102 protein-coding genes and 3 tRNA genes (2 of these 105 running past the window's edge) are annotated in these 115343 nt (G+C 32.7%); 53 read left to right on the forward strand and 52 right to left on the reverse strand.

Translation table 11 applies throughout. The features are described from left to right. From ettA to ACYX4H_RS14225, 5 genes are all read right to left on the reverse strand, one after another. Positions 1-210: the start of an energy-dependent translational throttle protein EttA gene (ettA, locus tag ACYX4H_RS14205; protein ID WP_476236933.1), read on the reverse strand. Its footprint begins 1482 nt before the window's first position; only the first 210 of its 1692 coding nucleotides appear in the window; it begins with the start codon at positions 208-210; its stop codon lies off the left edge, out of view. A 41-nt stretch (positions 211-251) separates the two neighbouring features. Next, on the reverse strand, positions 252-428 hold the full coding sequence (locus ACYX4H_RS14210) for a CAL67264 family membrane protein (RefSeq protein WP_186826874.1): 177 nt from the start codon (positions 426-428) through the stop codon (positions 252-254). Between the two features lie 107 nt (positions 429-535). Further along, the gene (locus ACYX4H_RS14215; RefSeq protein WP_476236934.1) at positions 536-1261 is read right to left on the reverse strand and encodes a pirin family protein; all 726 of its coding nucleotides are present in this window, start codon (positions 1259-1261) and stop codon (positions 536-538) included. A gap of 10 nt (positions 1262-1271) precedes the next feature. Further along, positions 1272-1709 carry a MarR family winged helix-turn-helix transcriptional regulator gene (locus ACYX4H_RS14220; RefSeq protein WP_475296500.1) on the reverse strand — a complete coding sequence of 146 codons (438 nt, stop codon included), beginning with the start codon at positions 1707-1709 and terminating at the stop codon, positions 1272-1274. Between the two features lie 15 nt (positions 1710-1724). Next, complete coding sequence (locus ACYX4H_RS14225) at positions 1725-2255, reverse strand: NADPH-dependent FMN reductase (RefSeq protein WP_476236935.1); 531 nt, start codon at positions 2253-2255, stop codon at positions 1725-1727. Between the two features lie 144 nt (positions 2256-2399). On the opposite strand from ACYX4H_RS14225, the gene ACYX4H_RS14230 reads away from it, so the two are divergent. Both ACYX4H_RS14230 and ACYX4H_RS14235 read left to right on the forward strand, forming a co-directional pair. Next, complete coding sequence (locus ACYX4H_RS14230) at positions 2400-4043, forward strand: acyl-CoA carboxylase subunit beta (RefSeq protein WP_476238668.1); 1644 nt, start codon at positions 2400-2402, stop codon at positions 4041-4043. Positions 4044-4046: 3 nt separating this feature from the next. After that, positions 4047-6047 carry a toxin-antitoxin system YwqK family antitoxin gene (locus tag ACYX4H_RS14235; RefSeq protein WP_476236936.1) on the forward strand — a complete coding sequence of 667 codons (2001 nt, stop codon included), beginning with the start codon at positions 4047-4049 and terminating at the stop codon, positions 6045-6047. Between the two features lie 83 nt (positions 6048-6130). On the opposite strand, the gene dnaK is transcribed toward ACYX4H_RS14235, so the two are convergent. Then, on the reverse strand, positions 6131-8044 hold the full coding sequence (gene dnaK, locus ACYX4H_RS14240) for a molecular chaperone DnaK (RefSeq protein WP_476236937.1): 1914 nt from the start codon (positions 8042-8044) through the stop codon (positions 6131-6133). A 260-nt stretch (positions 8045-8304) separates the two neighbouring features. On the opposite strand from dnaK, the gene ACYX4H_RS14245 reads away from it, so the two are divergent. The 5 genes from ACYX4H_RS14245 to ACYX4H_RS14265 all read left to right on the forward strand — a co-directional run bounded on the left by ACYX4H_RS14245 (position 8305) and on the right by ACYX4H_RS14265 (position 13486). Then, positions 8305-8919: a dual specificity protein phosphatase family protein gene (locus ACYX4H_RS14245; RefSeq protein WP_476236938.1), complete on the forward strand. Its 615-nt coding sequence runs from the start codon at positions 8305-8307 to the stop codon at positions 8917-8919. Between the two features lie 83 nt (positions 8920-9002). Beyond that, positions 9003-10424, forward strand: a complete 1422-nt coding sequence (locus ACYX4H_RS14250) for an L-serine ammonia-lyase (RefSeq protein WP_476236939.1) — start codon at positions 9003-9005, stop codon at positions 10422-10424. 82 nt (positions 10425-10506) lie between these two features. Next, positions 10507-11325 carry a 3-methyl-2-oxobutanoate hydroxymethyltransferase gene (panB, locus tag ACYX4H_RS14255; protein ID WP_476236940.1) on the forward strand — a complete coding sequence of 273 codons (819 nt, stop codon included), beginning with the start codon at positions 10507-10509 and terminating at the stop codon, positions 11323-11325. A gap of 52 nt (positions 11326-11377) precedes the next feature. Continuing rightward, positions 11378-12079 carry an RluA family pseudouridine synthase gene (locus ACYX4H_RS14260; RefSeq protein ID WP_476236941.1) on the forward strand — a complete coding sequence of 234 codons (702 nt, stop codon included), beginning with the start codon at positions 11378-11380 and terminating at the stop codon, positions 12077-12079. Between the two features lie 27 nt (positions 12080-12106). Continuing rightward, complete coding sequence (locus ACYX4H_RS14265) at positions 12107-13486, forward strand: aldehyde dehydrogenase (RefSeq protein ID WP_476236942.1); 1380 nt, start codon at positions 12107-12109, stop codon at positions 13484-13486. 39 nt (positions 13487-13525) lie between these two features. On the opposite strand, the gene ACYX4H_RS14270 is transcribed toward ACYX4H_RS14265, so the two are convergent. The 5 genes from ACYX4H_RS14270 to ACYX4H_RS14290 form a co-directional block, all read right to left on the reverse strand. Then, entirely contained in the window at positions 13526-14323 is a 798-nt protein-coding gene (locus ACYX4H_RS14270; RefSeq protein WP_476236943.1) for a sensor histidine kinase, read from the reverse strand. A gap of 41 nt (positions 14324-14364) precedes the next feature. Beyond that, a complete protein-coding gene (locus ACYX4H_RS14275) occupies positions 14365-15096 on the reverse strand; it encodes a hypothetical protein (RefSeq protein ID WP_476236944.1) in 732 nt (243 codons plus the stop codon). 61 nt (positions 15097-15157) lie between these two features. Beyond that, the gene (locus ACYX4H_RS14280; RefSeq protein WP_476236945.1) at positions 15158-15670 is read right to left on the reverse strand and encodes a hypothetical protein; all 513 of its coding nucleotides are present in this window, start codon (positions 15668-15670) and stop codon (positions 15158-15160) included. Positions 15671-15759: 89 nt separating this feature from the next. Next, on the reverse strand, positions 15760-16386 hold the full coding sequence (locus tag ACYX4H_RS14285) for a CPBP family intramembrane glutamic endopeptidase (RefSeq protein ID WP_476236946.1): 627 nt from the start codon (positions 16384-16386) through the stop codon (positions 15760-15762). Next, on the reverse strand, positions 16376-16846 hold the full coding sequence (locus tag ACYX4H_RS14290; protein WP_476236948.1) for an Lrp/AsnC family transcriptional regulator: 471 nt from the start codon (positions 16844-16846) through the stop codon (positions 16376-16378). The genes ACYX4H_RS14285 and ACYX4H_RS14290 overlap by 11 nt, the downstream gene beginning before the upstream one ends. A gap of 157 nt (positions 16847-17003) precedes the next feature. Between ACYX4H_RS14290 and ACYX4H_RS14295 the strand changes: the two genes are divergently transcribed. Beyond that, positions 17004-18203, forward strand: coding sequence for an aminotransferase class I/II-fold pyridoxal phosphate-dependent enzyme (locus ACYX4H_RS14295; protein ID WP_476236949.1), 1200 nt, complete (start codon positions 17004-17006; stop codon positions 18201-18203). A gap of 292 nt (positions 18204-18495) precedes the next feature. On the opposite strand, the gene ACYX4H_RS14300 is transcribed toward ACYX4H_RS14295, so the two are convergent. Continuing rightward, positions 18496-18648, reverse strand: a complete 153-nt coding sequence (locus tag ACYX4H_RS14300) for a hypothetical protein (protein WP_475296515.1) — start codon at positions 18646-18648, stop codon at positions 18496-18498. A 112-nt stretch (positions 18649-18760) separates the two neighbouring features. Here ACYX4H_RS14300 and nhaC point away from each other — a divergent pair, with 112 nt between their 5' ends. The 4 genes from nhaC (at position 18761) to ACYX4H_RS14320 (ending at position 21715) form a co-directional block, all read left to right on the forward strand. Then, positions 18761-20245 carry a Na+/H+ antiporter NhaC gene (gene nhaC, locus ACYX4H_RS14305; protein ID WP_476236950.1) on the forward strand — a complete coding sequence of 495 codons (1485 nt, stop codon included), beginning with the start codon at positions 18761-18763 and terminating at the stop codon, positions 20243-20245. 140 nt (positions 20246-20385) lie between these two features. Continuing rightward, entirely contained in the window at positions 20386-21024 is a 639-nt protein-coding gene (locus ACYX4H_RS14310; protein ID WP_476236951.1) for a peroxiredoxin, read from the forward strand. A gap of 57 nt (positions 21025-21081) precedes the next feature. After that, entirely contained in the window at positions 21082-21390 is a 309-nt protein-coding gene (locus ACYX4H_RS14315) for a thioredoxin family protein (protein WP_475296519.1), read from the forward strand. A gap of 67 nt (positions 21391-21457) precedes the next feature. Further along, positions 21458-21715 (forward strand): DUF6952 family protein, encoded by a 258-nt coding sequence (locus tag ACYX4H_RS14320; RefSeq protein WP_475296520.1) that lies wholly within the window; start codon positions 21458-21460, stop codon positions 21713-21715. Positions 21716-22157: 442 nt separating this feature from the next. On the opposite strand, the gene katG is transcribed toward ACYX4H_RS14320, so the two are convergent. After that, positions 22158-24332, reverse strand: a complete 2175-nt coding sequence (gene katG, locus ACYX4H_RS14325; protein ID WP_476236952.1) for a catalase/peroxidase HPI — start codon at positions 24330-24332, stop codon at positions 22158-22160. Positions 24333-24573: 241 nt separating this feature from the next. Beyond that, entirely contained in the window at positions 24574-25119 is a 546-nt protein-coding gene (locus ACYX4H_RS14330; protein WP_476238670.1) for a fasciclin domain-containing protein, read from the reverse strand. 177 nt (positions 25120-25296) lie between these two features. Between ACYX4H_RS14330 and tpx the strand changes: the two genes are divergently transcribed. From tpx to ribB, 6 genes are all read left to right on the forward strand, one after another. Beyond that, the gene (tpx, locus tag ACYX4H_RS14335; protein WP_475296522.1) at positions 25297-25797 is read left to right on the forward strand and encodes a thiol peroxidase; all 501 of its coding nucleotides are present in this window, start codon (positions 25297-25299) and stop codon (positions 25795-25797) included. Between the two features lie 8 nt (positions 25798-25805). Beyond that, positions 25806-26174 carry a diacylglycerol kinase gene (locus ACYX4H_RS14340; protein ID WP_476236953.1) on the forward strand — a complete coding sequence of 123 codons (369 nt, stop codon included), beginning with the start codon at positions 25806-25808 and terminating at the stop codon, positions 26172-26174. A gap of 126 nt (positions 26175-26300) precedes the next feature. Further along, a complete protein-coding gene (locus ACYX4H_RS14345) occupies positions 26301-28700 on the forward strand; it encodes a DNA translocase FtsK (RefSeq protein ID WP_475296524.1) in 2400 nt (799 codons plus the stop codon). 36 nt (positions 28701-28736) lie between these two features. After that, entirely contained in the window at positions 28737-29372 is a 636-nt protein-coding gene (lolA1, locus tag ACYX4H_RS14350) for an outer membrane lipoprotein periplasmic chaperone LolA1 (protein WP_475296861.1), read from the forward strand. Between the two features lie 8 nt (positions 29373-29380). Further along, entirely contained in the window at positions 29381-31369 is a 1989-nt protein-coding gene (locus tag ACYX4H_RS14355) for an LptF/LptG family permease (protein ID WP_476236954.1), read from the forward strand. Between the two features lie 16 nt (positions 31370-31385). Further along, positions 31386-32543, forward strand: coding sequence for a 3,4-dihydroxy-2-butanone-4-phosphate synthase (gene ribB, locus ACYX4H_RS14360; protein WP_476236955.1), 1158 nt, complete (start codon positions 31386-31388; stop codon positions 32541-32543). A 50-nt stretch (positions 32544-32593) separates the two neighbouring features. Here the strand turns inward: ribB and ACYX4H_RS14365 are convergent, their stop codons facing one another. Next, complete coding sequence (locus ACYX4H_RS14365) at positions 32594-33787, reverse strand: DegT/DnrJ/EryC1/StrS family aminotransferase (RefSeq protein WP_476236956.1); 1194 nt, start codon at positions 33785-33787, stop codon at positions 32594-32596. A 113-nt stretch (positions 33788-33900) separates the two neighbouring features. Beyond that, positions 33901-34530: an NAD(P)H-dependent oxidoreductase gene (locus tag ACYX4H_RS14370; RefSeq protein ID WP_476236957.1), complete on the reverse strand. Its 630-nt coding sequence runs from the start codon at positions 34528-34530 to the stop codon at positions 33901-33903. Between the two features lie 185 nt (positions 34531-34715). On the opposite strand from ACYX4H_RS14370, the gene ACYX4H_RS14375 reads away from it, so the two are divergent. The 25 genes from ACYX4H_RS14375 to ACYX4H_RS14495 all read left to right on the forward strand — a co-directional run bounded on the left by ACYX4H_RS14375 (position 34716) and on the right by ACYX4H_RS14495 (position 64380). Continuing rightward, positions 34716-34800, forward strand: a tRNA-Ser gene (locus ACYX4H_RS14375). 263 nt (positions 34801-35063) lie between these two features. After that, complete coding sequence (locus tag ACYX4H_RS14380; protein WP_476236958.1) at positions 35064-36311, forward strand: site-specific integrase; 1248 nt, start codon at positions 35064-35066, stop codon at positions 36309-36311. A 98-nt stretch (positions 36312-36409) separates the two neighbouring features. Continuing rightward, complete coding sequence (locus ACYX4H_RS14385) at positions 36410-37246, forward strand: RteC domain-containing protein (protein WP_476236959.1); 837 nt, start codon at positions 36410-36412, stop codon at positions 37244-37246. Between the two features lie 389 nt (positions 37247-37635). Further along, complete coding sequence (locus ACYX4H_RS14390) at positions 37636-37935, forward strand: helix-turn-helix domain-containing protein (RefSeq protein WP_417237425.1); 300 nt, start codon at positions 37636-37638, stop codon at positions 37933-37935. Between the two features lie 26 nt (positions 37936-37961). Beyond that, a complete protein-coding gene (locus ACYX4H_RS14395) occupies positions 37962-38768 on the forward strand; it encodes a transcriptional regulator (protein ID WP_476236960.1) in 807 nt (268 codons plus the stop codon). 127 nt (positions 38769-38895) lie between these two features. Beyond that, entirely contained in the window at positions 38896-39501 is a 606-nt protein-coding gene (locus tag ACYX4H_RS14400) for an AAA family ATPase (RefSeq protein WP_476236961.1), read from the forward strand. Positions 39502-39925: 424 nt separating this feature from the next. Next, positions 39926-40159, forward strand: coding sequence for a helix-turn-helix transcriptional regulator (locus ACYX4H_RS14405; protein WP_476236962.1), 234 nt, complete (start codon positions 39926-39928; stop codon positions 40157-40159). Between the two features lies 1 nt (position 40160). Continuing rightward, entirely contained in the window at positions 40161-41414 is a 1254-nt protein-coding gene (locus ACYX4H_RS14410) for a type II toxin-antitoxin system HipA family toxin (protein WP_476236963.1), read from the forward strand. 59 nt (positions 41415-41473) lie between these two features. Continuing rightward, a complete protein-coding gene (locus tag ACYX4H_RS14415; RefSeq protein ID WP_476236964.1) occupies positions 41474-41713 on the forward strand; it encodes a helix-turn-helix domain-containing protein in 240 nt (79 codons plus the stop codon). Between the two features lie 128 nt (positions 41714-41841). Then, positions 41842-42234: a hypothetical protein gene (locus ACYX4H_RS14420; RefSeq protein WP_476236965.1), complete on the forward strand. Its 393-nt coding sequence runs from the start codon at positions 41842-41844 to the stop codon at positions 42232-42234. 135 nt (positions 42235-42369) lie between these two features. Beyond that, the gene (locus ACYX4H_RS14425; RefSeq protein ID WP_476236966.1) at positions 42370-42546 is read left to right on the forward strand and encodes a helix-turn-helix transcriptional regulator; all 177 of its coding nucleotides are present in this window, start codon (positions 42370-42372) and stop codon (positions 42544-42546) included. Beyond that, a complete protein-coding gene (locus ACYX4H_RS14430) occupies positions 42546-43157 on the forward strand; it encodes a BrxA family protein (protein ID WP_476236967.1) in 612 nt (203 codons plus the stop codon). Before ACYX4H_RS14425 ends, ACYX4H_RS14430 begins: the two co-directional genes overlap by 1 nt. Then, a complete protein-coding gene (locus tag ACYX4H_RS14435; protein ID WP_476236968.1) occupies positions 43150-43734 on the forward strand; it encodes a DUF1788 domain-containing protein in 585 nt (194 codons plus the stop codon). The genes ACYX4H_RS14430 and ACYX4H_RS14435 overlap by 8 nt, the downstream gene beginning before the upstream one ends. Continuing rightward, positions 43731-47204, forward strand: a complete 3474-nt coding sequence (gene brxC / locus ACYX4H_RS14440; RefSeq protein WP_476236969.1) for a BREX system P-loop protein BrxC — start codon at positions 43731-43733, stop codon at positions 47202-47204. Before ACYX4H_RS14435 ends, brxC begins: the two co-directional genes overlap by 4 nt. Before the next feature lie 21 nt (positions 47205-47225). Then, complete coding sequence (locus tag ACYX4H_RS14445) at positions 47226-49073, forward strand: DUF262 domain-containing protein (protein WP_476236970.1); 1848 nt, start codon at positions 47226-47228, stop codon at positions 49071-49073. A gap of 29 nt (positions 49074-49102) precedes the next feature. After that, the gene (gene pglX, locus ACYX4H_RS14450; RefSeq protein WP_476236971.1) at positions 49103-52492 is read left to right on the forward strand and encodes a BREX-1 system adenine-specific DNA-methyltransferase PglX; all 3390 of its coding nucleotides are present in this window, start codon (positions 49103-49105) and stop codon (positions 52490-52492) included. An 11-nt stretch (positions 52493-52503) separates the two neighbouring features. Beyond that, positions 52504-52998, forward strand: coding sequence for a hypothetical protein (locus ACYX4H_RS14455; protein WP_476236972.1), 495 nt, complete (start codon positions 52504-52506; stop codon positions 52996-52998). A 36-nt stretch (positions 52999-53034) separates the two neighbouring features. Beyond that, positions 53035-55383 (forward strand): Hsp70 family protein, encoded by a 2349-nt coding sequence (locus tag ACYX4H_RS14460; RefSeq protein ID WP_476236973.1) that lies wholly within the window; start codon positions 53035-53037, stop codon positions 55381-55383. A gap of 11 nt (positions 55384-55394) precedes the next feature. Continuing rightward, the gene (locus ACYX4H_RS14465) at positions 55395-56513 is read left to right on the forward strand and encodes a UvrD-helicase domain-containing protein (RefSeq protein ID WP_476236974.1); all 1119 of its coding nucleotides are present in this window, start codon (positions 55395-55397) and stop codon (positions 56511-56513) included. A gap of 11 nt (positions 56514-56524) precedes the next feature. Beyond that, a complete protein-coding gene (locus ACYX4H_RS14470) occupies positions 56525-58312 on the forward strand; it encodes a hypothetical protein (protein ID WP_476236975.1) in 1788 nt (595 codons plus the stop codon). Further along, on the forward strand, positions 58309-60804 hold the full coding sequence (gene pglZ / locus ACYX4H_RS14475; protein WP_476236976.1) for a BREX-1 system phosphatase PglZ type A: 2496 nt from the start codon (positions 58309-58311) through the stop codon (positions 60802-60804). The genes ACYX4H_RS14470 and pglZ overlap by 4 nt, the downstream gene beginning before the upstream one ends. Positions 60805-60841: 37 nt before the next feature. Next, positions 60842-62854 carry a BREX system Lon protease-like protein BrxL gene (gene brxL, locus ACYX4H_RS14480; RefSeq protein WP_476236977.1) on the forward strand — a complete coding sequence of 671 codons (2013 nt, stop codon included), beginning with the start codon at positions 60842-60844 and terminating at the stop codon, positions 62852-62854. 165 nt (positions 62855-63019) lie between these two features. Next, positions 63020-63544: a hypothetical protein gene (locus ACYX4H_RS14485; RefSeq protein ID WP_476236978.1), complete on the forward strand. Its 525-nt coding sequence runs from the start codon at positions 63020-63022 to the stop codon at positions 63542-63544. Between the two features lie 9 nt (positions 63545-63553). After that, positions 63554-63928 (forward strand): helix-turn-helix domain-containing protein, encoded by a 375-nt coding sequence (locus tag ACYX4H_RS14490; protein WP_476236979.1) that lies wholly within the window; start codon positions 63554-63556, stop codon positions 63926-63928. After that, positions 63928-64380, forward strand: a complete 453-nt coding sequence (locus ACYX4H_RS14495; protein WP_476236980.1) for a hypothetical protein — start codon at positions 63928-63930, stop codon at positions 64378-64380. Before ACYX4H_RS14490 ends, ACYX4H_RS14495 begins: the two co-directional genes overlap by 1 nt. Before the next feature lie 835 nt (positions 64381-65215). Here ACYX4H_RS14495 and ACYX4H_RS14500 read toward each other — a convergent pair. From ACYX4H_RS14500 to ACYX4H_RS14525, 6 genes are all read right to left on the reverse strand, one after another. Then, positions 65216-65548, reverse strand: a complete 333-nt coding sequence (locus tag ACYX4H_RS14500; protein WP_476236981.1) for a helix-turn-helix domain-containing protein — start codon at positions 65546-65548, stop codon at positions 65216-65218. A gap of 324 nt (positions 65549-65872) precedes the next feature. After that, positions 65873-66046 (reverse strand): hypothetical protein, encoded by a 174-nt coding sequence (locus tag ACYX4H_RS14505; protein ID WP_476236982.1) that lies wholly within the window; start codon positions 66044-66046, stop codon positions 65873-65875. Positions 66047-66050: 4 nt separating this feature from the next. Beyond that, positions 66051-66293, reverse strand: coding sequence for a hypothetical protein (locus ACYX4H_RS14510; protein WP_311937944.1), 243 nt, complete (start codon positions 66291-66293; stop codon positions 66051-66053). Positions 66294-66318: 25 nt separating this feature from the next. Then, positions 66319-66717, reverse strand: a complete 399-nt coding sequence (locus ACYX4H_RS14515; protein WP_476236983.1) for a DUF5675 family protein — start codon at positions 66715-66717, stop codon at positions 66319-66321. Beyond that, positions 66717-67475 carry a hypothetical protein gene (locus ACYX4H_RS14520; RefSeq protein WP_476236984.1) on the reverse strand — a complete coding sequence of 253 codons (759 nt, stop codon included), beginning with the start codon at positions 67473-67475 and terminating at the stop codon, positions 66717-66719. The genes ACYX4H_RS14515 and ACYX4H_RS14520 overlap by 1 nt, the downstream gene beginning before the upstream one ends. 884 nt (positions 67476-68359) lie before the next feature. After that, positions 68360-69931, reverse strand: a complete 1572-nt coding sequence (locus ACYX4H_RS14525) for a sulfatase family protein (protein ID WP_476236985.1) — start codon at positions 69929-69931, stop codon at positions 68360-68362. 376 nt (positions 69932-70307) lie between these two features. On the opposite strand from ACYX4H_RS14525, the gene ACYX4H_RS14530 reads away from it, so the two are divergent. Continuing rightward, entirely contained in the window at positions 70308-73025 is a 2718-nt protein-coding gene (locus ACYX4H_RS14530) for a carboxypeptidase-like regulatory domain-containing protein (RefSeq protein WP_476236986.1), read from the forward strand. 93 nt (positions 73026-73118) lie between these two features. On the opposite strand, the gene ACYX4H_RS14535 is transcribed toward ACYX4H_RS14530, so the two are convergent. The 11 genes from ACYX4H_RS14535 to ACYX4H_RS14585 all read right to left on the reverse strand — a co-directional run bounded on the left by ACYX4H_RS14535 (position 73119) and on the right by ACYX4H_RS14585 (position 85987). Then, positions 73119-74762, reverse strand: coding sequence for a glycoside hydrolase family 43 protein (locus tag ACYX4H_RS14535; RefSeq protein ID WP_476236987.1), 1644 nt, complete (start codon positions 74760-74762; stop codon positions 73119-73121). After that, positions 74746-75981, reverse strand: a complete 1236-nt coding sequence (locus tag ACYX4H_RS14540; protein ID WP_476236988.1) for a glycoside hydrolase family 117 protein — start codon at positions 75979-75981, stop codon at positions 74746-74748. Before ACYX4H_RS14540 ends, ACYX4H_RS14535 begins: the two co-directional genes overlap by 17 nt. Positions 75982-76038: 57 nt before the next feature. Beyond that, positions 76039-77616, reverse strand: a complete 1578-nt coding sequence (locus tag ACYX4H_RS14545) for a sulfatase family protein (protein ID WP_476236989.1) — start codon at positions 77614-77616, stop codon at positions 76039-76041. 24 nt (positions 77617-77640) lie between these two features. Continuing rightward, positions 77641-78498, reverse strand: a complete 858-nt coding sequence (locus tag ACYX4H_RS14550) for a LamG domain-containing protein (RefSeq protein WP_476236990.1) — start codon at positions 78496-78498, stop codon at positions 77641-77643. Between the two features lie 10 nt (positions 78499-78508). Beyond that, entirely contained in the window at positions 78509-80023 is a 1515-nt protein-coding gene (locus ACYX4H_RS14555; protein ID WP_476236991.1) for an alpha-L-fucosidase, read from the reverse strand. 27 nt (positions 80024-80050) lie between these two features. Then, the gene (locus ACYX4H_RS14560; RefSeq protein ID WP_476236992.1) at positions 80051-80746 is read right to left on the reverse strand and encodes an L-rhamnose mutarotase; all 696 of its coding nucleotides are present in this window, start codon (positions 80744-80746) and stop codon (positions 80051-80053) included. 4 nt (positions 80747-80750) lie between these two features. Further along, positions 80751-82010, reverse strand: coding sequence for an L-fucose:H+ symporter permease (gene fucP / locus ACYX4H_RS14565; protein ID WP_476236993.1), 1260 nt, complete (start codon positions 82008-82010; stop codon positions 80751-80753). A gap of 124 nt (positions 82011-82134) precedes the next feature. Further along, positions 82135-83151 (reverse strand): zinc-binding alcohol dehydrogenase family protein, encoded by a 1017-nt coding sequence (locus ACYX4H_RS14570; protein WP_476236995.1) that lies wholly within the window; start codon positions 83149-83151, stop codon positions 82135-82137. Further along, the gene (locus ACYX4H_RS14575; protein ID WP_476236996.1) at positions 83152-84093 is read right to left on the reverse strand and encodes an aldo/keto reductase; all 942 of its coding nucleotides are present in this window, start codon (positions 84091-84093) and stop codon (positions 83152-83154) included. 44 nt (positions 84094-84137) lie between these two features. After that, the gene (locus tag ACYX4H_RS14580; RefSeq protein WP_476236997.1) at positions 84138-84899 is read right to left on the reverse strand and encodes an SDR family NAD(P)-dependent oxidoreductase; all 762 of its coding nucleotides are present in this window, start codon (positions 84897-84899) and stop codon (positions 84138-84140) included. Beyond that, positions 84899-85987, reverse strand: coding sequence for a mandelate racemase/muconate lactonizing enzyme family protein (locus ACYX4H_RS14585; protein ID WP_476236998.1), 1089 nt, complete (start codon positions 85985-85987; stop codon positions 84899-84901). The genes ACYX4H_RS14580 and ACYX4H_RS14585 overlap by 1 nt, the downstream gene beginning before the upstream one ends. Positions 85988-86149: 162 nt before the next feature. On the opposite strand from ACYX4H_RS14585, the gene ACYX4H_RS14590 reads away from it, so the two are divergent. After that, complete coding sequence (locus tag ACYX4H_RS14590) at positions 86150-87016, forward strand: AraC family transcriptional regulator (RefSeq protein ID WP_476236999.1); 867 nt, start codon at positions 86150-86152, stop codon at positions 87014-87016. Here ACYX4H_RS14590 and ACYX4H_RS14595 read toward each other — a convergent pair. The 5 genes from ACYX4H_RS14595 to ACYX4H_RS14615 form a co-directional block, all read right to left on the reverse strand. After that, positions 87000-87962, reverse strand: a complete 963-nt coding sequence (locus ACYX4H_RS14595) for a ThuA domain-containing protein (RefSeq protein WP_476237000.1) — start codon at positions 87960-87962, stop codon at positions 87000-87002. The genes ACYX4H_RS14590 and ACYX4H_RS14595 overlap by 17 nt on opposite strands. Before the next feature lie 140 nt (positions 87963-88102). Beyond that, positions 88103-88714 (reverse strand): MarR family winged helix-turn-helix transcriptional regulator, encoded by a 612-nt coding sequence (locus ACYX4H_RS14600; protein WP_476237001.1) that lies wholly within the window; start codon positions 88712-88714, stop codon positions 88103-88105. Between the two features lie 50 nt (positions 88715-88764). Next, positions 88765-89028 carry a DUF2024 family protein gene (locus ACYX4H_RS14605; RefSeq protein ID WP_476237002.1) on the reverse strand — a complete coding sequence of 88 codons (264 nt, stop codon included), beginning with the start codon at positions 89026-89028 and terminating at the stop codon, positions 88765-88767. Further along, a complete protein-coding gene (locus ACYX4H_RS14610) occupies positions 89029-89604 on the reverse strand; it encodes a hypothetical protein (protein ID WP_476237003.1) in 576 nt (191 codons plus the stop codon). 217 nt (positions 89605-89821) lie between these two features. Then, positions 89822-90055: a thioredoxin family protein gene (locus ACYX4H_RS14615; RefSeq protein WP_476237004.1), complete on the reverse strand. Its 234-nt coding sequence runs from the start codon at positions 90053-90055 to the stop codon at positions 89822-89824. Between the two features lie 352 nt (positions 90056-90407). On the opposite strand from ACYX4H_RS14615, the gene ACYX4H_RS14620 reads away from it, so the two are divergent. Then, positions 90408-90863: a cbb3-type cytochrome c oxidase subunit I gene (locus ACYX4H_RS14620; RefSeq protein WP_476237005.1), complete on the forward strand. Its 456-nt coding sequence runs from the start codon at positions 90408-90410 to the stop codon at positions 90861-90863. Positions 90864-90987: 124 nt separating this feature from the next. Here the strand turns inward: ACYX4H_RS14620 and ppk1 are convergent, their stop codons facing one another. The 3 genes from ppk1 to ACYX4H_RS14635 form a co-directional block, all read right to left on the reverse strand. Then, positions 90988-93000, reverse strand: coding sequence for a polyphosphate kinase 1 (gene ppk1 / locus ACYX4H_RS14625; protein ID WP_476237006.1), 2013 nt, complete (start codon positions 92998-93000; stop codon positions 90988-90990). 688 nt (positions 93001-93688) lie between these two features. After that, the gene (locus ACYX4H_RS14630) at positions 93689-94096 is read right to left on the reverse strand and encodes a YybH family protein (RefSeq protein ID WP_476237008.1); all 408 of its coding nucleotides are present in this window, start codon (positions 94094-94096) and stop codon (positions 93689-93691) included. A gap of 3 nt (positions 94097-94099) precedes the next feature. Continuing rightward, entirely contained in the window at positions 94100-94696 is a 597-nt protein-coding gene (locus tag ACYX4H_RS14635) for an NADPH-dependent F420 reductase (protein WP_476237009.1), read from the reverse strand. Positions 94697-94780: 84 nt separating this feature from the next. On the opposite strand from ACYX4H_RS14635, the gene ACYX4H_RS14640 reads away from it, so the two are divergent. Beyond that, a complete protein-coding gene (locus tag ACYX4H_RS14640; RefSeq protein ID WP_476237010.1) occupies positions 94781-95137 on the forward strand; it encodes a winged helix-turn-helix transcriptional regulator in 357 nt (118 codons plus the stop codon). A 701-nt stretch (positions 95138-95838) separates the two neighbouring features. Here the strand turns inward: ACYX4H_RS14640 and ACYX4H_RS14645 are convergent. The 3 genes from ACYX4H_RS14645 to ACYX4H_RS14655 form a co-directional block, all read right to left on the reverse strand. Continuing rightward, positions 95839-95913: transfer RNA gene (locus ACYX4H_RS14645), tRNA-Pro, on the reverse strand. A gap of 22 nt (positions 95914-95935) precedes the next feature. Continuing rightward, positions 95936-96019, reverse strand: a tRNA-Ser gene (locus ACYX4H_RS14650). Between the two features lie 101 nt (positions 96020-96120). Further along, positions 96121-98169: an HD family phosphohydrolase gene (locus ACYX4H_RS14655; RefSeq protein ID WP_476237011.1), complete on the reverse strand. Its 2049-nt coding sequence runs from the start codon at positions 98167-98169 to the stop codon at positions 96121-96123. 213 nt (positions 98170-98382) lie between these two features. Here ACYX4H_RS14655 and ACYX4H_RS14660 point away from each other — a divergent pair, with 213 nt between their 5' ends. Both ACYX4H_RS14660 and ACYX4H_RS14665 read left to right on the forward strand, forming a co-directional pair. After that, positions 98383-99561 (forward strand): acetyl-CoA C-acyltransferase, encoded by a 1179-nt coding sequence (locus ACYX4H_RS14660; protein WP_476237012.1) that lies wholly within the window; start codon positions 98383-98385, stop codon positions 99559-99561. A gap of 9 nt (positions 99562-99570) precedes the next feature. After that, the gene (locus ACYX4H_RS14665; protein ID WP_475296556.1) at positions 99571-100320 is read left to right on the forward strand and encodes a C40 family peptidase; all 750 of its coding nucleotides are present in this window, start codon (positions 99571-99573) and stop codon (positions 100318-100320) included. A 58-nt stretch (positions 100321-100378) separates the two neighbouring features. Here ACYX4H_RS14665 and ACYX4H_RS14670 read toward each other — a convergent pair whose 3' ends face one another. Together ACYX4H_RS14670 and gyrA are read right to left on the reverse strand one after the other, a co-directional pair. Beyond that, positions 100379-101635, reverse strand: a complete 1257-nt coding sequence (locus ACYX4H_RS14670; RefSeq protein WP_476237013.1) for a tetratricopeptide repeat protein — start codon at positions 101633-101635, stop codon at positions 100379-100381. Between the two features lie 18 nt (positions 101636-101653). After that, positions 101654-104212 carry a DNA gyrase subunit A gene (gene gyrA, locus ACYX4H_RS14675; RefSeq protein ID WP_476237014.1) on the reverse strand — a complete coding sequence of 853 codons (2559 nt, stop codon included), beginning with the start codon at positions 104210-104212 and terminating at the stop codon, positions 101654-101656. Positions 104213-104474: 262 nt separating this feature from the next. Here gyrA and ACYX4H_RS14680 point away from each other — a divergent pair, with 262 nt between their 5' ends. Beyond that, positions 104475-107021, forward strand: coding sequence for an ATP-dependent Clp protease ATP-binding subunit (locus ACYX4H_RS14680; protein WP_476237015.1), 2547 nt, complete (start codon positions 104475-104477; stop codon positions 107019-107021). 70 nt (positions 107022-107091) lie between these two features. Here ACYX4H_RS14680 and ACYX4H_RS14685 read toward each other — a convergent pair whose 3' ends face one another. Both ACYX4H_RS14685 and ACYX4H_RS14690 read right to left on the reverse strand, forming a co-directional pair. Continuing rightward, a complete protein-coding gene (locus ACYX4H_RS14685) occupies positions 107092-108381 on the reverse strand; it encodes an MFS transporter (protein WP_476237016.1) in 1290 nt (429 codons plus the stop codon). Positions 108382-108536: 155 nt separating this feature from the next. Beyond that, positions 108537-109355, reverse strand: coding sequence for a M48 family metallopeptidase (locus ACYX4H_RS14690; protein ID WP_476237017.1), 819 nt, complete (start codon positions 109353-109355; stop codon positions 108537-108539). 158 nt (positions 109356-109513) lie between these two features. On the opposite strand from ACYX4H_RS14690, the gene msrB reads away from it, so the two are divergent. Both msrB and ACYX4H_RS14700 read left to right on the forward strand, forming a co-directional pair. Then, entirely contained in the window at positions 109514-109993 is a 480-nt protein-coding gene (gene msrB / locus ACYX4H_RS14695) for a peptide-methionine (R)-S-oxide reductase MsrB (protein WP_476237018.1), read from the forward strand. Between the two features lie 67 nt (positions 109994-110060). Then, positions 110061-110612: a DUF1572 family protein gene (locus tag ACYX4H_RS14700; protein ID WP_476237019.1), complete on the forward strand. Its 552-nt coding sequence runs from the start codon at positions 110061-110063 to the stop codon at positions 110610-110612. Positions 110613-110730: 118 nt separating this feature from the next. Here ACYX4H_RS14700 and ACYX4H_RS14705 read toward each other — a convergent pair whose 3' ends face one another. Continuing rightward, complete coding sequence (locus ACYX4H_RS14705) at positions 110731-112023, reverse strand: NAD(P)/FAD-dependent oxidoreductase (RefSeq protein ID WP_476237021.1); 1293 nt, start codon at positions 112021-112023, stop codon at positions 110731-110733. A 105-nt stretch (positions 112024-112128) separates the two neighbouring features. On the opposite strand from ACYX4H_RS14705, the gene lpdA reads away from it, so the two are divergent. After that, on the forward strand, positions 112129-113505 hold the full coding sequence (lpdA, locus tag ACYX4H_RS14710; protein WP_476237022.1) for a dihydrolipoyl dehydrogenase: 1377 nt from the start codon (positions 112129-112131) through the stop codon (positions 113503-113505). Positions 113506-113781: 276 nt separating this feature from the next. Here lpdA and aroQ read toward each other — a convergent pair whose 3' ends face one another. From aroQ to ACYX4H_RS14725, 3 genes are all read right to left on the reverse strand, one after another. Then, positions 113782-114198, reverse strand: a complete 417-nt coding sequence (gene aroQ, locus ACYX4H_RS14715; RefSeq protein ID WP_475296566.1) for a type II 3-dehydroquinate dehydratase — start codon at positions 114196-114198, stop codon at positions 113782-113784. A 79-nt stretch (positions 114199-114277) separates the two neighbouring features. Further along, positions 114278-114802, reverse strand: coding sequence for a porin family protein (locus ACYX4H_RS14720; RefSeq protein ID WP_475296567.1), 525 nt, complete (start codon positions 114800-114802; stop codon positions 114278-114280). Between the two features lie 149 nt (positions 114803-114951). Further along, positions 114952-115343, reverse strand: the 3' portion of a protein-coding gene (locus tag ACYX4H_RS14725) for an autotransporter outer membrane beta-barrel domain-containing protein (RefSeq protein ID WP_476237023.1). 154 nt of this gene lie beyond the right edge of the window; the window shows 392 of its 546 coding nt (coding positions 155-546); the start codon falls outside the window, past its right edge — the gene reads right to left on this strand; it ends in the stop codon at positions 114952-114954.

A 115343-nucleotide genomic window follows, 5' to 3' on the forward strand; every position in this document is an offset into this window, starting at 1 on the left:
AGAAAAAACCACATCACCTTGATAATTTTTATCTACACCTGCTATTATTTTTAATAAAGTAGATTTACCTGAACCATTTAAACCTAAAATACCAATTTTAGCACCGTAGAAAAAACTTAAATATATATTTTTAAGCACTGGTGTATTAGCACTTTGAAACGTTTTTGTAACACCAGACATTGAGAAGATTACTTTCTTATCGTCACTCATTTTTTTATTATTTATTAAGAAAAATTTTTAAGGTATTTGTATTATACCCTACCTTTTAATGCATTAAATACCCATGCAATTGCAAAAAAGCCAACACCAACAGCGGCAAAACCATAGCCTGCTACCTCTTGGTATTTAAAAGCGCCTAATGCAATTAGTGCTAATCCTACAAAAATCATAATCCACGTTGCCCATGCTAACACGGTATTTTTATTCATTGCCATAATTTTTTAATCAAATTTAATTTAGAATAACAAATATCGGATTTTTAAACAAAAAAAGCATTCAAAATTTTGAATGCTTTATATATTAAATGGTTTTATTGTTATAACGAAATCATTGGTACTTCAATAAACAACACTTCAGAGCCCTGTAATGCATTGATTGTGAATTCTTTTGTTTTTGATGCACCAAAAGCATCTCTACTGCCTAATGTGGTATTATTTAATACTAATTCACCCGAAATATTCATAACATAAACACCATGCGCATCGCTTTTTAATTGATAAGTAAACGTAGTATCTTTGTCTAGATTTATACGTGACAATTTTGCATCTTGATGAATTTTTAAGCTTCCAGTATCATCATCATTAAACGATGTAACTAGTGTTTGAAGCTTGCCTTGTCTGTCTTCAGGGTTAAACGCTTTTTGATCGTAACGCGGTGTAACTCCTTGCTTTTCTGGAATTATCCATATTTGGAATAAACTCAAATATTCGTTATTCGAACCATTAATTTCAGAATGTTGCACACCTGTACCGGCACTCATAACTTGCACTTCATTTGGTACAACAGGTATCCATTCATCTCCCATATTATCTCGATGTTTTAACACACCTTTTAACGGAATGGTAATAATCTCCATATCGTTATGTGGGTGCGTACCAAAACCCATTTTTGGTGCAATAACATCATCATTTAAAACACGTAAAGCGCCAAAATTAATACGCTCTGGGTTAAACCAACCGGCAAAACTGAATGAATGATTGGCTTGTAACCATCCATGATTGGCAAATCCTCTAGTATCTGCTTTGTGTAATATAGTTTTCATAGCTTATGTATTATCTAATTTTATCTAAAAGACTACTTAATTGGTTTGCTTCTTCTGTGGTTAAATTTTCTAATAAATCTTCTTTCAAATCTTTGTCTATAGCACTTAAAAGTTTCAAACCCTTGTTTGTAATAGTTATATGCACCACACGCCTATCATTAGGGCATGGTAACCTATCAATTAAATGTTTAGCATATAATTTATCCATTAAACGTGTAGCGTTGGGTGCACGTTCAATCATACGTTCTTTAATGGTTTGTACTTTAATAGGCTTTGCTGCGCCACGTAAAATTCTTAAAATATTAAATTGCTGTGGCGAAATACCAAAGGGTTTAAAAAACTCATTTTGTTTACTATTTATCCAGTTAGCGGTATAAATAATGTTTATTAACGCCTTTACTTTGCTGCTCGTAAATTTAGAGTTGATATCTTTTGAAATATTTCCCATAATTGGCACTAATTTTTAAAGCGCGTTTTTTAAAGCAATAACTTGTGTTTTTAAATCATTATTTAAAGTTGAATTAGTTATTTGTCCGTTTGAAAAATTATCTCCAAATGAGGGTAAACTAAACTCAGCCACAATATTGCCACCCATAAACGGAAAACGCCCTTTTGCAACCTCTAAAACGGTGGCGCCACCTCTAGCTCCGGGTGATGTTGCCATTAAAAGCATGGGCTTATTGCTCCATAATTTTCCATCAATTCTAGACATCCAATCAAATAAATTTTTAAAAACCGTTGCATAGGCGCCATTGTGCTCTGCTAAAGACAAAACAATGCCGTCGGCCGATTGAATTTCACCTAAAAATAGGTGTGCGTTTTTTGGTATGCCGTGTTCTAATTCAAAATCAATACCATATAACGGCAACTCATAATTGTTTAAATCTAAAACCTTTACTTCAGCATCATCAACTAAGTTTGCTGCATATTCTGCTAATTGTTTGTTAATTGATGTTTTACTATTACTTCCTGCAAATGCTACTATTTTTTTCATATTGTGTGCTTTTTGTTATGCAAATTTATATAATTTTAATTTATATTCCAAGGAATATATTTCCTTAGAATATATTTTGTGAATTTATTAACATTGTTTTACATAAACATCTTCTTTTGTACTTTAGCGGGAAACAAAATGACTATGGACATTAACTTCAACAAAAACGAAGATCATAATAAACTTTTAGTATCAGAATTAAGAAAAAAACTTACCAAGGTAAAACTTGGTGGTGGTAAAAACCGTATTGAAAAGCTTCACGCTAAGGGAAAAATGAGTGCTAGAGAACGTATTGAGTATTTGTTAGATGACGATAGTAAAAGTATTGAAATAGCTGCTTTTGCTGGTGAAAATATGTATGCAGAACATGGTGGATGTCCGTCAGGTGGTGTAGTTGTTAAAATAGGCCACATTAAAGGTAAACAGTGTATTGTAGTAGCCAATGACGCCACAGTTAAAGCCGGTGCTTGGTTTCCTATTACAGGAAAAAAGAACTTACGAGCCCAAGAAATAGCTATTGAAAATAAATTACCTATTATTTATTTGGTAGATTCTGCCGGTGTGTATTTACCCATGCAAGATGAAATTTTTCCAGATAAAGAGCACTTTGGTCGTATTTTTAGAAACAACGCTATTATGAGTAGTATGGGTATAACACAAATTGCTGCGGTTATGGGCAGTTGTGTTGCTGGTGGCGCTTATTTACCCATTATGAGTGATGAAGCCCTAATTGTAGATAAAACAGGAAGTATTTTTTTGGCAGGAAGTTATTTGGTTAAAGCAGCTATTGGCGAAAGTATTGATAATGAAACTTTAGGCGGCGCTACAACACATTGCGAAATATCGGGTGTTACCGATTATAAAGCAAAAGATGATAAAGATGCTCTTGATAAAATTAAAAACATAGTTGATAAAATAGGTGATTTTGATAAAGCAGGTTTTAATAGAATTAAAGCTAGTAAACCCATAGAAAAACAAGAAGATATTTATGGAATTTTACCCAAAAGTCGCGCCGATCAATATAACATGTATGAAATTATAAAACGTTTGGTTGATAATTCTGAATTTGAAGAATATAAAGCCGGTTACGGGCAAACCATAATTACTTGTTATGCACGTATTGATGGTTGGGCAGTTGGTATAATTGCAAACCAACGCCAAATAGTAAAAACCACAGGCGCTAAAACAAAACCTGCCGAAATGCAATTTGGTGGCGTAATTTATAATGATAGTGCAGATAAAGCAACCAGGTTTATTGCCAATTGTAACCAAAAGAAAATTCCGTTGGTATTTTTACAAGATGTTACCGGTTTTATGGTTGGTAGTAAAAGCGAGCATAGTGGTATTATTAAAGATGGTGCTAAAATGGTAAATGCCGTTAGTAATTCGGTAGTGCCAAAATTCACTGTAGTTATTGGTAATAGTTATGGCGCAGGCAATTATGCCATGTGTGGTAAAGCTTATGATCCGCGCTTAATTGTTGCATGGCCTAGTGCAGAATTAGCGGTTATGAGTGGTAATAGTGCTGCAAAAGTATTGCTTCAAATTGAAAAAGCATCTTTAGAAAAACAAGGCGAAACTTTTACCAAAGAAAAAGAAGAAGCCCTATACAATAAAATAAAAGCCAGATACGATAACCAAGTATCACCATACTATGCTGCTGCTAGAATTTGGACGGACGCCATTATAGACCCCTTAGATACTAGAAAGTGGATTAGTATGGGTATAGAAGCCGCTAACCACGCTCCTATTGAAAAACCTTTTAATTTAGGCGTGTTACAAGTATAACCTATGAAAAAAAAGCCTCTACTTCTACTTCTTACAGCTCTTTTAATATTTATTTGTTATCAGGTTTATAATTTCTATTTAAACAATAATGATAATATTCAATCTATTTATTTAGTTCCTAAAGATGCTGTTTTTATTATAGAAACCCAAGAGCCTATTGATAATTGGGAAGCCATTACAAAAAGTGATACTTGGCTGCACCTTCAAAAAAACAGCTATTTTAAAAATCTAACAGAACATCTTAGTGCTGTTGATACTATTTTTAACAATCAGAAAGGGTTGTTAGAACGCATTGGAAATAGGGAACTTCTAATCTCTGCGCATGTTTTTTCGCCTAAAAAATATGATTTCTTTTATGTGGTTGACTTGCAGAAACTTTCAAAACTTAATTTAATTAAAAGTCATTTAAACACCTTTGTTAGCAGTAATTACAAAATAAACAAGCGTAAATATCATAACCATGAAATAACTGAAATTTATGATATTACAGAAAGAGAAACACTATACATAAGTTTCATAAAAAACCAATTAATAGCTTCGTACACCCACATTTTGGTTGAAGCAAGTATTGACCAATACATGGAACCTGAAATTGGTAGAAATCTAGATTATATTGAAGTTAAAAAGGAAATTGGCTATAGTGATATGTTCCGTTTGTATTTTCAGTATGAATATTTAGAAAACTACCTAAACGTATTTTCTAACAAACCAAATGATATAATATCAACTCTTGGCGCCAGTTTAAATTGGTCTGGTTTTCATTTTAATTTAAATAATAATTGCATAACAGCAAACGGCGTAACTAACACCAATGAAAACGCAACGGCATATTTAAAAGCCCTACAAAATTCTGGCAAAGGCAAGCGAAGTATTCCTGAAATTGCACCCAATGAAACGGCATTTTATTTAAGTTTTTCTTTTGATAGTTTTACTAAATTTTATGAGAATTTTGAAACCATTTTAAAAGAAGACCCTGAACAATTTAAAAGTTATTTAGATGGCACTGAAAGCGTAGAAAACCTTCTAGATATAGATTTAAAAATGGACTTTATGAGCTGGATTGATGATGAAATTGCCTTGTTACAACTTCCATCTTCGGTTTCCAATTCTAAAAAAAATATTGCATTAATTTTAAAAACTAATGATGTAGATGATGCCAAAGACCGCCTAAACTTTGTTTTAAAACAAATTAAAAAGAAAAGCCCTATAAAATTTAAAGACGTTAATTATAAAGGTTATGAAATTAACTTTATGTCTATAAAAGGGTTTTTCAAAATTTTATTAGGAAAACTGTTTAAAGATATTGAAAAGCCTTATTTCTCTATTATTGAAGATTATGTGGTATTTAGTAATGATCCCAATACCATAAAAACAATTATTGATAAATACAAAGCCAAAGAAACCTTAGAAAACTTTGAACCTTTTACTGATTTCAACTCTCAATTTGACAAAAGCTCAAGTATTTTTGCTTTTGTAAATACGCCTACACTATACAATACTATTTATGATTTTTTAGACTATAATAAAAAACAAGATTTAAAAGCCAACAAAGCGTATTTTATTTGTTTCCCGCAGATAGGTTTTCAATTTAGTCCAGATGATGAGCTATTTGATAGCAAGCTAATTATTAATTATGAAAACCCTGAAATAGTTAAAACTAAATACACTGTAAAGCAAAGTGTTAATGAAGTAATTAGCAAACCTAAAAAATCATCAATAATTATAGATGCACCAAATAAATCTACTTTAAATGAAGATACTATTTTCAACGTTCCTGAAATTTACCCCAGTGATTTAACAGCCAATGAGTATATAAAAACCTATAAAAATCGCAGCGTTAAAATAAGTGTTCAACTAAAAGATGGTGTAAAACATGGTAAGTACAAAGAATACTATGAAAATGGCGTTTTAAAAATTTCTGGTAAGTATAAAGACAATAAACAAAAAGGCACTTGGAGAGCATATGATAAAGACGAAAAACTCATTTTTAAGAAGTCTTTTTAAACTTTTATGTTAGGCAAATAAAACAAAAAAACGCAACTCATTAGAGTTGCGTTTTTTACTTATTTTATATTGAATTTTGTGAATTACTTCACTTCTTCAAAATCAACGTCTTCAACGTCACTTCCTTCATTAGCGTTTCCGCCTGCTGCACCAGCATCTGGTCCTGGTTGAGCACCACCAGCTTGTTGTGCTTCAGCTTGTGCTTTATACATTTCTTCAGAAGCCACTTTCCAAGCTTCGTTCATTTTTTCTAAAGCAGGTTCAATTGTAGCAACATCTTTAGTTTCGTAAGCTTTTTTCAACTCTTCTAAAGCTGCTTGAATTGGTTGTTTTTTATCATCAGATAATTTATCACCAAACTCTTCTAATTGTTTTTCTGTTTGGAAAATCATAGAATCTGCTTCATTTAATTTTTTAGCAGACTCTGCCGCTTTAGCATCTGCTTCAGCATTAGCTTCAGCATCTGCTTTCATTTTTTGAATTTCTTCTTCAGTTAATCCAGAAGATGCTTCAATTCTAATATCCTGTTTTTTACCTGTTGCTTTATCTTCAGCAGATACTTTTATAATACCGTTGGCATCAATATCAAATGTTACTTCAATTTGCGGTGTACCACGTCTTGCTGGTGGAATACCATCTAAGTGAAAACGCCCAATGGTTTTGTTATCTGCGGCCATTGGTCTTTCTCCTTGTAACACATGTATTTCAACAGATGGCTGATTATCGGCAGCTGTAGAGAATACTTGCGATTTTTTGGTAGGAATGGTTGTATTTGCTTCAATTAATTTTGTAAATACGTTACCCATAGTTTCAATACCTAAAGATAATGGTGTTACATCTAAAAGTAATACATCTTTAACATCGCCTGTTAAAACACCACCTTGAATACCAGCTCCTAAAGATACTACTTCATCTGGGTTTACACCTTTACTTGGCGCTTTACCAAAGAAATTTTCAACAGCTTTTTGTACTGCAGGAATACGTGTTGAACCACCTACTAAAATAATTTCATCAATATCACTTTTGCTTAAACCGGCTGCTTTTAATGCAGACTCACAAGGCTCTATTGTACGTTTTACTAAATCATCAATTAATTGCTCAAATTTGCTACGTGTTAATGTGCGTACTAAGTGTTTTGGCCCGCTTGCTGTGGCTGTAATGTATGGCAAATTAATTTCAGTTTGTTCAGAAGATGATAACTCTATCTTTGCTTTTTCAGCAGCTTCTTTTAAACGTTGAAGCGACATAGGATCTTGTCTTAAATCCATGTTTTCTTCAGCGTTAAATTCTTCAGCTAACCAATTAATAATTTTATCATCAACATCATCACCACCTAAGTGTGTATCACCATCTGTTGATAATACTTCAAAAACGCCATCGCCTAATTCTAAAATTGATACATCGTGTGTACCACCACCAAAATCAAAAACCACTATTTTTTGGTCAGATCCTTTTTTATCTAAGCCATAAGCTAATGCTGCTGCAGTAGGCTCGTTTATAATACGTTCTACTTTTAATCCAGCAATCTCACCAGCTTCTTTAGTTGCCTGACGTTGACTGTCATTAAAATAAGCTGGTACAGTAATTACTGCTCTACTTACATCTGCACCTAAATAATCTTCGGCTGTTTTCTTCATTTTTTGAAGAATCATAGCACTTAATTCTTGTGGCGTATATAATCTGCCATCAATATCAACTCTAGGAGTGTCATTATCACCTTTTACTACTTTATAAGGTACGCGTTCTGCTTCGTTTTTAGACTCAGAATATTTATTACCCATAAAACGTTTAATAGAATAAACTGTTTTTGTAGGGTTTGTTACCGCTTGTCTTTTAGCAGGATCACCAACTTTAATCTCACCGCCTTCAACAAATGCAATTACAGATGGCGTAGTACGTTTCCCTTCTGCGTTTGGGATTACTACAGGATCATTTCCTTCCATTACTGAAACGCAAGAGTTGGTTGTTCCTAAATCTATTCCAATAATTTTACTCATAATATGTTATACTTTATTGTGTTGAATGTTCTTTTTAATGTTCGGTTTAATGTAGTCAATCTTTATGCCAACAAAAAAATACTGACACAGTGTCATAATTAACAAATTGTAAACTACACTTTAGCTTAAGTTTATTGTAATGTTAACAAGCTAATTATTAATAACTTTAGCTTATTATTAACTACTTCTATTTTAATGTTTGCTTAAAAAGAAGCTTTAATTAAACTTTTAAATTGCTACTTTTAAATAGTTGTTTTATTATGAAACCTAAATATGCCACTAATTTTTTTAGTAATTTAAATGTAGTTAAGCTTTACCTTAAGTATTTTAAGTATAATTTTAGAACCGTATCTAAAGGAAAAGTATACAAAAGTGGTGTAATTAATCCCAATAAAATTGTAGATTTTTTAAACGAACACAATATTAAAAGCGTAGTAGATTTAAGGCTTCCGGGAACTACTGATTTAAAAAATAATCCTGAAATTACTACTGAAGTTAATGCCGAAAAAGCAGCCTTAGAAAAAACCGACACAATTACCTATTTTTACAATGGTACTGCACAAGTACCCAAAAAGAAACAAGTAAAATCGTTTTTAAATATAATGGATAACCCCAATAATTATCCGGTTTTAATACATTGTCACCATGGCGTAGGGCGAGCTAAATTATTTTCGGCATTATATAGAATAGAATATGAAGGCTGGAGCAATGAAAAGGCCAGAAAAAAAACAAGATTGCTAACAAAATGGAGCTCTTTTGCCATAGGAAAAGCTAAAGGTGATTTTTTAAATAATTACACAAAACGTACTGACCAACAACCTGCTGTAATTAAATTAAAAGTTAAAAAGAAAAAACCATTTAGAGTGGCAACTTAACCCTACTAAAAGTCTTCAGTAATTATAACTAAATACATAAAAAAACAATTTATATTTGCCCAAACTATAACGTTTTCGTGAATATGGAATGTATCTCTGTTTTTGATATGTTAAAAATTGGCGTTGGCCCCTCAAGCTCACATACTTTAGGGCCTTGGCGTGCTGCCGAACGCTGGATAAATAAATTAAAAGATACCAATAAGTTTCATTTAGTTGAAAAAATCACAGTTAATTTGTACGGCTCGTTATCTTTAACAGGAAAAGGGCATGCCACAGATTTTGCTGTTATGCTTGGGCTTAGTGGCGAAAACCCTGAAACCATAAACACCACAAAAATAAAAACAATTATAAATGCTATTAATACAAACAAAACAATATTGTTTGCAGCTGAAAAACCAATAGCTTTTAACCCAGAAACCGATATTATTTTTAATAAAGAATTTCTGCCTTTTCATGCAAATGGCATGAGTTTTACAGCCCTAATTAATGGAAGAAAATTCACAAAAAAATACTACTCTATTGGTGGTGGTTTTGTAGTAAAAAAGAAACGAAAAAACGCCAAAAAGAATTTTGAAATAAAATGTACATTCCCATACCCGGTTGAAAAAGGCACTGAGTTATTAGCGTTTTGCAAGGCATTAAATATGTCTGTTTCTCAAGTTGTTTTAGAAAACGAAAAATCAATTAGAACCGAAACTGAAATTAACTACAAATTAAAACGTATTTGGAATGTTATGCTAGATAGCATGTATACCGGCTGCCACACCGAAGGCATATTACCTGGAGGTTTAAACGTAAAACGAAGAGCCTATGACATGCACTGTAAATTAATAGGCAATAAACCATATGCAAATGCTACAGAATGGATTTATAGCATTAGAGATACCGAGGTTAAATTCCGCCAGATAATAAAATGGGTAAGCTGTTTTGCCTTAGCTGTTAACGAAGTTAATGCCTCACTTGGGCGTGTAGTTACTGCTCCCACAAATGGAAGTGCTGGGGTTATTCCTGCAGTTTTAATGTATTATTTAGTAATTGAAAATCACGATGGAAATTTTGAAGACATTAAAAAATTTCTACTTGTTGCTGGCGAAATTGGCAGTATTTTTAAAAAAGGTGCTACTATTAGTGCCGCAATGGGTGGCTGTCAAGCAGAAATTGGTGTATCATCTGCCATGGCCGCAGGTGCGCTTTGCGAACTTTTAGGCGGTACACCAGAACAAGTTTTAATTGCTGCCGAAATTGCTATGGAACACCATTTAGGCTTAACCTGCGACCCTATTGGAGGCCTCGTACAAATACCTTGTATTGAACGCAATGCCATGGGTGCCATTAAAGCTATAAATGCGGCAGAATTAGCGCTTGACACCAACCCAGAAAATGCCAAAGTACCTTTAGATAAAGTGGTTTCTACCATGTGGGAAACTGCTAAAGATATGAATACCAAATACAAAGAAACCAGTGAAGGTGGTTTAGCTATTGGTGTTCATTTAAGCGATTGCTAAACACCTAAACATATTATAATTTAAAGGCTTTACAGTTAAATTTACTACATTTACAACCAAATTAATTACTAAACTAAAACAAATGTCTACTGCAAAAAAAGAATATAAGCGCGTTACCGTAAAATCATTGGTTGATATGAAACGAACCAACGAAAAAATATCAATGCTAACAGCTTATGATTATACAATGGCAAAAATTGTTGATGGCGCAGGGGTAGATGTTATTTTAGTTGGTGATTCTGCTAGTAATGTTATGGCAGGTCATGAAACTACACTACCAATTACTTTAGACCAAATGATTTATCATGCATCATCAGTAATTAGAGCTATTGACAGAGCTTTAGTAGTGGTAGATTTACCATTTGGAAGTTACCAAAGTGACCCCAAAGAAGCCTTGCGTTCTGCCATTAGAATTATGAAAGAAAGTGGTGCCCATTCTGTAAAACTTGAAGGCGGTAAAGAGGTTAAAGATTCTATTAAACGTATTCTGCACGCTGGTATTCCTGTTATGGGCCATCTTGGTTTAACACCACAATCTATTTATAAATTTGGCACTTATACTGTTAGAGCTAAAGAAGAAGAAGAAGCAGAAAGACTTATTGAAGACGCCAAAATGCTTGAACGTATTGGCTGTTTTGCTATTGTTTTAGAAAAAATACCTGCTTCGCTTGCTAAAAAAGTAGCCCAAAGTGTAAGCATTCCCATTATTGGTATTGGTGCTGGCCCACATGTAGATGGACAAGTACTTGTTTTACATGATATGCTTGGCATGACACACGAGTTTAATCCGCGTTTTTTACGCAGGTATTTAAACTTATATGAAGACATGACAAACGCTATGAAACAATATGTAGCTGATGTTAAAAGTGTTGATTTTCCTAATGAAGAGGAACAATACTAAAACTATTAATTGTTTGGTGCTTGTTTATAATTTATAATAATCTGTGCAATTAGTGTCTAATAAAGTTTTATCAAATAAAGGCAATCTTCAAGTTATTTATGAAGACAACCACATTATTATTGTAAATAAACGTGCCGGTGATATTGTACAAGGAGATAAAACAGGCGATACACCTTTAAGTGATGTTGTTAAAAGCTATATTAAAAATAAATACAATAAACCTGGCAATGTATTTTTAGGCACTGTACATCGTTTAGATAGGCCAACTACTGGTATTGTAATTTTTGCTAAAACAAGTAAAGCTTTAACACGGTTAAATAAATTGTTTATTTCAAAAGATATAGATAAAACGTATTGGGCTGTGGTTAATAATGAACCTTCAAAACCTAAAGGCACACTTATTAACTGGCTAAAAAAGAACCCAAAAAACAATAAATCTTACGCCCACAACAGTGAAATAAAAGATAGTAAAAAAGCCATTCTTCATTATAAATTATTAAAAAAACTAGATAATTATTGCTTACTTGAGGTTAATTTAGAAACAGGAAGGCATCATCAAATTAGATGTCAGCTTTCAAATATTGGTTGCATTATTAAAGGCGATTTAAAATACGGTGCACAACGCAGTAATAAAGATGCCAGCATACACCTACATGCCAAACAAATTCAGTTTGAACATCCTGTTTCAAAAGAAAATATAAAAGTAACAGCTCCTTTACCTAATGACGCTATTTGGGCTGCTTGTTCTAACTAATTTCTTATATTTAAAGAAAAAGTTTTAATGAACATTCCAGAAATAATCAGTGCGCAAAAAGCATTTTTCAAAACCCAAAAAACTAAAAATCTTGTTTATAGGCTACAATTATTAAAAGCTTTAAAAGCTGAAATAATTGCTAATGAGCAAAACATTTATACTGCACTGAATAACGACTTTAAAAAACCAAAATTTGAAAGCTTTTTAAGTGAGTTTGGTTTGGTAATTTCGGCACTAAACCTAAGCATAAAAAACTTAAAAAAATGGGCTAAACCACAACGGGTTAAGGCTTCAATACTTATGTTTCCTTCAAAAGATTATATTTACAATGAACCTTACGGAACTGTACTTGTAATTGGCCCCTGGAACTACCCTTTCTTACTAGCCTTAGAGCCACTAATAATGGCCATTGCTGCTGGAAATACCGTTGTTTTAAAACCCAGTGAACTTACTGAAAACACTTCAAACTTAATTGAAAAAATTATAGTAAAAGTTTTTCCTGAAACTGTAGTTAAAACGATACTAGGCGGCGTTGATACTTCTACAGAATTACTTGCCCAAAGATGGGATTATATTTTTTTTACCGGCAGCGTGCCTGTTGGCAAAATTGTAGCCAAAGCAGCGGCTAAACATTTAACGCCTGTTACTTTAGAATTGGGTGGAAAATCGCCTTGTATTGTTGATGAGACCGTTAATTTAAAATTGGCTGCTAAACGCATTGTTTGGGGTAAATTTTTAAATGGTGGGCAAACATGTGTAGCTGCAGATTATGCCATTGTACATAAAACTATTAAAAATGATTTTGTTGAAGCTATTAAAAATGAAATTAATAAAGCATATGGTGAAAATATAGAAACATCAAAAGATTACCCACTAATTATAAACGAAAAAAACACGAAAAGGTTAGCAAAAATGTTACTAGGTGCTAACATACTTTACGGAGGCAATGTTATAACTACAAAATGTTTTATATCACCTACTTTAGTAGCTGTTAATGATGTTAACTCAGCTTTAATGAAAGACGAAATTTTTGGTCCAATACTTCCTATTTTAACTTATGAAACAGAAGTTGATATTGAAAACATTATTTGGCATTATGAAAAACCACTTGCCTTTTATATTTTTTCAAACAACAAAAAATTTGTAGAAAATAGTATTAAAAAGTTTGCTTTTGGCGGTGGTGTAGTTAACGATTTACTTATTCATTTAGCCAACCATAAATTACCCTTTGGCGGTGTTGGCCATAGTGGTATTGGTGCTTATCATGGCAAGTATGGTTTTGATACGTTTACACATAAAAAAGCTATTGTAAAACGTAGTAATTGGATTGATCCGCCTGTGCGATACGCACCATATACAACTAAAAAATTTAAGCTTTTAAAAACGATGTTTAAATGGTTTGGTTAATTTTTAAATGCTCATAAAATTTCAACCTTAAAAAAACTATTAAACAAAAGGATAATTTATGCTAAGCGTAACACCATTACCAACTGCAGATTGTAAGTTTAATTGAGCGTTTACTAATTTGGCTCTGCTTTGCATATTTAATAACCCAGCGCCTTTTTGTACTGTGCTTACATTAAAACCTATACCATCATCTTTTGCAATAATAGTAAGATTTTCATTGTTGTAGTTTAATGTAACACTAAGGTTTTGTGCTTCAGAATATTTTACTGAATTTGATAAGAATTCTTGAATTATTCTGAATAAAATAATTTCATGTTGCCTGTTTTCAAAAGGCTTTTTATCTCCTAAAACAACTAATTCTGCTTTAGAAAACTTCATTTTTTTTAAACGTTTTAATTCATTTTCAATAGATTTTTCAAAACCTATATTTAAAACAACTTCGTTATTTAATGTTCGTGATAATTGCCTTACCTCTTGCAAGCTTTGACTTAAGGCATCACTGGTGTCTTTAAATTTACTTTTTAAATCTTCACTTGCTTGCATTTTTAAAATGCTTAATTGCATACTTGCAAAGGATAATAATTGCCCCACATTATCATGCAATTCCCATCCAATATTTTTAAGTGTTTGCTCTTGAGTTTCGGTTTGAGCTAAAGAAATTTCTTTTTCAAAGGCTTGCTCTTGAGCTATTTTTTCTAAAAGCATCTTGTTTTTACGTTTTAAAAACACCACAAAAAACACAATAACTAGAGCGGTTATAATTACCAAAACAGCTATCATATAAATTAATAAATACCGTTCTGAAGCTGTACTAGTTATTGGTTTTATTTGAAGCATAAAAAAGATATGTTTTATTTTGAACGGTAAAAAAGTAATAATTAAACTGGTTGCGTTTTATTTTCGGGTTTACAAAAAATTAAGGCAAAGGTGAAGGTTGAGTACATAAAGATGTTAGCAAATAAATAAATTAAATACCTTAATTTTCTATATTTTACATCGCTGAAAACATCTATTTCATACGTTGTATATATATCATAAAAAACTATGGGCGTAATAATTAGCCACCAAATAAAAATTGTAGCACTTATATAAAAATTCAAATCTTTATAAAAATGTAATATTTTATCGCTTAATAAAATTTCTAAGAAATAGAATACTGAGCACATAAAAATAATTATGGCTCCTGTAACATTAATTACGGGAAAAAATTTATTGAAAAAATCTTGAAAATTACAAGCTATATAGAATATTGAAAAGGCTAAAAAAGTAATTGAAGCTATCTTTATTATTTTTTTAAACTTTCTATTACTTAAAACTTTATGGTAATAAAACCCAAAAAACAAAATGGCTCCTACACTCCAGTATGTGGTAGTCCACCAATAGTTTTTTTCAATAATTGTTCCTTTTAAAAAGCTTAAAAATTTATTGCCTCTAATATACCATGTATAACCTCCTAAAAAATCAAACAACACCACACAAACTAAAAAATAACTAAAAAGTTTAGCCTCTGTAAATTTATATTTTTTTAAAAGTAATAAACTTACAGAAGCTGCTATTATTTCAACTGAATGGGTTAATAAAAGATAATTTTTTAAAAAAAAATCTTCCATAACAACGGTTTAGTTGAATAATTTGTGTTCTTCATTCATATAAATGGTTTTAACAATAAAATCAAGGTAAACCATCAGTTCCTCCAGTACCTGCATTTAATGGTGGCGCCGGTATTTTATTATCGTTTTGAATATTAAAATTTAATACGCCTGCTTTAGAGGTGTTTTTAAAACCTGTAGGTACTATAAAAAGTGTGTTTCGGTTTTTCTTTTTAGATTTTGAGTTATTTCCATAATTACCCATAAATACGGTAATACCCGTCATTTTATATCCTAGTGAATCAGATTTTGCTTCAGCATAAGCTAAATATTCTTTTACAACATCTAAAGACCAACCAACATTAGTTGTTATTTTTCTAGGGCCTTCAACTTCTATTAAAGAATCAATTTCTGTTGGATTATTTTTTTGCCAATTTTTAAATAGCTTAATACCTTGAGCAAAGGTTATTGTATCTTTTGGAACTTTTTTACTTACGTGCAAATTTTCCATGCTTTTTGAATGTCTTGGGCAAAAAAAGTACGTTAGCAAAGCACCTGTAACTAACCCCAAAAGGAGGACTTTAAAATTTTTCATAAATTACATTTGTTTAAGTTAATAGCGGAAATGCTAAAAGTACTAATTTTTTTAAATATTGAAATAATTAAAAATTTTAGAATAATTAATTACGTTGGAAAACCTAACATACTACCCATGCCAACTGTAAATAACCAACAACCATATAACGCATGCTCTATTGATACTAATAGTGTTGAGTTTGTTTTTTTATAGGTGTATGCAAACAATAAACCGCCCAAAAAAGTTAAAATAAGCACCAATGTATTTTTAAAAAGTAAATGCGCTAAAGCAAAAACCAAGGCATTTAATAATAAAAATAATTGAGCGTTTTTTACTAAACTTTTATAACGACTGAAAAAAAATGTACGATAAATTAACTCTTGCGGATAAACCGATAAAAATGTGTAAACAAACAAAATAAACACATATAATTGAGGTTTATTAAGTAGTACGTAAAACAACGCATTCTTATTAGTAACCCATACAAATAAAGTAGTTACTGTTGCTATAATTAAAAACTTTGTAAGCGTTTGTTTACTAAAGCGTTTCCAATTTAAATTTTGTGCTATTTTAAATTTTAATCCTTCAATTTTTATTAACACAAAAATTACATAAGCAAAGCCTAAAACACCAATAATAAGTTTAATTATTGGCAAATAATTGCATGTAAAACTTACCGGTATTACTATAAAAATTATAAAAAACTCAATATACTTATAAATGCTACTCTTCATTTTCAAAATTAATAGCTGTGGTATGTTTTACTTCATTTATTACAAACATACTACGTGTACTACCAATATGCCTAATTGTAGTTAGTTTTTTTACCATAAATTCTCTAAAAGCGGCCATATCACTTACTAAAACTTTAAGTAAATAATCATAATCGCCACTTAAATGGTAACACTCTAAAACTTCGTTTAGTTGGTTTACTTCTTTTTCAAAACTCACCACATACTCTTGTGTGTGTTGCACCAATTTTACGTGGCAATACACACTAAAATTTTTAGCAACTTTTTCTTTATTTAGTATAGCTACGTAGCTTTTTATAAATCCGCTTCTTTCCAGCTTTTTAATACGCTCATAAACTGCTGTAACAGATAAATTCAGTTTGTTAGAAAGTTCTTTATTAGTTTGCTTACTATCGGTTTGTAAAAGCTCTAAAAGTTTTTTATCAATTGAATCAAACACCATGATTGAAAATTTTTCGGATTAAAGTTACACCTCAGTATTATATAGAAAATTATTCGCAATAAAAACAAATTATAAGATTTATTTTCACCATGTAACATATACTATTGATAAAACAACTTAAAATTATGACTTTTACTAAAAATAAAACACATACAAAATGAGCTTTAAACCAGCAAACCAAATACAAGATTTACAATATTTTGGTGAGTTTGGAGGCGTTAATCCTTCAATTTCAGATTCATCAACCTATACGTTCCTTTCAGCAAAAACAATGTTTGATACTTTTGAAGGAAACGCAGACGGCTGCTACTTGTATTCCAGACATTCATCGCCTTCAAACTTATATTTAGGCGAAGCTTTAGCCGCTATGGAAAGTACTGAAACTGCCAATGTTGCAGCGTCTGGTATGGGTGCCATTACAGCAACTTTATTACAGCTTTGCAACGCTGGAGACCATATAATTTCTAGTAGAACTATTTATGGTGGCACGTATGCGTTTCTTAAAAACTTCACCCCTAAATTTAATATTTCAACAAGTTTTGTTGATATAACAAAACCTGAAACGGTTGAAGCTGCTATAACTAAAAACACTAAAGTTATTTTTTGCGAATCGGTTAGTAACCCGCTTTTAGAAATTGCCAATTTAAAAGCTTTAGCCACCATTGCTAAAAAACATAGTATAAAACTGGTAGTAGACAATACTTTTTCTCCGCTATCAATTTCGCCAATAAAACTGGGCGCTGATGTAGTTATTCATAGTTTAACAAAATTTATTAATGGCGCTAGTGATACTGTTGGCGGTGTTATTTGTGGCACTCAAGATTTTATTAATGACTTAAGAAACGTAAACAACGGCGCATCAATGCTATTGGGTAGCACTATGGATAGTTTAAGAGCCGCATCTGTACTTAAAAACCTTAGAACTTTACACATTAGAATGCAACAACACAGTAAAAATGCATTGTTTTTAGCTGAAAAGTTTGAAGCAGATGGCCTTAAAACGGTGTATCCTGGCTTAAAATCACATCCATCACACAACTTATTTAAATCTCAAATGAACGAAGAATATGGTTTTGGCGGCATGTTAACTATTGATGTTGGCTCTTTAGAAAAAGCAAATGAGCTTATGGAGATGATGCAACAAAAAAACCTTGGCTATTTAGCTGTGAGTTTAGGTTTTTATAAAACGTTGTTTAGTGCTCCTGGAACTTCAACATCATCTGAAATACCTGAAGAAGAGCAAATTAAAATGGGCTTAACAGATGGTTTAATACGTTTTTCAATTGGTTTAGATGCAGATATTGATAGAACTTATAGTATGATGAAACATTGTATGGAATCTCTAAATGTTCTATAATAAACATTTTTTATAATTGGTTGAAGCTATAAGCTACAGCCAATTATTATTAGTATAATACAATGCTAATTAATTTTCATCATTTATATCGTCAGGTATGTTATAATTGCTTTTTTTTCTTTTCTGTATCAACATAAAAGTCTTATCAAAAGAAAATAATAAACATACCAATACTATTAATACCATGGTTAAAACAAAAAAAGTCATAATACCTGAGGATTTAAGTTATACACATTAGACACGTAAACAACTAAAAGTCAAATACTTTAGTAATAAAAAAGCATATATAACTTTACCTAAAGGGTGTTCTTTTTTTATGTTCTGGTATATAATCTGGAGAAATTTCAAAATCGTTATCATCTTCAATATGTGATGTATAACTATCAATGTAAAAGAAAAAGCCTAATAAAACTAAGGCAGTAATTGAAATTATTAAAAGAACCATTTTTGAGAGTATTTGAGAGATTTCTTTTAAAAGAAATTAAATTAGCAATTATACTTCAAAAGCAACAATTAAAAAGAAATTGTTACTTTCACGCTAAATATAGAAATTATTTATGGAAAGTCAAAACATTAAACCAAGAGAACCACAAGATGAAAACATTATAACTAACAAACAATTAAGCATATGGGAAGCTTTAATTCCTGTTTTTGCTTTGGTTATTATGCTGTTTTTCAATGTTTTTTTTGTTTATGGTGATAATGCTTTAAGTGGTAGTAATCAATTTATTTTACTATTAGGGGCTGCAGTAGCTGCTATAGTTGGCTTTTTTAATAAGGTTTCATACCAACAAATGCTTGATGAAATTGCCGAAAATTTGAAATCTACATCAGGTGCTATATTAATACTTTTAATGGTTGGCTCTTTAGCCGGCACATGGCTTATTAGTGGTATTATACCTTCTATGATTTATTATGGCTTACAAATATTAAATCCAACTATATTTTTGGCTGCTTGTGTGGTTATTTGTGCCATTATATCGGTAGCAACAGGTAGTAGCTGGACAACATCGGCCACAGTTGGTATTGCTTTAATTGGTATTGGTGAAACTTTAGGCATTTCTTTAGGCATGACCGCCGGTGCTGTGCTTTCTGGTGCTTATTTTGGTGATAAAATGTCGCCATTAAGTGATACTACAAACTTAGCACCTGCTATGGCTGGAGGCGAATTATTTTCTCATATAAAATACATGGCCTTAACTACTATACCAACTATTGTTATAACCCTGGTAATATTTATTATTATTGGGTTAAGTATTGATACTACTGGCACACCAGACATTTCAGATAAATTAATAGCCATTGATAATGCTTTTAATATTTCGCCTTGGTTATTTATTGTGCCTGTTATTGTAATTGGAATGATTATAAAAAAAACACCACCCCTGGTAGCGCTTTTGGTAGGAACACTTTTGGGTGGTATTACTGCTATTATTGCTCAGCCAAACATTGTTATGGCAGTTGCACAAGCTGATAGTTTAACCTTTACATCGGCTTATAAAGGTGTAATGAACGCCATTACTGTTGATGCGGCTGTTGAAACTTCAAGTGCTGAATTGAATGATTTATTTTCATCTGGAGGCATGAACGGTATGCTTGGTACCATTTGGTTAATTATTTGTGCCATGGTTTTTGGTGGTGTTATGGATGCTATTGGTGCTTTATCTAGAATAAGCGAAGCGTTATTAAGTTTTGCTTCATCTGTTTTTGGGTTATTTGCTAGCACCGTGGCTAGTTGTTTAGCTTTAAATTTCACAGCTTCCGATCAATATTTAGCATTAGTAGTACCGGGTAAAATGTTTAAAAAAGCATATGAAGATAAAGGTTTAGCTCCAGAAAATTTAAGTAGAACATTAGAAGATTCTGGCACAGTTACATCGGTACTAATTCCTTGGAATACTTGTGGTGCTTATCATTCGGGTGTTTTAGGTGTACCAGTAGTAGATTATGTGTTTTTTGCTATTTTTAACTGGTTAAGCCCGTTTATGACTTTACTTTTTGCGGCCTTCAGAATTAAAATAAAACAACTCACTTCAAAATAAAAATAAATTATAGATAAAAAAACAAACTATAATTAATATCTATTAATAAATAAGAAATTAAAATTTTAATTTTAAATGAATTCTTAACTGTATTTTATATTTGTAGTGTAAAAATTTAATAACTATTTAAATATAAAAACATGTCATTAGTAGGTAAAAAATTCCCTGATTTAAACGTAGACGCCATGAACGAAATGGGCGATACTTTTAAACTTAACGTATTAGAAGAAGCTGTAAACAACAAAAAGAAAGTTGTGCTTTTTTGGTATCCAAAAGATTTTACTTTTGTTTGCCCTACAGAGTTACATGCTTTTCAAGCGGCATTACCAGAATTTGAAAAAAGAAACACTATTGTAATTGGTGCCTCTTGTGACACGCCAGAAGTACACTTTGCATGGTTAAACACTGCTAAAGATAACGGTGGTATTGAGGGCGTTACTTATCCAATTCTTGCAGATAGTAACAGAAACCTTTCTAGCATTTTAGGTATTTTAGATATTACTAATGAAAAATACGACGAAGAAACTGGTACTGTACAAGTTGAAGGTGATAACGTAACCTACAGAGCTACATATATTATTGATGAAGAAGGTACCGTACAACACGAAAGCATAAACAATATGCCTTTAGGTAGAAACGTTGGTGAGTACATTAGATTAGTTGATGCCTTAACACACGTACAAGAAAAAGGTGAAGTTTGTCCAGCAAACTGGGAAGAAGGTAAAGATGGCATGAATGCCAATAGAGATGGTGTTGCATCATACTTAGCTAGTCACTAAAAAATAACAACAATCAAGGTAGAAACATTTTCTGCCTTGATTTAAAAAAATATTGCTATGGTAAAAGAATTAGAACAAGATAATTTAGCAAGTATTGTTTCAGAAAACGATACTGTAATTGTGCAATACTCTGCCACTTGGTGTGGTAATTGCCGTATTATGAAGCCAAAATTTAAAAAATTAGCTTCAGAAAATGAAAACGTTTCATTTGTAATTGTTGATGCTGAAAAATTTCCAGAATCTAGAAAATTAGCAACTGTTGATAATTTACCAACCTTTGCCACTTTTAAAAACGGAAGTAAACAAAATCAAGTACAAACTAATAAGTTTGATGTTTTAAAAGAACTTGTTAACGAAGTAATTTAGTTTTTTTAACACATAAACACACAAAATAGTTTTCGCTTTCGCGGAAATGACTAATAACAATTTATTTATGAAGTTACCAGTAATTAAACATTTAACACAGTTTATTGAAGAAAACGATGAAGATTTTGTTCATGAAACAATTGAAACATTAGAAGCTTTAACCGAAGTACCATCATTAAAAGATGAAGAATTAGATGTTATAGGTGAGCTAATCTCTAACATGTACGGTGCAGTTGAAGTTAATAAAATGATTAAAGATGGTACACCTAAAAAAGAAGCACTAAATAATTTTATGCAACGTGTTTTAGGTTCTATTGACAAATAGATACTATTAGAAAAAGAAAAATTTTAAAACCACTTTGTGTATGCAAAGTGGTTTCTTATTTTTATAACCTTAGCCAACGTTTAAAATAGATTCATTAACTAAAATATGAGTATTAAAAAGCTTTTACTATTTTCACTGCTATTAACTTTTACTGGTAGTTTAATGATATATATTAAACTGAGTTATTTTTTTTGGAGTTCGAAGTTTGATTACCTATTCAACTTAGTTTTAGCTGTATTCTTAATTGCTGGCCTGCTTGCTTTAATAGCATGTACAATGTCTACAATACAACTTTACAAAACTAAAAAATTTGAATGGCTTTGGCTTTTTAGTACCATAGTAACATTCTTATTTACTGCTGTATTTATAAGCTATTTAGTTAATAATTAAAAAAGGAGTGGATTTAAAATCCACTCCTTTTTTTCACATATCTACTTTGATTTTATAAAATGTCAAATCTATCTGCATTCATAACTTTTACCCAAGCGGCCACAAAATCTTTTACAAATTTTTCTTTATTATCATCTTGTGCATATACTTCGGCATAACTACGTAAAATTGAATTAGAACCAAAAATTAAATCTACACGTGTTGCTGTAAATTTAGTGTTACCTGTGCTACGCTCAACAATATTAAATATACCGTTGGTAGCTGGTTTCCATTGGTAATTCATATCAGTTAAATGCACAAAAAAATCGTTTGTTAATGCGCCTTTATTTTCTGTAAAAACACCATGCTTTGTACCATCATAGTTAGTACCTAAAACACGCATACCTCCTAAAATAACGGTCATTTCTGCAGCTGTTAATCCCATTAATTGAGCTCTATCTAAAAGCATTTCTTCAGGAGTTACAACATACTCTTTTTTCAACCAGTTCCTAAAACCATCGGCAACCGGCTCTAAAGGTTCAAAAGATTCAGCGTCCGTCATGTCTGCAGTAGCATCACCTCTACCCTTTTCAAACGGAACATCTACCTGTAATCCGGCATTTTTTATAGCCTTTTCAATACCTACATTACCTGCTAAAACAATAGTATCGGCAACACTTATATTAAATTCTGAAGCAATAGGCTGCAAAATATGTAATACTTTTTGAAGTTTTTCGGGCTCATTACCTTGCCAATTTATTTGCGGTTCTAAACGTATACGCGCACCATTAGCGCCACCTCTAAAATCTGAACCACGAAACGTTCTAGCACTATCCCAAGCTGTAGAAACAAGTTCGCCTATAGTTAAATTAGTTGCTGCTATTTTGGTTTTTACAGCTTCAACATCATAATTAGTATTTCCTTTTGGTACTGGATCTTGCCAAATTAAATCTTCGGTAGGTACATCGGGCCCTAAATAACGTTCTTTTGGTCCCATATCTCTATGTGTTAGTTTAAACCAAGCACGTGCAAAAGTATCAGAAAAATAGTCATGATCTGCTCTAAACTTTTCCATGTACTCTCGGTAAATAGGATCTTCCTTCATTGCCATATCAGCATCGGTCATCATGGGCATGGTTAAAATAGAATCATCTTCAACATCAACAGGTTTGTGTTCGTCTTTTATATTTACAGGTTTATATTGTAAGGCGCCTGCAGGACTTTTGGTTAACTCCCAATCATAGTCTAATAACATTTCAAAATAGCCACCATCCCATTTTGTTGGGTTTGTAGTCCACGCGCCCTCGGGTCCGCCCGCTAAAACATTTCTACCAACACCTCTAGATTTTGTATTCATCCAACCTAAGCCTTGAAACTCAATATCTGCGCCTTCAGGTGCCGCTGTTAAATCATCTGGATTTCCATTACCATGGCTTTTTCCAATGGTGTGTCCACCTGCAGTTAACGCAGCGGTTTCTTCATCATCCATAGCCATTCGTTTAAAAGTTTCTCTAACCATTGCTGCAGTTTTTAAAGGATCTGGTTTACCGTTTACGCCTTCTGGGTTTACATAAATTAATCCCATTTGTACTGCTGCTAAAGGGTTTTCAAGCGTTTCAGGAGTTTCAACATCATCATATCTATTATTACTTGAGGCAAGCCACTCTTTTTCTGCGCCCCAATACACATCTTTTTCTGGGTGCCAAATATCTTCTCTACCAAAAGCAAAACCAAAGGTTTTTAAACCAGCAATTTCATACGCTAAAGTACCTGCAAGAATAATTAAATCTGCCCATGAAATTTTGTTACCATATTTCTTTTTAATAGGCCAAAGTAAGCGTCTTCCCTTATCTGTATTGGCATTATCTGGCCATGAATTTAGTGGTGCGAAACGTTGATTTCCTGTGCCGGCGCCTCCTCTACCATCGGCAAGCCTGTATGTACCTGCTGCATGCCACGCCACACGCGCCATCATACCTAAATATGATCCCCAATCTCCTGGCCACCAACTTTGGCTAGTTGTTAATAATTCACGTAAATCTGCTTTTAATGCTTCAACATCTAAAGATTTCAACTCGTCTTTATAACTAAACTTTTCACCTAACGGATTGGTTTTTGTATCATGCTGATGTAAAATATCTAAATTTAGAGATTTTGGCCACCATTCTGTAACAGACTTTTCTGCGGCAGTATTTGAACCGTGCATAAAAGGGCACTTACCTGATGATTTGTTTGTTGAGTTTTCCATATGCTTATTTATTTAATTTTGAAATGATTACTAAAAAATACTGATTTTTAATAAACCATCATGATTTATAAAAGTTAAATTTATATTATAAAAACAACTCAAACTGAAATAGCTAATTCTAAAAAATTATAATCACATAAAAATTAATTATAACTTAAACAAAATCTATAATTAAAAACTATAAAAGCGCCAAAAGGCGCTTTTATAAACTAACTCAAAAAAATGTTTTAGATAATGCTTATTAAGATTTTGGTAGTAAAACCGTATCAATTACATGAATAACGCCGTTAGATTGATTAACATCTGCAATTATTACTTTAGCTGAATTTCCGTTTTCATCATTCACATAAACACTTTTACCTTTTAACCATAAAGTAATGGTACCGCCGCTAACAGTTTTAACTTTGGCTTTTCCACTATTATCTTTAATAAGTTTCATAACATCATTGGCATTCCATTTACCAGCAACAACATGATATGTAAGTACGGTTTGAAGCATTTTTCTGTTCTCTGGTTTTAATAAATTATCTACAGTACCTGCTGGTAATTTACTAAACGCTTTGTTAGTGGGTGCAAACACCGTAAAAGGGCCATCGCCTTGTAAAACTTCAACCAATTCAGCAGCTTTTACGGCAGCTACTAAAGTTGTATGATCTTTTGAGTTTACAGCATTTTCAATAATATTTTTTGTTGGATACATGGCGGCACCTCCAACCATTTTAGTTTTTTCAGATTTCATACTAGTTTGCGCCATGGCAGTAGAAGTGATTAAAACTAAGGCTAACATTACTGTTTTGGTAATTAAATTAAATCGTTTCATGTTTTTTATTTTTTATGATTTACTCTACTAACGAAATTTTAAAACCACCGGTTTTTTAAAAATTCAATTTTAACATCCATTAACACTATTTTAGCAATGAACATATTTATAATCCTTACTTTTATAAAAAATTAAATAAACATTATGGCAACAGTAACATTAAAAGGAAACCCTATAAACACATCGGGTAGTTTACCAAAAGTTGGTGAAAAAGCACCTGATTTCACATTAACAGCAACCGATTTATCTTCAAAAAGTTTAAACGATTTTTCTGGCAGTAGAATAGTATTAAATATTTTCCCAAGTGTTGATACCGGTACATGCGCACAATCTGTTAGACAATTTAACACCGAAGCTAGTGAACTTGAAAACACTAAAGTACTTTGTATATCACGCGATTTACCTTTTGCACAAGACCGCTTTTGTGGTGCCGAAGGTTTAAAGAATGTGGTTAATTTATCAGATTTTAAAACCGGCGATTTTGGTAAAAATTATGGCGTAAATTTTGTTGATGGCCCTCTTGAAGGTTTACTATCTAGAAGCGTTGTAGTCATTAACGAAAATGGCGAAGTTTTATATACCGAACAAGTAGCCGAAACCGTTGATGAACCTAACTACAAAGCTGCTTTAGAGGTTTTATACTAAAACATAACATGCAAAAAAAAGAATCCTTCTTGGTAAATCGCTTAAAAAGTGTTGGTTATGCTTTTAAAGGTGCAATATACCTTATTAAAACCGAAGCTAGTATTAAAATACAAGTTTGCATTGCCATATTTGTTACCATAGCAGGATTCTTTTTTAATATCTCCTCAACTGAATGGGTGTTACAGTGTTTTGCCATTGCATTAGTTATGGCTATTGAAGGTATTAACACTGCCATAGAAGCTGTTGCAGATTTTATTCACCCAGAACACCACCAAAAAATTGGCATTATTAAAGATGTTGCTGCTGGTGCTGTTTTTATTGCCGCTTTTTTTGCAACCATTATAGGTGGCATTATCTATCTTCCTAAAATTTTATAGGCAAAAGGCATTGCTTTAATTGAGGTTGTGCAATTTTTCAAAATAAAGTTTCGTTAATGTTAGTAATTTGTATTTTTGTCACATCGTATTAATTTCGATGCAAACATTTTCACACGTTAACCGTTAATGGCTAAGAAAAAAACCAATACCAAAAAAACATCAACTAAAAAAAAACTTAAAGCGCCAAGTTTCAAATTATCAAACCAACAAAAACTAATATTTGGTAGTTTTTTGGTTATACTTGGTATTGTTTTATGTGTTGCTTTTGTATCATACTTTTTTACAGGTATTGAAGACCAAAGTACACTAACCAATTTTACATCTAGAGATGTAAAAGCGCAAAATTGGTTAAGCAAAACTGGTGCATGGTTAAGTCATTTTTTTATACATAACGGTTTTGGTGTTTCAGCATTTATATTTGCTGGTCTTTTCTTTTTATCTGGTGTTTATGTGTTAATGAATTTACCAAAAACACGCTTAAGAAAACATTGGTTTTGGGGTGTTTTAATAGCCATTTGGGTTGCTATATTTTTTGGTTTTTTTGCACATAAAAATGATATGCTTGGTGGCGCTATTGGTTTTGAAATTAATAGCTTTCTGCAAGACTACATTGGTAAAATAGGCACATCGCTCCTATTGCTATTTGGCTTAATTACATATTTAGCTATTAGGTTTAAGGTAACTTTTGAAAGTATAGTTAGCGCCTTCAAATTGGCTAAAAAAGAAGTAACCGATGAATTATCAAAAACAAAAGAAGATGTTATAATTGCTGTTGACAACAATTTATCAGAAGAAGCCGAAGCTATAAAATCTGCCTTTGAAATTTCTTTAGATGATAAAAAAGAAGAAACCATTGAAACACCTGTTATTAAAGAACCAACCGTTAAAGTTGAAGTTACACCAACAGTTGCCGAAGATGTTGAAGAAGAAGCCAATAACTTAGAAATTAAAGTTGAAGACATTGCTGAAGAACAATCGGAAACTGATAATTTATCAAACAAACTGGTGGAAGATTTTGGTGAATTTGATCCTACTTTAGAGCTAAGCAAATATCAATTTCCACATTTAGATCTTCTTAAAAAATATGATACTGAAGGCATTACCATAAATCAAGAAGAATTAGAAGAAAACAAAAATAAAATTGTTGAAACCCTAAACAATTATAAAATTGGCATTGCAAGTATAAAAGCTACCATTGGGCCAACAGTTACACTATATGAAATTGTACCAGAGGCAGGTATTCGTATTTCAAAAATTAAAAATCTTGAAGACGATATTGCACTGTCATTATCTGCTTTAGGTATTCGTATTATTGCACCAATTCCTGGAAAAGGTACTATTGGTATTGAGGTGCCAAATAAAAACTCAACCATTGTTTCAATGCGCTCAGTAATTGCATCAAAAAAGTTTCAAAGTTCAGAAATGCAATTGCCTATAGCACTAGGAAAAACTATTAGTAATGAAACCTTTGTGGTAGATTTGGCTAAAATGCCACACATGCTTATGGCTGGTGCTACGGGCCAAGGTAAATCGGTTGGTTTAAATGCTGTTTTAACCTCATTACTTTACAAAAAACATCCAGCCGAAGTAAAATTTGTGTTAGTAGACCCTAAAAAAGTAGAACTAACCCTATTTAATAAAATTGAACGTCATTATTTAGCAAAATTACCCGATAGTGAAGATGCTATTATTACAGATAACACAAAGGTTATAAACACTTTAAACTCGCTTTGTATTGAAATGGACAACCGTTATGAGTTGTTAAAAAATGCCATGTGCCGTAACATTGCCGAATACAACCGTAAATTTAAAGACCGCAAACTAAACCCAAATGATGGACACCAATTTTTACCATACATTGTTTTAGTTGTTGATGAGTTTGCAGATTTAATTATGACTGCCGGAAAAGAAGTTGAAACGCCTATTGCACGTTTAGCACAATTGGCTCGTGCCATTGGTATTCATTTAATTATTGCCACGCAACGCCCATCAGTAAACGTAATTACAGGTATTATTAAAGCCAATTTCCCAGCTAGAATTGCTTTTAGGGTAACATCAAAAATAGATTCGCGTACCATTTTAGATGGCGCTGGTGCCGACCAATTAATTGGTAGAGGTGATATGCTATACACACAAGGTAATGATATGATACGCATACAATGTGCCTTTGTTGATACGCCCGAAGTTGAAAAAATAACCGATTATATTGGTGCCCAAAAAGCATATCCAGATGCTTATTTACTGCCTGAATACGTTGGAGAAGAAAGTGGCACAAGTATTGATATAGATATTGCAGACAGAGATAAATTATTTAAAGATGCCGCCATTGTTATTGTAACAGCACAACAAGGTTCTGCCTCTTTATTACAACGAAAATTAAAATTAGGATATAACAGAGCAGGTAGAATAATTGATCAACTTGAAGCTGCTGGTATTGTTGGCCCTTTTGAAGGCAGTAAAGCTAGACAAGTATTAATACCAGATTTAATAGCACTAGATCAGCATCTTGAAAACGAAATCCAGTAAAAAACATTAAAAACAATGAATTTTATACATACAAAAATGAAACTTATAGCCACTTGTTTAGTGTTACTAATATCAGTAAACGTTTTTTCTCAAAACAAAGGTAAAGCCTTGTTAGACGACGTATCAAAAAAAGTAAAAAGTTATGATAATATTTCTATTGCGTTTAAATACACGCTTGAAAATATTTCAGAAAATATTAAACAAGAAACACGCGGCGATGTAGTTTTACAAGGCGAGAAATATAAATTGAATATTCTTGGTATTACCCGTTTGTTTGATGGTTCAAAATTATACTCTATTAGTCCGGAAGATGAAGAAGTTACCATTTCAACTGGTGGCGAAGACGAGGAAGATGCCATTACACCAAGCAAAATGTTATCATTTTATGAAGATGGTTACACCTACAAATTAGATATTCAACAAAATATAAAAGGCCGAAAAATTCAGTACGTAAAACTTACTCCAATAGATTCAAATTCAGAACTTAAAAGCATATTATTAGGCGTAGATGCGCAAACAAAACACATTTACAACCTAATTCAAACAGGAAAAAATGGTGCAAAAACCACTTTAACTGTAATTTCTTTTAAAACAAATGAGCCTATATCAAAAACCTTATTTACCTTTGATGCCAATAAATATCAAGATTATTACATCAATAAACTAGATTAGGTTTTACCTTGAAAATACTAGACCGTTACATACTAACATCGTACCTTAAAACTTTTATCAGCGTGTTTTTAATACTCATGCTGATATTTATTTTACAAACTATTTGGCTATATATTAGAGAGTTATCTGGAAAAGATTTAGACCTCATTATAGTTGGCAAGTTTCTAATTTACTTCATGCCAAAACTAATACCGTTGGTATTACCGCTTACTATTTTGTTATCATCAATAATGGTATTTGGTAACTTTGCTGAAAATTATGAGTTTGCCGCAATGAAATCTACAGGCATTTCATTACAGCGTGCCATGTCTGGTTTAAGTATTTTTATTGTAATATTAGCAACCACAACATTTTTCTTTTCAAACAACGTTATTCCATGGGCAGAGTTAAAATCTTATAATTTAAGACGAAACATTGCCAAACTAAAACCAGCCATGGTAATTGCTGAAGGACAGTTTAATGAAATAATGAATTACAACATTAAAGTTGAAAATAAAAGTGGTGATAGAGGGCAATATTTAGAAGATGTTATTATTCACATAAAAGGAAACGATGGCCGAAAAAATGCCACAACAATAAAATCTGAAACTGGTGAATTAGCAAGTTCTGAAGAATCAAACGTTTTAAAACTTATACTTTATAACGGAAATTATTATACTGATATAAATCCGTCAAAACCCGAAGACCGAGCAAAAAAACCCTTCGCAAAAAGTACTTTTGAAAAGTATATTATAAATATAGATTTATCTAACTTAAATGATGTTGATTTAGACGAAGAAAGTCAAACAGATAAATATAGTATGCTAACTGTTAGAGGACTTAACAAAGCCATTGACTCTTTAGAAAAACGAAAAAATGACGATGTTTTAGCTCTATCAAAAACACTTATGCAGCGCTCATCTGTTAGCAGGCCTGTTAGAGTAAAAAAAGATAAAGAAAAAGCTGAAACCATTACAACTACTGAAAAAGATTCTGTTTTCTCTGGTGATATTTTAGAGCTTTTTAATACACGTAAAAAAATAGAACTTGTTGATGCTGCTAACAGAGCAATTGTTAGTGCTAAACAAATTTTGGCGTCTAAAAAAACAACACAAAAAAAATCTAACGAGTGGTTAAACAGGCACTATATTTCATTACACGAAAAATTTGCCCTAGGATTTGCGTGTATTATTCTATTTTTTGTGGGTGCTCCGCTAGGTGCTTTAATAAGAAAAGGCGGTATTGGTTTACCTATGGTTATTGCTATTTTATTGTTTTTAACCTATCATTTTATAGGAATTTTTGCCACAAATAGTGCTAAAAAAGGCGGTTTTAACCCTGTTTTGGCAAGTTGGTTTTCAACGCTAGTAATGCTTCCTTTAAGTGTGTTTTTAACAAGACGCGCCACTGCCGATAGAAACTTATTTGAATTTGGTAGTATTAGCGAGCCACTACGTAAAATTTTCAAAATAAAAGAAAAAGAAAGTGTTGATTATAAGTTTTTAAACCCATTAACCAATGATGAGCTCTACAACATAATAAATAATTTTGAAGCACTTGGGCATGATGAACATGTGCGTTTTGAAGCTATAAAATTATTAAAAAGTAGAGACGTTGATAACAATACACTTACTGAAAAAGTTCACTTAAACACCCAATATTCAAAAGCTGAAACTACTTCAAACAACTACAAAGTTCATGCAAAATTTGCTATATGGCTTTTTGGTATTGGCGCTGCACTTTTAATATTACACTTTGTATTTAAAAACAATAAACTACCTCATTTGGCATCGGCATCCATACAATTAAGTATTGTTTCTTTTGTATTATATGCAGTTTATTATATAAAATCACTACTAAACTTAAAACAGTTTTACAAATGTGTAAATAAGCCTAAAAAAATGCCAAATGCAATTCTTTTAATACTTGGCTTTCCTTTATACATGGTTACCTATCTTTTTTTAAATGTAAAAATTAAAGAAGACTTAAGAATTTATTGTTTAGAATCTTTAAAATAAGCAATATCTTTGCTAAATGATAGCAGATACTATGACACACAACCAAAAGCAATTTAAGCTTAACACAATACATGAAGCCATTGAAGACATTAGAAATGGTAAAGTTATTATTGTTGTTGATGATGAAAACAGAGAAAATGAAGGCGATTTTTTAGCGGCTGCCGATAAAGTTACACCACAAATGATAAACTTTATGGCAACACACGGTAGAGGTTTAATTTGTGCACCTTTAACCGAAAACCGTTGCAAAGAGCTTGAATTAAATATGATGGTTAGAAATAATACCGACCCTATGGAAACGGCCTTTACCGTATCTGTAGATTTACGTGGTGGTGGTGTAACCACGGGTATTTCGGCTAGTGACAGAGCCAAAACCATACAGGCTTTAACAGACCCAAATACAAAACCTTTTGAGTTAGCGCGCCCAGGACATATTTTTCCTTTAGTAGCTAAAGAAGGTGGCGTTTTACGAAGAACAGGACATACAGAAGCTGCCATAGATTTTGCAAGATTAGCGGGTTTAAAACCAGCAGGTGTTATTGTTGAAATTATGAATGAAGATGGCACCATGGCCCGTTTGCCACAGCTTATTGAAGTAGCTAAAAAATTCGATTTAAAAATTGTCTCTATTGAAGATTTGGTTGCTTACCGCATGCAACACGATTCTTTAATTGATAAAAAAGAAGATTTTCAAATTGAAACCCGTTTTGGTAGTTATAGAATTAGAGCTTACAAACAAACCACCAACAACCAAGTACACATTGCTTTAACCAAAGGCACTTGGAAAGCTAATGAACCTGTAGCTACTAGAATTAACTCAACGTTAATAAACAACGATATTTTGGGCACACTTACTAATAACGCAGATAAGCAATTAGATGATATGTTTAAAGCGGTTGAAAAGGAAGGCAAAGGTGCTGTTATATTTATAAACCAAGAGGCGCAATCTATGAATATTTTAAAACGTCTTGCGTTTTTAAAAGATAACCAAAGCCAACAAAATGTTACTAAAGCACCAAGAATAAATATGGATAACCGTGATTTTGGTATTGGCGCCCAAATTTTACACGATTTAAACATACATAAACTAAAATTAATATCTAATAGCCAACAAACCAAACGTGTTGGTTTAATTGGTTATGGCTTAGAAATTGTAGATTACATAAATTATTAATAAAAAAAGGAGCTTAAAAGCTCCTTTTTTTATGTGTATACATTATATTTTTACAAAACTGTTTTAATAATCTCAGCCATTTTTTGGCCTCTTGCCCTCACCTCATCTTCTGTCCAAGATAGTTTTATTAGGCACGAAATGTTTCTACCAATATAATGATCAGACATTTCAAAAGTTTTGGTTTCTAAATATTTTAAACCATCTTTTACCTCTTTTGAAATAGGATATAATGATTTTAATTGCTTTAAATGCTCCCATTTGCGTATGTAATGCCAATTATTATCGTAATAATTCCAACAGGCATCGATACCGCCATTTTTAAAGCCTTCAATTACTTTTCTGGCGGTTTCTAAATCTGGTAAAAAGAAATTGAAAAAAGCACCACTTTCTTCGCCTCCTTGTGGTACGGTTCTAAACGTTACTTCTTTAATATTGGCTAAGGCTTCTTTTAAAATATTTAGATGTCTTCTTTGAATTTGTAAAAACTCTGGTAAGCGTTGTACTTGCGCTAAACCAACGGCTGCATGTAGCTCTGAAATTCTGAAATTATATCCCAAAAATGAGTGTGTTTCTGCACCACGATCATTCCCTACGTGGTCATGTCCGTGATCACTGTAATGATCGGCGTTTAAATAGTACTGTTCATTATTGGTTATTACGGCGCCGCCTTCTCCACAGGTTATGGTTTTTACAAAATCGAATGAAAAGCAACCTAAATGCCCAATGCTACCTAAGGGTTTACCGTTATAAGTACCACCAATGGCTTGACAAGCATCTTCTACCAACAATAAATTATGCGTGTTTGCTATGTTTTGTAGCGCATCCATATTGCCCATACTGCCACACATTTGCACTACCATAATGGCTTTTGTTTTTGGTGTTATGGCGTGTTGTACTGCTTTGGGGTTTAGGCATAAAGTATCATCAACATCAACTAAAACGGGTATGGCTCCTAATGCCATAATAGCTTCAAAGCTAGCCACAAAGGTAAAGGTTGGCATTATAACCTCATCTCCTGCCCCAACACCTGCTGCTGCTAATGCTACGGTTACGGCTGCTGTACCGCTAGATACTAATTGTACGTGGTTGGTTTTAAATGTTTTGGTTAGTTTGTTTTCTAATTCTTTGGCTTTGTAATGGCCATTACGCATGGCATCAAAGCCGTAGCGCATTAATACACCGTTTTCTAAAACATCGTTTAGGTGTTGGCGTTCTAGGTCTCCAAATAATTCAAATCCTGGCATATATTGTGTGTTTTTTGTGCGTTAGGGATTGTAGTGGAAATCCTTTTTTAGCCTTAAAGCTAAAAAAGATTGCAACGTAAAGCCCGACCCCTTGTGGGTAACGCCCTAATATTTTATAGTTCTATTATTGTTTCGTTTAATGACATTCTTACTTTTTTAAAGTTGGCAAACATATCGTCATCAGCTCTGTGGCCTACGGGTAGTAGTAATACTGATTTTAGGCCCTTTTCTTTGAGGTTTAATGCTTGGTCATAGGCGGATGGGTTGAACCCTTCCATGGGGCAAGCGTCTATGCCTTCTACGGCGCAAACGGTCATTAAATTGCCAAGGGCTATGTAGGCTTGGTTTTTAGACCATTGTTGTTGTTGCTCTAAGGTCATGTTTTGCAACATGTTTGTTAGGTTTTCTTTGTAGGGTGCTAGTATTTCTTCGGGGGTGTTTCTGGTGGTTTTTATGTTGTTAAAAAAGGCGTTAACATCTGCTTTTAAAACGTGTTCTTTAATACAAATTACTAGTAAATGCGAGGCATCTTGCACTTGTGCTTGGTTAAATGTGTGTGGCACTAATGCGGTTTTTAATGCTTTATTTTTAATTACTAGTAGTTTGGTTGGTTGTAAACCGTATGAAGTGGCTGTTAAATTAAAGGCTTGTTTTAGGGTGTTTACTTGTTGGGGTGTTAGTATTTTTTCTGGGTTAAACTTTTTGGTGGCGTAGCGCCAATTGAGTTTATCTATTATGTTCATTTTACAATTTTCTTTATACAAATGTAGTATTTGCAGCGTTATTTTTTACTAATTGCTATGTAAAATGTGTTGCTGTTGTGGGTGTTAAAATTATTTTTTGAAAAAAGTAGTGTTTTATTTGATAGAAACGAAAAAGGATTTTATATTTGCACCCGCATTGAACAAATAGTTCATGAGGCACTCAAGGAGAAATGGCAGAGTGGTCGAATGCGGCAGTCTTGAAAACTGTTGAGGGTCACACCTCCGGGGGTTCGAATCCCTCTTTCTCCGCTGATTGATTTTCAAAAATCACCAAAACCCTTTAAAACGTATGTTTTAAAGGGTTTTTTCTTTTTAGCACATACCAAAATATTCATTAAATCGTGTAACAAAGGTGGTAAAATCGGTTACCTCAACTTTTTCAATTTTTAGGGTAACCGATTTTTAAGCTTTCCCCAGTATTCACAAGGGTTAAAGCTAGTTCAAATAGTAAACATCTTGTGTCGTATTGAGGTAAAAATTAAGTTTAATATTAATTAAAAAGGTTACCAAAAATGAAAACAAAAGTATCTATCCTCTTTTATGCCAAAAGAGCAAAAGTCAATGCGAATGGCTTATTCCCTATCTACACGCGCATTACAGTTAACGGAAAACGAGTTGAAATGAGTACCGGAAGATTTGTAGAACCCTCCAAATGGTCTGCATCTGCTGGCAAAATGAAAGGTCAATCAGAAGAAGCTCGTTCAGTAAATAGGCAACTTGACATGCTTAAAATCAAGATTATTGATATGCAAATGGAGTTTATTCATCAAAATATCCCAATTACAGCAAAAGCATTTAAAAGTAAACTACTCGGTCTTGATGAAAAGCAACGCATGCTCATCCCTATATTCCAAGATCATAATAAAAAAATTGAAGAACTGGTAGGTAAAGAGTATGCACCAGGAACACTCGAACGTTACAAAACATCATTAAAACATACCATCGATTTTTTAGAATGGAAATATAAAGTATCCGACATCGACATCCTTAAAATAAACCATGCATTTATTACAGAATATGAATTCTATTTAAGGAGTGTACGAAACTGCAGCAATAATACAGCAGTTAAATACATTAAGAATTTCGGCAAAATCATCAAGATTTGTTTGGCTAATAATTGGATAGATAAAAACCCATTTAGCAATTACAAAGCAAAAGTTAGAGAAGTCGAACGCGTTTACTTAACAGAAGATGAAATCCAAAAAATACTGAATAAAGAATTTGCAACAGAACGCTTATCACTAGTTAGGGACATTTTCTTATTCAGCTGTTTTACTGGTTTGGCTTATATAGATGTAAAGAACCTAACCAAATCACATATCAATTTAGGCATTGATGGTGAAAAATGGATATTTACACATCGTCAGAAAACGGAATCAGCTTCAAAAATTCCAATCCTTCCAGTAACACAATTAATCATTGATAAATATTTGGACCATCCACAGTGCTTAAATGAAGATCGTTTGCTACCCATATTAAGTAATCAAAAAATGAACGCCTACTTAAAAGAAATAGCAGGAATATGCGAAATAAATAAAGAACTCACATTCCATATTGCGCGACATACGTTTGCAACCACCGTCACATTATCAAATGGAGTACCTATAGAAAGCGTTAGTAAAATGCTTGGACATAAAAACTTAAGAACCACACAGCATTATGCAAAAGTTTTAGATAGAAAAGTAAGCGACGATATGCGACTATTAAAGGAAAAACTAGGCAATACACATACCATTACAAAAGCCAAACAAATTGGTTGATTTTGATAATGTTGAAAACTTTTTAAGTGTTCATTTCAATAATTTTAACAGAAAATGGTTTATTTTGATAGCACTCGAAATAAACCATTTTTTAATCTATGAACACCTTTTGCATACCATTCTTTCAAGAATTGGAGCGTGACTTTGAATTACTCAAAAGCACCTATAGCAATATCATAGAGCATAGTCAAAACATGATTTTCTTTCTTGAAAAAAAGCTTAAGCAAATCAACAAATGGGTAAAAACATTTTGCTTCGCAACCCCAAAAGATGAAATCTATTTCTTTAAAGAATTAAAGCCTTCTTTAGTTTCTAAAATATTATACTACAAATACATTTTAAAAATTGAATCTACCTTGCCTCCAGGCAAAAAAGGAAAACGTAAACATTACATTAAAGCGTTAAATAAAGCAACGCTATCAGGAAAGGAAAACCGTGATTTCTATGAATACTATAGATCGAGAGCCACTTATAACGATATCAATTATTTTATAAGAAGACCCTATAAGGATATCATTCGCGATCACTCCATGCTATTATTTTTTGACTCTAAAATATCAACATCACACGATTATCAAGTAGCAAACCTAATTAGTGCTGACATGTTGATTAATTACTTGGAACGCAAAATTGATGAAATCGATAATAAAAGTGGCACCAATAATTATGGTCAACCTGTAAATTATTCCTGGTCAGGTACCAAAATTGATTTAGTAGAGCTCATTTATGCATTAAAACATGCGAAACTAATTAACAATGGTAATACCGATGTTAAAGAATTGGCGACTCATATTGGCAAAATCTTTAATATGGAATTAGAAGATAGCATTTACAGAATATACCAAGATATCAAGATCAGAAAAACGGTACGAACCAAATTCTTAAATAGTTTGGCAGACAACCTCAACCAAAAACTCAAGGAAGAAGACTCTTAAAACACACCAGGTCTTCCCTACTATGGTTTTTGATCTAAAGGCGAAAAAATTAAACATTGTTTAGCTTCTCAATAAAACAAGCCTTTAAAAATTCACTTAACAAATAATTAAAAATCAACATCTTAAACGATTTTCAATTAAAATAGTACCCACCTTGGGTTTACCTTGTTAATGAAAAATTACAAAATGAAGTTGCTTTGTATTACCAGTTTGCATTCAAAATGGCCTAAAATAAATTGAATATTTTTTGTCTTTATTCAAGAAAGAAAAATCAAGTATAGCATCGCTACGGTTTATTTTTATTTTGAAGAAGAAAGGAAAAAAAGTCGATTTAGTAAGGTTATTTTGGATGTTAGCTGGTAAAATATAACAAATTAAAACACTTTATTATGAATTTACATCCAAAAACATTGTTCCCAGAAACTGAAAATTTAGAACTCTTAAATCACCAATTAGTTACTAAAAGAGATCTATTAAATGTCGTTAACGCATTACTTCAAGAATTAAAAAATGTCAAAAAAGAAGACAAACCTGCGCAATGGTTAAAATCATCAGAAGTTAGAAAACTATTACGTATTTCTCCTGGAACACTTCAAAATCTTCGCATTAACGGAACACTCAATTTCAAGCGTATTGGTGGCATTATTTACTATAAGTATGAAGACATCCAAAACATGCTAGAAAACTAATCATCAAAAAACTAAAATCTGTATTCATGAACTACATCAAACACTTAACTGGCTTTTTCGATAAAGTCATTAACGATAACACCTTAAACCCAACACACATTAGTTTATACATCGCACTGTTTCAATTCTGGAACTGCAACCGCTTCAGAAATCCCATTAGCATTTCGCGCGATGAGGTTATGAGGATTAGCAAGATAAGTTCCAAAGCGACTTATCATAAATGCTTAAAAAATTTACACGCATTAGGATATATAAAATACGAACCATCATACAATCCTTATAAAGGAAGTTTAGTACATCTCTTTAATTTTTCTGAAAACTTAAAACCAAAACCAAAAAACAGCAAGGTTAAAAAACAAGTAACAAACAAGTCTTATACTAGTACTGGTACAAGTCCTGAACAAGCAGAGGTATCTTATATAAACAGTATAAACAATACAAACAAGTTAAACAATTCAAACATGAGCAAGCAGTCTCAAAATTCTAAAAATGAAGCTTTAGATTTAAAAAAAGAAGATAATACAAAACAAAAAAAGTTGCGCCAAAAAAATAAAAGTATGTCAATGCCAACAGAACAAGAACTTTTAAAATACTTCCAGGAACAAAATTTTCCAGAATTAGAAGCCAAAAAGTTTTTTAATTACTTCTCCAGTAATGGCTGGCTAGTAGGTGGCAAAACACCTATGGCCAATTGGAAAGCTGCAGCACAAAATTGGATGATTAATAGCGCTAATTTTAATGCACAACACCAACACAACACCGACACAACACCGACAATTCGCCCAAATAACCTCAACACAGCAACCAATAAAAACTATGCAGAACCCCTTTAGCCCCCGCGCAGGCGGGGGTCTCATAATTAATAAATACCGATATTAATGAGGTGTCATTCCTGCATAAGCAGGAATCCACCTCAACCCCAAAAACCCAAAACCCAACAACTAACACCCATAAACCCAAATGTACCCATACCAAAAAGCAACCAAATGGCTAGAATCTAAAGGACAAGAACTATTTGGTAACCATTTCAAAATCTATGACGAAGACAAAACCATCATTCATAAACTCATGGCATACAGTACAAGCGATGAAAAAATAGCGCTGCAACTGGGTATCAGTTTAAAAAAAGGGATTTTACTTTCTGGACCTATTGGTTGCGGTAAAACAACTTTAATGACACTCATGAAACATTTAGCAACACCTAAAAATAAATACTATGTAAAATCCTGTAGAGAAGTCAGTTTCGAGTTCATTAAAGAGGGTTACGACGTTATAAGCAGATATAGTAAACCAAGTGCGCATCAATCCAAAGTAGGCATCATCTGCTTTGATGATCTTGGTACAGAAAACAATTTAAAATACTTCGGCAACGAATGTAATGTGATGGGCGAAATTCTTTTAAGTCGCTACGATCTATTCATTAATAAAAAAGTCAAGACACATCTCACCACCAACTTATCTGCATCAGAACTAGAACATCATTATGGCAATCGAGTTAGAAGCAGATTAAGAGAGTCATTTAATCTAATAGCCTTTAGTAATAATTCAAGAGACAAACGAAGGTAGTTTTTACCTACGTATTTTAAACGAGTGTAAAAAACCCAATAATTTACTTCTGTTTAAAAATTTAGTTCCCCATCGTCATGGAATCTGGCAGGCGAGCGTCAATAGTTTGAAGTGGTCGTTAAAAAAGAAATGCTGTTTGAGCTTTTGCAAAATCGAAGATTCGTGAGTTCCTTAAAAAACAAGAATTACACGAACAATTCATTTCTTTTAGACAACAAAAACGTAATTGACCGCCGAAGATTCAAGACTAGCGTTTTTTGTTTCTTTTTTGGGCAATGCAAAAAAGAATATATAAAATAAAATTACTGTTTTGATTGCTATTTCAATCAATTAAGCTATATTTGATTGAAATAACAATCAATTTGTTGTCATGAATAAAAAAACACAAGTACTATTCCCTAAACATAAGGACATTCTTAAGCAAATGGGAGAAAACATAAAACTAGCTAGAAAGAGACGTAAACTTACAACAACTCAAGTTTCTGAAAGAGCTGATATAGTTAGGAGTACATTATATCTAATAGAAACAGGTAGTCCTAGTGTAACATTAGGCGCCTATTTCAATGTATTAAGAGTATTAGGCTTACAAGACGATTTCCTTAAACTAGCAGCTGATGACGAGTTTGGAAGAAAATTACAAGATTTAGATTTATTATAACATGGCAACCGGTAAACTAGACATATACGTATACGCACATTGGAAACCAATGGCAGAACCAGAACTAATAGGCATACTTTCTGCACTAAATGCAAAAGGTAAAAAGGCCTTTAGCTTCGAGTATAATAAAAACTGGATCAAATCTAAAAACCAAATGTTGTTAGATCCAGACATTCAGTTTTATAGCGGCCCACAATATCCAAATAACAAAGAAAATTTCGGTGTCTTTTTAGATAGTATGCCAGATACCTGGGGACGCACATTAATGAAAAGAAGAGCGGCACAAGAAGCAGCCATCACTGGTGAAAAAGCAAAAACACTCTATGAAATTGACTATTTATTAGGCGTGTATGATGAAAGCCGCATGGGTGCATTAAGATTTAAAACAGACCTAAATGGTCCATTTTTAGATAATAACAACCAAACACCAACACCACCATGGTCCTCAATACGTGAGCTTCAAGATGCTGCTCAAAACTTTGAAAATGATACCAAAAGCGATGAAGCAAGACAATGGTTAGCCATTTTAATGGCTCCAGGATCCTCTCTAGGTGGTGCCAGACCTAAAGCCAATATTCTAGATAACGATAAAAATTTATGGATCGCTAAATTCCCTGCAAAAAATGATACCACAGACAAAGCTGCTTGGGAATTTCTAGCCTATCAATTGGCATTAAAGGCGGGTATAAACATGTCCGAATGTAAAATTCAAAAGGTAACCGGTAATTACCATACCTTTTTTACAAAACGCTTTGATAGAGAAAATGGTCAAAGAATTCATTTTGCATCGGCAATGACCATGACTGGTAATAACGAAGTCACCATAAGAGATCATCAAGCCAGTTATTTAGAGTTAGCAGAATTCATCCAAAACCATGGTAGTAATATAGAAAGTAATCTGCAACAACTGTGGCGCCGTATTGTTTTTAACATGGCCATTTCTAATACCGATGACCATTTACGTAATCACGGGTTCATCATTAAAAACGATGGCTGGGAACTCTCCCCTGCTTACGACCTCAACCCATCTATAGATAAAGATGGTCTAGCATTAAATATAGATATGGATAACAATGCGTTAGATTATGATCTCGCAAAAAGTGTGGGTATATATTTTCGTTTAAATGAAAACCAAATGAATACCATTTTAAGTGAGGTTCTAGAAGCCGTTTCACAATGGAAAGAAATAGCAACTAAAATAGGCATACCTAATAAAGAAATAGAACTCATGAAAAAGGCTTTTAATATACCCTAAAAGGTATAAAAACAACACAAATACAGAATTTACACCCTTTAAGGTATAATAATATGAACTTGGATAAAGAAAACCCCATAGCCCAATTTATGAGGGAAAGTCGCAAAAAAACAAATCCAACTCAAGTTGAGTTATCCGATATCACCGGATTAGGGCTTCGTTTTATTCGCGAACTCGAACAAGGCAAATTCAATCTTATGTTAAGTAAGGTAAATCAATTGCTCCTTTTTTTCGGACATAAATTAATTCCAACGCCATTATCTAAATCAGATAGAGAAAAGTTAGCGGGAGAATTATAGATTAAAATTATATCAGTGTTCAATATTTTTTGATGTTCATTGTCACTGAACATTAAAAACTTATGAACAAGTCAACAAATCAATTAAAATTTAATGCTAAATTGTAATGCTAATAAATTACTAATACCATGCAAGCACAAGCACTTATCCACAAAATCGCCACTACTCAAAAAATAAAATCATACCTCATACAAGTGCTTGATGCCTTCCAAAATATGGACTACAACAAACTAAACGAGTTGTTAGATGATGAAGCCTATTACGAAGACATGAAGAAAACAGCATTTATATATCAACAAATGCAAATCTTTAAAGAGCTTCGAAAAAAAGGAGATACCTATCTAAATCTTTCTACAAATATATGCACAGGCTGTCTATGTAGCGAACCTGTTTTTGTGTTAAGCGGCAATAGTTCTGGCCATAAATATGCCATCTACATCCAATTTACCCAAGGGGAAATAACAGATATCTATAGATGTTCAGAACAATCAGACTGGTTAGACGGCATGATGCCTTTTTAAACTTCAAATTACTTATTTCATCTAATCCTTCAACTCACTAATTTTTAAAAAATATGTGAGACAAATACTATTTTATATAAAACCAATTCTATAAATTTGATGTGAAGGCAAACTTTAATTTTTATTAAACTTAATATGCTCAAAGAACTTTTAAAACTAAAAGGAGTAAAACAGAAATGGCTCGCTAATAAAATTGGTGTTAGTGAAGTGACTGTAAGCAATTGGGTAAAAGAAAAGTCCATTCCAAGCGATAAAAATTATCAAAAAATCAGTGAAGCCTTAAATATTCCTTTAAAAGATTTAATGAATTAATGGTGGTGGAAAAAAAATACAAATTCTCTTTTACAGCAGCGTCTTTAAGAACTAAAGACCTTGTTATGGTCGCATTACGGGAATCCTCAAAAAACACCAACGAACTGGCGCTAACTTTAGGCAATGGGAAATCGGCAACAGGGAAACGTTTGTTATTAGAACTAAACAATTGGATAAGTACATTAACAAAGCATCAAATAGAAGTACTTCAAAATGGCAGTTTTAAATCTCAAAACGAAATAGGGTTTTTAGCAGTATGTAAGTATTTCGACTTTATACGTGATTTTGTTATTGAAGTTATTAGAGAAAAATACATAGTATTTGATTATGAGCTAACAGATGGCGACTATTTATCCTTTTTTAGACGAAAAGCAGAGTTTCATCCAGAGATGGATAAGCTAACCGAAATAACACAAAAGAAAATCAAACAAGTCACCTTTAAAATGTTGGAACAAGCAGGTATTATAAATAATGTGAAGTCTAGAATCATTCAGCCTCAATTATTAGAAACAGATACACAAAAAGTAGTAATAGACGATAATCCAGAATTATTAAAAGTATTTCTGTATTCAGATATAGACATACAAAGATTGCAAGAAGCCTATGAATAGCTTAAATAAAAAATTTGAACATTTATACAGTGTAATTTCATCCACTAATTTTCTAAATAAGGAATCATTAGGTGGTGAAATTCCTTTCTTTATTGCAGCTTATGAGGCTGAACAGGAATTAGATTGCAGAGAAGAAATAAAACTATTAAAAAGAAAACTAGAAAATTCTGGTATTGAAATATTAGAATTAAACTTATACGACCTTACCTGCGAAATCCTCGAAGCAAAAGGTGGTATGGAACGTATGTTTAAAATTGAAAAAGTAAAAAGTAAAGATAAGTTTTTAAGAGCTTTACAATCGTCTTTAAACATCCATCAAGTATTAATGCCTCTAATTAAAGAGAAAATTGACGCGAGTAACGCTAAAGTATATTTTTTAACAGGCATCGGCTTGGTGTTCCCTTTTATAAGGTCACATAACGTATTAAACAACTTACAAAACATAGCTAAAGAAGCACCTACTGTGGCTTTTTTTCCTGGAGAATATAATGGCCATTCCTTAAATCTGTTTGGCAAACTAAAGGACGACAATTACTACAGAGCATTTAATATTTTTAAAATAGAAGCAAATATATGATCAAAGATTTTTTTGAAAAGGATATAAATAGGTCTATCGAAACGGTTATCAAAGCAGATGATCGTGACCATATAGCTACAGAAGTTACCGAATACGTCATAACAGACGAAATTGCTAAAAAAATAAGAGACTTTTTTCAAGCCTATAATGATTATGCAGGAGCCAATGGGGTTTGGATTTCTGGTTTCTTCGGTAGTGGTAAATCTCATTTATTAAAAATGATTTCCTATGTACTCGAAAACAAACAGTACGACGGGTATCATTCTGGCGAATTATTTGCAGAAAAGGTAGAAGACGATGCCATGTTAAAAGCCGATATTTTAAATGCAACACGTATTCCGTCAGAGTCTGTACTGTTTAATATAGACCAGCAAGCCCAAATTACCAGTAAAGAAGATGCTAATGCCATTCTTGCTGTATTTTATAAAGTATTCTATGACCATTTAGGCTATTACGGATTTCAACCGCATGTGGCAGAGTTCGAAATGTGGTTAGATAGCAAAGGTAAATATGAAGTTTTTAAAACAGAGTATGAAAAAGTAAATGGTGTTGCTTGGGAAGTAGACAGATTAGAATATTTTGTTGTTGAGGTGAAAGATGTTTTGGCAACAATTTTTAATGAAAGTCCTGAAAAATATGAAAATATCCTTGATGAATTAGAAGATAGAAACAAACAGTCTATTGAAGATTTTTGTAATCGTGTAAAAAGTTACATTGACACTAAACCTAAAGGCTTCCGTTTAAACTTCTTTGTAGATGAGGTTGGCCAGTATATAAGCGACAACACAAAGCTCATGCTAAACCTGCAAACCATTGCAGAAACTTTAGCAACCAAAACCAAAGGAAACTCTTGGATATTAGTGACTTCTCAAGAAGACATGGAAACGGTTGTTGGTGATATGAATAAAAGTCAGCAAAACGACTTTTCGCGTATCCAGGCGCGTTTCAAGATAAAAATACCGTTAACCTCTGCCAATGTAGATGAGGTAATTGAAAAACGATTACTTCATAAAAAAGAGGAACATCAAAAGCAATTAGAAAAAGCGCATAAAACCAATGCAGCACATTTACAATCGCTGTTATCGTTTTCAGAAGCTGGTGTGCAGTTTAAAGGCTTTAAAAGTGATAAAGACTTCGCGAATAAATTTCCATTTGCGCCTTATCAGTTCGATTTGTTTCAACAATGTCGTATTGCATTATCCAACCATAATGCCTTTCAAGGAAAACATGCATCTGTAGGAGAACGCTCTATGCTTGGCGTGTTTCAACAGGTTATTCAAGCTATTGAAAAAAGAGATGAAAATGCTTTAGTAAGTTTCGATTTAATGTTCCAAGGCATTCGCAACGAATTACGCGGCGACATTCAGCAATCCTTACAATTGGGTGAGCGACAACTAAACAATCCATTTGAAATAAAAATTTTAAAAACCCTCTTTTTAGTCAAGTACTTCAATAGTTTTAAAACCACCAAGCGAAATATTTCCGTTTTATTGATAGATGATATCAATGTCGATTTAAAAGCACACGAAGAAAAAATAGAAAAGGCATTGACGGTTTTAGAAAACCAAAGTTATGTGCAACGTAATGGCGACATCTACGAGTTTTTAACCGATGATGAAAAGGATATTGAAGAAGAAATTAAAAATACAGACATTGACGACCAAGCAGTAACGACCCTATTAAAGGAAATTCTCTTTGATGAAATTATAAAAGACAACCGCATCACCTACCTAGACAACAAACAAGCCTACGATTTTACAAGTAAAATTAATGGGACAATGTTAGGGCGTGAAAAAGAACTGGAAATTGAGATTATAACCGACGATTTCGAAAACAACGAAACCTATATCCAGTCGCAAACTATGGGTAGTACTGCCATGAAGTTGTTGTTATCACCTAGCCCAACCTTTATGCGTGATATACGTATGTACATAAAAACGGCAAAGTACGAAAGGCAAAACCGTGGTAACAGTACCAGTCCGCAAGTAGCACGTATATTACAGGAAAAATCCATTCAGAACGTTACACGTAAAAAGAACTTAATCACATTGGCCAACAAGGCATTGGCAGAATCGAATGCTTTTGTAAATGGGAGTAAATTAGAATCGACTTCTACTGCCGATGGTAAAACCAAAGTGATTAACGTATTTCAAAACTTGGTAGCAGCTGTATATCCTAATTTACGGATGCTTAAAGGCGTGTCGTTTACTGAAGATACCATTAAAACAACCATACATACCAAGCAAGACGATTTGTTTTCTGGTGACGATGCTACAATGTCCGAAGCAGAAACAGAAATTTTAAGCCTCATCAACAGACGTAAAAAACAAAGTGACCGCACCTCTTTAAATGATGTTAAAAACGAGTTCATTAAAAAACCGTATGGTTGGTATCCTAATGCGGTGTGGACCACCATTGCTAAATTGTATAAACGTGGTAAAATTGAACTCACACAAAACGCCAATTTATTGGAAAATGACGATGTGTTAAACGCCTTATTAAACAGTTCTAATCATGGTAATACCCTATTAGAACCACAGGCAACCTTTGATGATGCTTCTGTAAAAAAACTAAAAGAAATTTATAAAGACGCGTTTGATGAAAGCTGTGCATTTCGCGAAGCCAAAGATGTAGCCACTGCTTTTAAGGAAAAATTAAAGGACATGTCTATACAAGTCAATCAGCTTTTAGCAAGCAAACGCGACTATCCGTTTTTAAGGAGTTTAGAAACCTTTGCAGAACAGTTGTCAAAATGGTCTAAAAAAGATTATGCCTATTTTTTAATCAACACCAACGATTTTGAGGACGCCTTGTTAGATAACAAAGAAGACCTGTTAGACCCTATCAAGCGTTTTATGAAAGGGGAACAACGAAAGATTTACGACGAGGTTAAAAAACTACTAGATGGCAACACTGCCAATTTCGATTACATACAAGGTGATGAATTAGATACGCTTAAAACATTACTTGCCAGTAACACACCTTTTAAAGGTAATGGCGTCCAATTAGCAAAAGCAGCCAAAGATCAATTAGCAGCTAAAGTATTAACGCTTATTGAAGAAGAAAAAGAAAAAGCCACTAAAAAAGCTGAAGACTTAATTGCAGACATTACCACACGTAAAGAATATAAGTCGTTAGAGGATACACAGCAACAGCAAATCATCACCGGTTTAGAGCAACGTAAAAAGGCCTTAAAAGACGAGCGCTTTATTGCCAACATTCGCCAAAGTCGCAATCAATTATCAGAGTTGCATACGGCGGCATTAAACCTTATGGCGACTTATTTAGCAAAACCACAAGAAGATGGTAAAGCAGCAGAACCTACTACAAAATACATCCGTAGATCTAATGTGCATATCGATTTTGATAAAAAAGAACTGCATACCGAAGCCGATGTCTTGGCCTATATAGAAGCGGTTAAAGAAGCCTATTTAAAAAGAATAAAAGACAATATTAGAATAACACTATAATCAATCAAGGAACCGCTTTCAATGGAAAAAAAAACACTATCAAATATTTTAGAGGGAAAAATTCTTAAAATACCAGATTATCAAAGAGGTTATGCTTGGGAAGAACAACAATGGAAAGATTTTGTGCAAGATATAGATGCATTAATTGACGATAAAATTATCAATCATTATACAGGTACCATTGTAATTTATCAATCTAAAGAAAAGCCTACAGAATATTATGGAATTGATAGGCTGGAACGAGTTGATGTTGTAGATGGTCAACAACGATTAACAACGTCAAGTCTTTATTTATCTATTATCCTAAAAGAGTTGATAAAGCAAGGAGAAAAAGATTATGGCACCAAATTGTCGCTTTTGTTTTCAGGAACTAAAAGTCGCCTTATTTTAAATAATGATACTGCAGATTTCTTTTTTGACCTCATCTCAAAAGGTACAACAAACGTTACTGCAATAACAGTCCATCAAAAAAGACTTTTAGAAGCTCATAATTACCTTAAAGGACATATTAAAAAGCAATTAGATTCAAAAGGTACTGAAGGTGTAGATTATCTAAAAGATGTATTTGATGCCATTATACGCAAACTTAATTTTTCGTTTTATCCTATTGAAGTGAAAAGTGAAATTGGGATGACTTTTGAGCTAATGAATTCCAGAGGGAAAGGACTTTCAGCATTAGAATTATTAAAAAACTACCTAATGCATTGGGTGTATAGAAATATTACACAAGAAAACGAAAAAGAGGATGTTACCAATACTATTAATAAATCTTGGAAAGAAGTATACACCAATATTGCAAAATGCAACGGTAGCGAAAATCAATGTTTAAGAATAGCCTGGACATTATACCATTCACACACACCAAAAAACTGGAAAGGATACAAAGGGTTTAAGGACAATGATGTTATTCCGTTAAGAGACTTTTCAATAAAAACTAAAGAAGATACCCAACAGTTCATAAACCAGTTTACTTCTGGTTTAGCAGAAATTTCTATGCACTATGCTGCTATTATACAGCCTTCCAAAAGTTCACCAATTGCTGATGAATTTAAGTGGTTAACTAAAATTAAAAACGCGGGTAACATAGCAAATTTTTTACCACTCATGGTGGCTACACGATTAGGTGTTGTTGCAGATGAAATTCCTCATGACAAATATATTAACTTTCTAAAAGCATTAGAACTATTTTCGTATCGCGTGTTTTTATGGCAAGGGAAACGTAGTAATGCAGGACTTTCTAAATTTTACAGATGGGCAGATGATGTGTTTTCAAAAAAACATAGTATTGAAGCAGTAACTGAATGGATTTTAGGCACTATTAATTGGTATTCTAATGAAAATAGCTTTAGAAAAGAACTCATAGAAGATTTTTACGATTGGTATCATTGGAGACGATTATTACGATATACATTGTATGAATACGAACTTGATTTGCTTATAGACGAAGGAAAAGGCGCCAAGCCTAAACTAGCTTGGGACGATGTAACCGATGCTACTTTTGAGCATATTTTACCACAAACACCTAAAGAGGAATCAATATGGAAACAACAATGGGCAGATGAAGACATTGAAACCTATCTGCACGACATCTCAAACATTGTGCTAACCAAAGACAATTCTCATTATTTAAATTTTGAGTTTTCTAGAAAAAAAGGAGAAGCTGGCAAAGGACATTGTTATGCCAATTCAGACATACGTCAGGAACGTAAAATTGCAGAGTTTGCAGAATGGACACCAGAAAGTTGTAAACAAAGAAAAGACACAATTAATAAATGGATTATAGATAGATGGGGAATAGACCAACATTATAAAGTTCCTAAAGAGATAGAAGATATTGAAGAGGAAGAAGAATCTTTAGAAACGGTTTAACCATTGCCATCAATTTAAACAACGCATTAATGAATACAAATCAACTAAAACGCTTCGCACAAGCCGCACGCTTAAAACTTCTGGACCAAATTGGCGCAAAACTCGAAAAAGTACTCACTACCGATTCTGCAGAGTTACGCGAAAAAGCCAACCAAATAAAACAATTACAAGAAGCTATTAACAAAAGCAGCAAACAAGAGGTGATTGATACGGTGGCCTATACGTGGTTCAACCGTTTGGTAGCCTTACGTTTTATGGATGTAAACGGTTACGAACCCATAGGTATAAATATAGTATCTCCTGCAGGCAATGCTACATTGCCGGAATTGTTACAAGAAGCCAAAGCAGGAAACATTCCAGAAGAGTTACCGGTAAACCACCAACGCATTTACCAAATACTAGATGGCACCATACCAAGTACCAATGCCCAAAACGAAGCCTACAGAGAGTTATTAGTTGGGGCTTGCAACCATTTGCATACCGTGTTTCCATTTTTGTTTGAACGTATCAACGATTACTCGGAGTTACTTTTACCAGACGACCTTATCTCTAGCTTTTCTATTATAGAAGACATTAAACAAGGGATGCCACCAGAAGACTGCCAAGAAGTAGAAATTTTAGGATGGTTGTACCAGTTTTATATTTCGGCATTGAATGAAAAACTCATCAGTTCTAAAAAGAAATATGCTAAAAACGAATTAGCACCTGCATCACAACTATTTACACCTAAATGGATTGTGCAGTATATGGTAGATAATACCTTGGGGCAAATTTGGTCTGAAATTCGTCCAGATTCTAAAGTGATGGACTCATTAGAGTTTTACATTAAACCAACCTATACCGATAAATTACAGAAGCGCGAAGCCAAAAGTATTGAAGACATTAAGTTTTTTGAACCTTGTGTAGGCTCTGGACATATTTTGTCCTATGCATTTGATGTATTTTACAAAATCTACGAAGAAGAAGGCTACAATCCTTCTGAAATACCAAAACTCATCATCACCAAAAACCTATATGGTGTAGATATAGACCAACGTGCAGCACAAATAGCCTCTTTCGTCTTGTTGATGAAAGGTCGCCAAAAGCATCGTCGTTTTTTACGTACTGTAGAAAAAGAGCATATAGAACCTAATATTTCTTTTTACCAAGATTTTGAGTTCGATAACAAATTTAAAAATGCCACAGCACTAGGCTCTTTAATATCGGTCGAGCCAAAAGAAGTCACCGACTTTAAAATTGAACCGAACTCATTATTTGCAGAACGTCAACAAGAAGTTTTTAAACTGTACAAATTATTAGGACAACGTTATGATTGTGTGGTAACAAATCCGCCATACATCAGTTCTTCTCGTATGGAAGGCAGTTTAAAACAGTTTGTAGAAACCAATTACCCAGAAACCAAGTCAGATTTATTTGCAACCTTTATATTACGTTGTTTGGAGTTATGCGATGGCGATGGCTTAACGGGTTATATGACCCCTTTTGTATGGATGTTTATTTCCAGCTACGAAAAATTAAGAGGTGAAATTATTGCGAAACATTTTATTAATAACCTCATACAATTAGAATACTCTGGTTTTGATGGTGCAACCGTACCTATCTGTACATTTACCTTAAGACGATTAAATATAGATAACGCAAAAGGAAGCTATATTCGTTTAAGTGATTTTAAAGGTTCACAGAACCAAGCACCTAAAACATTAGAAGCGATACAAAATAACAATTGTGGTTGGTTTTTTAGAGCGAATCAAAGAGATTTTGATAAGATTCCAAGCTTTAAATTAGGGTATTGGCTCAAACCAAATACCCTAGAAGTTTTTGAAAATAATTCCCTGTGGGAAGATAATGCAGATTTCAAATTCGGTATGTCAACTGCAAACAATGCTAAATATATTAGAACTTGGCAAGAAATAATATTAAATGATTTTAAAAAATTTAATGGAAATAAATGGTTTCCAGCAAATAATGGTGGTGAATATAGAAGATGGTATGGGAATAGAGAAGATGTTCTTTTCTGGAAAAATAACGGTAAAGAATTAATTGAAGGTAATGGGACTATAAGAAACAAGCAATTTTATTTTAAAGAAGGAATTAGTTGGACATCAATTTCATCTTCAACAATTAGTGTTAGGTACTTTGAAGAAGATTTTGTGTTTACTAGTGCAGGGTTTTGTGCATTTGCCGAAGATAAAAAAGATTTATTAAAATTAGTTGGATTCTTAAATTCAAAAGTTGCTTTAAATCTACTTGAAGTTTATTCGCCAACTTTAAATTTTAATGTAGGTGATATCCAAAAATTGCCTAATTCAAATAGAAATGTTTCTGAAAATATAATATTGGAATCCATTAATACAGCTAAAAATGATTGGAACTCAAGAGAAACCTCTTGGGACTTCTTGCAAAACGAACTCATACGCATTAAAGGACAAGACCTCGAGGAAGCCTATGATAGTTACTGCCACTACTGGCAAAATAAGTTTATGGAGTTGCACAAAAACGAAGAAGCCCTTAACAAACAGTTTATAGACATTTACGGCTTACAAGACGAGCTTACACCAGACGTTCCGCTAGAAGATATTACCATTTTAAAAGAAGAAACCAGCATTGTAAACAACCAATTGGTGTTTAATGCCAAAGAGGTATTACAACAATTTGTAAGTTATGCCGTAGGTTGTATGTTTGGGCGTTACAGTTTAGACCAACCAGGTTTAATCCTCGCTAACCAAGGTGAAACTTTAGAAGATTACCTTAACAATGTCAGGTCGAGCGCAGTCGAGACCTCGTTTATGCCCGACGACGACAACATCATCCCAATCCTAGACAACGAATGGTTTGAAGACGACATCGTAGGGCGTTTTTACGAGTTTTTAAAAGTCACCTTTGGCAAACCCAATTTTGAGAAAAACCTAGCCTTTGTAGAAGAGTGTTTGGGTAAAGACATCCGTAAATACTTTTTAAAAGATTTTTACAATGACCATTGGAAACGTTATAAAAAGCGACCTATTTATTGGTTGTTTAGCTCACCATCGGGTGCTTTTAGTGTGTTAATCTACATGCATCGCTACACACCAGACACCTTAAACCAAATTTTAAACGGGTATTTAAAAGATTACCGAGAAAAACTAGCGGCTGAGTTAGAAAGACAAGCCCATATTAAAAACGTAGGAACCGCAAGAGAGCAAACCCTAGCGCAAAAAGAAGAAGACCGCATACACAAAGTATTACTAGAATTGCAAGAATACGAACGCGAACTCTACAAACTGGCTACCGAGCGCATCAGCATCGATTTAGATGATGGCGTATTGGTAAACTATAACAAATTTGGAACAGTCATCAAACAAGTAACTGGCCTAAACGATAAAAAAGCCAAAGAAAAAGTGAGAAAGTTTGATTGGATAGATGTAACGGAGATTAGGTAATTAAATAAATTATGAAATGTAATTGTGGTTCAGACATGAGATTGGTTTTTTATATACCGAGAGAAAGCAAAAATTATCGCTTTTTTTGGGGATGTGAACAGTATCCTAATTGCAGGAATACCAAAGACTATATTTCTGGAGGGATTCAATTAAGTATAGCTGAAAGAGAAACGATGGATGCCATTCAAATAATTAAAAATGGATCAGTTGAAGAAAAGGGTTCAATGATTAATGAAGTTAGGGTTCAAATGGTGGAGATTCTCAATCATTTTATTGAATGTACTTGGGGAGCTCATTACATGACCTTATTAAATGAAATAATTATTCCCTATTTAGATAATCCGACGGTTCTTAAATATGTTTTGAAAGGTCCTGTAATTTCTGAAAACAAAGGAAATGTATTTTTTGGGGCTAGTGGTTCAAAAATGTTCAATGAATTATTGTATTGTCTAAAAAGAGTTAAGAGTCCAGAAATTCAAAAGTTTTTAAATACGGAGTTTAAGTAAGCAGAAGTATAAATCAGTAAATGCAAAATTAAAAACATGAGCAATATTATAATATATCCTTTTGCAGAACAAAAGCAAATAACTAAAAACCCAATTAACATTGGGATAGATTTGGGTACTACCTATACACTCATGGCAACCGTAGATGCTGCACATGTAGATTTTAATAAAACCAATCAAATCCCTGTTCAATTCGTGAGGTTTCCTCAATACAGTCCATTTGAATACGATCAAACTATTGAAGATGAAAAATTAGCTTCTATAGTGGCTTTTTACAATGGTAAACCTTATGTAGGTAATAATTTATACCATTTAAAGGGACATCCTGATTTTGTTTATAAGAAGAATATATTTTACCACTGGAAAGTAGAAATGGGTGTAGACCACCACCCGTTATATCCAAATGCTATAAACGAGAAATTGGATATGCCTTTTAAAATTGCAGGAGGTATTATGAATTACATGCGTAAGATGTATAATTCAGGTAGTGATTACGGTCTAGAAAACACCATTATTACAGTACCTGCTTCCTTTCAAGCCAATCAGCGAAAAGATACCTTAAAGGCAGCTGAAATGGCGAAAATCAACACCAATGAGACGATGCTTATTGATGAACCTAATGCGGCATTTCTAGGCTTTTTTAACCGTTTAATGGATACTGAAAAAGAACGTTGGGCTAAACAAGTTAAGAATAAAAATGTGTTGGTAATAGATTTTGGTGGTGGTACATTAGATTTATCATTATTAAATGTAGATTTTAGACGTGATTCTGGCATTACAATAAGTAATGTAGCCATTTCAAGATATAATGATTTAGGAGGTCAAGATGTGGATTTATTAATTGCAGAAGAATATCTTTTACCAAAAGTTATTAAAGTCATCCCTAATTTTGACAGTTTAGATATTAGTGAGGTTAGAAACACCCTTTTACCGCAACTAACCGTAATTGCTGAAGACCTAAAGATAGGCATTTGTAATGCAATGAGTCTAAAAGCTGGAAGTGGTAATGTTAACGACTTGAATCTTTCAGAGATTAAAACAACTAGAGATAATAATATAGTTACCCTTAATAATCAAGAATACAATCTTGGAGATATAAAATTAACCGCTGAAAAATTTCAAGAATTATTCGTTAAATTTTTTAGAGGTAAAAATTATACATTCAAATATTTTGATAAAACCATTACCACAATTAGCAGCTCTATTTCTGAAATTATAGAAAAAGCAGACGAAACTCTAGATGCAGTAGATTTTGCTTTGTTAGTGGGTGGTAGTTCATTCAATCCTTTACTAGGAGCATTAACACAAGAAAAATTATCCAATGCTAAATTATTGGTATCACCAGAACCAGATAAACTAGTGGCTGAAGGAGCTGCGGTTTATTCGTATTTTGTAAATCAATATGGGGTTTCATTAATTAGTCCTATTACCAGTGATAATTTAGGGGTACGATTAAAAGGAAATCGTTTTTACCCCATTATAGAACGCGGACAATCGTTGCCTCAAAAGGTAGAAATCCCAGATTTTAAATTACAATCTAATATGATTTCTGAAATTATTGTTCCGGTATGTATAAACGGAGCAGATTTTCCTATTGGAGAAATTCGCTGTGCTTTAAATAAATTCTATGATATAGACACTATAGTAAAGATAAAAGCAGAAATAACTACAGACAAAGTATTTAAGATGCAGGTACTTGTTGATAATGAAATTATTGGTAATGCAGAGTTTGATAATCCGTATGCTATTGGTAAATTAACCGAGGAACAATTAGAAGTATTCCAAGCACAGTCTAATCTTAACAAAGCCAAACAAGCAAAAAACACTTCGGAAGAAAAACGTTTATTAAAAACACTTATTGATAAACATTATAAAGCCAAAAATTATTTAGGAGCTCTAGAAAATGCTGAAGTTTATATTAAAAGGTTTGATGACCAGGACAGTTGGGTGTGGAATATGATTTACATCCTTAATTCGCGTTTGGGGCGTTTAGGTGCAGCTAAAAAAGCATTAGAACGAGCTATAGAAATAAACCCTACGGAACCAGCATGGAGACATAATTATGCGGTTTTATTGCAAAAAAGTGATACAAAAGCGTCTTTAGACTATTTAAATAATCAACCCAAGCATATTAAAGAAGACACCACTGTTAGATGCAAATTAGCACTATTGAAAAAGGAGGTCAATAATGATGATTCAGAACTGCAAAGAATAGCACAAGAATATAAAAATAATCCTGCTGGTTTTTCAGATTTTGACAAGCGCGTATTGCTTAAGGAAATTTTTAGTCAAGTTGGTGAACCTTATGCATATGTTGACCCAAAAACGAAACGAAGAAAAGAAGATGAGGGAAAATATTTAGATATGAATAACCTTCCATTTTAAAATATACCAATATGTTTTTAATACCTTATAATAGATTATCAGAAGAACAAAAAGGAATTGTTAGAAGAATTTCACGTGAACAACAAAACCTTTTCGTTGAAGGTCCCCCAGGATCAGGAAAAACCCTAATTAGTCTATATACATTACGGGATATGGTAGAAGAAGGAACCATTAGGCCGCTACTTTTAATGTATAACCACAGTTTATTTGGTTATTTAAGAACAGCAATGCAAGAATTAGAGATTTCTGATAATATTACCATTGCTACCAAAGATAAATTCTTTTGGAATTTAGCGAAAGAGAATGGTATAAAACATAATGGAGGTTCATACGAAGAAAAATACGACGCTCTTTTATCTAAACTACTGGGATGTAATTTAAGAAGAAGCTATGATGTTACAGTCGTTGACGAAGTACAAGACTTAAACCCAAAAGAATGGTTACTCGTAAAACGATTATCTAAAAGAATAACATCTCTAGGTGATTTTAATCAAGGTATTTATGAAACAAAATTGACTAAAAATGAAATTGTAGGTCAAGGTTTGATGGAACGGTTAACCAAAATATTTAGATTCCATAAAAATATTGCAAAAATAGCAGCACTATTTTCAAGGACTAATGATAATTTAGAGGCTAAAGTTACAAAGTTATCACAAACGCAACCACAAATAATTCAAGTAGATAAATCGCAAGAATACCCTAAAATTAAAGAAATTTTAAATTCTTTAAAAAACATGAGGCAACGCATTGGCGTAATTTCCCCAGATAAGGACTTACTAAAAGATTTATCTGTTTATTTATCAAGTCAATCTGTAGAGTTTAACTATTATCCAAAAAACCAAGATTTAAGAGAGCATGATTTCACATCTACAGTTCCATTATTAATTTCAAGTTATAGTGCCAAAGGTCTTGAGTTTGAGCACGTCATTTTATTTGGGTTTAATAACAGTAGCAGTATGGTATTAAAATTAAAAAATGAAAATAGATTAAAGGATGTGCTATATGTAAGTATCACTAGAACAAATGCCAATTTATACATTATTAAAACTACAGATACCATTTCAGAATTGTCCAATATTAATTTATTTAACAATACGACACCGACTAAAGTTATTGATGATTGGTTTTAAATAAGTAAGCTATGGAACAAAAAATATACATCTCGCTAAAAGAGGCTGAAAGCCTTGTTTTTAATAAAATCATTATTCTACCAGAAACACGATTAGGTATTGAACGTGCTCAAAAAGATTGGAGTATTGCTATCTATATTAAAAATAAACCCTTTACGGAATATGCTAATCAAATAGTACTAGTTGCTGGTGCTGTTTTAAAATTTGAAATACCATCAAAAGAAGAAAACCTGTTCCTTAATCACTTTAGAGTCCCGAAAGGTTTATTGGTTTTAGCAGATAGAAAATATAGGGAAAGTAAAGATGCAGATAAGGGGTTCAACTTTCCAGACGAATTAGATTATGCTAATGAAATAAAGTCTTTCAAGTTTATAAGAAGAGGTTTGATGCAATGTTTTGCTATCGCTGTAAACAATTCAATATCTAAAGAGTTTTCGAGCGAAGTCTATAAAAACATAAATAATCTTACTTTTTCAGAATTCAACTTAAATCTTATAAAAGAGATTCTTTTAAATGAATTTTATCCAATCAAAGAAAGAAATGATGGAAACTTTTATGCAGAATCTGTAAAAAGATTTAATTGGTTTGGAGCATATATTTTTAATGAATTTCCTGAAATAAAAAAGTTAAATGAGAATGATTTAAATGAAGCTAGACAATGGTTTTTAAATTTTAAAGACAAAGAAAATTCAAAGTCTATTCAAAAAGCAATTTCGAATGTTCCTGACATCTTTTTCGAAGAGTTTGAATTTATTTTAGGATATTATGTGGCTGCTTCATTTTATGAAGAGGCCAATATCGGTGACGATTTTTACAATGTCATTCTAGCAGAACTTAAAAAAATAAAGCTAGAAAAAAATAGTAAAGTTTTATATTGGTCAATCTTTTTTCAAGCGCTATTTAAAGATGATTTAGACTTCCTGTATGTAATTGCATCTTATCAAAAACAACAATTAATACTTGAAAATAAATTATTACAGCTGCTATTTTCAGAAATTGAGCCTTTTAACGCAACATTCGAAATAGTAGAGGTTCAAAAAAGACAGGCGTTAGCAGAATATCTACAACTTCAAGATGGTGGAGAATTGATAGAACCTACTTTTATAACAGAAGAAGATGAAATAGAATTATTGAAAAATAACTTTAGCAATCAAAATATATTGAACATAGGAGTAGATACAGGTGCACATTCATCTTTAAATTTCTTATTCCCTACTAAGTGTACTATAAATAGCATGGGGTTTTCATTAAATTTAAAATCAAAACCATCTAACGTGACTTTTTATATAAATGAAAATAGTGAAGTTAAAAATTGGTTAAAAGAATTAAAAATAAAAACAAAACCAATTTCAAAGCTTATTGATAATAACAAAAAAGCTTTAGTTGGTTTCTTATTACCTGAATCCTATGAAAGGAGTTTGTTAAAGGTATATGAATGGATTCTTCAGAATACAGATAAATCTACATCTATAAAAACAATTGTAATTGTATTGCTTGTAGATGAAGAGGTTGAATATATACAGTCGCCAGAATTTCAAAATAAAAAAATTGAAATGGAAAAATTTTTAAAATCTAAATTTAGTGAGAATACATCAGTATTAGTTAAAAATGAGCGGATAAAATCCGATGGTGAAATAAAAAGAAATTTAAAACATTTACTAGAACAGTTTAGTATAAAGGATATTGAATTGATAAATGAGAGCATTGATCATAAAATTCGCAATTGGATATTAAGTGTAAACAATGAATTTATAGTCGATTCTGATATAAAAAACTATTACACATTTTTAAATAAATGAGCAAAAAAATACAAGAGGCTTTAGAGCACAAATTCAAATCACACGACGTCATATTTTGGTATGACGAAAACAGTGAGTTGAAAGAAGATTTTGAAGGTTTAGCATTTAAAAACATAGAAAAAATTCATGTAAATGGTAATGAATTTGAGGTAAAACACCGTATCACTACTAAAAACAGTGAAGACAAATACCTACTCTATTTTAATACAAAAAAACCAAAAAACAACGAAAACTGGTTGTTAGATTTAGAATTGGCGTACCACCAATTCCATACAGATCAAGAAGCCATTATATTGCAAGAATTAGGATTAGACTTCCATTATAAAGCATTAGTGGCAAAACACCTATTATTCTTTAAATCAAAAGAGCGTTTAGACAATTTAAAAAGTCTATTAGGCGATGGTGATGGCCATAATGATATCCGATATAAAATGCTGGCGGTAGTATTTAATACAGAACACGTTAACCTAAACACCTTTATACATGCACATGGTACAGCGTTTGCTAATGGCAACGAAAAAATGGATCGTGATCTGGAGCGCTACAATTTAGTAGACTTCTATTGGAATGAAATTCATGACAAGTTTAAATACACAAACAAAGCACCTAAAATATATGACTTTTTAATTGAGGCATTTTCAAATAGTGTTATTACGAATGAAACATCTAAATTATCAAAAGAATCTAAATTGTTGTTATCACTTTGGAAAGATACGATCACCTATCGTACAGGGTTTAATGCAATTTCAGATAAAATTGCAGTAGACTTAAATATTGAAGACCAATTAAACAGCATAAATCTCGAAACAATTCTCGAGGAAGATCTATTTAAGTTAATTGATAAAAAAGTAATTTACGAATTGGTATATAGGTTAATTAATGAGGATGTTTCTAATGACTTTATTCAAAACAGTATCAAATCTAGAGAAAACAAATTTTGGTACACAGCGTTTGAATCCTATTACCAATGCATTGTATTTGCATCACAATTACAGCATAAAATAAAAACCTCAAAAAGCAATTTTAAATCCATTGCCAATGGCCTACAAGACTATACCAATACGCATTATGAAATAGACTATTTGTATCGAAAATTCATATTGTGGTATAGAAAATCAAACCACGATAGTATTTTAGGAGTATTGGCAAATACTATAGAAAAATTATACACCAACACCTGGTTATTAAAATTTAATAACCAATGGCAAGAGGTTATTAATAATGTAGATACTTGGCCTGTTAACGAAAGTTATGCACAACGTCAATTCTATCAACAACACGTAAAACCTTTTGTGGATAAGAACCAACGTGTTTTTGTGGTGATATCTGATGCCTTACGTTACGAATGTGGCGCGGAGTTAAATAACCTTTTAGTAAAAGAAAATCGCTATGATGCTTCAATACAAGGTATGGTAGCTTCTATACCTTCTTATACACAATTAGGTATGGCGTCATTGCTTCCTAATACAGAAATAAAAATTGATGCAGGTAGTGATGCTGTAAGTGTGGATGGTATGTCCGCTTCTGGGGTTGTTGGAAGAGCTAAAATTTTACAACAAAATTCAGAAGCAAGAGCAACTGCAATTAAGGCGGACGACTTTATGCAATTGAATGCCAATACAGATGGTAGAGAATTTGCAAAGCAATACGATGTTATTTATATCTACCATAATAGAATTGATAAAACAGGCGATGACAAAACAACGGAAGATAAGGTGTTTGATGCGGTTGAAGATGAATTGGACTTCTTTATGGAAGTGCTCAAGAAAATTGCCAATATGAATGGTAATAACATGCTTATCACTTCAGATCATGGTTTTCTATATCAATATCAAAATATTGATGAAAGTGATTTTATGAAATTAGACGTCAAAGGAGAGATTATTAAACACAATAGACGTTTTGTTTTAGGCAATAATTTAATCGCTAATGATACTCTAAAACAGTTTACACAAAAACAATTAGGACTTACAAGTTCTGGGGATGTTTTAATCCCAAAATCAGTAAACCGACTGCGTGTAAAAGGAGCAGGTTCTAAATTCGTTCATGGTGGCAGCTCATTACAAGAAATTATTATTCCGGTAATAAAGGTCAACAAAAAAAGACAGGACACCACATCATCTGTAGAAATCGATATTATTAAATCAACAGATAAGATAACAACCAATTTGTTGCCAGTATCATTTATTCAAATGAATCCAGTAACGAAAAATAGTTTAGGCAGAACTATACGTGCAGCCTTATTCGCCGAAGATAATACGCTTTTAAGCGACCATTTTAAATACGTATTTGATAGCGAAGACGAAAACCAAAGACAACGTGAGGTGAAACATAGATTTCAATTAACCGCATTGGCAAGCGGTAAATATAAAAACCAACGCGTAAAATTAGTCCTCGAAGAACCTATGGAACGTTCAAATAAATGGAAAGTATATAAAGAATATTATTACACCTTAAACATTTCGTTTACAAACGATTTTGACGGTTTTTAACTAGCAACTAGCCGCTAGTACCTAATAGCTATTGAATATGGAAAAATTAAATGAAAAAATAAACACCCACTTCGCAGGTAAAGTAGTCCGTAAAGATCTTACAAAACTGGTTAAAGGTAATGCTATTGTACCCACTTACGTTTTAGAATACCTATTAGGTCAATATTGTGCAACCGATGATGAAGAAACGATTATTCAAGGTGTTGAAACGGTCAAAACTATTATTGCAAAACATTTTGTACATCGCGAGGAATCCCAAATCATAAAATCAATTGTTCGCGAAAAGGGATCTCATAGGATTATTGATAAAGTGGCTGTACAATTAAATGATCGTCAAGACAGATATGAGGCGTCGTTCGCCAATTTAGGTCTGACTAGAATCCCAATTTCAGATAGCATCATAAAAGAACATCAAAAATTGTTATCAAGTGGTGTTTGGTGCATCCTTACTTTGGGGTACACACCTTCTGAAGAGCGAGACCAGGTGCCTTGGTTCGTTGAAAGCTTAAAACCCATTCAAGTATCCAATGTAGATATTGAAGACTATAAAAGTACACGTAAACAGTTTTCAAAAGAAGAATGGATAGACATGCTAATGCAATCCATTGGTTTAAATCCTAATGAATTTACATTTAGATCAAAATTATTGCAACTCACACGTTTGGTGCCTTTTGTGGAAAACAATTACAACTTAATTGAGTTGGGTCCAAAAGGAACAGGTAAATCTCATATCTATTCTGAAATGTCACCACACGGCATTTTGATTTCCGGAGGTGAAGTGTCCAAAGCCAAATTATTTGTAAATAATAGTACTGGGGAAATTGGTTTAGTAGGCTATTGGGATGTTGTTGCCTATGATGAATTTGCAGGTAAAACAAAACGAGTAGACCGTGGTTTAGTGGATATCATGAAAAACTATATGGCAAACAAGTCATTTTCTAGAGGAACACAAGTATATGGGGCGTCCGCATCTATGGTATTTGTAGGGAATACAGATCATTCAGTAGCCTATATGCTAAAGCATAGTGATTTATTTGATGCACTACCAAAAGACTACTACGATACCGCTTTTTTAGACCGAATGCATGCGTACTTACCGGGTTGGGAAGTTCAAAAACTACGTAACGAAATGTTTACTTCAGAATACGGTTTCATAGTAGATTATCTCGCTGAAATATTAAAAAACTTGCGTAAAGAAGACCGTACTCATGATTACACGAAGTTTTTTGAATTATCTAGTTCTATAACAACTCGAGATAAAACATCCATCGCAAAAACCTATGCAGGTTTAATTAAAGTCATTTATCCAGATGATGCGTATTCAGAAATGGAAGCGAAAGAAATATTAGATTTTTCAATCGAAAACAGGAAGCGCGTTAAAGACCAATTGCGTAAAATGGATGAAACTTTTGAAGAGGTAGATTTTAGTTATGTGAGTAAATCTACAGGAGAATCATTTGCTATTGAAACTTTAGAAGACATTCAACACAAACTAAAGCCAGTTGTTTCTGAAGGAAATGAGAACCAAAAGGTTTCAAATAAAAGTATTAATAAAACACAAGAAGGTATACAATTAAATCCTGGTCAAAAAATCATTAGAGATAACCAAACAGGAGTTTCATATGATAATTTATTTGGTGGGTATCTGTTAAATAGCTCAAATATTAAACTTGTAGATCCATACATTAGGCTACCGTATCAATTAAGGAATTTAATGGAGTTTGCTAAATTAATAGCAGAAAAGAAAGAAACAGATGCAGAAGTCAAATTACACCTAGTTACAAGCAATAATGAAGATTATATAGAAAATGTTAAAGAAGCATTTGACCAAATGACCTATTCTTTAGAAGCTTTGGGCATTATATTTTCTTATGAATTTGACGATTTCATTCATGACAGGTCAATTACATCTGATAATGGCTGGAAAATAATATTAGGTAGAGGTTTAGACATTTGGCAAAAAACAGGTGGCTGGTATGATATCAGTGAATATGTACAAGAACAACGCATTTGTAAAGCTTGTGAGATAACATTCGTGAAGGAAGCATAATTTGTTTGTATTCTACTTTAATTTGTGAATAACTATTTAGAAGAAAGTAAACAGTTTTGCATAATTTCGAAAGCACAATAAATTGAGTTAAAGGAGCTTTAAGTTAAATAGTAGAACTCATAAAATTAACTTAAAAGTGAAATAAATTTGTAAATTAACTTATAAGTGAATAACTTTGTACACATAAAACCAATAGCACAATACAAAAAAGTAAGCTACTATTCGGTATGTATTTATGATAATGAACAATCTTTATTTGAAGGTTTTATCAAAGACCATACAAAAACGAACGAAAAGAAGTTAGTTCATATACTTAATTGGCTAAAAGTTATAGGAAACAAATATGGTGCACAAACACATCACTTTAGACCAGAAGGAGAAACAGCCGATACCTCTGCACTACCACCCAAAGGAATTGACCGTAAACCTCAATATACAGAACATGGTAAAAAGAAAGCAAACAATCTGCGATTATATTGTTTAAGAGCGAATGAACACGTTGTTTTTCTTTTTAGTGGAGATATTAAAACAACTAAAAAAGCACAACACTGCCCCAATGTTAAAAGTCATTTTAAATTGGCAAACCAAATTACGAAAGCAATTGATAACGCTTTTATAGCTAAAGAGATCACTTGGAATGATGATTGCACACAAATAGAATGTAACGAAGATTTTAAAATCTATTTCTAAACACACACTATGAAATTCCCACAAAACAACATAATAGATAATTGGTTAAATGAAAATGGTAATCCTGAAATAGCAAGATTGGTAGAAAAAAACCTTGCTTTAACAGAAAAAATTAATTCCATTTTAAAAGATCGTGGTATTAAAAAAGGTGAATTTGCTGAAATGTTAGGCAAAAAACCTTCTGAAGTATCTAAATGGTTATCAGGTGCTCATAATTTAACAATGAAAAGTATTAATAAAATGGAGTTTGTTTTAGGTGTCGATTTAATCAATATCGAACCTATTACAGAGGTTAAATATGTGTATTTAGGTTCTATACAAGGTGGAGAGCTTGAAGAAGCAATAAATGATTATGAAGATTCTAATTACAATATTGCTATGTAATGTCAGAAGTTAAAATAAATCCAGAAAAATTACACCTCTTTCATATTAACATTATTGAAAGTTCAATAAAAGATTTACCAAACAAAGGTAAGGTCCCTTTTAGTATTAATGTGGCGCATAAAACAATGCACAATTTAAAAGATGAACGTATTAAAATAGGTCTGTTAATTGACCTCCAAACGAAAAGTTCTGAATCAAATAATGCAAATGCCCATTTTAATATAGATTTTCATTTTCAAATAGAAGAATTAAAAAATTATTTTGAATTAAACGAAAAGAACGAACCAATTTTTGCAGGTTTATTAATTGCAACACTATTAGGCGTTAGCTTTTCAACAGCAAGAGGCATTATTTACGAGCGATTATCAAATACAAATATGCAAGGAATTATTCTACCTGTTGTATCGCCTCAAAAAATGCTTTCGCAACAAATGAAAGAAGATCATAAGTAATTATTCCCCCGCAATCCAAAACCCGGATCGAGCATATAGAATCTATCCAGTGGATAGGTTTAACGAAGAGGCCAGCTGGCGTGGTGGGTTAAACTATTTTATTTTTTAGTCCCCACAACCCAAAACCCAGTTTTCTCGCTTGCCCTGGCTTGAGCCTGTCGAAAGCTCAAAACCCTCTGTCTTTTGTGTTGTTCCGCTTACCTTAGAAGTTTAGCGTTTTTTTAGTCGTTAAGGTAATAGCATATTGCAATTTGGTTTTTCATAAAATCAAACCAAAATACAATAAGCTATTCATCTATTATGGTATCATAAAAACCCTAAACTTCCCCAAGCTATGTTACATAATACAAGTTATAGTAGCAAACGGCACTATTCAAAGGTTTGCTATCGCAGTTTTAATGCATTTTGTAGCTATAACTGGTATTATGTAAAATATCCACTCTCCATCCGCACAAATCGGAACTAAAATTAAACAGTGGATATTCACGAGTACATTAATTTAAAATAAAAATAACACGAGCTAAATATCGGCTTGCCTACACTCAAATTTGAACTTAAACATAAACTTTTCGTTTCTTTGAAATTATAAAACCACTTTTCCCCACCACCCAAGTCAGCGGTTATAAAAAAATAGGCATATAAAATGTATTTATACGCCATAGCACATTACTTTTTTCGTTCCTTAAAAAGCAATAAGCTATTGTCTAAAAGTCCTGTATAAGTAGCTTGTTTAAATGCTGTTTTATCAAACAACTATTTAAAACGCTACACATACACACGCTTCATCCAACGCTCAAATACGAACTGAAACCTATTTTTTTAAGTGTTAATTCCCCTAAAAGTGTTTCCCTTTTTTAATTAAATAATCAGATGCTTGTTTTTCAATATCATCTTGTGTCCAAATCTTATTTTCCAACACCCAAGTATTTATAGTTTCCTTATCAAAATAAAGTCTTTTACCTCTTTTAGAATGCGGTATTGTATGGCTGCTTGTAAGTTTGTATATATGCGATTTTGATAAACCTAAATAATTTGAAAGCTGTTCTATATCCATAATTTTAGTAGTAATGAAGTTGGTTTCTTTTGCACCAATATTTGCATAAATGTTTATAAGTAAATTTTCAATGTGCTCTAATCTTTCATTAATAATGTCAAAAGGATTTTCCATAATAAGTAAGTCTATAATTAAGTAGAAAAATAAAAAAAGGAAGCAAATATAGGTAGCTACCTAAAGCCAACGCGCAATGCAATAAAGGTCAAGCCCTACGGGTTTTGAATAAAACTTTTTTTAAAGAAACTCTTTTCGCCTGTTTCAACATTTTTGCATAAAAAACTTTTATACAAAAACCTTGACAGCATCACCCACGCTACCTTAACATCCGCTTTCCTTTTTTCTTTTCTTTTTAAAAATTTATGCAAAAGAAAAAAGTCCAATCGATAAGACTGGACTTTGATGAATTCAGTAAAGGTTACCAATCAAAACTGAATAGCTTTATTTTTTAGGTTTTGTTAACCATTTTAAAAAGAGGGATACAGAAAAACTCACCGTAGCACCAACGACTGCTAAAATAACAGTTTTTAGAATATCTTCCGAAAAAATATTCGGTACGATACTCAATAAAGTACCAGACGTGGTGCCTACTTTAAGTGAAAGATCTGTTTTCATGATTCTAATTTACTTGATCATTTATTTGCGGCTGTTTTTTAGCCTGATCATCAACCGTGACTTGACTAACAGCTGATAAAACACCACCTGCAACCGCTACATAACCAGCGATGGTTACAATACTTGCAGGTAAGGCAATAGGAGCAGCAATAATACTACCGCTAACCGCTAATAATGATAATCCAATGGTTCTCAAAACTCTAAAAAATTTAGGCGTGGGAGCTTTAGCTCGTTCTGTTAAATTCATAACTTATAATTTAAGATGAAACATTTTAAGTAGAGGTAATTAACAATTGTACTTGTGTTGTCTTGTCTAACTTTGGAAAAACCAAATCAGTCAATTTTTTAAGTGCTTTTCTTGAATAATTACCCTTACCTATTCCTGTGCAATAAGATACTGGTGCAATACAACCTAAAAGTTCCTTTTTGGCATTATTTGCAGGATGAATTAATATAAAGTCTCTTCCTGGAACATCAATGAGATGAATATGCCAACCAAACTTATTGCTATATCGCTTTTTTAGAATGTACTTCCCTTCTGGAACACAAGACACCAGGCGCTTGTTATTTAACCAGGGCAATTCAATAGTGTAACAAATAGTTTCGCCATCGTTTTGCAACAAACCTAGTGTACCTTCAGGGAAATAGATTCTATGTAATACCAATAGCATTATACACCACTATCTACTTTTACAATAGATAATGGGTTGTATGCACCATTTTTAAGCGGATACATTTGGCCATTTATCTCTTGATAAAATTCAATCCCCAGTGCTAAAAACAAAGGACTAGTACTGTTAGCAGTAACAGCATTACTCAAATTGATTGCTGCAGTTGCAGTAGTATCCCATGGTAAAATGGCTGTTTCTGAAGTAGCAACAACAAAAGTTTCTGCTTCAAAATCTACTTCAGCACCACCAGAAACCATTTTAAAATGCGTAGTACCACTTGGAGCTGCAATCATATTAGATGGAATAAAAGAAGCCAAATCAGCATCCAAAGTACCAGCGACACGATCAATAGTTGCGGTAAATGGAGCAAACAAACTAGTCCCTAATTTCCCTCGAATATTAAATTCAAATCCAAATAACAATTCAGCCTCACCATCAATCACATTTCGCAATCCACGTTCACTAGTAGTGTCCGCTTGAATCACTTTAACCATAGATTGGGTTAACCTGCTTACCATTCTGCTATCTGCAGAATTTAAAAGCAATGGACGTAACGCAGTTCTTAAAATTTTACCTGCTTTCCCTGCTCTACCAAACTCGGATCCATTTTCACGCGTTCTCTGAAATGCTGGATCCGTAGCGATGCGTTGTGCATCAACACCACCCTTTTCGCGTGCTAAATGTCCGTCTTGGGTTTTATAAAAGGTAATATCTCCAATAGTACCTTTTAATTTAATTATGCCTTTTTGCCTTGCCATAATTTTAAATATTTAGTTAAACAATCCGTTTAAATCTTTAAGATGTTGCAACAAACTAGATAGATTTTAAATCAAATATCAAACGACTAAAGCAATAATAAAAGTAAGGGCTATGCCATATGTCACTATCTGATACAAATGGCAGAAAACAACATTAATAACCTCTGGTGAGGCACAAAAGTTGAGGTATCTTTCTAAAAAAGGAAATCAATTAAAAAATAGTATTTTTAATCAGGCTTATAAAGTAAAATCATTTAGTAAGTTAATGTATATCAAAGCCTAATCAAAAGTATAGATAGTATATGAAAAATGACATGCAAAGAGTATGCATCTATCCAAAAGACGTTCAGCTAATCACAGGAAAGAGTTATCGTCAAAGTGTTAGACTCGTACGGAAAATTAAAGAAGACCTCAATAAAACCTCTAATGAGTTCTTAACTATTGATGAGTTTTGTGCTTATGCTGGCATAAAATATGAACAAGTCTCCCACTTGATTTTAGGATAAAAATCAATTTAAAGTTTTGGAGAAATTTCATTTAAAAAACAATCTTTATACTTTTAATACTAGTTCAATTTTTAGTGTTCGTAATAGCAAAACCCTTGTATTTATTGACTTAATTCACTATTTTTACAATACACAATTTAGTGGTATTTAGTACGTAAAAAAAGGAGTCTAAATCGGTTACCTTAATTGATTAAAAAATCATAAGCAACTAATTTACAACAGCATATGAAGAGGATTAAAATCCCTCTTTCTCCGCAACAAAAGCTCTACTTTAATTAGTAGGGCTTTTTTTATTATAGTATATTTCATAAATAACTATAAAAAAGCCCTAAAACAATAGCTTTAGGGCTTATATTAATTTTAAAATAGTGTATGCTATTACTTCAACTCTAACTTTTGTGTTTTGCTGAAGCCTTCACCTCTAAGTTTAACAAACTTCTCATGTAGTTCCTTTAGCCTTTCTGGGTTTTCTTTAGCTATATTGTTTTGTTGTGCTAAATCGTCTTTCAAATTGTAAAGTAACGGTTCATCACTATTACCAACTTCAATATTCACTTGTGTGTTTATAGGTTTACCACCGTAGGCTGGAATATAAATATAATCTCCGCTACGTAAAGCTGTTCTTGAGGTTGCTTCAATAATTAAATTATCTCTACCTGTATTGCTTTTTCCTAAGAAAACATCTAATAATTCCTTACTATCTGTTGAAGTTTCTTCTGTTCCCACTAATTTGGCAAGAGACGCTAATAAATCCATTTGACACACTAATGCATTGGATGTTCCTGGTTTAATTTGTCCTTTCCAGTAGGTAATAAAAGGCATGCGTGTACCTGCTTCAAATAAACTGTATTTACCACCTCTTAAAACGCCTGCTGGTTTGTGGTTTCCTATTTTAGTATCGGCATCATCATAATAGCCATCGTTTAAAACGGGGCCATTATCACTTGAGAAAACTATTAACGTATTATCTAAAATACCTTCTGCTTCTAAGGTTTTAATGAATTCACCAATACACCAGTCTGCTTCTAAAATAACATCTCCTCTTGGTCCCATTCCAGACTTACCAGCAAACCTTGGGTGTGGTGTGCGCGGTACGTGTGGTTGTTGCATGGCGTAGTATAAAAAGAAAGGTTGGTTTTTATGTGTTTTTACATAGGTTTGTGCTTTTTCTAGGAAATGGTCTGCCATATCTACATCGCTCCATTTTGCAGCTTCTCCGCCTTTCATGTAGCCTATTCTTGGTATACCATTTACTATACTGTTATTATGCCCGTGGTGCCATTTCATGGTTGTTAATTCTGGGTTGTCTTTTCCTGTTGGTTGTCCTTCAAAGTTATTTTTATAATCCACTTCAATAGGGTCATTAGGGTCTAAATTAACTACATGCCCGTTTTTAATATATACTGTAGGTACGCGATCTTGGGTTGCTGCAAGAATATATGATTCATCAAAACCTACTTCATTTGGTCCTGGCGATACACGTTCATTCCAGTTAACATTACCTGAGCCTAAACCTAAATGCCACTTACCTACTATAGCTGTTTGGTAACCTTGTTTTTTAAGCATTTTTGGTAAGGTTTGTTGTTCTGTGCTAATAATTAATGGTGCTGTACCTGGTAAAATTTTAGCGTTTTTGTTTTTCCATGGGTACATACCAGTTAACAATGCGTATCTACTTGGTGTACATGTTGCCGATGATGCATAACCATTAGTAAATTTTATTCCACCGTTAGCCAAGGCGTCTATGTTTGGCGTTTGTAATTCTGTAGCGCCGTATGCGCTTAAATCTCCGTAGCCTAAATCGTCTAAATAAATTACAACTATGTTTGGTTTTTGGGCTGTTTTGGTTTTAGAAACATCAGCCGTTTCCTTTTTGTTTTTAGCACAACTAATTATTAAAAGTGTGCTTAAAAAAAATAATACAAGCTTATTCATTTTTAATGTATTCATTTTATGTTTAGTGTTTATGTAATTACAAATATTGCATTTTTTTAATTATACAAATAACCAAATACCTTTTTGTATACCATAAATGGTTAATATACCCCTAAAATTTGGTTTTTAAATTTAAATAAAACAAAAAAACTGAGCTTAATTTATTGTAGTTGTATGTTTAATACATGTAGCCACAAGTAATTTTTAAAACTAAATTTTTGTATTTATTTAAAACATTACATTATAATTTAACGTTTGATAATAAGGTAACAAATGGTTTATTCTTATTTTGCATAATAATTGCCTAGGTTTTGTATAACCTTTTTTAGCAATAAATTTTTCTTTTGTTAAAGGCTTCCTTATAATTTAGCTTCAAACTTAAAACAGGCTCATGTTTCAATACATTTATAAGATTTTTTTAATTTGTTTTATTACTAACATTGGCTATTGCCAAACTGTACCTGCTATACAAGGTAGTGTTTTTGATGAGCAAAATTTACCTCTAGAATTGGTATCTGTGGCTTTTTTAAAACAAAAAGACTCTACACTTATAAATTACACAATTACAGATAGTAAAGGTTATTTTTCAATGACCGATGTACCTAAAGGTAATATTACCGTGCAAATTTCATTTATGGGTTTTAATACTTTTAAAAAAAATATTACATATAACAACACGCCAATTGATTTAAAAACCATTGTACTTAAAGAAAGCCCTAGTGTTTTAGATGCTGTAACAATATCTGCCGTTGTGCCTGTACAAGTAAAAAAAGATACGCTGGCTTTTAATGCAAGTGCTTTTAAAGTGAATGCTGATGATAATTTAGAATCTTTACTAACAAAATTACCTGGTTTAGAAATAGAGTCTGACGGCAAAGTAGTTGCTCAAGGTAACCAAGTAACCCGAATTTTTGTTGATGGTAAAGAGTTTTTTGGCGGCGATCCTGCATTGGTTTTAAAAAATCTTTCGGCCGATGCCATTGAAAAAGTTGAAATAATTGATAAAAAAAGTGAAGATGCAGAACTTACTGGCGTTGATGATGGTAATAAAGAAATGATTATTAATTTCACCTTAAAAAAGAGCAAAAAAAATATGGGCTTTGGTAAACTTGCCGCTGGTACGGGTTTAGATAGCCGCTATTTTAGTAATTTAAATTACAATAAATTTAATGCCAAAACACAAATATCTGTAATAGGTAAGTTTAATAACATTAATATAACTGGATCTAACATTCAAGGTTTTTTAGAAAATGCCAATGGTATTGCCGATGAAGATGATGATGATACTACCAACAACCCAAAAACACGAAGCCTTAGCGGCTATTTAAAAACCGAAGTTGCTGGTGCACATTTTGGTCATGAATTTAAAGATAAAGTTGATGTTAATGCCGATTATTTTTATAACCTTTCGGAAAATAAAGGTGCTTCTTCTTCAAAAAGAGTATCATTTACAAATATGAATAATTTTGATTATGAATCTGAAGATACGTTTAACCGGTTGTCTAAAAATCATAACTTCAATTTTAATTATAAACACCGTGCAAATAAAAATAATAGGCTTATAGTTAGAGGAAAATTAAATGCCATTGAAAACATAACTAATGATACCAAAAACGGAACATTTACCAATAGCGATGGTGAATTAACCACCACAAACCAACAAAACCTACATAATAACAACACACGCAACACAGCTAATTTCAACATAGATTATTACCAAAAACTACAAAAAAACGGACGTAGTTTTAATACCGGTTTTAACACCACTTTAAATACACAAAACAGAGAAAATAACCAATACACATTTACGGTTAGAAACTTACACAAAACAACGCCTAATGAACGAGAAATTGAAACAGTTAGAGATGAAAAATTTAACAACAATAACTACAATTTCAATTTTAGGTTTACTGAACCTATTGCAGATAAACATTACTTTAAACTACAATCTTTTTTAAGGTTTAAAACCGAAAAAGAAGATATTTATCAATTAAAAAACACCATTACAGATAACAAAGAAGAGTTACTAGCCTTTAAGTACAAACACTTAGAAAACAGTTTTCAAACACGTTTTGCTCATAATTATGTATCACCAAAATTAAACATTTTCAACGCTTTAGAACTTCAAGATTTAAGCCGAAATTTTGGGATAATTACAGAGGCTTCAATTACCAAACACTTATTTTTTTTAAACCCTATTTCTAACATTCTTTATAAACCTAAAAAAGGCCATAAATACAGGTTAGCCTATAAAAAAGTAATACGAAACCCCAGGAAACAACAGAGTTCTACGGTTATTAATGATTTGAATCCGTTTTACATAAGGCAAGGAAACCCCAATTTAAAGGCTGAAAAAATGAATGAAATAGCTCTTACTGCAAATGTTTTTAATTTTAAATCTTCAACTACTTTTTATAGCCGAATTTTATACCAACATGCCACCAGTGCTATTGTACAAAGTATTGCTATTGATGATAATTTTGTTAGAACCCGTAGCTACCAAAACAGTGGCAACAGAAAAGTGTTTACAGCCAACTTTAGCCTTAGCAAAAAACTAAAAGGTCTTGGGGTTAGGTACACTTTAAAAAACAAAAATGCTTACAGAACTTCAAATTCTATTATTAATTTACAACTTAATGATGTTACATCAAAAGACTTTTTTGTTGGCTTATTACTTGAAAACTCTAACAAAAATGTTGTTGATTTAAAATTTGGAGCCGATTATAGCGTTAATAACACCGATTTTTCTTTAGAAGAAGATTTAAACAGAACTTACAGACAACAAAAATATTTTTCAATGTTTGATTATGATTTAACCAGTAAATTAAACATAAACACACAGTTTGATTATATTATTTTTTCTGATAATCAATTTTCATCAAACACTAGATTACCAATTTGGAGTGCTGCATTTTCATACAACCTATCTAAAAACAAAAAAAATATATGTAAACTCCTTTTAATAGACTTATTAAACAAAAATGTTGATGTTTACAGGCGCAGTACTACCAATTATTTTGAAGAAACTACCTCTGAAAGTTTAGGGCGTTACGTTATTTTAAGCTACACTTATAAACTTAATAGTAGGCCTAAAAACAAAAAAGCATAAATTACTAAACTACTAAACCATAAACTAACGCAATAGAATAATTTATATAGATAATAAAGTACTCTTACTAGTTATTTTAATAGAACATTTCTTTTAAAACTTATACTCAAACCAATCAAAACTTGCGGTTTTACTACTTTTATTTCCTGAAGAAGTAGCATACATGCCAACATAAACACCGTTAAAACGTTGTGCAACATCATCAGATACTATGGTGTAATCTTGTGTGTTTGCAATTGGTTTTAAGCTATGTTCATCTTCACCATAAAAAAACTGAGCTTTTATACCATTTACTTCAACTTTAAAAATGACTTCTTTTTTAGTATATGCTACTGAAGCTATTTTTTCTGATTTAAAATCACCTTTATTATCTTTTTGTAATGTTTTTAATAAAACAATTTTATTTTTAGTTTTTAATAATTGAAAATGATTACCATGTCTTCGATAAATAACTAAACCTGCGCTCTCATTCTCTTTTTTTGTTTTAAAAGCTAATTTAGTGGAGGCTGTATAATTATGATGACGAGTACGTTGCGCTATAAATGAAGGGTTTACTAATTCTGAAACTGTTTCAGGACGTAATTGCAATTCTAAAACACCATTGTTTATTTTATACCACTTAAATTTTGGCGATCTTAAAAAGTTCCATTCTAAAGCTAAAGTATTTTTATTAAAATCATCTTTTTCTGGAATTTCTGGTACGGGTGTCCATGGTAAATTTGGCCGCTCTTGTTCTGCTTGCAATAAACCTTTACCTGGGTTATAAATTGGTGTAATTCCACTTTCTTGTTGTGTCATTTCTACTTTTGCCAAAAAGGTTTCTCTGGCAAGAGTTATAAAACCATTAACGCGTCTTTTGGCTAACAAAACACTCCACCAATCGCCATTTTGTGTTTGTACCAAATCGGCATGTCCTGTTTGACCAATAAAGTGTGTTTTCCCTAAATGACGATGTGTCATAACAGGGTTTGCGTGGTTAGGTACGTATGGTCCCCATAAGTTTTTACTATTAAAAACAGTTACAGCATGGTATTCTCCAGTTCCACCTTCACCAATTAATAACAAATATTCGCCATCAATTTTATATAAATGAGGTCCTTCTGCCCATCGAGCATTAGATGCATGCCCATAAGTTAATTGTTTTTTTTCGCCTAAAAGCACTCCTTTGTCAGGGTCTATTTCTTGCATCCAAACACCGTTTTTTCCAGGCCATTCTTTTTGAGTTCCATCAACAATTCCTGCTCCTGTATAATAACATCGTCCATCATCATCCCAAAATAAAGAAGGGTCTATACCTGGTGCATTATCAATCCACATTGGATCACTCCATGGTCCTTCAGGGTTTTTAGCTGTAATTATAAAATTCCCCTTTTGCCCTACCATTGTCGTGATTATATAAAAGGTACCATTGTTATACCTAATAGATGGCGCAAAAATGCCATTTGAATTTCTAAGTCCATCTTTATAAACTATTTGATTTGGCCTGTGTAACCCGTAACCAATTTTTTCCCAATTAACCAAATCTTTACTTTTATGAATTGGTAAACCTGGATACCACTCAAATGAAGAGTTTACCATGTAATAAGTGTCATCTACTCTACATATTGAAGGGTCTGGATAGAAACCAGATAAAATAGGGTTTTTAACAGTTTTGGGAACTGCTTGAGCAGAAATGACAAAACTAAAAACCAATAACAATAAAAAGGATAAAAAACGCATACTATTCTTTGTATCCATCAGCAAATTCAGCTTTAATATTTCTATTTCTTGAGAAACTAAACCTAGATATATACTGGTCATTAGCCCACCAAGGCTTGCCTGGATAATTTTTAGACACGTGATGAAGCCCCCAACTCAAAGCCTCGGTTGGATGCTTATCATTATCTAAAGTTGTAACAAGCCCCATAGCCGAGGGCACCCAGTTTATGTAAGACATTATTTCAAAATTAATACCATCTGGCGCATATTGAATGGTTTGTCTTTCGGGTCCATCATGTGATGACACCATAGCAATACCTTCTTTATATTTCCATACACAAAGCTCATGCCCACTATGTGTAATTGGGTTGTATTCGGATTTAACATAAGGCCCCGTTATACTATCGGCAATGGCAACACCCCAACGAATTTCGCGTCCGCCAGCTGTATTTCGTTCACCCATGCGCTCTCCTTTGTAATACAAATAGAATTTATTTTTATAATACAATAATGTTGGGTCATGTACCTTCTGGCTATCAAAGCTTCCTTGAGATTTTACAGCAAACCTACTGTCTTCATCTCCTAACCATTCGCCATCTTTTGAAGCTTCTAAAATAGGTGATTCAAGTCGTTTCCACGGTCCATTAGGGCTATTAGCAATAGACATGCCCACCGTATTAAAAGTTCTGTTTAAGTATGGTGCTTTAACGCATTGATACACCAAATAATATTTGCCTTTATGTGCTAAAATTTCAGGAGTAAACACAGACCTATCGTCATAAGCGCCTTTTGGGCCATAGGTAATAGCTACACCTTGCTCTTTCCAATCCCAACCATCTTTTGATGTTGCATACCAAATTTCGGTTTTATCCCAAGGGAATACTTTTTTTTCAGGATCACCCGTGCCAAACCCATACGTTTTACCTACAGATTTTGAGTACCAAGTGTAATACAAACCATCAACCTGAATAACCATTGTAGGATCGCGGCGTATAACACCTTTTTCATAACCTATATCTCCTTTTAACTCGTGATTATTGAAAGTGCCAAACCACTGGTCATTTTTATGATAATTGTTTCTTAGTGCTCTTTTTGATGCGGCACTCATTTTATCGGGGTTTCCTATCGCAAGGAAATCATAATCTTCTTGCGTGTATTGCGGTTTAGTTTCTGTAATACTTTCAGTTTTTGATTCTTGCTTGGTATTACATGAAAAAAGTAGTGTGAAAGAACACAAAATGGTAATAAAAAACTTCATTATTTTTAGTTTAGTGTTTTATGCTTTAAAGTAATTTTATTGAGGCGTAAACCTATATTAATCATTCCAATGTTTGTTAACTATTGCTTGTATTTCAGGAAAGTCTTCATCGGTTTCATTTAAATCTATACGTTGTTGTTTTAATTGGGCTTTCATTTTAGTAATAATGCCTTGGTATTTAGGATCATTATAACGGTTATGCAATTCTTCAGGATCGTTTTTTAAATCATAAAACTCCCATGTATGAGGTGTTTCTCGTTCAATGCCATAATATTGTGTTGCCCAATAATGCTTTTTAAAATCTTCTTCAGGTAAATAATGTTTTCCGTAGTAAAACATAAGTTTATAATCTTTTGAACGCACCCCAAAATGTGCAGGCACATAATGGTGAATAATATGCATCCAATAGCGGTAATAAGTAGTTTCTCGCCAGTTATTTTCTTCTTTACCTTGTAGTGTATTTATAAAACTTTTACCTTGCATATACTCAGGTGTTTTACCACCTGCTAGCTCAATTATTGTTGGTGCATAATCGGTATTATTTACTAACAAATCTGTTACACTTTGTGGTTTTATCATTTTTGGGTAATGCATAATGTATGGCATGCGCATAGCTTCATCATACATCCAACGTTTATCTTGTAAATCGTGCTCACCAAGCATCATACCTTGATCTCCTGTATAAATTATTACAGTATTTTCCCAAAGGCCTTCGGCTTTTAAATAGGCAAATAATTTTCCTAAATTATCATCAACACCTTTTACGCAGCGTAAGTATCTTTTTAAATAATCTTGGTAAGCTACATGTGCAGAATTTGAACGCCCTTGTAAACTATCTTTATGAAAAAAGATATTATAATTTCTGTACATGTGCCTGTTAGAAACCGATGTACCAATATAATTTGTAAGCGAATCGTTTTTTCCTCTTGTACCTTCAGAACCCCAATTAGGTTGATAATATAGGCTTGATGGCTCAGGAATTTCAGTATTAGCTAAAAAATCTTCGTATCTAGGCGCATATTCAAACATATCATGCGGTGCTTTGTAATGATGCATTAAAAAGAATGGCTTGTTTTTATCTCTATTTTTTAAATAATCAATAGAGGCATCTGTAATAACATCTGTTGAATGCCCTGTAGTTTCTACTTTATTTTTTTTCCAAGCACCTTTACCTTTTTCGTAAAACGAAGGATTAAAATACTTACCTTGACCTGGCAGAACCTTATAATAATCAAAAGCCGAAGGCTCTATATGTAAATGCCATTTTCCTATTATTGCTGTTGAATATCCAAGCTTTTTTAGCTCTTTTGGCAAATATTGCTTTTCGGGATCTAAGGCGATATCTAAATCTAAAACACCATTGGTTTGCGGGTATTGCCCAGATATAATTGAAGCTCTGCTAGGTGTACAAATTGAATTGTTACAAAATGCGTTGGTAAAACGCATACCATTATTTGCTAATTTATCAAGGTTAGGCGTTAGGTTTAATTCTGATAATCTACCACCATAGGCACCAATGGCTTGTGAAGTGTGATCATCAGACATGATGAAAATTATATTAGGCTGTTTGTTTTGTGTGTAACTTATTAAGGCAAAACATGCCAATAAAACTGAAAATACTATTTTTTTTGTCATCACTAAACTCTTATAAGTAATATTTTAATTTTTTAATTTATAAACACGTATGTAATCAATTAAGGTAGTTCTATCTTCTTTACTTGCTGTTGCAACCTTACTACCAGTTTCGGGAATAGGGTTCCAATCATATGCTTCAATAGAAAACTGTAATATCAATTCTTGATTAAAAGGGACAGGAGGATTTAAAGTATATACATATTCCCCATCTAAATAAAACAATAGTTCTGTTGCGCTTTTCCAATAAAAACCATAAGTATAAAAGCGCTCATGATTTTTAGTTGGTGGTGCCATTTTTTTTTGGTCTCTAACTTGTTTTACACAAGCCGATCCTCTATGTATGGCATTAGAATGCATTATCTGATCCCAATCATAAGCCCATTTGTGCGTTTTTTCAGTTAATACCCCAACAGATTCTGTGATATCAATTTCATTTTTATTTTCACAAGTACCTCTGTGGCATAACCAAAAGCCTCCACCCATTTCGGTTTTGTTCATTTTCATTCTACATTCATAATAATGACCTACAGATGTTTTTTTATAAGAACGTAAAATACCACCGTGATATTTGTAAATTGTTTTTCCTTTTACAACAGGTTTTGGTAACTCTCCAACCTCAATACTCAAAAAGCCATTACCTATACCAAAACTTTCTTTTTGAAATAAAGCGGGCGCTCTACCAGTCCAATTTAGTTCATAATGACCTTCTGGATCTATATTCCATTTCTCTTTATCAATCTTTTTATCATTAAATTCATCACTTAATGCCTCTACCTTTTCCCAAACTTTACCCTCAATTTTAGGTGGTTGACCAAAGCTTACTATTCCTATTAAACAAATGGTTATAATAGCTAGTTTATTTTTTAAAGTTAAGTAATTCATTGATTTAATTTTAATGTTTAATTTTAAATACCCATGCGTTTTTAAGATTAGTGTTTTTTGGTAATGAAATATTTAAACCATTTTCTGTTTGTTTATATGTTATTTCACCTTCAAATCCTAAAAGCTGAACATCTTTCACTTTTAATTTTGTAGTTGAAAGGTACTTAATATTAATATCTTTTGTAGGCGGAATTAAAATAGTTGCGTAAACAAAACCATTTCTTGTAGTAAAACGAATATCCTCCTCTGTAAAGCCTTTATTTTTGCCTTCAGAAAGGTGCCCAGTTTCTGTTTTTGTTGGTCCTTCACCATAAATATCATAATATTTAGAGCCGTAAACAGCTTCTCCATTTATTTTTAACCACTCGCCTATTTCTAACAAAGTTCTCTTTTGATCATCTGGAATAATTCCATCTTTTCTTGGACCAATGTTTAATAATAAGCAACCATTTTTACTAACAATATCCATAAGATCTGCAATTAAGCTACCTGATGTTTTTGGAATCCAGTTTTTAGCGTAATACCAAGAATTTTTACCTATAGACGTATCTGTTTGCCAATAATCTTTACGTAATGAGTCCATTTTACTACGCTCTAAATCTAGCATGTGCGTACCTGGTTTAAAGGATTCATACCTTAAGTTTTTAGTTTGAAGCACTACATTTTTATTGCGCTTTAAACCTGAATTGTAATAATATGCTGCTAATTTTTTATGATATGGCGCAAACTCTGGACGGTCTAAATAAAAATCGAACCAAAGAATATCTGGTTGGTAGTTATCTATAATTTCTTTAGTTCTTGGCCACCAAGTATTAGCCAACCATTCTGCACTAGCAGGCGAATAAGGCTCATGCTGTGGTGCGTATAAAGCTGCAAACTCTGGGTTTCCAGTATCAAACCTATCACTTTGTGTGTAAAAATTCCAGTTGAATGCTAAGTGTGAACTTACACCACAAATAAGCCCTTGGTTTTTAATTTCATTGGTAAGTTCTTTTAAAACGTCTTTTTTTGGCCCCATAGCAACAGCATTGTAGGGTGTTATACTAGATTCATACAAAGCAAAACCATCATGATGTTCTGCTACTGGCACAACATATTGAGCGCCAGCCTCCTTAAATAAATCAACCCAAGCTTTTGCATCAAAGTTTTCCATGGTCCACATTGGTATTAAGTCTTTATATCCAAAAGTCTTAGGGTCTCCAAATTTTTCTTTGTGGTATACAGATGCTGGGTGCGGAATGTCATTTATTTTTTTTCCTGTGGTGTGGTCTACATGACCTTCGTCTAAATACATCCAACGTGGGTACCAATCGGTGTGTAATTCTGCCACAGAATTAGGTCCCCAGTGAATAAAAATTCCAAATTTGGCATCTTTCATCCATTGCGGGATTTCATATTGCTTTAAGCTCTCCCAGTTTTCTTCAAACTTAAAAGCCTTTTCAGCCTTTTTATTTTCTTCTTCTTTTGTTTTACAATTGAAACACATTAGTGTTATAAATAGTAATAAAAAAATGTTTTTACTCATTTTAGTTTAGTTTATCGTTTAAAAAAATTATAGTTGTCTCATATCCTGCCATTTTTCTTGAATTGAACTGTTGGGATCAGTTCTTTGAAATTTTGCTACATAGGTTTGCCATTCTTCCTCTCTTGGTAGTTTTTGCCATTTAGGACCAATTTCATCTAAATTAAAATCTGGTTTAGTATCCATTACCAAAATGGCTTGAGTTCCCGAAAGATAAATTTCCATATCTTTTACACCAACTGTTTTCATATTGTTGGTAATTTCAGGCCATGCTTTACCCATACTGTGTATTTCTTTATACTCTTCTATAAGCGCTTCATCTTCTTGCAATAACAAGGTCCAGACAAAGCGCTTTTTATCTCCAACACTTCTTTTTAATTGTCCTTCACGGGCATTAAAAATTTCTTTTTGTTCGAATTTATAAACTCTTTCCAAAGGCGCGTTTTCAAATGAAAATGATGTGTTTTCTTTCTGAAAAACGTCTTGAAAATCTATCTCTGAAATTATGCTTTTTAATGCACTATCTATACTTAAACTATGCAGTATTGGTATAGTATCTATAAGTAAAAAAAAGTCTTTTTCTTTTTGATAAATTTCAAATGAAAGTATACCAACTTCAGTTAATTTTTCTTGAATTTTTTCTGAATTCAATATATTACTGAATTGCGCCATGGTTTCTTTATCAGAAGTGATTAAATACGTAAATCTTCTGAACTGATTTTTCATTTAATTAGGCTTTTATTTTTACTTTATATCCTTTAATTCCGAAGAATAATAAATACACATAACATATTAATGGCATTATAAAGGCGTATTTAATGCCTGCTGTATCTGAAATGTAGCCCATTAAAGGCGGTACAATAGCACCTCCAACAATACCTAGCAGGAATACTGAAGAGCCCGTTTTGGTGTATTCCTTCAAATCTTTCATACTTAAACTAAAAATAATTGGGTAAATAATTGATGTGAAGAACCCAACAATTGATAAGCATGTTAATGAAAAATAGCCATTGGTAACTATAGCTAATGTTACCATTATAAACGCACTTATACTACAAAATACTAATACGTTTTGTGGCTTAAATTTCTTTAAAATATAGACTCCTAAAAGTCTTCCTAAAAGCACTAAGCCCATAAATGCTGTAATAAACTGCGCCGCTTTTTGCTCTGTTAATTCTGGTAAATTAAACCATTTGGCATATCTAATAATAAAACTAACAATACCTACCTCTGCGCCAACATAAAAAAATTCTGCACCAACACCATATAGGGTGTGCTTAAACTTCAAAATATCTTTTAATGGTTTTTTACTGCCTCCCTGTTCTTCTTTAATTACTGGTAATTTTGTAAAAACTACAATTAAAGCAATAATTACTAAAATGGCTCCTAGTACAATGTAGGGTGGTTTTACCAAATCTGCTTCGCCAGATAAAAACGTTTCTAATTGGCTTGGTGTAAAAGCATCAATTGTAGTTTGTGGTACATCTTCTTCATGTAAAAGTAACAATGCGGCCAATGATGGTGCTACAGTAGCGCCTACCGAACCTATAGCGGCTGCCATACTTAAACGGCTTGAAGCGCCTTCGGGATTTCCTAATTTAGTAATATATGGTGATGCCGTTACTTCTAAAATAGCAAAACCAGCTGCCATTACAAACAACGCTAACAGGAAAAATGAATATACGCGTGTTTCGGCTGCTGGATAAAACAAAAATGCTCCTATAGCTGCTATTAATAGCCCTACAATCATTCCCATTTTATAGCCTTTTTTCTGAATGTACCATCCTGCAGGTAACGCCATTACAAAGTAGGCACCAAAAAAGGCAGATTGTACTAATGAGGATTGAAAATCTGTAAGCTGGCAAGCTCTTTTTAAATGTGGAATTAAAACATCGTTTATATTTCTACTTAAATTCCAAAAAAACATTAATGCCATTACTATAATTAGTGGCACCAGAAATTGTGAGTAGTTGTTTTTTTTATCTTGCATTTAGTTTAAGTTTTAGTTTAGTTTAGTTTTTAGGTCTATTTGTAACAGTAACTTGTTACAGAGTCATAAATTTGTATTAATGATATGATAATGAAACGAGTTTAGCATGACAATACTTTCAATTTTATAATTCTATAATGGCTTTTATTAAATCTTTTTGTTCATAAAGTTTTTCAAATTCTGTGAGCACATCATCAAAATGTATTCTATGTGTTATAAATGACGAAGCATCTATTTTGCCAGCTTCTATTAACCTGATAATTCTACCAAAATCTTCACTCATGGCCGCTCTACTAGCTTTAAGCGTTAATTCTTTTTTATGGAACGAAGGATCGTGAAAAACAACATCTCCCATAAACAACCCTATAAAAACTATTGTTCCTCCTGCCGCTGCATATTTAAAGGTATTCATCATTGAGGTTTTATTGCCAGTAGCATCTAAAATTACGGTTGGTAAATCTCCTTTTAAAAGTGCCTCTAACTCTTCCTCTACATTTCCTAAAGCATTTATGGTATCTTTTACTTTTGTGATGTCCTTACACTTTTGTAGTTTAGCATCATCAACATCCATTGCAATCACTCGAGCACCCGTTAATTGAGCAAATTGAATGGTGCCTAAACCAATAGGCCCAACGCCAATTACCAAAACAATATCGTCTTCTTTAATATCAGCTCTATCAACGGCATGACAACCAATAGCTAGAGGTTCTATCATAGCCAATTGATCGTCTGATAGCGAATTAGTAGCATGTAAAAATTTAGCCGGATACACAAAATACTCTTGCATTCCGCCATCAACATGCACACCTAAAACTTGTAAATGTTCGCCGCAATTGGTTTTACCTCTGCGAACTGCTTGACCAATAATATCGTTGTAATAAGGCTCTACAGAGCATTTATCGCCTACAGAAACATTTGTAACATCATCTGCTACGGCAACTACTTCAACGGCTAATTCATGCCCTAAAATTCTTGGGTAGTAAAAAAACGGTTGTTGCCCTTTAAACGCGTGCAAATCTGTTCCACAAACACCAATTTTATTTACTTTAACCAAAGCGTTTCCTGATGTTAAAGTATCATTGGGTTTAGCAACATCTAGTTGCTTCCAGGTACCCGGTTCTTTTAATTGTATTGCTTTCATTTAGTTTGAGGTTTTAATACAAGCTGTTACTTCGTTGAATAATTCTTCGGAAAGTTTTCCTGCATTCCAATCATCTACTGTTGCTTTAATTTGCTCTGGTGTTCTTGCTCCCATCACTACTCTATCGGCTTCTTTTATTGAAAATAAATAGCGTTGTGCTAATGTTGCTAATGGCATATTATGTTTGTCTGCTATTGCTTTAACTCTTGTTGCATTTTCTAAATCCAATTGAGTTATCCATTCTCCATCTACACCTTCAGTTTTATATTTTTCAAAACGATTTCCTAAAAGCGAAAAGTGCAAAGCAGAAGCTGCATAATATGCTATTCCTTCGTTATGATAACTTTGAATTTCGCCATTAAAAGCTGAAAGATTACAAGCATCCATATGCAGGAAACCTGATACAACATCAAAATTTTCTTTAGTAATAAATGGTTTAAATGCTTCAGACGGATTTCCTCCTACACCTAATGAACTTACTAAACCTTGGGCTTTAAATTCTTTTAAAGTTTTCAAAACTTCGTCTATATTTTCCATTGGTACTAACTGTGGCTCATGTAAAAAAAGCAGATCAATTTTATCTAACCCTAAAGTTTTTAAACTGTTATCTAAGCTACGCTTCATGCCATCGGTACTATAATCTAGTTTCACTTCAAAAGCATCTTTACCTTTTAACCGCCCAATTTTAGTGCTTACAAAAGGTTTAGCGCCTTTCCATTCTCTTAATGCCATTCCTACATAATATTCTGCATTGGCATAAGATGGCGCAGTATCTAGAGCGGAAATTCCATTTTCAAAAGCATATAATAAAGCATCTATAGAATCACGCTGATCTACTTTTCCCCAAACGCCTCCTAAGCCTGATGTTCCGTAAACTAAACGGGTTTGATTATTAAAAGCTGGACTTATTGCGTGGTCTCCTGTTATATATGTTGGTTTCATAATTTACTTTCATTTGAGTGAGATACAAAATCCCACTTTGTGGGTTAAAAGTTTACGGTTGCACCGCCATCAACTGGTAAAATAACGCCGGTGATATATTTAGCGCCTTCTGAACTTAAAAATACTGCTGCATTACCAATATCTTCTGTAGTTCCAAAATGATCCATGGCAATTCTATTGGTTATTTGTTGTTTTCGTGCTTGATCTTTGTTAACTGCATTTAAAAACATACTAGATGTTATCCAACCTGGTGCTATAGCGTTTACACGTACATTATCTTTGGCGTATTCAGTAGTTAAGCTGTTAACAAGACCTGTTAAAGCCGTTTTAGATGCGCTGTAAGCTATAACTCTATCTATACCAAACAAACCAGCCATTGAACCTATCATAATTATAGATCCGCTTTTACGTTCTATCATATTTTTTGCGCATTCTCGGGTAAGCGCAAATACGCTTATTAAGTTGGTTTGAATGACGCGCTCAAAATCTTCATCTGTGGTGTCTTGAGCCCAAGCTTTATGGTGAATTCCAGCATTATTTACTAAAATATCAATACCACCAATATTGTTTTCAATATCTTCAACTAAGACTGGGATAGATGCTCTATCTGTAATATCATTTACTCTATAAAAAGCATTATCTCCAAGTTCTTTAATTGCCTCTTGTAGCACAGCTTCTCTTCTACCCGTTATAACCACTTTTGCCCCTGCTTGAACAAATGCCTTGGCAATACCTAAACCAATGCCTGTACCTCCACCGGTTACAAGAGCTAGTTTATTTTTTAATGAAAAAACGTTTAGACTCATTACAGCTTAATTTCGGTTAATGTATCATCAATAAAATTGAAGCCCCAACCTGGTAAATTATGAGGTTTAGCATAACCATCTTGAATTACCATAGGGTTATCAATTAATGGGTCTACCCAATCAAACGATTCTGCGCCAACACCGTTTGAAATAGTGCATAACAATGGCACATCATAATCTTTATAATAGTGTGGTAACACAGGTAAATTGAAGCTTTGTGCTAATGCGGCACTTTCACGCCATTTTTCAACACCACCAATTCTTAAAATATCTGGTTGCCAAATATCTAAAGCATTTCTACTAGCTAATTCTCTTAATGGTAAGGTATCATATTCACGTTCTCCCATAGCTAAAGAAATTCCGGCCTGATTTTTTAATATTTCAAACGCTTGAAAATTTTGATGATTAACAGGTTCTTCAAACCAATTGATATTTAATTCTTTTGCTTGACGTGATAATTTCATGGCCGATGGTAAATCCATACCCTGGTTAGCATCCATCATAATATCTACTTTATCACCTACAGCTTCACGAACTAAGCGCAAACGCTCTACATCTGTACTTACTTTTGGCGAACCTACTTTTATTTTAACGGCTTTAAAACCTCTGTTGGCGTAATTGGTTACTTCTTCAATAAGTTCATCAATGGTGTAAGAAATCCATCCGCCACTACCATAAATGGATACTTTTTCTTTACACACTCCTAATATCTCGTGCACTGGTTGCCCTAAAGTTTTTCCCCAGGCGTCCCACATAGCAATATTTACAGCGGCTTGTGCCCAACGGTTAATGCCTTGGTTTCCAAAATATTCTCCTAAATGGTCTAGTTTATCATACACCAAGCCCATTTCATTGGTTTTATGCCCAATAATATGTGGTATAGCATCTTTTAATGCGCCTACTATGGCGTTGGGAGAATATTGAAATGATAATAAATAAGATTCTCCAACAACCCCATTTTCTAACTGAATTCTTAATACTAAAAATGAAATTTCAGTTAAGGTATGTGTAGCGTCTGATATTGGTTTTTTTAAAGTTGTTGCCGCTTTGTAAATTTTGGCGTCTTTAATTTTAATGTCTTTGGACATGTTTTTTTCCTTTAAAATTTAATTGATTAGTTTTTTGGTATTCACAAATTTATAGATAATGACATTGTATATTTTACACAATAACGCTATTTTTATACACTATTTTGGTGTTTGTTATATATAACGAATTAAAACTCACCCAAAAAGATATACTTTTAAATAATGAAGGCTAAATATCATGACATACGAAATTCACCAGGAAGTTCCTTTAGAGTTACTTTATTTGAAGATAATGAGTTTCCTGCCGCATGGCATTTTCATAAAGAATATGAACTAACCTATATCATTAAAAGTACAGGCATACGTTATGTTGGCAATAGCATGGACACCTTTGAAAATGACGACTTGGTAATGGTTGGTGCCAATTTACCACATTGCTGGAAAACTATTGGAGCGCAAACTGATGCTGTAAAATGTATTATTATTCAATGGGATGAAAGTTTATTACAAAATTGGCTAGATAAAGAAGAAATTCAACATATACACAAACTGTTAAAACGCTCTCAGCGTGGTATAAAATTTAATGTTTTATTTGCTAAAGCTTTAAAAGAAGATCTTTTACAGTTAATAAACGCCCAATCATTTGACCGGTTAATTTTATTTTTACAAATTCTACAAAAGCTAGCTACTACAAATGCGTTTGAAATATTAGCAGGTTCTAGTTTTTCTGAAAGTTTATCATCTACCGAAAGTGAACGTATAAATATTATTTACACGTACTTAAAGGAACATCATTTAGACAAAATTACTTTAAATGATATTGCTAACGAAGTTGCCATGAGTAACGATACATTCTGCAGATTTTTCAAAAAAACCTTTAACACCTCATTCTTTTCATTTTTAAACGAATACAAAGTAAGTATTGCCAGTAAAATGCTTATTGATACTGATCTTTCAGTTTCTGAAATTGGTTATGAAACAGGCTATAATAACTTAACTTTTTTCCACAGACAATTTCAAAAACACATGGGTATGTCTCCTTCAAAATATAGAAAAGCTTACAGACGTATTCCTATTGCTTCAGTTTAAATACTCTAGTAGACACTTTTTCAGGTGTTGGAAAATCTTCAGGAATTGTAATGGTTACTTCTCCTGTAGCTGCCCACTCTGTTCCTCTTAACAAGGTTGTAATAAAGCCTACACATTCAAATGCTTTGGTATCATGCCCTAAAGTTGTGTGAAATACGCGCCCTTTGTGATAATCAATAGTCATAAGCATAGGTTCTGCTCTATTAGATTTTGTACTTATAGCCGTACCAAGAATGGTAACATTTTCAGCAGGCCCTCTAAGTTTAGCATAACACTCATCAAAGGCATGCATCCAAGTTTTAGGTAAACCATTGGTTATTGGGTGTTCGGTATTGTACATACTCACTAAAAATTCTTCAGCTTTACCATGCGCTCCGCCATAACCTTCAGAAATAGAATCTTTAACAACTTCACCCGCTTCATTTACATATAAATATGGGCCATGTTTTTTGTTTCTATCCCAACCACCAATACCTATGGCTTTATTGTACGCTTTCCATTCTGGAAAACAATTATCGGCGGCATGCACAGTTACAAATCCACCACCGTTTTTTAAATAAATTTCAAAAGCCTTTTTAGTTTCTTCAGGCCAAGGTGCTGTACGCCATCCAAAATTTGAAATGACCACATCATATTTTGAAAAATTTGGTTTGAAATTGGGATCTGTTTTAGCTTTTTCAGTTTCAACACCTTCACCTGCTTTTGCTAAAGGTAAGTACTTTGCCTCTCTGGTACTTTTCCATAAAAACTCAGTTCTTGCAATATCAACTTTAAACAGGTTGGTTTCTTCTAAATACTGCTTCATCATAATGGTAGATTTTGGCCATACCGCATGATTGTTTTGACCATCAATTATTAAGACTTTAATTTTTTTCTTAGGCAAAGCGTTGCAAGCTGTATTTATTGAAATTAATACAATTAGTAAAATAACGTGTTTAAGTTTCATTTGTTTAGTTTAATTTTTGTGTTGCTAATTTAGTTTAAGTTTTTGTAACCTAATATTGTTTTTTGGTTTGAAATGTGCAACAAATGATTAATACCGTAGCAGTTTTATTGATGCCCTATTGAGGATATTTTTACACAATGTTAACCACTAGCCTTCTCTTCAAATTCGGGGCAATCCAATCGTATTTCAGTGGTTTTTAATTCTTTTTGAAGTAGGTTACAGTAATCTGTTCCGTTATTTTTTTGATAAAATGTGCATCCATAACAAGTACGTTGTACGGTCAAAATACCACTTCTATTTAGTTTATAAATAAGTTGACTTATTGTACTAAACAGACTTTCCAATTCGTTTTCATTGAATTTGTCTATCTGCTTTTTGAGAGGTATAGCAAAATCATTTGTTTCTGTTACCAATTTTTTTCCCATTTCGGTCAGCTGTAGTGAGTAGCTGCGGCTATCCGAAGATGAAAAGTCTTTTGAAACCATTCCTTTTTTGTCCAAAACCCTAACCGCATCGCTAATAGTTGGCTTGGTAACATTAAACTCTTTGGCTAAATGACTTACATTACACAATTCCTGTTTGTGGAATGCTATGAAAATTAGTATTTGAATTTGAATTGGGCTTAAGCCTACCAATTTAGCTTTTTCCCACAACAACACCTTAAACACTTCTGAAATTCGTTCCAATCCTGTAACGATTTTGCTAGACGTATCTATTTCCTGTTGTTTTGGGTTAAATAAGCTATTATCCATAAAAAAAGTCCCGTTTGTTTAACGGGACAAAGTTAGTAATCCTAATTAGATTAATCGCAATTTTCCATTTCAATGATGTGAAAGCCCACATTTTCAATAGATGAAATTATCTGTTTGGTAGCTTTTTCTATATGACAAAACCTGCATTCTTTTGCTGTTAGATGCTTTGTGGTGAACGGTTTTGCTTTTAGATATTGCTTTCCGAAACCAAAAATGGTTTCTTCATCAGTAATTTCATTTGGTACGAGAATGTCAAAATGCATTACTTTGCCGTCTTCTCGCTGAACGTAAGTATCCCAAACTGAAACTTTCATTTATTGTTTTTTAACGGTGTAAGGCAACGATAAATCACCACTTGCAATACCATACACTTCGTAAACGCCCAACATTGGCATAGTCCCATTGCTCGTGTTCACTTTCATAAATGCTGTAACACCATCATAGTTAAAATTTGATTGATTATTCATTCTATAGTTTGGAACAATGACTTTTATCGTATTTTCTATTGTGGTTACAGGAAATCCTGGTGAATCCATATACATGGGCATTCCTGGGTTGGTTGGTGGCAATACTACGGTTTTGTCTGCTTTTTTAAATTGTTTTAACGAAAGTCCTCCTGTGACTCTTTCATCTTTGGTCAAGACCACCCAATGTGGATGCCAAACAAGGCCGTCATTATTAAAAATTCTGTCGTTGTTCTCATCCCAAAGTGGTGTATCGTCAAAATCGGGATGCGATGTCAGTGCAAGTGCAACAATACCATCGGTTTTACCAAACCCTACGTCTGTTGGGTTTAAACTGGTAGGGAAGACATAGCCTAAAACTGGTGCTCCATCTAATTGTCCTGCTTTTGTAGGCGTTGTTTTTCCTGCCGTTCCGTTGACGTCCATTTCCCAAACGGTTATTTCCAAGTCAGATTTGTTTGTTACACGAACTTCTTTTATGGCGAAGTCGTCATTTTTATATCTGCTTTCCTGTGCACAGGCTTTTGTAGTGCTCAAAAGTATTGTTACCGAAAATAATAATAGTATTGTTTTCATAATTTTAGATTTTTTAAGTTAGGATTCCTATATAAAATAAGGAATCCTAACTATATGGTATAAAAAATTAGCCTTTTACATCTGCCATTGATGCACCAAAGTTGATATGTAAAGTATTTCCATTTGGTGTTACCAAAGCCGGAACAGACTCCACACCTGCATTTTCAGCTTCGGAAATTCTAGACCTGTCCTCGCCAATGTTAACGACTTCCACATTGTCAGCTCCGATTAAGTTTACTATGTCCTGTTCTGCACTTACACAAACTGGACAACCTGCGTGATAAAAAATTGATTTGCTCATTTTCAGAATGAATTTAAACTGTTATTGCATTATTGCTCTACAAATATAATAAGGATTCCTAACTATTAAAATTTTATTTAAGATTTTATGTTAATCCAAACTTACTATCTGAATAAAATGTAGCTCTAAATCTTTTATAATTATTAAATTAGAAAAATATGCTTGATCCCGTACACTTTTGAAAATCCCTTCGAATTTTGTATTCGGTTTATATTTGATAACTTTATGCAGCTAAGCGTATTTAAACTCGTTAACCACAAGTAAACAAAACTTACAAAAATTAATAATAAATTCAAGTTTTTAGATTTTAAAATACACTATTCCATTCAAAATATATTGATAACGTTGAAAAATGAAATTCCTAATTAGTAAACCACATCTGATTTTTTTTCTCACAATTCCAATCCTAATTTTAATTGGATTTTTAAATGGACATAAAATGACAAAGGAAACGTTAGATTTTAATATTCACGACACATATTTCGTTATAGCACATTTTAATTTAACAGCAAGTATTTGCCTACTTTATGGAGTAATAGGGTTTGGATATTGGATTATGCAAGCAACAAATAAAAAACTATCAAAATCACTGAATTGGCTTCACATTGGATTGACTTTGGGTGGTACTTTAGTTATATGGATTTTAACTCAATTTTATAGGACAAGAGTAATAACATATGAATTCAATAATAATAATTTCAATCTTGCAATAACTCTAACTATTTCGCTTATGTTTTTAGGACAAATAATTTACCTTATTAATATAATAATGGGAATATTGAAAAGCCAAAATAAAACCAGTTGCTAACAAAAAACTGCGTTAAAAAAAAGCAATTTTAAGCTAATTTTTCATCATGAGGCAACCCGACCTTTACTCTTTAGAAACTATAATAGCCGATATTTAAATCTAACGACCTAAATAAATTAATGTATTAACCATCTAAAATATTATTATAAATCAACATCTGTGAACTATCCTGCTCCAAGTAATCAACATACTTATTTTCTTGCTTAGCATCTATTATTCTTGCCTTGACTTTATCACCTAATTGAAGTTTTATTGTATGTCTTATTTTTTGAAAAATATCATTGTCCAGTATAGGCGTGATTACTTCGATTCGATGATCCAGATTACGAGTCATCCAATCTGCTGACCCTATATACATTTTCTCTACACCTCCATTGCCAAAAATATATACTCTAGAATGTTCTAAAAATCGACCTACGATGCTCGTCACATAAATATTTTCGCTTTGATTTTCTATTCCCGCAACAAGACAACAAATTCCTCTAACTAATAACCTAATTTTCACTCCGGCATTACTAGCCTTGTACAGCATCTTAATCATCTTTTGATCTTGAAGGTTATTGAGTTTTAAAATGATGCTTGCATCTTTTCCTGCCTTTGCAAATTCAATTTCAGATTCAATTAACTCAATAAATTTACGCCTTGAAGAGAAAGGAGATATTAATACGTTTTCTGGTTTAGGAAGAATTATTTTTCGCTCCAAAACTTGAAAAACCTGTAGTATCTCTTTTGTAATTTTATCATTTGCGGTTAGCAATCCAAAGTCTGTATAAATACGAGACGTTTTCTCATTAAAATTTCCTGTACCTATATAGGCATACCCTTTATTTTTATTATTCTCAAGACGTTCGATGTGCATGACCTTAGAATGTACTTTTATTCCTGGGTAACTATAAATCACATTTGCACCATGCTCTTCAAGTTTCTTTCCCCATTTAATATTATTAGCTTCATCAAACCTAGCTTTAGTTTCAATGAAGACCACCACCTCTTTTCCATTCTTAACAGCTTTTAATAACGCTTTAGCAATAGCAGAATCTTTTGAAACCCTATACAAGGTCATTCTGATAGTAATTACATTTAAATCTTCAGCAGCTTGCTCCACAAAGCAAACTACATCATCAAAAGACTCATACGGAAAATATAGCAAACGATCTTTCGTTTTGATTAGGTCAAACAAATTATTAGCATTGGCAAGTTCTATTTGCCTTTTAGGTTGGATTGACACGTATGACAGTTGTTCATTAGTAGGATTAGGGAATTTAAAGAAGTCTTTAAAGTTATGATAAACACCACCAAATACTATATCTGTATCATTAATATCAAGTATTTTTTTTAGTTCTAAAAGCATTTCATCTGGTATTCTACTGTCAATTAATGCTCTAGTGATTTGTCCAGTGTTACGATTGGAAAGTGAATTTTCGATTTTTTGTAATAAATTCCCTGAGTATTCGTCTTCAATGTATAATTCAGCATCCCTAGATATTTTAACACTATAAAAAGTTTCCTGATACAGTTGAAAAAACTGGTATTTCAATAAGTCGTCAACAAAGCTAATATGATGTTGATTATTGGAACTAGGAAAGACTACAAAACGTGGGCTATCTTCTGGAATTTTAACCCAAACCAAATTTTTGTTATTGGTCATAGCCACTAGGTATAGCTTCTCATTTTCTAGAAAAAAACGATCTTTATTTTTATCTAAATCTAATTTTAAAGTGAGTAGTAGTGTGAGGTGCTTTTGAAAATAATCTTTTACAAAGTGCTGTTCTTCGCTATTATAATCTTCAGAAGAAATTAAGGTAATGTTTTTTTGCTTTAATTCAGGTAAAATCTGCTCTCTATATATTTTACCAAATTCTTCTTGTTGCACAAATACTTCCTTTTTAATCTCTTTTAAAAGCCTATTAGGTTTGGTAATCAATTTTTTCCTTAATGATTTATCAAGCTTTTTTATCTGCCTAATATTGGAAACCCTAACAGTAAAAAACTCATCGAGATTTGAAGAGAATATAGCCAGGAATTTGAGTCTTTCATATAATGGATTTCTCAGGTCTGCAGCTTCTTGTAAAACGCGATGGTTAAACCTTAACCACGATAGGTCTCGATTAAAAAATTTAGTACTATGAAAAGCCATACTTTTTTTAGTAAATTTACTAAAATATGTATTCAATAACCTACTAAGTTCAAATACACCAAAACTTAACATAAAATTAAAATTGCACATTTTTGCTAAAAGAATTCTCAAAATGTTCTTTACCTCTAGCATTAAACTTCTTAATGCTACTATGAATTATAAAAACTGGGTTTTAACTATATTAAAACAACATATACTGCTAAAAACCAGAATTTTATTTATTTCAAATTGATTTAATTGTATATTTAAACTCTTCCTTTTAATTAATACTGTAGCACTTTCAAACAAGACATGCAAATGTAGATGACTCCAAATTTCAATCATTTCAAGTTCATTTTGATTCAAAGGGTAATATAAAAAAGGTATATATGTTCCTTTAGATGACTCTAAATTTGAGAATTATGTATATCGAAAACCCTGAACAGTAGTTTAGGTTTGGTTATCCAACGCTATGACTGCAAGGTCATTATTTAAATAAAAAGAGAAAAAAATCAAGGCAGCACAATATATAAAAATAATAGCATGTTTATCGCTAAAAGGATGGTAGATAAATATAAAAAAGGTCTGTTTTTAACCGAAAAGTTAGTGTTATTAAATCTGCTACTATTTTTATGCAAGAGATTTCAAAGAATATCTTAAACAGAAAACCACTTGATTTATATTTCAAGTGGTTTTTTTTAAAGTTAAATTATTTTTTAATGGGTATAGACCACGAATGAGCAATTACTTTCCACATATCATTTACTAATATCCAAGTCACTGAATAACTTCCTTGACCAATTATTTTTCCATCTAATAATGCAACATCTTTAAAAAACCCATATTCAAAAGCAATTTTTTCATCAATTATCAGTTCGTCTGCCTCAAATACAACATCTACTTTGCCTAAACCGCCTTTCATAAATTCAAGAATATTAATATTTCCTTGAACTGTAGGCTTATTGGGTGGAAAAATCAACGCATTATCTGCATATACGTTTTTAAAGGTTTCTAATTTGGCATTGTGCCATGCGTCTGTCCAAACTTGCATTGTTGGTTTGCTTTGAGCCATTGTAATACTTGATTTAAATAGGGTTAAAATTAAAATATATTTCATCTGTTATCTTTGAAAATAAGCGAATCCCGCATCAGTTCCACCACCAGAAAGAGCTATACTAATATTTAAATGTGCAATCGCTTCTAAATAACGTGCGTTTTTAATGCCATTAACTACCAAACCATTAAAACCTATTTCATCTGCTAATTGCTTAATTGTAATTGCAGCTTCCTTATCATTAGAGGCAACAAAAGCCGTTTGTTTCTGACCATTAAATACTTGCTTGTCGGTTTTCATCACATCCGCAAAAATGGTATTAAATGCCTTTACAACTTTGGACTTTGGTAGTAAGCGTGCTGTCCGTTCGCCACTACTATCTTCACCCAAAAATATTGGCGACCAATCGTCAAGATTAATAGCGTTTGTAATATCAACTACAATTTTATTTTTTAAGGCTTCTTCATTAGTGGTTAAAACGCTTTCCATTGCCTGATATGGAATCGCGAAACAAACAATTTCAGCAAAAGCGCAAGCATCTGAAATTGACAATTGCGTTTGTTTAGGGTTTTGCGTACCATATTTTACCGTATGACCTGCTTTTGTTAATAAATTTCCAAGACTTGATGCCACATTTCCAGCACCTACAAAACTAATCTCCATGATATTTCTTTTTTAATTCTTGATACAAAATTGTAGGTTTGTATTAAGATAACCAAACAGAAAGCAACTAACAAAAAGGTTAGTATGAGAAAAAAATCATCCTCGAATTTTGAAAATGAAAAATTTTTGGAATACGATTGCCCATTTATGACCACTTTAAGATTTATAGGAAAAAGATGGAAACCAGCGGTGTTATGGAAAATAAACGATGGTGTTGTAAGGTATAATCGTTTAAAAGAAGCTTTACCCTATATTAGTGATAAAATGTTATCTAGCACCATTAGTGAATTGGAATCAGACGGAATAATTAAGAAAATAATTTTTGATGAGGTTCCATTGAGAATTGAATATGTACTCACAGAATTTGGACAAACACTCATTCCTGTACTTATAGAAATGGATAAATGGGGAATGAAAACGAAAATGAAAATTAAAGAATAAACTACCTTAAATAATGTATAACCGCAATTATGGCGGATTCGACTGCGTCCGAATCAACTCGGAATTGCTAGGGCTTGTGTTTAATCCGAAAATAATAGCTAATTTAACCCGTAACTGACGTTTATAAAAGACCATTGTCATTCACTTGCGGTATATAGTCTGAACCGGAAATTTAAATTTTGTAACATTTATATATAATTAACTACTAATGTGTAAAGCCTGTTAGTTTTTTTCAATTTATTACTTACAAACGTCACAAGTTATATTAACAATCAACATATAAATAACATGAATACATCTAAAAAATTACATTATTGGTATATAATTATTGGTTTTATAATGATCATGTTGGCATTAGGATATTTTTTTGAACTTGGGGAAGCATTTGGTAAAGCTCTAGCGAATTAATAATGTTCATTTTTTTGAAGTTCTGTTAGAAAAGAATAGAGAATATATTTTGTGATTTCATAGTTGACGTCTTTTAATTAAGCATTTACACAACACAAAAGTCAAATCAACTATTTCATTTACAGTACTTTAAACACTTATTCGGTTAACACTTTTTTATTTATTTACCTGTTAACCACATTGTTAACCAAATTAAATCATATTAATTCAATTTATATGAACCCCTAAAAACCAGAAAACCTTGTAAATCATATGATTTACAAGGTTTTAATTACCATTGGTATTTAATTTTGTCGGGGTGGCAGGATTCGAACCTGCGACCTCCGCGTCCCAAACGCGGCGCGATAACCGGGCTACGCTACACCCCGAAAATGGTTATCTTAAAAAAAGCGGAGAGACCGGGATTCGAACCCGGGCAACACTTACGCGTTGACAGATTAGCAATCTGCTCCATTACCACTCTGGCACCTCTCCTATTATATTCATTTATGAACGTTAGCAATTTAAAATTGCGGTTGCAAATGTAACTTTTACTTAACAAGCACGCAACTATTTTTTCATTTTTTTCAAAAAAATTATTCAGGATATTCTATTCTTAAATGGTAAATGTTTGCTAGCTTTTGTTTTAGCACTTTTTTTATAGATTGAATTTCTTTAAAAGTAATGTTTGCATTTAAAAATTGCTCTTCTTCTACCTGCTTATTTATAATATTTTCAACAAAGGCATCTATTTTTGTTGATGTAGGTTCTTTTAAGCTTTTTGAAGCCGCCTCAATACTATCACACATCATTAAAATTGCGGTTTCTTTACTAAATGGTCTTGGGCCTGGGTAACTAAAATCTTTTTTATCTACAACTTCATAATCTTCTTTTTCCTTCATATAAAAATAATATACTACACTGGTACCGTGGTGTGTACGTATAAAATCTATTACCCTATCTGGTAGCTTATATTTTCTTGCAATTTCAATACCATCAATTACGTGGTTTACAATAATTTTGGCACTTTCTTTTGCTGAAAGCTCGTCATGTGGATTAATTCCGGTAGACTGGTTTTCAGTAAAATACGTGGGGCTTTTCATTTTACCAATATCATGATACAAAGCACCTACGCGCACCAACATGGCGTTAGCTCCTATTTCATTGGCTGAAGCTTCTGCTAAATTTGCTACATTTAATGAATGATGAAATGTACCTGGTGCTTTATTTGATAATTCTTTTAATAACTTTGAATTCGTATCGGATAACTCTAACAAAGAAACATCGGACACTAAACCGAATAGTTTTTCATAAGCATAAATTAATGGTTGTACAAAAAGTGTAGCTAAACCACATAATATAAACCATATAAATGTTTCCCATTGAATAGAATCTACACTGCCTTGATGTATTACAATAAAGGCAAAATAGGCTATAATGTAAATTAGGGTTATTTGCCCTACAGATATGAATAAATTGGCACGCTTATACAGTTCAGATACTGTTAAAATGGTTACAATACCTGTTATTATTTGTAAAAACATATACTCATAACTATTAGGCACAATAAACCCTAAAAGTAAAACTGTAAGTACATGTGTAAACAAGCCCAATCTAGCATCAAAAAAAGCTTTTAATATTAGTGGTAATACACAAATAGGCACCACATAAATAAACTTGGCATTGTAATTTACTACCAAAGTGGTTATAAAAATAAGTAACGCTACGTTAAAGAAAATAAAGGTTACTTTGGTGTTATTTTCATAAACTTTATTTCGGTATTTTCTTAAAAATAATAATAACATGAGCATGACCAATGACACTAATAATGCATAGGCAAATAGTACCCAATTGTAGTTTGAATCATTCCAAACCTGTGATTCGTATTCAGATTGTAATGATTTTAATTTCTGGTATTTATCGCCTTCAACAACTTCACCTTTTGAAACAATTAAAGTACCTTTTTCTACACCACCACGGGTATAAGACATTTTACTTAAAGCCTCTTCAATAGCTTTATCGGTTAACGATTTATTATAGGTTAAATTGGGTGTAATAATATCAAAAAACAACGATGTTATTTGAGGTTTGTATTGTGTTAACGAGGCAATTTTTAAGGCATTATCTATAATGCTAGACACTTGATTTTGCTGAACCAAGTTCGAATAAAAAGCATCTTGCTTTTTTGTTCTATTATCTAAAATAACAACAGCTCTATCAGCTTTAAAATCATGATTTTCGCTTAAAATACCAAAGGCATAAAGCTTGTTTAAAACATTTGTACCAACTTTACGTAATTGCGTTAATGTACTGGGGTTTATAGTATCTTTAAACACAACTTTAAATCCATCATTAAAAGCTTTGTTTACGCGTGGTTTTACAGTGTTATCAATATTAAAATATAGAGCTACACTGCTGGTTAAAAACTGTTTTTCGGTGCTTATCTCTTCATCTGTTTTTTTAATTGCAAAATCAAAAGGTGCTAATAAATTTTCAGATTGCCATGGTTTTCCATTTTCAAAATCATACTTAAATTTTCCACTTTTTGGAAACAAGTATACTATTAAAAATGTGGTAGATACAAATAGAAGACATTTATAAATTAATGAGTGGTTTTTATATAGTTTGTTTATAAAGTCTTTCATTAAAAAGTGATATAAATTTAAATTGTGCTATTCATTAAAGTAAAAACTATAAGCAACAACCTGTTATAACCTATTAGTTTTCACTTTAAAAAATAGTATCCGTTTCAAATGTAGTAAATTATTGTGTTTTTAGTTTTTTATAATAATAGAAACGTACTTAAATCTATTAAAAATTGATTATTTTCGTTGCAATTATTTCAAATTTTCAAAAAAATGGGTAAAGAAGTCGTAATTGTTTCAGCTGCTAGAACACCAATAGGTAGTTTTTTAGGTGCACTATCTACAATTCCTGCCCCTAAATTAGGAGCTATTGCTATACAAGGCGCTTTAAATAAAATAAACTTAAAACCAGAAATGGTTGAAGAAGTTATAATGGGTAATGTTGTACAAGCTGGTACAGGGCAAGCTCCCGCAAGACAAGCCGCTATTTATGCCGGCATACCAAATACTGTACCTTGTACTACAGTAAACAAAGTTTGTGCTTCTGGCATGAAAACTGTTATGCAAGCTGCACAAGCCATTGCCCTTGGTGACGCCAATATTATTGTTGCTGGCGGTATGGAAAACATGAGCTTAATACCACACTATTTGTACGCACGTACTGGCACTAAATTTGGCACAACAGCATTAATTGATGGTATGCAAAAAGATGGTTTAGTTGATGCTTACGACCAAAATGCTATGGGTGTATGTGCCGATGCTTGCGCTACCGAATATAATTTCTCAAGAGAAGACCAAGATACATTTGCTATTCAATCATACCAAAGATCTGCAGCCGCTTGGGATGCAGGTAAATTTAACAACGAAGTAGTTCCTGTTGAAGTGCCTCAACGTCGTGGTGATGCTATAGTTGTATCTAAAGATGAAGAATACACCAATGTTAAAATTGAAAAAATACCTAATTTACGTCCTGCCTTTACAAAAGATGGCACTGTAACCGCCGCTAATGCTTCAACAATAAATGATGGTGCTGCTGCATTGGTTTTAATGAGTAAAGAAAAAGCTTTAGAGCTTGGTTTAAAACCATTAGCTACCATTAAAAGTTATGCCGATGCTGCACATGAACCTGAATGGTTTACAACGGCTCCCGCAAAAGCATTACCAAAAGCATTAGATAAAGCCAACGTTAAAATTGAAGATATTGAGTTTTTTGAGTTTAACGAAGCTTTTTCGGTTGTAGGGCTTGCCAATATGAAAATTTTAGGATTAAATGATAGCAATGTAAATGTAAATGGTGGCGCTGTTTCATTAGGGCACCCGTTAGGATGTTCTGGTGCCAGAATTATAGTTACATTATTAAACGTTTTAGAACAAAATAACTCAACATTAGGAGCTGCAGCTATTTGTAATGGTGGCGGTGGTGCTTCTGCTATTGTTTTAGAAAGAAATTAATACAATTTAATGCAGTACGGAATTTGTAGTTTAAGCGTTGTTCCTTTAAGAAATGAGCCTGCCGATACCAGTGAACTTGTTACTCAAGTACTTTATGGTGATTTTTTTAAAGTATTAGAACAACGAAAACATTGGAGTAAAATACGCTTAGATTTTGATGCTTATGAAGGTTGGATTGACAACAAGCAATACATTGAAATTTTAGAGGAAAACTACAAGCAATTACAAAGCCAAACCTTAAAACTATCATTAGATTTGGTTGAGTTTGTACAAGATACTAATAACCAACTTCATCCGGTTTTATTAGGTTCTTGCTTAAATGGTTTACAATTACTAAATCATACTTATGATGGTAATACCACAGAAGGCGAAATATCTAAAGAAAATATAATTAAAACCGCTTTTTCTTACTTAAATGCCCCGTATTTATGGGGTGGTAAAACCCCCTTTGGTATAGATTGCTCTGGGTTTACTCAAATGGTTTATAAACTAAATGGTTATAAACTATTAAGAGACGCATCGCAACAAGCCACTCAAGGTGAAGCCCTAAGTTTTATTGAAGAAAGTGAACCTGGAGATTTAGCTTTTTTTGATAATAGTGAAGGTTTAATTACCCATGTAGGTATTATTATGAAAGATAATTACATTATTCATGCGCACGGTAAAGTTAGAATAGACCGATTAGATCATTCTGGTATTTATAACGTTGATAAACGTGCACACACACACAAACTTAGAGTAATAAAAAAGATTATATAAAATAAAAAAGCCGCTTTTAAAGAAAGCGGCTTTTTTTATGTTTTAAAAGAAACTTTTATTAGTTTCCAGACTCAATAGTATCTACAATTTCTTTCATTTCTTTTTGCTTAGCGGTTTCACCTAAAATACTATAAATATTCATAAGTGTTTTTGCTGCATTAAGATTTTCAGCATCCATTTCTAACGCTTTTGTTAAATAAGGAACAGCTTCTCTGTATAAATTTTGTCTTTCTTCTCTTAATTCATCATAACGTTTATCATCGGCAGCAGAACTTCCTAAACCGTTCATTTCTTTAATAATACCTTCTTCTTTACCTAAAATTAAAGCAGATAAGTTAATGTAAGCATTACTGTAACTTGGGTCTAATTCTATAGCTTTTTCATAGTAACCTTTAGCGGCATCATTATCTCCAGATTCTGAAGCTATAACACCTAAGTTATATTGTAACTCAGCATTATCAGGGTCCATTTGAGTTGCTTTTTCTAAAAGCTTTTTAAACTCTTCAGTATTTCCCATTTTAAAATGCACGTTAGCCTCAGATAATAATAGGTTAATATCATCAGGACTTTCGGCTCTTGCATCTTTCATAGCTTGTAATGCTTTTTCATCATCACCGTTACTCACATAAATTAATGCTATGTTTTTTACAATTTCTGGTTTTTTAGACTCAGTTGTTTTTTCAAAAGGCTTAATGTGTGTTTTAGCTGATTTTACAGATAAATCACGTAATTCTTTACTTTGAAAAACTTCTTCTTCTTGAGTAGTTTTGTTTACAGCATAATATTGCGTACCAATACCTGTATACCCTAAATCTCTTAATTGCTCATATAAATTTAAAGCTCTATCATATTCTTTTACGTTAACCGCTGTAGCAGCTGCGTAATATAAATATGCTGTATCTTTTTTTGTTACATTGTAAGCTCTTTCAAAATATTTTGAGGCTGAAGAAAAATCATTCTTCTCATAAAACCCATTACCTTTTTGTAGTAAAGCGTTTGTAATGTCTTGTTTTAATTTAGCAATCTCACCTGGGTAAGCTGTTTTTACATTACTAAGGTTTTCTAGAGCCGCATCAAAATCTGCTAAACTAGCAGCGCCATTTGCATACAATGCTTGCCCTTTTAAATAGTAAAATTTGTCTTTTAACTTGTCATCCATTGCAGACATTAAAGATTCTGCTTGATTAATTGCAGTTTTAGCTTCTGCAAAATTGTTACTTTTAATAGCTTTTTCTGCTGCTTTTAATTCTTTTTTTTGAGCAAATGAAAAGCTGCAAATTGCTAAAGATAAAGCTACAAGAGTTTGTTTCTTCATTTTTAAAAATATTATTTATTAATTATCAGTGTTATCGTTATTAGTATTATCAATAGTTGTGCCATCATTGGTAACATCAGTGTTTTCAGCACCTTCAGCGTTTTCCACATCATCTTCATCATGCATTACTTTTGCTACAGCGGCAATAGAATCGTTTCCTTTTAAGTTTATTAATTTCACTCCTTGGGTAGCTCTACCCATGGTTCTTAAATTGGCTATTTCTAATCTAATGGCAATTCCAGATTTATTAATAATCATTAAATCGTCATTATCTGTAACAGTTTTAATAGCCACTAAACTTCCTGTTTTATCTGTAACAGAAATGGTTTTAACGCCCTTACCACCTCTATTGGTAATTCGGTAAACAGCTTCTCCATCTTCGGGATCATCAATAAAAGTACGTTTTCCGTATCCATTTTCAGAAACCACCAAAACAGTTTCTTCTTGCGGGTTATTTATTGTTACCATACCAATTACTTCGTCTTTATCATGCGCAAGGGTAATACCTCTTACTCCTGATGCATTACGGCCCATTGGCCTGGTTTTAGCTTCTTCAAACCTAATGGCTTTACCAGATTTTAGTGCTAACATTACCTGGCTATCTCCGGTGGTAAGCTTAGCTTCTAGAAGCTCATCTTCTTCTTTAATAGTAATTGCGTTTATTCCGTTTGTTCTTGGGCGCGAATACTGCTCTAGCGCAGTTTTTTTAACTTGCCCATTTTTGGTTGCCATTATTACAAAGTGACTGTTTATGTATTCTTCATCTTTTAAATCTTGAGTACAAATGAACGCTTTTACTTTATCATCTTGCTCAATATTTATAAGATTTTGAATTGCTCTACCTTTTGAGGTTTTGCTGCCTTCTGGAATTTCATAAACACGCATCCAGAAACATTTTCCTTTTTGAGTAAAGAATAACATGTATTGGTGGTTTGTACCAACAAATAAATGCTCTAGGAAATCTTCATTTCTGGTGGTTGACGCTTTTTGGCCAACACCACCTCTGTTTTGCGTTTTGTATTCCGTTAACGATGTGCGTTTGATATAACCAGCATGCGAAATGGTAATAACCACTTTTTCATTTGGTATCATATCTTCTATACTTAAATCGCCTCCTGCATATTCTATTGTAGATCTTCGCTCATCGCCGTATTTATCTCTTACGGTTTCAAGTTCATCTTTAATGATATCCATTCTACGTTCTTTTTTATCAAGGATATCTTTTAAATCTTCAATAGTTTTTAATAGTTCGTCATACTCTGCACGTAATTTATCTTGCTCTAAACCTGTAAGCTGTCGCAAACGCATTTCTACAATTGCTTTGGCTTGTATTTCGGTTAGTTTAAAGCGCTCCATTAACTTTTCTCTGGCTTCTTCAGCGTTTGATGATGCTCTAATTAAAGCTATAACTTCATCTATATTATCTGAAGCAATAATTAAACCTTCTAAAATATGTGCGCGTTCTTCGGCTTTTCTTAATTCATATTGTGTTCTTCTAACAACTACTTCGTGCCTGTGTTCTACAAAATAATGTATTAAGTCTTTTAAGTTTAATAATTGCGGACGCCCGTTTACAAGTGCTATATTATTTACACTAAATGATGATTGTAAGGCTGTGTACTTGTATAGTTTATTAAGTACAATGTTTGGTATGGCATCGCGCTTTAAAACGTATACAATACGCATACCTTTTCTATCAGATTCATCTCTAATAGTTGCTATACCTTCTAGCTTTTTATCATTAACAAGGTCGGCCGTTTTTTTAATCATGTCTGCCTTATTAACTTGGTAAGGTATTTCATTAACCACAATACACTCACGTCCGTTTACCTCTTCAATGTTTGCTTTACCGCGCATTACAATACGGCCTCTACCGGTGTGAAAAGCTTCTTTTACGCCATCATAACCATAAATAGTACCTCCGGTTGGAAAATCGGGGGCTTTAATGTGCTGCATGAGCTCATCAATTTCAATATTGTTATTTTCAATATAGGCTATTGTGCCGTTAACAACTTCGGTTAGGTTATGTGGTGGCATGTTTGTTGCCATACCAACGGCAATACCAGAAGCACCATTAACTAATAAGTTTGGTATTCTTGTTGGTAAAACGGTTGGTTCTTGTAAAGTATCGTCAAAATTTAATTTATGATCTACAGTTTCCTTTTCAATATCTGCCAACATGTCTTCAGATATTTTTTGCATACGCGCCTCTGTATAACGCATTGCTGCAGGACTATCGCCATCTATAGAACCAAAGTTTCCTTGGCCATCTACTAACAAATAGCGTAAGCTCCACTCTTGTGCCATACGCACCATAGTATCATACACTGATGTATCACCGTGGGGGTGATATTTACCTAAAACTTCTCCTACTATTCTTGCAGATTTTTTATGTGCACTATTGGCTCTTACACCTAATTCATGCATACCATATAGTACACGCCTGTGAACTGGCTTTAAACCATCTCTTACATCTGGTAAAGCACGTGACACAATGACTGACATTGAATAATCAATGTAAGACGATTTCATTTCATCTTCAATGTTAATAGGAATCAATTTCTCTCCTTCTGCCATAAATAATCTATTAATATTTTTATGAGTTTTTCAAAACATGCTAATATAAGTATTTCAGGAGTGCTAATTACTGATTAATGTTAGTTTTTTAACACTATTTATTAACAATTTCGCACCCTTTTTTAGTTAATAAGTTAAAGTTTGAAAATTTTGATTTTCTAAAGTTTTTTTTGTCAATTAGCATTCTACTTTATTATTTAAGGTATAGTTTTTGCCTTTAATAACTATAATTAGTATTTTTAATGCAGAAAGGAAGTTAATTATGGATGATAATTTTTCACCAAGAGTAAAAGATGTAATTGCATATAGTAAAGAAGAAGCATTGCGCTTAGGCCATGATTTTATTGGTACTGAGCATTTAATGTTAGGGCTTTTGCGCGATGGCAATGGTAAAGCTATTAGTATTTTAAACGCTTTAGATATAGACTTGAATCATTTGAGACGTAAAGTTGAAATTTTAAGTCCGGCAAACCCCAATATTAGTATTGCTACCAATCAAAAAAAGAACTTACATCTTACAAGACAGGCAGAACGCGCCTTAAAAACAACGTTTTTAGAAGCCAAATTGTTTCAAAGTACCTCTATAAATACAGCTCATTTATTACTGTGTATTTTAAGAAACGAAAATGACCCCACTACCAAGCTTTTAAATAAGCTGAAAGTTGACTATGATAATGTTAAAGAACAATTTAAATTTATGATTACAAACGATAATGATTATATAGAGCCAAAAGCTGAATCTTTTCAAGATGATAGCTCAAGCCCTGAAGAAGAATCTTCAAAAGATATTTTTAATACCCCATCTAACAAAACCAATAAAAAATCTAAAACCCCTGTTTTAGATAATTTTGGACGCGATTTAACGGCTTTAGCCGAAGAAGGTAAACTAGACCCAGTTGTGGGGCGTGAAAAAGAAATACAACGCGTATCTCAAATTTTAAGTAGAAGAAAGAAAAACAATCCGCTTTTAATTGGTGAACCTGGTGTTGGTAAAAGTGCCATTGCCGAAGGTTTAGCCTTAAGAATTGTTAAACGTAAAGTTTCTAGAATACTGTTTAACAAACGTGTTGTAACCCTAGATTTAGCAAGCTTAGTAGCTGGAACTAAATACCGCGGACAGTTTGAAGAACGTATGAAAGCCGTAATGAATGAGCTTGAAAAAAATGATGACGTTATTCTTTTTATTGATGAAATTCATACCATTGTAGGCGCTGGTGGTGCTACCGGTAGCTTAGATGCTTCAAACATGTTTAAACCCGCCTTAGCACGTGGCGAAATTCAATGCATTGGTGCTACAACTTTAGATGAGTACAGACAATACATTGAAAAAGATGGCGCTTTAGAGCGTCGTTTCCAAAAAGTAATTGTTGAACCAACAAGTGTTGAAGAAACCATAGAGATACTCAATAATATTAAGGGTAAATACGAAGAACACCACAACGTTGACTACACACCTGAAGCCATTGAAGCCTGTGTAAAATTAACCAATAGGTACATGACAGAGCGTTTTTTACCAGACAAAGCTATTGATGCTCTAGATGAAGCTGGATCTCGTGTACACATTACAAACATTGATGTGCCTAAACAAATTATAGAGCTTGAAAAACAACTAGAAGGCATTAAAGAAACTAAAAATGCCGTTGTAAGAAAGCAAAAATATGAAGAGGCTGCTAAACTTAGAGATGATGAAAAACGTATAGAAAAAGAACTTGCTATAGCCCAAGAAAAATGGGAAGAAGACACCAAACAACATAGAGAAATTGTAACTGAAGACAATGTGGCAGATGTTATTTCTATGATGACAGGTGTTCCTGTAAACCGTATTGCACAAACCGAAATTAACAAGTTAGCGGAGTTACCAAACTTAATTAAAGGTAAAGTCATTGGTCAAAATGAAGCAGTAAGTAAAGTTGTTAAAGCCATACAGCGTAACCGTGCTGGTTTAAAAGACCCTAATAAACCTATTGGTTCGTTCATTTTCTTAGGGCAAACCGGTGTTGGTAAAACACAATTAGCTAAAATACTTTCAAAAGAATTATTTGATAGTGAAGATGCCCTTGTTAGAATTGATATGAGTGAATACATGGAAAAGTTTGCCATTTCAAGATTAATTGGTGCACCTCCAGGATATGTTGGCTATGAAGAAGGCGGCCAGTTAACCGAAAAAGTACGCCGCAAACCATATGCCGTTATTCTGTTAGATGAAATTGAAAAAGCACACCCTGATGTATTTAACATGCTTTTACAAGTACTTGATGATGGCTATTTAACCGATAGTTTAGGTAGAAAAATAGACTTTAGAAATACCATTATTATCATGACATCAAACATTGGAGCCAGAAAACTTAAAGATTTTGGTACAGGTGTTGGTTTTGGTACCTCGGCACAAAAAGCACAAGAAGATGCTAATGCCCGAAGTGTTATTGAAAATGCTTTGAAAAAATCATTCGCTCCAGAGTTTTTAAATAGAATTGATGATGTTATTGTTTTCAACCCGCTTGAAAAAGAAGACATCAACAAAATTATTGATATTGAGTTAGAAAAACTTTTAGCAAGAATTAAAAATCTTGGTTACATTTTACAATTAACTAATGATGCTAAAGATTATATTGCCGATAAAGGTTTTGATAAACAATACGGTGCAAGACCTTTAAAGCGCGCTATTCAAAAATACATTGAAGATGCTTTAGCTGAAGAAATTGTATCAACCAACGTACAAGAAGGTGATAAAATAACTATTGATTTAGATAGTGATTCTAATGAATTAAAAATTTCAGTTGAAAAGGCTGAAAAATCTGCAGAGTCATAAATCTGAATAAAATAACTCTAAATAAAAAGAGCTAACTTTAACGGTTAGCTCTTTTTTTATAATATTATCATTAAGCTTTTTCGGGCACTTTAAATAACAACACAATACCCACTAAAAAAAACACGAATAGAAACAAAATAGCTGAACGCATACTTTCTATTTGATCTACAACAGCAAAAATTGTCATACCAATTACTATCCCTATTTTTTCGGCAACATCAAAAAAGCTAAAATATGATGTAGTATCATCAGTTTCTGGTAAAAACTTTGAATAGGTAGACCTTGCTAAAGACTGCACACCTCCCATTACAAAACCAACTATTACTGCAGCTATGTAAAATTGTATAGGTGTTTTCATAAAAAAGGCATAAAAACACAGTGCCATCCAAATGACATTTATTACAATAAGTGTTTTTATATTACCATATTTTTTAGACATTCTAGATGTCATTACTGCGCCACCAACAGCCACTAATTGAATAACTAAAATACTTACTATTAAACCTTGGGTTTTTTCATCGTTATTAGCCCAAGCTATTTCTTTTTCACCAAAGTAAACAGCCATTAGCATTATGGTTTGCACCGCCATACTAAACACAAAAAAAGCATTTAAATATCGTTTTAACCTTAAATTACCTTTTAGTTGTTGCCATACTAATTTTAATTCTTTAAAGCCATTAAAAACCAAATATTTAGTTACTTTATGTCCTTTTGAGCTTCCTTTAGGTAAGTAATAAAAAGTGTATTGGCTAAACAAAATCCACCAAAGACCTACAGTTACAAATGAATATTTCATCATTTGCATTTTAGCAGCCCCGTCTGTTTGACTCATAACCATGGCTAAATTCACAATAAGCAAAATTACACTACCAATATACCCCCAAGAAAAACCTTTAGCGCTTATGCTATCTTGTTGTTCTGGAAAAGCAATATCTGGTAAATACGAGTTATAAAACACCAAACTCCCCCAATAGCCCAACAGCCCCATAAAATAAAAAAGCACACTTGTGTGTATATAATTTAAGTTGAAAAAATATAAGCCTATACACCCAAAACCGCCCATATAGCAGAAAAATTTCATAAAATTCTTTTTATTACCAACATAATCTGCAATACCCGATAATACTGGAGAAAGAAATGCTACTACTAAAAATGTAAACGCTGTTACTATAGATATTAAAACAGTTTGCTTCATTTCAAAACCAAAAGCACTTACTAATTGGTCTTTATTTTCAAATAAACTTGAATAAAATATTGGAAATATTGATGATGCAATGGTTAGCGTATAAACCGAATTTGCCCAATCATAAAACGCCCATGCATTTAATAGTTTTTTACTTCCTTTTTGCAGTGTAGCCATAATAAAAAAGCTGCTCTTTAATGAGCAGCTTCTAAAGTAAAAAAATATTTTTATTGAACCCCAACTTAAAGCAGCTTTTGAGCGCATTTAAATTTGAAGAAAAATAAAACCCCGCTCAATTGCGGGGTTTTATCATTATCTTTTTTGTATTAAAACTATTTTCTAAAAGAAGTCACACCAAACTTAGCAGCTTCGGCTTTAGCTTGAGGCGCTAAAGCTTTTAGGTTAGCTATTCTAGAATCGTTAGATGGGTGTGTACTTAACATTTCAGGCGGTGCTTGTCCACCACTATTAGCTTTCATACGCTCCCATAATAATGAGGCTTCATCTGGTGTGTAGCCTGCAATAGCCATTAAATAAATACCAATTTTGTCGGCTTCTGTTTCATGACTTCTACTAAAAGGTAACATAACACCAACTTGCGAACCAACACCGTAATATTGGTTAAAGGCGTTTCTAGATTTTTCATCTTTTATGGCAATGTTTCCTGCAACAGCAAGTCCTGCTTGTAAATACCCCGCACTCATACGTTGTTGCCCATGGTTTGCTAATGCATGAGCTACCTCATGCCCCATTATGGCAGCAACACCTGCTTCATTTTTTGCTATGGGTAAAATACCTGTGTAAAACACAATTTTACCTCCTGGCATACACCAAGCATTTACGGTTTTATCATCTACTAAATTGTATTCCCATTTATAATCATTTAAATAGCCTTGATGCCCATTGGCATTTAACCATCGCTCTGCAGCTACAGCTATTTTTTGGCCAACACGTTTAATCATTTCGGCATCTTTTGTACCTGTAATTACGTTGTTTTCAGTTAAAAACTGATCATATTGTGCAAAAGCCGTTGGAAACAACTGTGAGTTTGGTACCAAAGCCAATGTTTTTTTTCCTGTAAAAGGGTTATGTGCACATGCTGTAACAATGGCTGCAACACCCCATAATGCTATTACTTTTTTTAGTTTCATTTTAGTTATTTTATTTCATTATAAAAATACAAAAATTGTTTTGCTGTAGTTTTTAGACACTCATTTTTTTTATTTGTCACATTATTTTTAAGTGTTTTATTTAATATACGTGTTATGAAATACTTTAGATACCGACTTACTATAAAAATATTTGATTTATGAAAAACCTACTTCTTTTATTATGTTTAAGTTTTTTGTTTAGTTGCAATAGTAATGCTCAAAAAAAAGAACAAAAAAAGGAAACATTTGAAATTACAAAAACTGATGCCGAATGGAAAACACAATTAACTGAGCAAGCATATTATGTTTTAAGAAAAGCAGGTACAGAACGCGCATTTACAAGTCCGTTAAACAAAAACTACAAACCAGGTGTGTATGTTTGTAAAGCTTGCGAAACACCTTTGTTTAAAAGTGAACACAAATACGATTCTGGTAGTGGTTGGCCTAGTTTTGATAGAGAAATTAAAGGCAATGTAGCTTTTTCTACAGATTATAAAATTGGTTACGCCCGCACCGAAGAACATTGCGCCACTTGCGGTGGCCATTTAGGGCACGTGTTTAATGATGGCCCTAGAGACACCACAGGAAAAAGACACTGCATTAATGGTGTAGCACTTAAATTTATACCTAAGGAATAGGCATTTTAAACCTTGCATTGGTTATTTATTAGTAACTTGTTGGTAATAATTATGAATGTATTTACCAATGAAAAGTTACTTACCTAGTGTTATAAAACAATTTGAATACTACAAAAGTTTAGGTGATAAAACCTTTGAACAATTAACGTTTGATGAATTACAGCATGCCTTAGCCATTGATATTAATGCAATTACTGTTATCGTTAAGCACATGGTTGGCAATATGTTGAGCCGTTGGACTAACTTTTTAACTGAAGATGGTGAAAAAGCATGGCGCTACCGTGATACTGAGTTTGAAAATACTTATACCTCTAAAAAAGAACTAATTACTGAATGGGATAAGGGTTGGAATTGCTTGTTTGAAGCTGTTAAAGCGCTTAATGAAACTAATTTAGAACACATCATTTATATTAGAAATCAGGGGCATACGGTTACTGAAGCTATTAACCGGCAATTGGCACATTACGCATACCATGTTGGGCAAATTGTATTTATAGGTAAACTTTTTAAAGGTGAACATTGGCAAAGTTTATCTATACCAAAAGGTGGTTCTAATGTGTATAACTTAGAAAAATTTAGTAAGAAAAAAACCAAAAAACATTTTACTGATGATGTGTAAAATACTTTTACTGAGTAGCACCCGCAAGAAGGATTGAGGCATTTGTTGGAGCTCTCCCGGTTACGGGAAGCGACTGCCGAAAGCCTGTTTGCCCTAAGGCAACTTGCTCAAAAAATTGTTATTCTTCTTCTACTCTGTGTATGCTTTTAAAGGGCCTAATTATAAGGCGGGCTTCTCTATCAAAACGGATGTAATTATAAACCCAGTTTACAAATACCACCATGCGGTTTCTAAAACCTATTAAAAAGAAAAGGTGCACAAACATCCAAACATACCATGCAAATACGCCTTGAAATTTGTACTTTTTTAAATCTACTACGGCTTTATTTCGGCCAATGGTTGCCATAGAGCCTTTATCTTTATATGTAAAGGGTTTCATGGGTTTTGTTTCAATTAGGTTTAATAAATTATTGCCTAATTGTTCGCCCTGTTGTATGGCAGGTTGCGCCATCATGGGTAAGCCGTTTGGGAAATCATCGGTTTTCATACAGGCAATATCTCCTATGGCAAAAATATGCTCAAAAGCTTTTACTTGGTTGTATTGGTTTACGGCAATGCGGTTGCCGCGTGTTACAAAATCTGCGCTATCTAATCCGTTTATGGTTGCCCCTTTTACGCCGGCTGCCCATACTAGGGTTTGGGTTTCAAACGTTAAATCTGTATTAGTGGTAACGGTTTTACCATCATAATTGGTTACGCGTACGTTTTTCCAGATGTTAACACCTAGTTTTTCAAGAAAATCTTCGGCTTTGGCTGAGGCTTTGTTGCTCATGCCTTTTAAAATTCTGTCGCCAGATTGTATGATGTGTATTTGTGCTAAACGGGTATCTAAATCGGGGTAATCTTTGGGTAAAATGCCTTTTTTTATTTCGGCTAATGCACCTGCAAGTTCAACGCCTGTTGGCCCACCACCTACTATTACAAAATTCATTAAGGCGTTGCGCTCGTTTAAATCGGAGGTTAATAGCGCATCTTCAAAATTTTCTAGAATTAAACTGCGTAAATTTAATGATTGTGGTATGGTTTTCATGGCCATACTGTGCTTTTCAATTTCAGTATTACCAAAATAATTAGTTGCAGATCCTGATGCTATTACAAGATAATCAAATTTTAAATTGCCAATATTGGTTTTTACGGTATTGCAGGTGGTATCAATATATTCCACATTTGCCAACCTAAAATAAAAATTTGGAAAATCTTGCAATACTTTTCTAATAGGGTACGCAATAGAATCAGGCTCTAAGCCACCGGTTGATACCTGATATAATAAAGGTTGAAAAGTATGGTAGTTATGTTTATCTAACAATACAACTTGTACTTCTTGTTTTGATAATTTTTTAGCTAAAGCTACGCCTGCAAAACCACCACCAATAATAATTACCCTTGGATAACTTGTTCTAGGAATATTCATATAATAACACTTGGTGTGCAAATGTAGTAAAAGATACAAATTTATAATGCTCTAAATTCTTTATTCAAAAAGCATTTTGTAAATTCGTAGCCTAAAATTTAACACATGAGTAAATACGATATTATAGTTCTTGGAAGTGGTCCTGGAGGGTATGTTGCAGCCATTAGAGCATCACAATTAGGTTTTAAAACAGCTATTGTTGAAAAAAGCGAACTTGGTGGCATATGCTTAAACTGGGGGTGTATTCCAACAAAAGCCCTTTTAAAATCTGCTCAAGTTTTTGAATACCTTAAGCATGCTGAAGATTATGGCTTAAAAGTTAAAGATGCTGAACATGACTTTGATGCTGTAGTTAAACGTAGCCGTGGCGTTGCAGATAGTATGAGTAAAGGTGTGCAATTTTTAATGAAAAAAAATAAAATTGACATTATTGAAGGTTTTGGAAAACTAAAACCTGGTAAAAAAATTGATGTTGATGGTACCGAATACAGTGCCGATAATATTATTATTGCCACTGGTGCGCGCTCTAGAGAGTTACCAAGTTTACCACAAGATGGTGAAAAAGTAATTGGCTATAGAGAAGCTATGACATTAAAAAAACAACCCAAAAAGTTAGTAGTAGTTGGCTCTGGTGCTATTGGTGTTGAATTTGCTTATTTCTACAATTCTATTGGTACTGAAGTTACTATTGTAGAATATTTACCAAATATTGTACCTGTTGAAGATGAAGATGTATCTAAACAACTAGAACGCTCATTTAAAAAGAATGGCATTAAAGTAATGACATCTGCCGAAGTTACTAGCGTAGACACTTCTGGCAAAGGTGTTAAAGCTACTGTAAAAACTAAAAAAGGCGAAGAAATTTTAGAAGCTGATGTTATTTTAAGTGCCGTAGGTATTAAAAGTAACATTGAAAACATTGGCTTAGAAGATGTTGGTATTGTTGTAGATAGAGATAAAATTTTAGTAAACGATTTTTACCAAACTAACATACCAGGTTATTACGCCATTGGCGATGTAACACCTGGGCAAGCATTAGCACACGTAGCATCTGCCGAAGGTATTTTATGTGTTGAAAAATTAGCAGATATGCACGTTGAACCTATTGATTATGGTAATGTTCCTGGTTGTACTTATTGTACGCCTGAAATTGCCAGCGTTGGTTTAACCGAAAAACAAGCCAAAGAAAAAGGTTTAGATATTAAAGTTGGTAAATTTCCATTTTCAGCTTCTGGAAAAGCTAAAGCTGGTGGAAATTACGAAGGTTTTGTAAAAGTAATTTTTGATGCTAAATATGGCGAATGGTTAGGTTGCCACATGATTGGTGCTGGTGTTACCGATATGATTGCCGAGGCTGTTGTAGCAAGAAAACTTGAAACCACAGGGCATGAAGTTTTAAAAGCAATTCACCCACACCCAACAATGAGTGAAGCTGTTATGGAAGCTGTTGCCGATGCTTATGATGAAGTAATTCATTTATAAAACAAACGATTTTTAAAAATCAACATAATAAAAAGCGGATAGAAAGCGTATTTCTATTCGCTTTTTTCTTCTTCCTTATTCTTACTTTTTAGGTCTTTATATTGTTCTTTTTGTTTTGATAATGCTTTTGTAGATTTAAACAGAAGAAACCCTAAAAAACACACAAAACAAATAAGCACACAAACAAGTAGGTTTATTTGCATAATTTACTATTAATGATTTGGTATGTATTTAAGACCCTAATAAATCAAACAAGTCACAACCAATACAATGTTTTTACAAAAAGCTACTAATAGCCAGCTCATAACTTTGTAAACCAAAACCTAAAATAACACCTTTAGCATGCGGTGAAATGTATGATTGATGCCTAAATGCCTCTCTGCCAAACGTATTAGATATATGCACTTCAACAACCGGTGTTTCAATACCTTTTATAGCATCTCCAATACCAATTGATGTATGTGTATATGCACCTGCATTTAAAACTACACCATCATAACTAAAACCAACCTCGTGAAGTTTATTAATTAACTCACCCTCTACATTTGTTTGGTAATACTCTAAATTAACATTTGGGTATTTGGTTTTTAAGGTTTTAAAATAATCTTCAAAAGTTAAACTGCCGTATATTTCTGGTTCACGTTTACCTAACAAGTTAAGGTTGGGTCCGTTTATAATTATAAGTTTTTTCATGCCGTAAATATATTTAAAAATGAAGCATAAAAAAAGGAAGCTTTTCAGCTTCCTTTTAAGTATTAATTTTATAATTTCTTTATTGAAACTTGTAGCCAACACTTAATTGCACAGTACCCAAATTTGTATCAAAATCATCAAACTCAGATAAATTAGCAATTCCTAAATTATATCTTAGGTTAAAAAACAATGGTAAATCTGCTAGTTCATAACCAGCACCTAATGCTAAACCAAAGTCAAAACTTTTAGTAGCATCTTCAATTCCAGAATCTGCAGATATTCTCACACCAAATTGTGGTCCAGCTTCTAAACTTAAACCTTCTGCTGCGTAATATTTGGCTATTCCTAAAATTCTAATAAAGTTTGCTTCTAAATCTTCAGACCCTTCACCAGAAAAAAGAACTTCAGGTTGAATTGCAAATGTCTCATTAATATTAAAATCTGCTATAGCACCAATATGAAAGGATGTTCTACCGTCTGCATCGGCATCTTGTCCAAACTTTGAAAAATTCAAACCAGCTTTTACTCCAAAAACAGGTTCTTGTGCTTGCATAGACACTGTGAATACTACAGCTACTAAAACTGTAAAAATAGTTTTTTTCATTATAGATTATTTTTAATTAGCATCTACAAAAGTAAGATAATTACTATTTTAAAGTTTTGGCTTTGTATTATGATTTTGTTATTAGAATATTACTTAAAAAAAAAGGAAGCTGAAAAGCTTCCTTTATAATATATTATGTTTTACTTTTTTTAAAAATGTAAAGCAAATCCAACTCTAACTTCAAATAAACCTTCATCTGTAAAATCTTCATTCATTGAGTGGCTATAACGTAAACCTGGTTCAATACTTACATTTTGTCCTAAAAAGAAAGCATATCCACCTTGAATACCTAACCATAAAGGGTTCTCATCAAAATCCTTAATGCTAGCTCCGTTTAGATCAATCTGAACAGGTATTTGGCTATTAATATAATATTTAGCTCCTAATTTATAAGAGAAAACTGAATCTCCATCATAATCTGTGTAACCTAAACCTAATTTTACAGCTAAATCATCTGCTACAAAATATCCTCCTTCAGTTCCAACAGACCAAATTGTAGTTCCATCAACAGACACTAAACCAAAACCTGTATTAGCTGTAT

The sequence above is a fragment of the Seonamhaeicola sp. ABD4_340 genome (genome assembly GCF_056312135.1).

Coding starts and splice junctions, on each gene's coding strand:
- ACYX4H_RS14500 (WP_476236981.1), bottom strand. CDS start 65,548: ATGGAAAATCCTTTTGACATTATTAATGAAAGATTAGAGCACATTGAA.
- ACYX4H_RS14700 (WP_476237019.1), top strand. CDS start 110,061: ATGAAAAGTTACTTACCTAGTGTTATAAAACAATTTGAATACTACAAA.
- ACYX4H_RS14400 (WP_476236961.1), top strand. CDS start 38,896: ATGTACCCATACCAAAAAGCAACCAAATGGCTAGAATCTAAAGGACAA.
- ACYX4H_RS14300 (WP_475296515.1), bottom strand. CDS start 18,648: ATGGTTCTTTTAATAATTTCAATTACTGCCTTAGTTTTATTAGGCTTT.
- tpx (WP_475296522.1), top strand. CDS start 25,297: ATGGCAACAGTAACATTAAAAGGAAACCCTATAAACACATCGGGTAGT.
- ACYX4H_RS14540 (WP_476236988.1), bottom strand. CDS start 75,981: ATGAAGTTTTTTATTACCATTTTGTGTTCTTTCACACTACTTTTTTCA.
- ACYX4H_RS14685 (WP_476237016.1), bottom strand. CDS start 108,381: ATGGCTACACTGCAAAAAGGAAGTAAAAAACTATTAAATGCATGGGCG.
- ACYX4H_RS14635 (WP_476237009.1), bottom strand. CDS start 94,696: ATGGAGATTAGTTTTGTAGGTGCTGGAAATGTGGCATCAAGTCTTGGA.
- ACYX4H_RS14405 (WP_476236962.1), top strand. CDS start 39,926: ATGGGAGAAAACATAAAACTAGCTAGAAAGAGACGTAAACTTACAACA.
- brxL (WP_476236977.1), top strand. CDS start 60,842: ATGGAAAAATTAAATGAAAAAATAAACACCCACTTCGCAGGTAAAGTA.
- ACYX4H_RS14575 (WP_476236996.1), bottom strand. CDS start 84,093: ATGAAACCAACATATATAACAGGAGACCACGCAATAAGTCCAGCTTTT.
- ACYX4H_RS14310 (WP_476236951.1), top strand. CDS start 20,386: ATGTCATTAGTAGGTAAAAAATTCCCTGATTTAAACGTAGACGCCATG.
- panB (WP_476236940.1), top strand. CDS start 10,507: ATGTCTACTGCAAAAAAAGAATATAAGCGCGTTACCGTAAAATCATTG.
- ACYX4H_RS14420 (WP_476236965.1), top strand. CDS start 41,842: ATGCAAGCACAAGCACTTATCCACAAAATCGCCACTACTCAAAAAATA.
- fucP (WP_476236993.1), bottom strand. CDS start 82,010: ATGCAAGATAAAAAAAACAACTACTCACAATTTCTGGTGCCACTAATT.
- ACYX4H_RS14410 (WP_476236963.1), top strand. CDS start 40,161: ATGGCAACCGGTAAACTAGACATATACGTATACGCACATTGGAAACCA.
- ACYX4H_RS14435 (WP_476236968.1), top strand. CDS start 43,150: ATGAATAGCTTAAATAAAAAATTTGAACATTTATACAGTGTAATTTCA.
- ACYX4H_RS14275 (WP_476236944.1), bottom strand. CDS start 15,096: ATGGAAGATTTTTTTTTAAAAAATTATCTTTTATTAACCCATTCAGTT.
- ACYX4H_RS14290 (WP_476236948.1), bottom strand. CDS start 16,846: ATGGTGTTTGATTCAATTGATAAAAAACTTTTAGAGCTTTTACAAACC.
- nhaC (WP_476236950.1), top strand. CDS start 18,761: ATGGAAAGTCAAAACATTAAACCAAGAGAACCACAAGATGAAAACATT.
- ACYX4H_RS14280 (WP_476236945.1), bottom strand. CDS start 15,670: ATGAAAAATTTTAAAGTCCTCCTTTTGGGGTTAGTTACAGGTGCTTTG.
- ACYX4H_RS14470 (WP_476236975.1), top strand. CDS start 56,525: ATGGAACAAAAAATATACATCTCGCTAAAAGAGGCTGAAAGCCTTGTT.
- ACYX4H_RS14465 (WP_476236974.1), top strand. CDS start 55,395: ATGTTTTTAATACCTTATAATAGATTATCAGAAGAACAAAAAGGAATT.
- ACYX4H_RS14505 (WP_476236982.1), bottom strand. CDS start 66,046: ATGAAAACAGATCTTTCACTTAAAGTAGGCACCACGTCTGGTACTTTA.
- pglZ (WP_476236976.1), top strand. CDS start 58,309: ATGAGCAAAAAAATACAAGAGGCTTTAGAGCACAAATTCAAATCACAC.
- ACYX4H_RS14515 (WP_476236983.1), bottom strand. CDS start 66,717: ATGCTATTGGTATTACATAGAATCTATTTCCCTGAAGGTACACTAGGT.
- ACYX4H_RS14530 (WP_476236986.1), top strand. CDS start 70,308: ATGTTTCAATACATTTATAAGATTTTTTTAATTTGTTTTATTACTAAC.
- ACYX4H_RS14620 (WP_476237005.1), top strand. CDS start 90,408: ATGAAATTCCTAATTAGTAAACCACATCTGATTTTTTTTCTCACAATT.
- ACYX4H_RS14445 (WP_476236970.1), top strand. CDS start 47,226: ATGGAAAAAAAAACACTATCAAATATTTTAGAGGGAAAAATTCTTAAA.
- ACYX4H_RS14580 (WP_476236997.1), bottom strand. CDS start 84,899: ATGAGTCTAAACGTTTTTTCATTAAAAAATAAACTAGCTCTTGTAACC.
- ACYX4H_RS14380 (WP_476236958.1), top strand. CDS start 35,064: ATGAAAACAAAAGTATCTATCCTCTTTTATGCCAAAAGAGCAAAAGTC.
- ppk1 (WP_476237006.1), bottom strand. CDS start 93,000: ATGGCTTTTCATAGTACTAAATTTTTTAATCGAGACCTATCGTGGTTA.
- ACYX4H_RS14265 (WP_476236942.1), top strand. CDS start 12,107: ATGAACATTCCAGAAATAATCAGTGCGCAAAAAGCATTTTTCAAAACC.
- ACYX4H_RS14605 (WP_476237002.1), bottom strand. CDS start 89,028: ATGAAAGTTTCAGTTTGGGATACTTACGTTCAGCGAGAAGACGGCAAA.
- ACYX4H_RS14545 (WP_476236989.1), bottom strand. CDS start 77,616: ATGACAAAAAAAATAGTATTTTCAGTTTTATTGGCATGTTTTGCCTTA.
- ACYX4H_RS14425 (WP_476236966.1), top strand. CDS start 42,370: ATGCTCAAAGAACTTTTAAAACTAAAAGGAGTAAAACAGAAATGGCTC.
- ACYX4H_RS14460 (WP_476236973.1), top strand. CDS start 53,035: ATGAGCAATATTATAATATATCCTTTTGCAGAACAAAAGCAAATAACT.
- ACYX4H_RS14215 (WP_476236934.1), bottom strand. CDS start 1,261: ATGAAAACTATATTACACAAAGCAGATACTAGAGGATTTGCCAATCAT.
- katG (WP_476236952.1), bottom strand. CDS start 24,332: ATGGAAAACTCAACAAACAAATCATCAGGTAAGTGCCCTTTTATGCAC.
- ACYX4H_RS14315 (WP_475296519.1), top strand. CDS start 21,082: ATGGTAAAAGAATTAGAACAAGATAATTTAGCAAGTATTGTTTCAGAA.
- ACYX4H_RS14600 (WP_476237001.1), bottom strand. CDS start 88,714: ATGGATAATAGCTTATTTAACCCAAAACAACAGGAAATAGATACGTCT.
- ACYX4H_RS14395 (WP_476236960.1), top strand. CDS start 37,962: ATGAACTACATCAAACACTTAACTGGCTTTTTCGATAAAGTCATTAAC.
- ACYX4H_RS14385 (WP_476236959.1), top strand. CDS start 36,410: ATGAACACCTTTTGCATACCATTCTTTCAAGAATTGGAGCGTGACTTT.
- ACYX4H_RS14455 (WP_476236972.1), top strand. CDS start 52,504: ATGAAATGTAATTGTGGTTCAGACATGAGATTGGTTTTTTATATACCG.
- lolA1 (WP_475296861.1), top strand. CDS start 28,737: ATGAAACTTATAGCCACTTGTTTAGTGTTACTAATATCAGTAAACGTT.
- brxC (WP_476236969.1), top strand. CDS start 43,731: ATGATCAAAGATTTTTTTGAAAAGGATATAAATAGGTCTATCGAAACG.
- ACYX4H_RS14370 (WP_476236957.1), bottom strand. CDS start 34,530: ATGAACATAATAGATAAACTCAATTGGCGCTACGCCACCAAAAAGTTT.
- ACYX4H_RS14320 (WP_475296520.1), top strand. CDS start 21,458: ATGAAGTTACCAGTAATTAAACATTTAACACAGTTTATTGAAGAAAAC.
- ACYX4H_RS14390 (WP_417237425.1), top strand. CDS start 37,636: ATGAATTTACATCCAAAAACATTGTTCCCAGAAACTGAAAATTTAGAA.
- ACYX4H_RS14430 (WP_476236967.1), top strand. CDS start 42,546: ATGGTGGTGGAAAAAAAATACAAATTCTCTTTTACAGCAGCGTCTTTA.
- dnaK (WP_476236937.1), bottom strand. CDS start 8,044: ATGAGTAAAATTATTGGAATAGATTTAGGAACAACCAACTCTTGCGTT.
- pglX (WP_476236971.1), top strand. CDS start 49,103: ATGAATACAAATCAACTAAAACGCTTCGCACAAGCCGCACGCTTAAAA.
- aroQ (WP_475296566.1), bottom strand. CDS start 114,198: ATGAAAAAACTTATAATTATAAACGGACCCAACCTTAACTTGTTAGGT.
- ACYX4H_RS14330 (WP_476238670.1), bottom strand. CDS start 25,119: ATGTTAGCCTTAGTTTTAATCACTTCTACTGCCATGGCGCAAACTAGT.
- ACYX4H_RS14570 (WP_476236995.1), bottom strand. CDS start 83,151: ATGAAAGCAATACAATTAAAAGAACCGGGTACCTGGAAGCAACTAGAT.
- ACYX4H_RS14670 (WP_476237013.1), bottom strand. CDS start 101,635: ATGAAGAAACAAACTCTTGTAGCTTTATCTTTAGCAATTTGCAGCTTT.
- ACYX4H_RS14535 (WP_476236987.1), bottom strand. CDS start 74,762: ATGGATACAAAGAATAGTATGCGTTTTTTATCCTTTTTATTGTTATTG.
- ACYX4H_RS14510 (WP_311937944.1), bottom strand. CDS start 66,293: ATGAATTTAACAGAACGAGCTAAAGCTCCCACGCCTAAATTTTTTAGA.
- lpdA (WP_476237022.1), top strand. CDS start 112,129: ATGAGTAAATACGATATTATAGTTCTTGGAAGTGGTCCTGGAGGGTAT.
- ACYX4H_RS14525 (WP_476236985.1), bottom strand. CDS start 69,931: ATGAATACATTAAAAATGAATAAGCTTGTATTATTTTTTTTAAGCACA.
- ACYX4H_RS14630 (WP_476237008.1), bottom strand. CDS start 94,096: ATGAAATATATTTTAATTTTAACCCTATTTAAATCAAGTATTACAATG.
- ACYX4H_RS14660 (WP_476237012.1), top strand. CDS start 98,383: ATGGGTAAAGAAGTCGTAATTGTTTCAGCTGCTAGAACACCAATAGGT.
- ACYX4H_RS14495 (WP_476236980.1), top strand. CDS start 63,928: ATGTCAGAAGTTAAAATAAATCCAGAAAAATTACACCTCTTTCATATT.
- ACYX4H_RS14225 (WP_476236935.1), bottom strand. CDS start 2,255: ATGAAAAAAATAGTAGCATTTGCAGGAAGTAATAGTAAAACATCAATT.
- ACYX4H_RS14585 (WP_476236998.1), bottom strand. CDS start 85,987: ATGTCCAAAGACATTAAAATTAAAGACGCCAAAATTTACAAAGCGGCA.
- ACYX4H_RS14720 (WP_475296567.1), bottom strand. CDS start 114,802: ATGAAAAAAACTATTTTTACAGTTTTAGTAGCTGTAGTATTCACAGTG.
- ACYX4H_RS14555 (WP_476236991.1), bottom strand. CDS start 80,023: ATGAGTAAAAACATTTTTTTATTACTATTTATAACACTAATGTGTTTC.
- ACYX4H_RS14590 (WP_476236999.1), top strand. CDS start 86,150: ATGAAGGCTAAATATCATGACATACGAAATTCACCAGGAAGTTCCTTT.
- ACYX4H_RS14295 (WP_476236949.1), top strand. CDS start 17,004: ATGAGCTTTAAACCAGCAAACCAAATACAAGATTTACAATATTTTGGT.
- ACYX4H_RS14595 (WP_476237000.1), bottom strand. CDS start 87,962: ATGAAACTTAAACACGTTATTTTACTAATTGTATTAATTTCAATAAAT.
- ACYX4H_RS14665 (WP_475296556.1), top strand. CDS start 99,571: ATGCAGTACGGAATTTGTAGTTTAAGCGTTGTTCCTTTAAGAAATGAG.
- msrB (WP_476237018.1), top strand. CDS start 109,514: ATGAAAAACCTACTTCTTTTATTATGTTTAAGTTTTTTGTTTAGTTGC.
- ACYX4H_RS14520 (WP_476236984.1), bottom strand. CDS start 67,475: ATGGCAAGGCAAAAAGGCATAATTAAATTAAAAGGTACTATTGGAGAT.
- ACYX4H_RS14345 (WP_475296524.1), top strand. CDS start 26,301: ATGGCTAAGAAAAAAACCAATACCAAAAAAACATCAACTAAAAAAAAA.
- ACYX4H_RS14490 (WP_476236979.1), top strand. CDS start 63,554: ATGAAATTCCCACAAAACAACATAATAGATAATTGGTTAAATGAAAAT.
- ACYX4H_RS14560 (WP_476236992.1), bottom strand. CDS start 80,746: ATGAAAAATCAGTTCAGAAGATTTACGTATTTAATCACTTCTGATAAA.
- ACYX4H_RS14640 (WP_476237010.1), top strand. CDS start 94,781: ATGAGAAAAAAATCATCCTCGAATTTTGAAAATGAAAAATTTTTGGAA.
- ACYX4H_RS14615 (WP_476237004.1), bottom strand. CDS start 90,055: ATGAGCAAATCAATTTTTTATCACGCAGGTTGTCCAGTTTGTGTAAGT.
- ACYX4H_RS14220 (WP_475296500.1), bottom strand. CDS start 1,709: ATGGGAAATATTTCAAAAGATATCAACTCTAAATTTACGAGCAGCAAA.
- ACYX4H_RS14610 (WP_476237003.1), bottom strand. CDS start 89,604: ATGGACGTCAACGGAACGGCAGGAAAAACAACGCCTACAAAAGCAGGA.
- ACYX4H_RS14340 (WP_476236953.1), top strand. CDS start 25,806: ATGCAAAAAAAAGAATCCTTCTTGGTAAATCGCTTAAAAAGTGTTGGT.
- ACYX4H_RS14680 (WP_476237015.1), top strand. CDS start 104,475: ATGGATGATAATTTTTCACCAAGAGTAAAAGATGTAATTGCATATAGT.
- ACYX4H_RS14705 (WP_476237021.1), bottom strand. CDS start 112,023: ATGAATATTCCTAGAACAAGTTATCCAAGGGTAATTATTATTGGTGGT.
- gyrA (WP_476237014.1), bottom strand. CDS start 104,212: ATGGCAGAAGGAGAGAAATTGATTCCTATTAACATTGAAGATGAAATG.
- ACYX4H_RS14365 (WP_476236956.1), bottom strand. CDS start 33,787: ATGCCAGGATTTGAATTATTTGGAGACCTAGAACGCCAACACCTAAAC.
- ACYX4H_RS14230 (WP_476238668.1), top strand. CDS start 2,400: ATGGACATTAACTTCAACAAAAACGAAGATCATAATAAACTTTTAGTA.
- ACYX4H_RS14235 (WP_476236936.1), top strand. CDS start 4,047: ATGAAAAAAAAGCCTCTACTTCTACTTCTTACAGCTCTTTTAATATTT.
- ACYX4H_RS14690 (WP_476237017.1), bottom strand. CDS start 109,355: ATGAAACTAAAAAAAGTAATAGCATTATGGGGTGTTGCAGCCATTGTT.
- ACYX4H_RS14250 (WP_476236939.1), top strand. CDS start 9,003: ATGGAATGTATCTCTGTTTTTGATATGTTAAAAATTGGCGTTGGCCCC.
- ACYX4H_RS14285 (WP_476236946.1), bottom strand. CDS start 16,386: ATGAAGAGTAGCATTTATAAGTATATTGAGTTTTTTATAATTTTTATA.
- ribB (WP_476236955.1), top strand. CDS start 31,386: ATGATAGCAGATACTATGACACACAACCAAAAGCAATTTAAGCTTAAC.
- ACYX4H_RS14210 (WP_186826874.1), bottom strand. CDS start 428: ATGAATAAAAATACCGTGTTAGCATGGGCAACGTGGATTATGATTTTT.
- ACYX4H_RS14270 (WP_476236943.1), bottom strand. CDS start 14,323: ATGCTTCAAATAAAACCAATAACTAGTACAGCTTCAGAACGGTATTTA.
- ACYX4H_RS14550 (WP_476236990.1), bottom strand. CDS start 78,498: ATGAATTACTTAACTTTAAAAAATAAACTAGCTATTATAACCATTTGT.
- ACYX4H_RS14245 (WP_476236938.1), top strand. CDS start 8,305: ATGAAACCTAAATATGCCACTAATTTTTTTAGTAATTTAAATGTAGTT.
- ACYX4H_RS14655 (WP_476237011.1), bottom strand. CDS start 98,169: ATGAAAGACTTTATAAACAAACTATATAAAAACCACTCATTAATTTAT.